The 115,343-nt window shown below is 42.1% G+C and carries 94 protein-coding genes and 1 tRNA gene (2 of these 95 cut by a window edge); 56 read left to right on the top strand and 39 right to left on the bottom strand.

Features of this window, described 5'->3' with window-relative positions; translation table 11 throughout:
• The 7 genes from ACS8FC_RS02190 to ACS8FC_RS02160 form a co-directional block, all read left to right on the top strand.
• Positions 1–55: the final stretch of an RlmE family RNA methyltransferase gene (locus tag ACS8FC_RS02190; protein WP_439261884.1), read on the top strand. It extends 578 nt beyond the left edge of the window; only the last 55 of its 633 coding nucleotides appear in the window; its start codon lies beyond the left edge, outside the window; it ends in the stop codon at positions 53–55.
• 270 nt (positions 56–325) lie between these two features.
• Positions 326–2,218: an ATP-dependent zinc metalloprotease FtsH gene (gene ftsH / locus ACS8FC_RS02185; protein ID WP_299217600.1), complete on the top strand. Its 1,893-nt coding sequence runs from the start codon at positions 326–328 to the stop codon at positions 2,216–2,218.
• A gap of 219 nt (positions 2,219–2,437) precedes the next feature.
• Positions 2,438–3,343: a dihydropteroate synthase gene (gene folP / locus ACS8FC_RS02180; RefSeq protein ID WP_439295736.1), complete on the top strand. Its 906-nt coding sequence runs from the start codon at positions 2,438–2,440 to the stop codon at positions 3,341–3,343.
• Between the two features lie 68 nt (positions 3,344–3,411).
• Positions 3,412–3,693 carry an FAD assembly factor SdhE gene (locus ACS8FC_RS02175; protein ID WP_439261880.1) on the top strand — a complete coding sequence of 94 codons (282 nt, stop codon included), beginning with the start codon at positions 3,412–3,414 and terminating at the stop codon, positions 3,691–3,693.
• A gap of 17 nt (positions 3,694–3,710) precedes the next feature.
• Positions 3,711–4,187, top strand: a complete 477-nt coding sequence (locus tag ACS8FC_RS02170; RefSeq protein WP_439295735.1) for a hypothetical protein — start codon at positions 3,711–3,713, stop codon at positions 4,185–4,187.
• A gap of 217 nt (positions 4,188–4,404) precedes the next feature.
• The gene (locus tag ACS8FC_RS02165; protein ID WP_439261877.1) at positions 4,405–5,121 is read left to right on the top strand and encodes a YidB family protein; all 717 of its coding nucleotides are present in this window, start codon (positions 4,405–4,407) and stop codon (positions 5,119–5,121) included.
• A gap of 341 nt (positions 5,122–5,462) precedes the next feature.
• Positions 5,463–6,920, top strand: a complete 1,458-nt coding sequence (locus tag ACS8FC_RS02160; RefSeq protein WP_439295734.1) for an anion permease — start codon at positions 5,463–5,465, stop codon at positions 6,918–6,920.
• A 53-nt stretch (positions 6,921–6,973) separates the two neighbouring features.
• Here the strand turns inward: ACS8FC_RS02160 and ACS8FC_RS02155 are convergent, their stop codons facing one another.
• The 3 genes from ACS8FC_RS02155 to trmB all read right to left on the bottom strand — a co-directional run bounded on the left by ACS8FC_RS02155 (position 6,974) and on the right by trmB (position 10,966).
• A complete protein-coding gene (locus ACS8FC_RS02155; RefSeq protein WP_439295733.1) occupies positions 6,974–8,074 on the bottom strand; it encodes a regulatory protein RecX in 1,101 nt (366 codons plus the stop codon).
• 40 nt (positions 8,075–8,114) lie between these two features.
• Positions 8,115–9,173, bottom strand: coding sequence for a recombinase RecA (gene recA, locus ACS8FC_RS02150; protein WP_439261873.1), 1,059 nt, complete (start codon positions 9,171–9,173; stop codon positions 8,115–8,117).
• 1,055 nt (positions 9,174–10,228) lie between these two features.
• Positions 10,229–10,966: a tRNA (guanosine(46)-N7)-methyltransferase TrmB gene (gene trmB / locus ACS8FC_RS02145; RefSeq protein ID WP_439262136.1), complete on the bottom strand. Its 738-nt coding sequence runs from the start codon at positions 10,964–10,966 to the stop codon at positions 10,229–10,231.
• A gap of 410 nt (positions 10,967–11,376) precedes the next feature.
• Between trmB and ACS8FC_RS02140 the strand changes: the two genes are divergently transcribed.
• Complete coding sequence (locus ACS8FC_RS02140; protein WP_439261872.1) at positions 11,377–12,306, top strand: DUF2628 domain-containing protein; 930 nt, start codon at positions 11,377–11,379, stop codon at positions 12,304–12,306.
• A 102-nt stretch (positions 12,307–12,408) separates the two neighbouring features.
• Here the strand turns inward: ACS8FC_RS02140 and ACS8FC_RS02135 are convergent, their stop codons facing one another.
• From ACS8FC_RS02135 to gmk, 8 genes are all read right to left on the bottom strand, one after another.
• Positions 12,409–14,298, bottom strand: a complete 1,890-nt coding sequence (locus ACS8FC_RS02135; protein WP_439261870.1) for a monovalent cation:proton antiporter-2 (CPA2) family protein — start codon at positions 14,296–14,298, stop codon at positions 12,409–12,411.
• Positions 14,299–14,360: 62 nt separating this feature from the next.
• The gene (locus tag ACS8FC_RS02130; RefSeq protein ID WP_439295732.1) at positions 14,361–15,065 is read right to left on the bottom strand and encodes a hypothetical protein; all 705 of its coding nucleotides are present in this window, start codon (positions 15,063–15,065) and stop codon (positions 14,361–14,363) included.
• Between the two features lie 247 nt (positions 15,066–15,312).
• Positions 15,313–16,503, bottom strand: a complete 1,191-nt coding sequence (locus ACS8FC_RS02125) for a cation diffusion facilitator family transporter (RefSeq protein ID WP_439295731.1) — start codon at positions 16,501–16,503, stop codon at positions 15,313–15,315.
• A gap of 317 nt (positions 16,504–16,820) precedes the next feature.
• Entirely contained in the window at positions 16,821–19,094 is a 2,274-nt protein-coding gene (locus ACS8FC_RS02120; protein WP_439295730.1) for a primosomal protein N', read from the bottom strand.
• A 202-nt stretch (positions 19,095–19,296) separates the two neighbouring features.
• Positions 19,297–19,677 carry a RidA family protein gene (locus tag ACS8FC_RS02115; protein WP_299217568.1) on the bottom strand — a complete coding sequence of 127 codons (381 nt, stop codon included), beginning with the start codon at positions 19,675–19,677 and terminating at the stop codon, positions 19,297–19,299.
• Positions 19,678–19,802: 125 nt separating this feature from the next.
• On the bottom strand, positions 19,803–21,989 hold the full coding sequence (locus tag ACS8FC_RS02110; RefSeq protein ID WP_439295729.1) for a RelA/SpoT family protein: 2,187 nt from the start codon (positions 21,987–21,989) through the stop codon (positions 19,803–19,805).
• Between the two features lie 458 nt (positions 21,990–22,447).
• Positions 22,448–22,708, bottom strand: coding sequence for a DNA-directed RNA polymerase subunit omega (gene rpoZ / locus ACS8FC_RS02105; protein WP_058369370.1), 261 nt, complete (start codon positions 22,706–22,708; stop codon positions 22,448–22,450).
• Positions 22,709–22,878: 170 nt separating this feature from the next.
• Positions 22,879–23,508: a guanylate kinase gene (gene gmk, locus ACS8FC_RS02100; RefSeq protein WP_439295728.1), complete on the bottom strand. Its 630-nt coding sequence runs from the start codon at positions 23,506–23,508 to the stop codon at positions 22,879–22,881.
• A gap of 303 nt (positions 23,509–23,811) precedes the next feature.
• Between gmk and ispH the strand changes: the two genes are divergently transcribed.
• The 12 genes from ispH to ACS8FC_RS02040 all read left to right on the top strand — a co-directional run bounded on the left by ispH (position 23,812) and on the right by ACS8FC_RS02040 (position 35,637).
• Positions 23,812–24,768 (top strand): 4-hydroxy-3-methylbut-2-enyl diphosphate reductase, encoded by a 957-nt coding sequence (ispH, locus tag ACS8FC_RS02095; protein WP_058369368.1) that lies wholly within the window; start codon positions 23,812–23,814, stop codon positions 24,766–24,768.
• 10 nt (positions 24,769–24,778) lie between these two features.
• Positions 24,779–25,024, top strand: a complete 246-nt coding sequence (locus ACS8FC_RS02090; protein WP_058369367.1) for a hypothetical protein — start codon at positions 24,779–24,781, stop codon at positions 25,022–25,024.
• A gap of 105 nt (positions 25,025–25,129) precedes the next feature.
• A complete protein-coding gene (locus tag ACS8FC_RS02085; protein ID WP_439261857.1) occupies positions 25,130–25,945 on the top strand; it encodes a thioesterase family protein in 816 nt (271 codons plus the stop codon).
• Between the two features lie 240 nt (positions 25,946–26,185).
• Positions 26,186–27,706, top strand: coding sequence for a catalase (locus tag ACS8FC_RS02080; protein ID WP_439261855.1), 1,521 nt, complete (start codon positions 26,186–26,188; stop codon positions 27,704–27,706).
• A 248-nt stretch (positions 27,707–27,954) separates the two neighbouring features.
• Entirely contained in the window at positions 27,955–29,973 is a 2,019-nt protein-coding gene (gene htpG, locus ACS8FC_RS02075) for a molecular chaperone HtpG (protein WP_439261854.1), read from the top strand.
• Positions 29,974–30,184: 211 nt separating this feature from the next.
• Positions 30,185–31,690 (top strand): C13 family peptidase, encoded by a 1,506-nt coding sequence (locus ACS8FC_RS02070; protein ID WP_439295727.1) that lies wholly within the window; start codon positions 30,185–30,187, stop codon positions 31,688–31,690.
• A gap of 216 nt (positions 31,691–31,906) precedes the next feature.
• A complete protein-coding gene (gene fghA, locus ACS8FC_RS02065) occupies positions 31,907–32,797 on the top strand; it encodes an S-formylglutathione hydrolase (protein WP_439261850.1) in 891 nt (296 codons plus the stop codon).
• Between the two features lie 376 nt (positions 32,798–33,173).
• Positions 33,174–33,422, top strand: coding sequence for a TIGR03643 family protein (locus ACS8FC_RS02060; protein ID WP_439262134.1), 249 nt, complete (start codon positions 33,174–33,176; stop codon positions 33,420–33,422).
• Between the two features lie 196 nt (positions 33,423–33,618).
• On the top strand, positions 33,619–34,311 hold the full coding sequence (gene rpe, locus ACS8FC_RS02055) for a ribulose-phosphate 3-epimerase (protein WP_439295726.1): 693 nt from the start codon (positions 33,619–33,621) through the stop codon (positions 34,309–34,311).
• A gap of 51 nt (positions 34,312–34,362) precedes the next feature.
• Positions 34,363–34,713: a hypothetical protein gene (locus ACS8FC_RS02050; RefSeq protein WP_439261846.1), complete on the top strand. Its 351-nt coding sequence runs from the start codon at positions 34,363–34,365 to the stop codon at positions 34,711–34,713.
• 127 nt (positions 34,714–34,840) lie between these two features.
• Positions 34,841–35,152 carry a hypothetical protein gene (locus tag ACS8FC_RS02045; protein ID WP_299217542.1) on the top strand — a complete coding sequence of 104 codons (312 nt, stop codon included), beginning with the start codon at positions 34,841–34,843 and terminating at the stop codon, positions 35,150–35,152.
• A gap of 173 nt (positions 35,153–35,325) precedes the next feature.
• Positions 35,326–35,637 carry a hypothetical protein gene (locus ACS8FC_RS02040; protein ID WP_439295725.1) on the top strand — a complete coding sequence of 104 codons (312 nt, stop codon included), beginning with the start codon at positions 35,326–35,328 and terminating at the stop codon, positions 35,635–35,637.
• Between the two features lie 116 nt (positions 35,638–35,753).
• Here ACS8FC_RS02040 and rpmG read toward each other — a convergent pair whose 3' ends face one another.
• A complete protein-coding gene (gene rpmG, locus ACS8FC_RS02035) occupies positions 35,754–35,909 on the bottom strand; it encodes a 50S ribosomal protein L33 (RefSeq protein WP_010201403.1) in 156 nt (51 codons plus the stop codon).
• A 38-nt stretch (positions 35,910–35,947) separates the two neighbouring features.
• Positions 35,948–36,184, bottom strand: coding sequence for a 50S ribosomal protein L28 (gene rpmB, locus ACS8FC_RS02030; RefSeq protein WP_075100488.1), 237 nt, complete (start codon positions 36,182–36,184; stop codon positions 35,948–35,950).
• Between the two features lie 488 nt (positions 36,185–36,672).
• Here rpmB and ACS8FC_RS02025 point away from each other — a divergent pair, with 488 nt between their 5' ends.
• Positions 36,673–42,426, top strand: coding sequence for a hypothetical protein (locus ACS8FC_RS02025; protein WP_439295724.1), 5,754 nt, complete (start codon positions 36,673–36,675; stop codon positions 42,424–42,426).
• A 196-nt stretch (positions 42,427–42,622) separates the two neighbouring features.
• Positions 42,623–43,552 carry a formyltetrahydrofolate deformylase gene (gene purU / locus ACS8FC_RS02020; RefSeq protein ID WP_439261841.1) on the top strand — a complete coding sequence of 310 codons (930 nt, stop codon included), beginning with the start codon at positions 42,623–42,625 and terminating at the stop codon, positions 43,550–43,552.
• A gap of 50 nt (positions 43,553–43,602) precedes the next feature.
• On the opposite strand, the gene ACS8FC_RS02015 is transcribed toward purU, so the two are convergent.
• Positions 43,603–44,394, bottom strand: a complete 792-nt coding sequence (locus tag ACS8FC_RS02015; RefSeq protein WP_299217531.1) for a cytochrome C assembly family protein — start codon at positions 44,392–44,394, stop codon at positions 43,603–43,605.
• 355 nt (positions 44,395–44,749) lie between these two features.
• Here ACS8FC_RS02015 and ffh point away from each other — a divergent pair, with 355 nt between their 5' ends.
• The 7 genes from ffh to ACS8FC_RS01980 all read left to right on the top strand — a co-directional run bounded on the left by ffh (position 44,750) and on the right by ACS8FC_RS01980 (position 51,332).
• On the top strand, positions 44,750–46,297 hold the full coding sequence (ffh, locus tag ACS8FC_RS02010; protein ID WP_439295723.1) for a signal recognition particle protein: 1,548 nt from the start codon (positions 44,750–44,752) through the stop codon (positions 46,295–46,297).
• A 463-nt stretch (positions 46,298–46,760) separates the two neighbouring features.
• On the top strand, positions 46,761–47,462 hold the full coding sequence (tsaB, locus tag ACS8FC_RS02005) for a tRNA (adenosine(37)-N6)-threonylcarbamoyltransferase complex dimerization subunit type 1 TsaB (protein ID WP_439261836.1): 702 nt from the start codon (positions 46,761–46,763) through the stop codon (positions 47,460–47,462).
• Between the two features lie 119 nt (positions 47,463–47,581).
• Positions 47,582–48,424 (top strand): undecaprenyl-diphosphate phosphatase, encoded by an 843-nt coding sequence (locus tag ACS8FC_RS02000; protein WP_299217524.1) that lies wholly within the window; start codon positions 47,582–47,584, stop codon positions 48,422–48,424.
• A gap of 49 nt (positions 48,425–48,473) precedes the next feature.
• On the top strand, positions 48,474–49,370 hold the full coding sequence (locus ACS8FC_RS01995; protein WP_439261832.1) for a class I SAM-dependent methyltransferase: 897 nt from the start codon (positions 48,474–48,476) through the stop codon (positions 49,368–49,370).
• Positions 49,371–49,446: 76 nt separating this feature from the next.
• A complete protein-coding gene (locus ACS8FC_RS01990; RefSeq protein WP_439261830.1) occupies positions 49,447–49,695 on the top strand; it encodes a hypothetical protein in 249 nt (82 codons plus the stop codon).
• Positions 49,696–49,753: 58 nt separating this feature from the next.
• Positions 49,754–50,671, top strand: coding sequence for a 4-hydroxybenzoate octaprenyltransferase (gene ubiA / locus ACS8FC_RS01985; protein ID WP_439295722.1), 918 nt, complete (start codon positions 49,754–49,756; stop codon positions 50,669–50,671).
• The gene (locus tag ACS8FC_RS01980) at positions 50,664–51,332 is read left to right on the top strand and encodes a DUF4112 domain-containing protein (RefSeq protein WP_439261826.1); all 669 of its coding nucleotides are present in this window, start codon (positions 50,664–50,666) and stop codon (positions 51,330–51,332) included. Before ubiA ends, ACS8FC_RS01980 begins: the two co-directional genes overlap by 8 nt.
• 102 nt (positions 51,333–51,434) lie before the next feature.
• Here ACS8FC_RS01980 and ACS8FC_RS01975 read toward each other — a convergent pair whose 3' ends face one another.
• From ACS8FC_RS01975 to ACS8FC_RS01950, 6 genes are all read right to left on the bottom strand, one after another.
• Positions 51,435–52,070, bottom strand: a complete 636-nt coding sequence (locus ACS8FC_RS01975) for a hypothetical protein (protein WP_439261824.1) — start codon at positions 52,068–52,070, stop codon at positions 51,435–51,437.
• 77 nt (positions 52,071–52,147) lie between these two features.
• Positions 52,148–52,585: a secondary thiamine-phosphate synthase enzyme YjbQ gene (locus tag ACS8FC_RS01970; RefSeq protein WP_439261823.1), complete on the bottom strand. Its 438-nt coding sequence runs from the start codon at positions 52,583–52,585 to the stop codon at positions 52,148–52,150.
• 103 nt (positions 52,586–52,688) lie between these two features.
• Positions 52,689–54,788 (bottom strand): FAD-dependent 5-carboxymethylaminomethyl-2-thiouridine(34) oxidoreductase MnmC, encoded by a 2,100-nt coding sequence (gene mnmC, locus ACS8FC_RS01965; protein ID WP_439295721.1) that lies wholly within the window; start codon positions 54,786–54,788, stop codon positions 52,689–52,691.
• 34 nt (positions 54,789–54,822) lie between these two features.
• Positions 54,823–55,251 (bottom strand): hypothetical protein, encoded by a 429-nt coding sequence (locus ACS8FC_RS01960; protein WP_439295720.1) that lies wholly within the window; start codon positions 55,249–55,251, stop codon positions 54,823–54,825.
• Positions 55,248–55,577, bottom strand: coding sequence for a YciI family protein (locus tag ACS8FC_RS01955; RefSeq protein ID WP_439261817.1), 330 nt, complete (start codon positions 55,575–55,577; stop codon positions 55,248–55,250). Before ACS8FC_RS01955 ends, ACS8FC_RS01960 begins: the two co-directional genes overlap by 4 nt.
• A gap of 95 nt (positions 55,578–55,672) precedes the next feature.
• Positions 55,673–56,224 (bottom strand): inner membrane-spanning protein YciB, encoded by a 552-nt coding sequence (locus ACS8FC_RS01950; RefSeq protein ID WP_299217503.1) that lies wholly within the window; start codon positions 56,222–56,224, stop codon positions 55,673–55,675.
• Positions 56,225–56,413: 189 nt separating this feature from the next.
• Here ACS8FC_RS01950 and ACS8FC_RS01945 point away from each other — a divergent pair, with 189 nt between their 5' ends.
• On the top strand, positions 56,414–57,298 hold the full coding sequence (locus tag ACS8FC_RS01945) for a PHP domain-containing protein (RefSeq protein WP_439295719.1): 885 nt from the start codon (positions 56,414–56,416) through the stop codon (positions 57,296–57,298).
• 380 nt (positions 57,299–57,678) lie between these two features.
• The gene (locus ACS8FC_RS01940; RefSeq protein ID WP_439295718.1) at positions 57,679–59,175 is read left to right on the top strand and encodes a GGDEF domain-containing protein; all 1,497 of its coding nucleotides are present in this window, start codon (positions 57,679–57,681) and stop codon (positions 59,173–59,175) included.
• 41 nt (positions 59,176–59,216) lie between these two features.
• Here the strand turns inward: ACS8FC_RS01940 and truD are convergent, their stop codons facing one another.
• Positions 59,217–60,494, bottom strand: a complete 1,278-nt coding sequence (gene truD, locus ACS8FC_RS01935) for a tRNA pseudouridine(13) synthase TruD (protein WP_439295717.1) — start codon at positions 60,492–60,494, stop codon at positions 59,217–59,219.
• A gap of 376 nt (positions 60,495–60,870) precedes the next feature.
• Between truD and ACS8FC_RS01930 the strand changes: the two genes are divergently transcribed.
• Entirely contained in the window at positions 60,871–62,544 is a 1,674-nt protein-coding gene (locus tag ACS8FC_RS01930; RefSeq protein ID WP_439295716.1) for an FAD-dependent oxidoreductase, read from the top strand.
• A gap of 92 nt (positions 62,545–62,636) precedes the next feature.
• Complete coding sequence (locus ACS8FC_RS01925) at positions 62,637–63,233, top strand: GNAT family N-acetyltransferase (RefSeq protein WP_439295715.1); 597 nt, start codon at positions 62,637–62,639, stop codon at positions 63,231–63,233.
• Between the two features lie 29 nt (positions 63,234–63,262).
• Here the strand turns inward: ACS8FC_RS01925 and ACS8FC_RS01920 are convergent, their stop codons facing one another.
• From ACS8FC_RS01920 to ACS8FC_RS01905, 4 genes are all read right to left on the bottom strand, one after another.
• The gene (locus tag ACS8FC_RS01920) at positions 63,263–63,505 is read right to left on the bottom strand and encodes a hypothetical protein (RefSeq protein WP_439295714.1); all 243 of its coding nucleotides are present in this window, start codon (positions 63,503–63,505) and stop codon (positions 63,263–63,265) included.
• A gap of 123 nt (positions 63,506–63,628) precedes the next feature.
• On the bottom strand, positions 63,629–64,984 hold the full coding sequence (gene gorA, locus ACS8FC_RS01915) for a glutathione-disulfide reductase (RefSeq protein ID WP_439295713.1): 1,356 nt from the start codon (positions 64,982–64,984) through the stop codon (positions 63,629–63,631).
• A gap of 269 nt (positions 64,985–65,253) precedes the next feature.
• Positions 65,254–65,706 carry a threonine/serine exporter family protein gene (locus ACS8FC_RS01910; protein WP_068037441.1) on the bottom strand — a complete coding sequence of 151 codons (453 nt, stop codon included), beginning with the start codon at positions 65,704–65,706 and terminating at the stop codon, positions 65,254–65,256.
• 1 nt (position 65,707) lies between these two features.
• The gene (locus ACS8FC_RS01905) at positions 65,708–66,508 is read right to left on the bottom strand and encodes a threonine/serine exporter family protein (RefSeq protein ID WP_439295712.1); all 801 of its coding nucleotides are present in this window, start codon (positions 66,506–66,508) and stop codon (positions 65,708–65,710) included.
• Positions 66,509–66,638: 130 nt separating this feature from the next.
• On the opposite strand from ACS8FC_RS01905, the gene ACS8FC_RS01900 reads away from it, so the two are divergent.
• The gene (locus ACS8FC_RS01900; protein WP_439295711.1) at positions 66,639–66,920 is read left to right on the top strand and encodes a DUF503 domain-containing protein; all 282 of its coding nucleotides are present in this window, start codon (positions 66,639–66,641) and stop codon (positions 66,918–66,920) included.
• Positions 66,921–67,135: 215 nt separating this feature from the next.
• Here ACS8FC_RS01900 and ACS8FC_RS01895 read toward each other — a convergent pair whose 3' ends face one another.
• The 3 genes from ACS8FC_RS01895 to uvrA form a co-directional block, all read right to left on the bottom strand.
• Complete coding sequence (locus ACS8FC_RS01895; protein WP_439295710.1) at positions 67,136–68,866, bottom strand: hypothetical protein; 1,731 nt, start codon at positions 68,864–68,866, stop codon at positions 67,136–67,138.
• A 130-nt stretch (positions 68,867–68,996) separates the two neighbouring features.
• Positions 68,997–69,263 carry a hypothetical protein gene (locus ACS8FC_RS01890; protein ID WP_439295709.1) on the bottom strand — a complete coding sequence of 89 codons (267 nt, stop codon included), beginning with the start codon at positions 69,261–69,263 and terminating at the stop codon, positions 68,997–68,999.
• A gap of 316 nt (positions 69,264–69,579) precedes the next feature.
• Complete coding sequence (uvrA, locus tag ACS8FC_RS01885; RefSeq protein WP_439295708.1) at positions 69,580–72,486, bottom strand: excinuclease ABC subunit UvrA; 2,907 nt, start codon at positions 72,484–72,486, stop codon at positions 69,580–69,582.
• 854 nt (positions 72,487–73,340) lie between these two features.
• Here uvrA and ACS8FC_RS01880 point away from each other — a divergent pair.
• The 10 genes from ACS8FC_RS01880 (at position 73,341) to ACS8FC_RS01835 (ending at position 85,131) form a co-directional block, all read left to right on the top strand.
• Positions 73,341–74,705, top strand: a complete 1,365-nt coding sequence (locus ACS8FC_RS01880) for an MFS transporter (protein ID WP_439295707.1) — start codon at positions 73,341–73,343, stop codon at positions 74,703–74,705.
• A 107-nt stretch (positions 74,706–74,812) separates the two neighbouring features.
• A complete protein-coding gene (ssb, locus tag ACS8FC_RS01875; RefSeq protein WP_439261793.1) occupies positions 74,813–75,430 on the top strand; it encodes a single-stranded DNA-binding protein in 618 nt (205 codons plus the stop codon).
• Positions 75,431–76,095: 665 nt separating this feature from the next.
• Positions 76,096–76,419 carry an H-NS histone family protein gene (locus tag ACS8FC_RS01870; protein ID WP_439295706.1) on the top strand — a complete coding sequence of 108 codons (324 nt, stop codon included), beginning with the start codon at positions 76,096–76,098 and terminating at the stop codon, positions 76,417–76,419.
• A 228-nt stretch (positions 76,420–76,647) separates the two neighbouring features.
• The gene (gspN, locus tag ACS8FC_RS01865; protein WP_439261791.1) at positions 76,648–77,445 is read left to right on the top strand and encodes a type II secretion system protein N; all 798 of its coding nucleotides are present in this window, start codon (positions 76,648–76,650) and stop codon (positions 77,443–77,445) included.
• A complete protein-coding gene (locus ACS8FC_RS01860; protein ID WP_439295705.1) occupies positions 77,446–78,411 on the top strand; it encodes a type II secretion system protein N in 966 nt (321 codons plus the stop codon). It abuts the gene before it with no gap.
• A 132-nt stretch (positions 78,412–78,543) separates the two neighbouring features.
• Positions 78,544–80,802, top strand: coding sequence for a type II secretion system secretin GspD (gene gspD / locus ACS8FC_RS01855; RefSeq protein WP_439261787.1), 2,259 nt, complete (start codon positions 78,544–78,546; stop codon positions 80,800–80,802).
• Positions 80,803–80,878: 76 nt separating this feature from the next.
• Positions 80,879–81,055: a hypothetical protein gene (locus ACS8FC_RS01850; protein ID WP_439295704.1), complete on the top strand. Its 177-nt coding sequence runs from the start codon at positions 80,879–80,881 to the stop codon at positions 81,053–81,055.
• Between the two features lie 280 nt (positions 81,056–81,335).
• Positions 81,336–82,349: a TatD family hydrolase gene (locus tag ACS8FC_RS01845; protein WP_439295703.1), complete on the top strand. Its 1,014-nt coding sequence runs from the start codon at positions 81,336–81,338 to the stop codon at positions 82,347–82,349.
• 246 nt (positions 82,350–82,595) lie between these two features.
• Entirely contained in the window at positions 82,596–83,330 is a 735-nt protein-coding gene (locus ACS8FC_RS01840; RefSeq protein ID WP_299217996.1) for a tRNA threonylcarbamoyladenosine dehydratase, read from the top strand.
• A 31-nt stretch (positions 83,331–83,361) separates the two neighbouring features.
• The gene (locus ACS8FC_RS01835; RefSeq protein WP_439295702.1) at positions 83,362–85,131 is read left to right on the top strand and encodes a GAF domain-containing hybrid sensor histidine kinase/response regulator; all 1,770 of its coding nucleotides are present in this window, start codon (positions 83,362–83,364) and stop codon (positions 85,129–85,131) included.
• Between the two features lie 111 nt (positions 85,132–85,242).
• Here the strand turns inward: ACS8FC_RS01835 and efp are convergent, their stop codons facing one another.
• Complete coding sequence (efp, locus tag ACS8FC_RS01830) at positions 85,243–85,815, bottom strand: elongation factor P (protein ID WP_299217444.1); 573 nt, start codon at positions 85,813–85,815, stop codon at positions 85,243–85,245.
• A gap of 231 nt (positions 85,816–86,046) precedes the next feature.
• Here efp and epmB point away from each other — a divergent pair, with 231 nt between their 5' ends.
• The 8 genes from epmB (at position 86,047) to ACS8FC_RS01790 (ending at position 96,872) form a co-directional block, all read left to right on the top strand.
• A complete protein-coding gene (epmB, locus tag ACS8FC_RS01825; RefSeq protein WP_439295701.1) occupies positions 86,047–87,081 on the top strand; it encodes an EF-P beta-lysylation protein EpmB in 1,035 nt (344 codons plus the stop codon).
• A gap of 99 nt (positions 87,082–87,180) precedes the next feature.
• Positions 87,181–88,965, top strand: a complete 1,785-nt coding sequence (locus tag ACS8FC_RS01820) for a hypothetical protein (RefSeq protein ID WP_439295700.1) — start codon at positions 87,181–87,183, stop codon at positions 88,963–88,965.
• A 109-nt stretch (positions 88,966–89,074) separates the two neighbouring features.
• Positions 89,075–91,159, top strand: a complete 2,085-nt coding sequence (locus ACS8FC_RS01815; RefSeq protein ID WP_439295699.1) for an EAL domain-containing protein — start codon at positions 89,075–89,077, stop codon at positions 91,157–91,159.
• Positions 91,160–91,472: 313 nt separating this feature from the next.
• Entirely contained in the window at positions 91,473–92,033 is a 561-nt protein-coding gene (locus tag ACS8FC_RS01810; protein WP_439295698.1) for a c-type cytochrome, read from the top strand.
• Positions 92,034–92,219: 186 nt separating this feature from the next.
• Entirely contained in the window at positions 92,220–93,260 is a 1,041-nt protein-coding gene (locus tag ACS8FC_RS01805; protein WP_439295697.1) for an AAA family ATPase, read from the top strand.
• 49 nt (positions 93,261–93,309) lie between these two features.
• On the top strand, positions 93,310–94,398 hold the full coding sequence (locus tag ACS8FC_RS01800) for a DUF58 domain-containing protein (protein WP_439261770.1): 1,089 nt from the start codon (positions 93,310–93,312) through the stop codon (positions 94,396–94,398).
• Entirely contained in the window at positions 94,395–96,647 is a 2,253-nt protein-coding gene (locus ACS8FC_RS01795; protein ID WP_439295696.1) for a transglutaminase family protein, read from the top strand. The genes ACS8FC_RS01800 and ACS8FC_RS01795 overlap by 4 nt, the downstream gene beginning before the upstream one ends.
• Positions 96,648–96,795: 148 nt before the next feature.
• Positions 96,796–96,872: transfer RNA gene (locus ACS8FC_RS01790), tRNA-Val, on the top strand.
• 219 nt (positions 96,873–97,091) lie between these two features.
• Here ACS8FC_RS01790 and ACS8FC_RS01785 read toward each other — a convergent pair.
• The 9 genes from ACS8FC_RS01785 to ACS8FC_RS01745 form a co-directional block, all read right to left on the bottom strand.
• Entirely contained in the window at positions 97,092–97,343 is a 252-nt protein-coding gene (locus tag ACS8FC_RS01785) for a helix-turn-helix domain-containing protein (RefSeq protein WP_439295808.1), read from the bottom strand.
• Positions 97,344–98,340: 997 nt separating this feature from the next.
• The gene (locus ACS8FC_RS01780) at positions 98,341–99,033 is read right to left on the bottom strand and encodes a hypothetical protein (RefSeq protein WP_439295695.1); all 693 of its coding nucleotides are present in this window, start codon (positions 99,031–99,033) and stop codon (positions 98,341–98,343) included.
• Between the two features lie 12 nt (positions 99,034–99,045).
• On the bottom strand, positions 99,046–101,106 hold the full coding sequence (locus tag ACS8FC_RS01775) for a hypothetical protein (protein WP_439295694.1): 2,061 nt from the start codon (positions 101,104–101,106) through the stop codon (positions 99,046–99,048).
• Entirely contained in the window at positions 101,097–102,602 is a 1,506-nt protein-coding gene (locus ACS8FC_RS01770; RefSeq protein WP_439295693.1) for a hypothetical protein, read from the bottom strand. Before ACS8FC_RS01770 ends, ACS8FC_RS01775 begins: the two co-directional genes overlap by 10 nt.
• Before the next feature lie 585 nt (positions 102,603–103,187).
• Positions 103,188–104,309, bottom strand: coding sequence for a Fic family protein (locus ACS8FC_RS01765; RefSeq protein ID WP_439295692.1), 1,122 nt, complete (start codon positions 104,307–104,309; stop codon positions 103,188–103,190).
• Positions 104,310–105,025: 716 nt separating this feature from the next.
• Positions 105,026–106,528 carry a tripartite tricarboxylate transporter permease gene (locus ACS8FC_RS01760; RefSeq protein ID WP_439261768.1) on the bottom strand — a complete coding sequence of 501 codons (1,503 nt, stop codon included), beginning with the start codon at positions 106,526–106,528 and terminating at the stop codon, positions 105,026–105,028.
• Positions 106,529–106,533: 5 nt separating this feature from the next.
• Positions 106,534–106,989, bottom strand: a complete 456-nt coding sequence (locus ACS8FC_RS01755; RefSeq protein WP_439261767.1) for a tripartite tricarboxylate transporter TctB family protein — start codon at positions 106,987–106,989, stop codon at positions 106,534–106,536.
• Positions 106,990–107,086: 97 nt separating this feature from the next.
• Complete coding sequence (locus ACS8FC_RS01750) at positions 107,087–108,118, bottom strand: Bug family tripartite tricarboxylate transporter substrate binding protein (protein ID WP_439295691.1); 1,032 nt, start codon at positions 108,116–108,118, stop codon at positions 107,087–107,089.
• 299 nt (positions 108,119–108,417) lie between these two features.
• Positions 108,418–109,707 (bottom strand): SLC13 family permease, encoded by a 1,290-nt coding sequence (locus ACS8FC_RS01745; protein WP_439261765.1) that lies wholly within the window; start codon positions 109,705–109,707, stop codon positions 108,418–108,420.
• A 324-nt stretch (positions 109,708–110,031) separates the two neighbouring features.
• Between ACS8FC_RS01745 and ACS8FC_RS01740 the strand changes: the two genes are divergently transcribed.
• On the top strand, positions 110,032–110,757 hold the full coding sequence (locus ACS8FC_RS01740; protein ID WP_439295690.1) for a GntR family transcriptional regulator: 726 nt from the start codon (positions 110,032–110,034) through the stop codon (positions 110,755–110,757).
• A 119-nt stretch (positions 110,758–110,876) separates the two neighbouring features.
• Here the strand turns inward: ACS8FC_RS01740 and ACS8FC_RS01735 are convergent, their stop codons facing one another.
• Positions 110,877–111,650 (bottom strand): sulfite exporter TauE/SafE family protein, encoded by a 774-nt coding sequence (locus ACS8FC_RS01735; protein WP_439295689.1) that lies wholly within the window; start codon positions 111,648–111,650, stop codon positions 110,877–110,879.
• 803 nt (positions 111,651–112,453) lie between these two features.
• On the opposite strand from ACS8FC_RS01735, the gene ACS8FC_RS01730 reads away from it, so the two are divergent.
• The 3 genes from ACS8FC_RS01730 to ACS8FC_RS01720 all read left to right on the top strand — a co-directional run.
• Entirely contained in the window at positions 112,454–112,978 is a 525-nt protein-coding gene (locus ACS8FC_RS01730; RefSeq protein ID WP_439295688.1) for a spore coat protein U domain-containing protein, read from the top strand.
• A gap of 79 nt (positions 112,979–113,057) precedes the next feature.
• Entirely contained in the window at positions 113,058–113,744 is a 687-nt protein-coding gene (locus tag ACS8FC_RS01725; protein WP_439295687.1) for a fimbrial biogenesis chaperone, read from the top strand.
• Positions 113,695–115,343 carry the 5' portion of a fimbria/pilus outer membrane usher protein gene (locus tag ACS8FC_RS01720; protein ID WP_439295686.1) on the top strand. Its footprint extends 904 nt past the window's final position, so 1,649 of the gene's 2,553 nt are visible here — the first part of the coding sequence; the start codon lies at positions 113,695–113,697; the stop codon falls past the right edge of the window. The genes ACS8FC_RS01725 and ACS8FC_RS01720 overlap by 50 nt, the downstream gene beginning before the upstream one ends.

Genomic DNA, 115,343 nt, shown 5'->3' with positions numbered 1-115,343 from the left:
ACCTGCAGCATCAAGACCACGGTCTAAAGAGATGTTTTGGATAGCAATAAAATAACTTGTTATTTCAATAGGTTGTATCTAATAAATAGTTTATGATTGATTTTATAAAGTACGTCATATTACGTGTAAAACCGCTACAATTGCTAACTGAATAAACGCAGCTTTTGCTTGAATTGTGCAGGTTAAAACCACATATCATGATATATTAACTTTGTTTTGTTTCAAGCAAAGTCGTCTGATAATGTATGATGAATTTATATTACATTTTTATATAGGCGTTACGTGTCTAGTAAACACACCAATAAGTAAGGGATGGGAATAACTAGTGAGCGACATGGTAAAAAATACCTTATTGTGGCTGGTGGTAATCGGCGTTTTGGTACTGGTGTTTAGCGGCTTTGATCAATCATCTGAGCCAGATAACCTTAACTACTCTGAGTTTGTGACCGCAGTGTCTGAAAACCAAGTAGCCAGTGTTGAGATCGACGGCGAGCAAATCATCGGCGAAAAGAAAAATGGTTCATCTTTTGAGACCATTAGGCCAGCTGTGACTGATGAGCAGTTGATGCCTCTATTACGTGAAAACCAAGTCGAAGTCCAAGGGACTGCGCCTAAACGTCAAAGCGTGCTGATGCAATTGCTAATAGCCAGTTTCCCAATCTTATTGATTATTGGTTTATTTTTGTTCTTTATGCGCAACATGCAGGGCGGCGCTGGCGGTAAAGGCGGCGGTCCGATGAGCTTTGGTAAGTCTAAAGCTAAGATGCTGACTGAAGACCAAATTAACGTCAATTTTGAAGACGTTGCTGGTTGTGAAGAGGCTAAAGAAGAAGTCGTTGAAGTCGTTGATTTCTTACGTGATCCTGATAAGTTCACTAAGCTTGGCGCAACCATTCCACGTGGTATCTTGATGGTAGGTCCACCTGGTACAGGTAAGACACTATTGGCAAGAGCCATTGCTGGTGAAGCCAAAGTGCCTTTCTTCTCAATCTCAGGTTCTGATTTTGTAGAAATGTTCGTCGGTGTTGGTGCGTCTCGTGTTCGTGATATGTTTGAGCAAGCGAAGAAAAGTGCGCCATGTATTATCTTTATTGATGAGATTGATGCTGTTGGACGTCATCGTGGCTCTGGTATGGGCGGCGGTAACGACGAGCGTGAGCAAACGCTTAACCAGTTGTTGGTTGAGATGGATGGTTTTGAAGGTAACGAGGGCGTTATCGTCATTGCAGCGACTAACCGTGCAGATGTACTCGACAAAGCGTTATTGCGTCCGGGTCGTTTTGACCGTCAAGTACAAGTAGGGTTGCCAGATATCAAAGGTCGCGAGCAGATATTGAAAGTGCATTTAAAGAAACTTCCCAATACAGTCGCTGTCGATGCAAATGCTCTTGCTCGTGGTACACCTGGATTTAGCGGTGCACAACTGGCTAACCTAGTAAACGAAGCAGCATTGTTTGCAGCTCGTCGCAACAAAACTAGCGTCGATATGAACGACTTTGAAGATGCTAAAGATAAGCTATACATGGGTCCTGAACGAAAATCTATGGTGATACGTGAAGAAGAGCGCCGTGCAACTGCTTATCACGAATCAGGCCATGCTTTGGTTGCTGAACTACTACCGGGTACTGATCCTGTTCATAAGGTAACAATTATGCCGCGTGGATTTGCACTTGGCGTAACATGGCAATTACCTGAGCATGACCAGACCAGTATGTATAAGTCAAAAATGCTCAGCGATATTGCTATTTTGTTTGGTGGACGTATTGCAGAAGAAGTGTTCATTAATCAGATGTCAACAGGTGCTTCTAATGACTTTGAACGTGCCACAAAAATGGCTCGTGCTATGGTTACTAAGTATGGCATGTCCGATGCACTTGGTATTATGGTATACGAGGATGACGATAGTTCACAAGGCTATTTTGGTTCTAGCAATCGTACTATCTCAGAAGCCACACAGCAAAAAGTAGATGAAGAAGTGCGCCGTATGTTAGAGGAGCAGTATGACATTGCTCGTGAGCTAATTGAAGGCAACCAAGATAAGATGCATGCAATGGTCGATGCATTGATGAAATGGGAAACGATTGACCGTGACCAGTTGCAAGATATTTTAGCAGGTGAAGAACCACGTCCACCTAAGGTTTATCAGCATGGTGTCAATTTGGGTAAAGGTAACGTTAAACCAACCGGTTTAACACCGCCACCATTACCAGCAATGTAAGTCAAAATCGAAACCATAGTTATTATAAAAAAGCCCTTTTCATAAAGGGCTTTTTTAATGGTTTAAAATTTTTGGTAGCGACTAGCAATACTAATCATTAGTACTATAAGCGACAGACATCTCGCTAGATTATGTGTTTGTTCTACTATTAGATATAATTATGATCTTTTATATGACAGAATATATTATTTATAAAATATAATCATTGATGGATGAGTTATGTCATTATTCGACCCTTTACCAGCTTATACGCTATATGGTCCTACGAAAAAGCTAGATTTATCTCAGCCCCATATCATGGGTATTTTAAATGTGACGCCGGACTCGTTTTCGGACGGTGGCCAGTTTAATGCTATTGATAAAGCAGTTGAACATTGTCAGTATATGCTTGAATCAGGAGCAACCATCATTGACATAGGAGGCGAATCTACTCGTCCAAATGCCGACTCTGTGGCGACTACTGAAGAAGTATCGCGTGTGGTCCCAGTCGTTGAGGCAATAAGGCAACAACTTGGCGAGGAAGCCTGGCTATCTATTGATACCAGTAATCCTATAGTTATACAAGCCGCTGTTGAGGCAGGCGCAGATATTTGGAACGACGTACGTGCTTTAAAACGCGAAGGTGCAATTACAATGGCAGCCAAACTTGATGTTCCTGTAATGCTTATGCACATGCGTGGTGAGCCAACGACGATGGGTAGTTTGGCGCATTATGATGATATAGTCAGTGAAGTGAGTGCTGAGTTGACGACTCGTATCGATGAGGTAATAGCTTTCGGCGTTGAGCGTGATAAAATAATCATAGATCCTGGCTTTGGATTTGCTAAAAACCATGAACATCACTGTGCACTATTGACCCAACTTGATAGCTTAAAAGCGCTTGGATTACCGCTGATGTTTGGCGTGTCGCGTAAGCGCTTTTTAGCTGAAGTATTGGCTAACAGTGGCCTTGATCAGCTTGCGACAACTAAAGCCCCTGATCGCGATACAGTAGGAGTTGCAGCTGGTTTGTTTGCGCTGCAACAAGGAGCCTGTATTATTCGTACGCATAATGTCCCTATGATGCAGCAAGCGGTGGCATTATGGAATCAGTTATCTGCTTACGAGCAAAATAGAGTCCAATAACGACAATGACTATTCTATAATGCTATAACGTATTTTTATTTAGACGTATCTTCAATGAGATCAAAATTATGACAGTCAAAAGCCAGCCAGAGCCTACCAACGAACAGCGCCGGATTATTTATCAAGCACGCCGCGGCTTAAAAGAGTTGGATTTTTATATCGATCCGTATGTTAAAGAGCTTTACTTGACAGCAGATTCTGCTGAACAAGCAGCTTTTGCAAACATGCTTACTTATGAAGATCCTGATCTATTAGATTATTTTACCAATCAGGCGCGCCCAGATGATGAGGCAATATGGACGCTGGTCAAGAAAATTAAAATGTGGCGTCATGGGAAAGATTTGTCATAACGGATTGGTTTTAACCGATGTATGATTCTACTGCGGTTCAGTTGCCTACAAATCTACGTATCGATACTGCTATTAAATATGGCAGTCGACTTCGTACGTTAATGTATACTGGATTGTCAATCTCAATCGTTTTATTATCTTGGCTTGCCAAGCTGTCATGGTGGCAGTACGCTTTAATTTTGATGGTGAGTGCAGCAGTGATAGGTTATTTGGCTTTATCAAGGCCAATACTACTACATTTAAGTCAGCCTCCCTTACACAATCATCTAAATAAAGAGTGGCAGTTGCTTATGCGTACTGGTCGCGACGATGAATTATGGCGAGCTGATCTCAACAATGTTCATCGTTATCAATGGCTATTAAATTTCCAATTTGTTACTACTGAACCTTTTAAGCGCTCTTTGACCATTACTATCTATCGTGATCAAGTCAGCCTTGATCATTGGCAACAATTAAATATCTTAGCCACTATAGTAAATAAGAAGCACGGTTAATGTTAAGGTTTAAAAAACCTATATTGCTATATAATTTTATAAAGACTCTTCTTATTGGTCGTTGGGTGGCAACCTTACGAAGCACTACGTGTGATAACAAAATACCTATGCCGATGGTTAACACGGTTTGTTATATTGTCTAACAAGACTATCCATACTATAAATAGTTATGATGTCATGTACGACAATATGATTAAAATAAGGAGAGGTAAATATTATGAGTTTATTAGGAAATTTAATTACACAAGTTGCTCGCAGCGCAATGGATCCAGAAGATTCTAAACGTAATCCAGTTAATCAAAACATTAATCCGCGCCGTACCGGTGGTCTTGGCGATATTTTGGGCGGCGTATTAACGGGTAGTCGCAACCAAACACGTGAGTATAATCCGCAACAATATGACCGTCAGTCAGATAATGGTTTGGGTTTAGATGATATCTTAGGCGGCTTGACTGGTGGTGGTCAGCGCGGCGGTATCACTTCTGGTGCAGGTGGGCTGGGTGATATATTAGGTGGTGTGTTAGGCGGTCAGCGTACTAGAGGCGGCTTTGGTGGTAAGGGTATGTTAGTTGCAGCTCTTATGCCTATGGTGCTTAGCTGGATTCAACGTAATGGTGGACTTAGTGGCGCGCTATCTAAAGTTACAGGTATGGGTTATGACAACCAAGCGCGCTCTTGGATGAGTAACCACGAGCTTAATGATAATTTAGACCCTAATGACATCAATCGTTTATTTGATGAAAAAGAAATTCAACAAGTCGCTGCGCATACTGGTGCTAATGATGTAGAAGTACGTCAAGGTCTGGCTGAGCTGTTACCAGAGGTTTTTAATCAATTAACACCGCATGGCAACTTAGATAATGAATCAGAGGCCAATCAAGAGATAGACCAGATTGTTAGCCAATTATCTAGTCGTCTTGGCACGTTGAAATAAGACAAGTATTTTCCAGTTTTAATACGCCATGTTTTAGTCTAAAAAAGAGTACATTTAATAATGTGCTCTTTTTTATGTTTAATAATCAGAAAATCATAGCACCATTAGTTTTTAAACTATCAGGCTTTAAACTATCAGGCTTTAAAGAGTTATGTTAAAAAAGGTGAGCAATAAAGCAGTACTGGTCTAGTCGTTATATGATAGCTATATAATTAGTTGAGAGCTGCTTCACCATATAGTTCCATTGCAGTCATAACTTTATAAGTACGAATTGTCAAAGCTACAGAGCTAATAAATAATATATCACTAATCTCAAAAAGTTTAATAAGGTTGAGTCAGTAATGCCATTTAAGCCTATTCAAGCTGCTATTGCCGTCTTAGTTGGTCTGATAATTTGGTTCGTCATTCCAGTGCCTACTGGGGTTACACCCGAAGCTTGGCACATGTTGGCATTGTTTATCGCAACTATTGTGGCAATCATAGGTAAGGTATTGCCTATTGGAGCGATTGCTATCATTGCAGTCACCTTAGTGGCATTAACAGGTGTGACGAGTGATAGTCCAAAGCAAGCAATCAATGATGCATTATCAAGCTATTCAAGCCCATTGATTTGGCTGATTGGTATCGCGGTAATGATATCACGAGGCTTGATAAAAACTGGTCTTGGTCGACGTATTGCTTATTATTTTATTTCGATTTTTGGTAAAAAAAGCATCGGTGTGGCTTACTCTTTAACAGCAGCTGAGCTGATGATAGCGCCCATTACGCCTTCTAATACTGCCCGTGGTGGCGGGATTATTCATCCCATCATGAGGTCCATTGCAAAAAGTTTTAATTCAACACCAGAGGAAGGCACGCAAAATAAAATTGGTCGTTATTTGGCTATGGTTAATTACCATGCCAACCCCATCACTTCAGGTATGTTCATCACTGCTACTGCACCAAACCCTTTAGTCGTTGACCTAGTTAATAAAGCAACAGGCGGTAATATTCAGCTGTCATGGACGACGTGGGCAGTTGCGATGTTTGTACCAGGGATGCTGTGTTTGCTAATTATGCCATTAGTTATTTATATGATTTATCCGCCTGATATAAAAGCAACCCCCAATGCTAGAGGTTTCGCCAAAGATAATTTAGATGAAATGGGAGATATCAGTACCCAAGAAAAAATCATGCTCGGTGTCTTTGCATTGATGTTGATATTGTGGGCCAACATTCCGGCTCTGATATTCGGTGAAGCCTATAGTGTTGACGCTACCACCACAGCTTTTATTGGATTAACGACTTTGATACTGACTGGCGTACTTACGTGGGATGACGTTCTCAAAGAGAAGTCTGCTTGGGATACCATCATTTGGTTCGGTGCACTTATCATGATGGCGTCCTATCTTAACGAGCTTGGACTGATCAGCTGGTTTTCGGGTAATATTGAATCGATGATTGGCGCGACTGGGTTTGGCTGGGTAGGTGCCGTAACGATTTTGACGCTAGTTTATTTATATATCCATTATTTCTTTGCCAGTACGACTGCTCACATTACCGCGCTATTCGCCGCCTTTTATGCGGTAGGGTTAAGCTTAGGTGCACCGCCGATGTTATATGCGTTGATACTTGCAGCAGCGGGAAATATCATGATGACCTTGACCCATTACGCGACAGGTACTGCTCCAGTTATCTTTAACTCGGGCTATGTGACGCTAAGAGAGTGGTGGAGTATTGGTGCGATAATGAGTGTAGTTAACTTGGTGATATGGATAGGCGCAGGTCTGGTTTGGTGGAAAGTGCTTGGTTATTATTAAAAATGCTTGATTATAATTAACGATCTTTACTCTTAAACGGCAATAAGAATTAGCTAGAAGCGATCATCTAACGTTTCTAGCGTATAGTTGAGCGCGGCAAAGCAGATGTCGCTCTTAAATCCACGATACTGCAAAAACCGCAGCTGGCGCGCCTTGTCTTTTTGTTCAGTAGGGATATCGTTTCCATATTTTTTAGTACGTACCTCTACCGCAAGCTTTAGCCAGTCCACGCCTTCAACCAAGCTCTCTGCACTATCATCAACAAAGTCTCTAAATTCATCGGACTCTGCATTAGCCATATCAATTAACTCATCAATATTGCTAGGCATAGCTATCTTTTTTCGATAAAACTCTTGCTTGATACGTCCACGTCCACGACCTTTACGAATACTTTCTCGAATAAGCATTAAGGTCGTACGATAATCACTTTGATAGCCTTTTTCCTCAAACTCATCAAGCAGCGCATCGATTTTGTCAGGATCCTGCTCTTTATCCAGTAGCTTTTGCTTTAACTCAGCTTTGCCATATTCGCGGCGTGAGAGATAATAGAAGGCCAACCAGCGTAAGCGGCTCTCAGCTTTGATGGCATCGATATCTGCTTGTCGCTGCTCAGGCGTGCGTAAGTAGGCTTTTAACGCAGATGGTAAGTTATCCGCTTGACTATCTACTTTGCTGTCTTCGTTATTATGATTAATTGTATCGTCACTACTGTAATTTACAGCTGACTTGGCTTCTATGTCAGACTTATCGTCTATATTGGTTTCATGAACATCACTTTTAACCTCTGCCAGTATCTCTTTAATACTTTGCGCTTTAGGCGGCTGATAGGTAGGTACTGTATTAGGTTCAGGTTCAAAGTTAGCCGCTGGATGAAAACGCTTCTTACGCTTTTTGGATTTGGTTTTAGCAGTATGACCATGAGAGGAGGGTAGGAGTTTGTTGTCAGATTCATTAAAACCATCAAACGTCTCATTGACTGATAAAGAAGGCTCAGGACCGAATTTTGCAAATTTGGACTTGACGATAGAGCTTCTATTTTTGGCAGGATTTTTAGACAGATATTTTTGAGTGGCTGTTTTTGACTTTGAGGCAGGTGTACTAGCTGAATCGGCCTGCGATTCAGCTAGAATTTCAGCTAATGTTTTAATTTTCATAACTATTAATCAGCTAATCAATAAAATATATATGCAATAACTATTGAACTGGCGCTGCGTCTGATTTTTCATCCACATCATCCGCGTCTGATGCATCATTGTTGTCAACAACACCAAGTTTTTCGACACGTATCTTCGCTTCAATAGCTTGAGCAATTTCAGGATTTTCCTTCAAGAAGATGACTGAATTGGCTTTACCTTGACCGATTTTTTCATCGCCATAGCTATACCATGCTCCAGCTTTACCAACAGCACCAACTTCAACGCCTAGGTCAATGACTTCAGCTAAATGGTTGGTACCTTCACCATAGGTGATTTCAAACTCAGCCTGACGGAATGGAGGCGCCATTTTGTTCTTAATGACTTTAACACGAGTCTGGTTACCGATGATTTCATCACCGTTTTTGACCGCACCAATACGGCGAATATCCATACGTACTGAAGCATAAAACTTAAGAGCATTACCGCCTGTGGTAGTCTCAGGGCTACCAAACATAACACCAATTTTCATACGAATTTGGTTAATAAATACCACCATACAGTTAGAGCGCTTGGCATTACCGGTAATCTTACGTAAAGCTTGACTCATCAAACGTGCTTGCAAACCCATATGAGAGTCGCCCATTTCGCCTTCGATCTCTGCACGCGGTGTCAAAGCAGCAACGGAGTCAACGACAATCATATCGACTGCCCCTGAGCGTACCAACATATCCGTAATCTCTAGCGCTTGCTCACCATTGTCAGGTTGAGAAACCAATAGATCATCCGTATTTACGCCAAGTCTGCGCGCATAGACAGGATCAAGAGCATGTTCTGCATCAATAAAAGCACAAGTACCACCTTGCTTTTGACACTCTGCAATTGCTTGCAGCGTCATAGTCGTTTTACCTGAGCTCTCTGGACCATAAATCTCAACAATACGTCCTTTAGGCAGACCACCAATTCCAAGAGCGATATCCAAACCTAATGAGCCAGTTGATACAACGTCTACATCAAGCGCTGCCGAATCATCACCTAGATGCATGATAGTATTTTTGCCAAATTGCTTTTCAATTTGACCTAGTGCCGCTTTAAGTGCTTTGGCTTTGTTGTCGTCCATAATGGAGTCCTTGTCATAAATTTTCATAAAAGAGTAATTAAAAATTCGAAGGTATAATGGTAAGTGCAGAAAATATCCTATTAGATCATCTGTCTTAACATATCTTTAAGATCGTAGTTGTCTAAATAAATGCAATATAAACATCTCGTTCCACTATACAGTAAATAATACTAGCAATAGAAGTAGAATGAAGTTTAGAGTAAAAGATTGGTAGGTGTGTGAGTTGATGCAGTGATTATAACAAAATCTAGGTGCAACATCATGATAGGAAAGGTATCAAACGACAACAGCTGTCGTGTGAGATAGAGTGTAATTTAATTGTCTAAATGGGTAGAAAAACTTGTCATTATTATGATAAATTAGAATCATTAACAATGAAGGATGTCAACAAGAATATTGAGTTGTCCACAGGAAACAATAGGCTTCAGAGTCGAGTTTGTGAAACATCGATTGGTATTCAAAATTTTTTAAATTAATTCATAAAAAGTCAATTTTACTTTTATTGAGATGTAAGTTATTGATTTATATATCTATTTAAATTGTATAAAAATTAACCAATTTTACCTAAACCATTAGTTTATCAAGTCAAATACGTGTCAAGTAGTGACTTATCCACATACTTATCCACAGGGAATGGGGAAAACTCAGCAAACCCTTATGCTATCAATGTTTGCGCTAATACTAAAAGTTGTCTAACCCTCCTAGTCCTTTTTTTCAAGAACAATATATTTGAAAATTGCTTTAATTTTTCTGTTTTTATGTCTATGTTTCACGTCGCTAAAGAACATAACATATTCTGACAAATACAGTCTTTATTTGTCAAAATATTAAAATAGTAAAAAATACTTTTATTAAAAATAATCGCTAGAAATAGCAAGGGTTTTTATCATTATTTTTATCATGAGAATGTGCTTAAGAGTCACGTAGAGAATAATGCGATGTTATCGCGAATAAATATACAATAAAGCTTAGCATTAGAATCAATCGAATCATTACAAAAAAGCGGCTAAGTTAATTAGCCGCTGTATATAAACCATCAAAGAAAGTATAAGAATCTAGTCCTTAATATATATTAAGTCCCATACGCCGTGACCGCGCTCTAGGCCACGACGTTCAAACTTGGTCATTGGACGAAAGCTAGGACGCGCCGTAAAATTACCTTTACCAGCTTGATTTCTAAGCCCAGCGAAATTGTCTAGGACATCAACCATCCAAAACGCATAATGCTCCCAGTCAGTTGCGGTATGAAACCAGCCACCTTGCGTTAAACTACGAGTGACAATAGCCATGCGTTCAGGACTCACAAAACGGCGCTTATAATGGCGCTTTTTTTGCCATGGATCAGGGAAATAAAGCTGGATACGATCAATGTGATCTTCTGGCAGCTGCTTTAGTAGCTGAATGGCATCACCATTGATGATTTTAACATTGGTTAAATTCTGCGTACCGGCCATATAAGCGCACTTACCAATACCAGGCTCATGTACCTCAACGCCAACAAAGTTACGTGTAGGATCGGCCGCTGCCATCTCAATGAACGAATCACCCAGCCCAAAACCAATTTCTAGGGTAAGGGGCGCATCACTGCCATTGGGCTTATCGCTAAATAATGAACGCAGATCGTTTATGCCTTCAAGATTGCCGTCACCGAAACTATTATTGACCAAATACTGAGTAAATTCTGGATCAGTTAGGGCCAGCTCAGCATTTTTATTCATATGAGTGCGGCGTTTCATAAAGGTATTGACGATACGTTTATGTTTGTTATCAGGCGCTTCAGTATCAGATGTCATAGACTCGTTGGTCTGTGTGTCGGTATTAGCTGATACATCGGTATCATGCTTGATGAGACTATCGTTGTGAGAATGTTCATTCATAGGAGCAGTAAAATTCGATTGGGTAGCGAGTATGAGCGTATTATAAGTTAAATACTCTTGTGTGTGAACGTGCAATATTTGAATGCTCAACTAACTTATTTATGATTAAACCGTTATACATGTCTTTTCCGATGGTCTATCATCTGGTTTGAAGTATTTCATGCAGGCTTTAATAGACGCCACATCATTTTGTTGACCTATACTAAAGTACATCGTATCTGCTTTTCTATTGTCATATAATAAAGGGCATTTATCGTCACACTGCTATTTAGCGACCTAAACACCAAGTAATCGTAAACCCTTAACAGTCAATAGAGCCTACTGCTATGTTATTTATTGAGACGGATTCGCCACCACCGTTTTATCAAGAACAGCTGAGCCCTCTCAAACGTAAACAGCTTGACCAATGGTTTATTGGTCATCGTACGCAAGGTTATTACCTTAAGCGTTTTGCACAGTTTGATCAGCAAGGATACCTATCACCTAAGTGGCATTGGGCGGCATTTTTTATCACTCTACCTTGGCTCTTGTATCGCAAACGTTACATGGATGCGCTTGTATATAGTGTGGCTGGCTGGTCATTTATCCAACTTAATATCGTCATCGCGCTAGTCACGTTTGAGTTTGTAGCGATGCCTTATATTCCAGATGCCTATCAGATGGCAACACGTATTGGCATTGCTGGGATAATTTGGCTGTTTTGGTCATTTATGGTGGCGCGCTGGACCGATGCTTATTATTACCGGATGGCGCGACGTGAGATTGCTGATGCTATCAATGACCATCCGCGCGATGAAGCTGCACAGCAAGCACATCTACGCCGTGAGGGCGGGGTAAGCTTATTTGGTTTAGGACTGGGCTTTGGGTTCTTTGCTTTTGCGCTCATGGTGATCAATGTGCAGTTTTTACCAATCATTGCCAAGCAAAAAGAAAACGAGGTGTTGTTTGATGCGTATGACATCACCAAAAATGCACAAAATCGAGTCGCGCTAATTTATCAGCAAACAGGAGTGTGCCCGACCAACTTGCCACTTAGTACCGATGCTCAGCAAGTACGTATGCATGTTACTACGCAAGTAGAAGGGGTAGCTGCGACTGACTGCGCAGTCGTGGCGACCGTTCAAAACGTCAAGTTTCCTATACGCTATCTAAATGATCAAACGCTAGTATTTCACCACAATCCAGATACTGATAGCTGGAGCTGTATAAGTTCACTTAACGAAAAACAGGCTCCTAAGCGCTGTATAACTAATTAAAAATGAACATGCACACATTAGGACTATTGATAGCTAAGATTGTATAAAGCTGAACGTAATATAACGATAATATGCAGACCCTAGATAAGTTTGCAACAACCGCTAGGCTTTGGGGTCAGTAGCAACATTGTTTGAGGCATCGTCAACTGGAGTTGCTTGTTTCTTAAGTACTTCATAAAAATCCCCTAAGTCCATCTTGCGCGCTTTACCAATATCTTCGTCAAACAAGCTTTCAAGCTCTGCCATTGCAGATTGTGCTGATTCAATCATCCTTGCTTCATCATCATAGATAGCTTGCTGACGTTCAATCAAATCATCGTCATAGTCGCGGAAAGTCTGAATCGTATCGCGGGCTTTTTCAGGTGATATACCAAGCAGCTGTAGGGACTCGCGTGACATATCTAACGAGGACAAGTAGGTCTCACGCCAGATATGACGGACGCCAACCTCACGTAAACGGTAATAATGCTGACGGTCACGGGCGCGCGCCAATACAACCAAATCAGGATAGTTTTTGCGCAGATACTCAGCAGTGGTGATAGAGCGCTCTAAATCATCAACAGCGATAATAAAAATACGGGCTTTACTGATACCAGCCGCCCGCAAAATCTCAGGGTTTTTTGGGTCGCCATAATAGACTTGGTTACCAAATTTACGTACAAAATCCACTCGGTTTGCCGAGCGTTCGATGGCCGTAAATTCGATATTATGCATACGTAGCACACGGCCGATAATCTGCCCGACGCGTCCAAAACCTGCAATAATGACAGGATGCTCATGATCGGGAATGGTGTCGTGCTCGCGACTAGGCTTACTTTTAGCAAATAAAGGCTCACCGACTTTGTCTAATAATAAGAAGGCAAGCGGGGTGAGTGCCATAGAAATGGTCACGATTAAATTTAGCGTGTTCTCCATTTCGGGCGCTAATACGTTTTGGGTTGCAGCGACGTTAAATAATACAAATGCAAATTCACCACCTTGAGCTAAGGTCACGCCAAGACGGATACTGGTCGGCCAGCGATTGCCTAGTACCTTTGCAATAGTGGTAATTACAGCGAATTTGATGAACATTAACGCCACGGCACAACTTATGATAAATACAGGATGTGCCATGATGAGCTTAATATCAGTCAGCATGCCTACTGACATAAAAAATAGACCGAGCAGTAAACCTTTAAAGGGCTCAATACTGGCTTCTAGCTCATGACGATATTCAGAATCTGCTAAGAGTACACCAGTCAAAAACGCCCCCAATGCCATCGATAGGCCGATTTGTCCCATCAAAATAGACACGCCCATAACGATAAATAAGGCCACAGCAGTCAGTAGCTCTGACGCACCACTAGATGCGACAAATTTAAAAAATGGTCGAATAACATAACGGCTAGCGAGGATAAGACCACCAAAGACGGCAAAAACTTTGGCAAAATAAATCAAATCGTAGCTTTGTTCGCGCACACCTGACAAAAATGGAATTACTGCTAGTAATGGAATGACGGCAATATCTTGAAATAATAAGATGGTAAATGCTTCGCGACCATGGGTACTAGAGAGTTGCTGCTTTTCGGTTAGTATCTGTAATACAAAGGCGGTAGATGACAGGGCTAGACCAAAGCCGACGATAAAAGCGGTATCCAATCGTAAAGAGAAAAAATGATACAAGATGACCATTAATAATGTGCCAGTAAGCCCAACTTGCAAGCCGCCAAGGACAAATATAGAACGTCGTAATGCCCACAGACGCGATGGTTGCAGCTCAAGACCAATGATGAACAACAGCATGACCACGCCAAACTCAGAAAAGTGTAGTAAGCTTTCAGCATCACCTGCCACATCTAGCGCGCTTGGACCTAATATTAGTCCTGTAATCAAGTAACCGAGGACAGTGGCTATACCGAAGCGTTTACCGAGAGGGACAAAAAGCAGCGCTGCACCCAAAAATATGGTGGCTTGTAGCATCAAGTTTGGAGAGCCGGCAGCGGCAGCGAACATATAAAATCCTTAGCAATCAATTTAAAAACATAATCAACGACATAGTAAATAAAACAATACAGTTATTTTTTACGATAAATCTTCCAAACGCCATTCTCTGCTATCGGGTTACTATAGGCATCGTTACGACGTTTACGTGGTGTCTGTCTGCTATCAATTACTTTAAACTCAGGCAAAGCATGAACGATAAGCCCCGTACGATAGAAGCGTACACGCTCAGGCTCTAACATCTCACCTTTTCTGTCACGGCAAAATACATACGCACGCAGATCAATAAACTCACGGTGAGCGACTAAACGTGCCTCATCGTCGTTATCAAATACTGCTGCCATACGCGCAATATCCTCAGCACTATAATCGCCGCATTTATCAGTCAGTGCGCCGACCGAACCAAAACTTTTAGACTCCTTGGCATGAGTTTTAGTGAGATGTAGGCGCTGAACATGATAGATAAACTGGGGAATCTCAAGGCTGGCTGGCAGTGGTAGATAGTCGGGTGGTAGGTTGGCTGCAGGATAAAACGCCATCGCACGCTCAAGCAAAGTTTGCCAACGTTGTTGGTATGCTTGGACTTCTGCTAAGTTGCCTTCATAGATGGGCATGTCGCGAATTTGACGTAAAATGTCAGGCGGAAACTGCTCGTCACGAAACTTAGCAATGTCTTCTTGCAGGGTTGATAGCAAAACCTTGGCGTGTTTTTTGCCATCTTTTGACGTAGGGTTGTCAATATAGTCTGGGGCGACAAAGGGCGCTGAGCGTCTAGACATAGGATTATATCGTCAATAAGTAGGTTAAAAAAATACTAATAAGTCTGCTTACCAAAGTCAATCGGTATGATAAATAGAGGATTTATATCGTTATTATAACCATATAACCCCCTTTAAAGCTTATCTTTTTAAATTGTACAACTAAGGTTTTGAGAAAAACTACCGAATTAATCTGAACATAAGTAATAAACGAAGAAGTTCTTTATTATTGAATGAAATAAATCACGGCAATGCTCAAGACTTATTGTTAATGACTATGCCCAATATGACTATTACTATCTATAGGACGTTCTGAGACATCACAAACCAGCGCATCGCTATGGGTTTTGGTCTGCGGGTGCGATAAGCTTTCAACCTGAATGGTAGCATGATGTATACCAATCGCTAACAAACCTTGTTCAAGATTGGCAATCAATACGCTGGCATCCGAAATTCTCATATCTCCATCGACCATTACATGGCAAGATAGCGCATTTAGCCCGCTGGTGATGCTCCAGACATGTAGGTCATGGACTTGTTTTACTTGTGGATGGGCAAGCAGTTTGTCTTCAACATCGACAAGTGAGATGCCTTTTGGTGTGCCTTCCATTAAGATATGTACCGAATCACGTACGACGCGGTAGCCACTTACTAAGATAAGTATGGCGACAATGACAGACGCTGCTGCATCCGCCCAAACCCAACCAAATCCCATCATTAATAGCGCGGCAACAATAGCAGCAACGGATCCCATTAAATCACTTAGTACATGCAAGTAAGCACTTTGCATATTGAGATTAACAGGCTCTTTTGTGTCAGAGCTTTCGACTTTTACCATGTCCTTATTTGCTTTATCTTTATTTGATCCATGGCTGTGATCATGAGCGTGCCCATCGCCACTGCTACTACCACGATGCATCAGCCAAGCGACTAAGATATTGACTAGCATACCGATGGTTGCGACGATAAGCATACCTTGGGTGGCAATCTCTGGCGGCGAGTTAAAGCGTTTGATCGCTTCATAAAAAATCATCAAGGCGATAATCACCAGCGTCGCACCATTAACTGTGGCTACGATAATCTCAAAGCGTTTATACCCAAAGGTCTTTTGATGCGTGGCTGTTTTTTCGCCGATTTTAAATGCCATCAAGGTCGCACCAAGGGCGATGGCATCGCTGAGCATGTGTCCTGCATCGGACAATAGCGCCAAACTTCCAGTCAGCAACCCACCGATTGCTTCGATAAACATGTAACCAGTAATAATGATAAAGCTAATAAGTAATGTGCGCTGATAGCCTTTGGTATCTCGCGGTGCGGTAGTCTGCTCTAAATGTTCATCATGATCATGGGTGTCTTGATTGTTAGGAGTATAGTTACTATCGTCCTTTTTATACACATCAATATGCTCACTTGGAGGCAAGTGCTTTTTTTGCTTATGATTGGGATTTTCTTGACTCATAACGATACTCAAACTTATTAAAATTTATAACAAATAACTCTGATGACTGATAATAAATCTAACATAGTCGGGTATTAGAAGCTGTAACGACGAGGTAAAAATGAAGCCAGTAAGCTATAGTCGATTCACTGTAAAAATGACATAGTGCTACTGGTATAAATTTTCCTTGCGTGCTGTTATCACAGAGGCTGCGCAAAATTCATTCCAGTAGCACTCTTCAATTTATAACCATTTATAATCATGTTATTTTGAATTGACTATACGTTTAGTAGCCTAAGAATAATAAGAGTAAACTGTGATAAGTTTGAGGTGTAAGCCTACCAGCCAATGGGATCAATATCTAAAGTCAGTTTTAGGTATTTAGCGCTGGGTAGCGCCAGTACTGGTTGCCACCAGTGACTTAATACATGGTGGAGCTGCTGGCGCTCTTTGGCAAGTAATAACAGCTGCGCATGGTAGCGACTATTTTTTTTACTCATAGGTGCATCGATGGGGCCTAATACTGCCAAGTTGTGTGCATTTGGAAGAATAGATATGGCATCTTTGAGTGCTTGCCTGGTGCTGACGAGAGTTTTTCCTTCGCAGCGAATCAACGCGGCATGGGTATAAGGCGGCAATCCCATCATTTTGCGCTCTTGCAACAGTTCACGCGCAAATGATAAATAACCGTCTTTTACCAGTTTTAATAGCAAATCGTTGTCTGGTTGCAATGTTTGAATCAGCACGCGTCCTGCTTTATTGCCACGTCCTGACCGTCCTGCTACCTGAATCATTAACTGCGCTGTATGCTCAGGCGAGCGAAAGTCCGCAGACAAAAAGCCGCGATCGGCATTGGGTAAGCAAACCAAGGTAACGTTTGGAAAATGATGACCTTTGGCGACCATTTGCGTGCCAACCAATATAGCAGGATTGCCTTGATTGATACGCTGATAAATATTTTCCCAGCTGTCTTTGCGCCGTGTAGTATCACGATCGATTTGAATAATAGGGTACAGCTCTTTGCTGGTTTGCGGGTTGGCAAAAATCGCGTGCAAATTTTCGCTTAGCCTTGTCGTACCTATACCTTTGGCATCCAAGTTTTGACTGCCACAATCAGGGCAAATGGTTGGAATATAAGCTTGCCAGTCACAGTGGTGGCATTTTAGATATGAGCTATATTGAGACTGACTATTGTAATGAACGGTCAGATGGGCATCGCAGCGCGGACAATCTGCTTGCCAGCCGCAAGCTTCGCATAATAAGACAGGTGCATAGCCGCGCCGGTTTAGGAACACCAACACTTGATCGCCAGCCTCTAGCGTTTGTCGTATTGCCCCAATCATGGCGTCTGTCAGTCCTGTATCGTAGCGTGCGCCATCGTCCGTCGTCTGCTGATGGGTACTTTGCAAGCGCGCATCAATAAGCTGCATGGGCGCAGGTTTGGCATTACCTGGCCGTGTCCGTAACTGGTACTCTACCAGTTTGTCATCATCGACCAGTTTTAGATGTTCAAGAGAAGGAGTAGCGGTACCAAGTATGACTGGGATATTGTATTGTACACCGCGGTAGAGTGCGACGTCAGCAGCATGGTAACGCAGTGTATCTTGTTGTTTATACGAGCCGTCATGGGCCTCATCAACGACGATCAGCCCCAAGTTAGCAAAAGGGTAGAGCACTGCTGATCGCGTGCCGATGATGATTTGAGCGTGTCCTGTGCGGCAGTCTTGCCAGCCTTGCAAGCGGTGAGTATTGTTCATACCAGAATGCAACAACACAATATGAGCGGCAAACCGACTGGCAAAACGGGCGCGCGTCTGCGGTGTTAAGCCAATTTCTGGCACCAAAATCAAAACTTGCTTGCCAGCTTCAAGTACCGCTTGCATCGTTTGCAAGTAAACTTCGGTCTTACCACTGCCAGTAATGCCATTTAATAAAAAACCTGTGTAGCGCTGAGCTTGATGAGTAGCGATGATAGCGCTGACCGCCTGCTGCTGTTCTTCGTTTAGATCAAGGGGCATTTTCGCTAACGTGACAGGAGACGGCACTTGTTTTGGCTCAATATAGCGCTCAATCAGACCTTTTTCTTCTAAAGTCTTTAAAAAGGCGCGCTCCATACCTTCTAATAACAGTACATCTTCACTAGCACCGCGCGCGCCATGTAGTTTGAGCATATCAAACTGCTGCTTTTGTTTTTTTGCATTGGCATGAAAGTCATCGTCGCTTACATGCGGCAAAATTCGCCAATGTGTAATCAGTAAGTCCAACGGCTTGCCTTTGCGCACTAGGCTTGGCAAGATAACGGCTAGAACATCACCGAGCGGATAGTGGTAATAACGCGCAAGCCAATAGGCAAGTTTTAACATACTGGCATTTAAAATAGGCTCAGCATCTAAGCATTTATTAATAGGTTTAAGCTTACCGCTAGGTACATTGCTATCGGCTCTAGCGATATGAGCAATTACAATACCGATTAGGGTTTGACGACCGAATGATACCTCGACACGGCTACCAATCTGAGGTAAAGAGACGTTTGATGAGATGTTGTTATCAGTTGATACGCTATAGTCAAATACCCGATAAAGGGGCACGGGTAGAGCAACTTGTACCAACATAAAATGCACCCTTAGCTTTTTGATATATAGCTTTTAGATTAAATTTTTAGATATGTAGCTTTTAGCTATTTAGATTATTGCATTAAAAAGAGAGATAGCAATAAGCCCAAATAAACATATTTGGGCTTACTCTATAGTTATCTTTTAAAAAGTATATTTTTTGATTGAATCATTTGAGAGTCAAGTAAAACAATATAGCAGTTTATTCAATATATAAAATGGCTTCAATCTCAACGACGCCACCCTTTGGTAGCGCAGCAACCTGTACGGCAGCACGAGCTGGGTACGGCTCGCTTAAGTTTTCGACAAAGACCTCATTTAAAACAGCAAAGTCACTTAAGTCAGTCAAGGATACGTTAAACTTCACCACATCGCTTAAGCTACCACCAGCAGCTTCACAAACGGCCTTTAGGTTAGCAAATACTTGCTTGGCTTGCGCTTCAAATCCGTCACGTAATTCCATCGTTTCAGGGTCAAAACCAAGCTGGCCTGAGATATATACGGTATTACCAACTTTTACGGCTTGTGAATAGGTACCAACAGCTGCTGGCGCTTTATCAGTTTGGATGGTTTGACGGCTCATGTTGTATCCTTGTCTTATTTTTACTGGTTTAGTTTGCAAGAGTTTTTGCTAAAAGTTAGCAGGAGAGTCTAGCACTATTTTGGATTTTTTTAAATTCATACAAAGAGTAACGCGCGCTTGTACGCTTATAGCTGATATAGGCGTACGATATTAGGAAAGCCGAGTAAAGAGCGCAGTTCACGAATACCTTGCGCCAAATGATCACGGCTACGGACAATGACGTGAACGATGGTGTCGCTGCTACGTACATCGACAGTTTCGACGCCGATATTAAGCTGACGCAAGTGGTAGATAACTTCACTGATTTGTTCATCGCTAAGGGCAATCGACAGTTTTAGGTAAGCTGGAAAACGAATCTTTCCATTTTGCTCATCTTCTTCACTTTGTTTGATCGCTTTATCACTACGCCAGCGTAACTGTATGACCTGATAAGGATTGTCTTTACGGATATCATCAAGCGAGAAGCACTTATGACGATGAACAACCAAGCCATGACGTGAGAGATGTCCAACGATAGGGTCACCATAGATAGGATGACAACAATTGGCAAAATCAATCTCAACACCGGTGGCATTTGCAATCAGTTGCTGCGGTTGTACCATACCATTGTGGGGTCGTTGAGCCTGTAAATTGCTGACTTCATCACTGAACAAACGTGACACTACAAGCTGTGGTAGCAAGGTGCCAGAGCTTATTTGTTCAAAAAGCGCGCTTTTCTCTGGTAAGCCGCGCCATTCGATAAGATTTTGCCAATCATTATCCGTCAAGTCGTCGAGGTTCTTTTGGTAGGTCTTTAATGCGCGATCCAAAGCTTGCTGCCCATGATGCTGTTTATCAGCCGCTGATAAGTCTTTAAACCACCGTAAAATCTCTTCACGGGCTTTGTTGGTCACGACAAACCCAAGCCATTCAGCTTTTGGCTCTGAGTGACTATTGACTTCGATTTCGACCAATTGGCCGTTTTTGACTACCGTACCCAGCTTGGCTTTTTTACCCTCAATATTGGCCCCAACCGCTACGTTACCGACCATAGGCCCGACAGCGTAAGCGAAGTCTAGCGCTGTTGCCCCCTGTGGTAACTCATAAGCACGTCCCTGCGGACTATAACAGATGATTTTGCTAGAATGCAGATAGTCCATCAGCTCGTTAATGGTAGAGACGGCCGCGGTGAAGTCAGGGCTGTTCTCATCTAAAGTATCCTCATCAACCAAGTCTTTCATATTGCGTAATGAAGCTTGAATGACGGATTGACTCACGTCAGACGCATGTTCTGCACCGATAACCCCAAGCCTGGCTGCATTTTGCATCTGTTTGGTCAAGATAGTGACTTTCACAAAATCGTTATCACGTTCATAAATCAGGGTGAGCGACTGATTGCCGCCGGGCAGAGGTCTGCGAATATTGTCTTCAATATGTGAGTCATCGATTTGATACTTTTTAATCAAATAATATGCCAGCTTGTCACAAGCTTCAATATTATCCAGCACAATCTCAAATGCATAATGGCGAAGTAGGGCATTGATTTCACCGCGATTACGGAAGAACTGTCGATATATAGCCACGCGATTATCTAACACCTTTACATGACCACCAAGCCCCAAGTTATTAAGAACTATGGTCAGATAACGATGAATAGCTTCTCTTTGAAAATTACGTCCAAGACCATGCTGCAACAGTTTGTCAGATAACTTGTTGTACATATCAGAGTTAAGATTGCGATAACACAAGACTTCAATGTAATCAGCAATATCGTTGAGACCCATCAAGCGTGCAAATGGCACATAAAAATCCAAGGTCTCTTGGGCGGTAGCGCGCTGCTTTTCAGGACGAACCGCATCAAGCGTTGACATATTGTGCAGACGATCGGCAAGCTTAATGATTAGCACGCGTGGATCATTTAAAGTTGCAGTGAGGATTTTGTGAAAAGTAGCGGCTTTGTTTTGCTGCTTGTTGTGAGTAGAGGATTTGAGCTTGGTGACGCCATCGACCAGTCTTGCGACAATTTTGCCATAGCGCTGTTCAATCTGCTCATCACTAACCTCTGTATCTTCGACCGTATCATGCAAGATTGCTGCGATGATCGTATCTCGATCTAGCCGAAAGCCGGCCAATATTTCAGCGACCGCTATAGGATGAGTAATATAAGGCTCACCTGATTTGCGCCGGTCTTTTATGTGCGCAACATCACCAAAGGCACAAGCATCTATAATGTCGCGACGCTCGGCTGCACATAAATACCCAACCGAACGCAGTAAGTTATACTGAGCTTCATCAACCAGATGGTGACTGAGTTTGGGTAAGGTTTGGCTCATAGAGTGGCGATCCTATTGTTCGTGACATGACTGGGAATTATTACTCAACCAGTTTTTATACATCTGATGGCTTAATGCTAATGCTAATGCTAATTCTATATGGATATGAGTTGTACGGTTGTCGCCATGAAAATTATGCTTGTAAAGATAGCTCAGCTACAAAGTCTTTCTATTTTTATTACTGCGACGCCACCCTCTAATTAATCGTAAATTGCGTTAAATGTCAACTACTAAGCGCATAGACACTTTAAATATCTTAAAACTACAATCATTGATATAAGCTGTCCGTGAACATAAATGATTAACAATCGTTTAGAAAAATACAGCAGATATAAACGGCAAAAACCACAGCATGACACTGTGGTTTTTATTACTGCAATCTATGTTGTAGTGTTTTTATCTAAGCTGTCATATAGAATATATGGCGACCGCTCAAACAAAAACAAGACTATATCACGCTAGAAGCTATGATCGCCTGACAAGGCTAAATCTAGTGAGCTTGTGGCAAAGTTGTGCTCTGGCTGATTTAGGATATCGCGAGTAATCTTACCAGCGGCAATTTCACGCAATGCCAATACAGTCGGCTTATCGTTGTCGACTTCTACTAACGGCTCGGCAATGCCTTTTGCAAGCTGACGAGCACGTTTGCTGGCAACCAATACCAATTCAAAGCGATTATCAACATTCTCTAAGCAATCTTCAATCGTTACTCGTGCCATAAATAGCTACCTCGGTTGTTTTTATCAGTAACGAATATAGCTCGCCACTTAATAAAAATAGTATCAAAAACATAAGGGTCAATAATTGGCTATTATAGCATTTATTTACTCAAACGCGCAGTTGCTTTTTATACCTTATATTCTAAGTACCACAGCACTAATCAATCGACTTATGATTGGTCAGCTGGGTCTGACAATAGGTTTGTAATGACGCGACTATAGCGTTGCTGTTGACGTCTTAGCGTTTGTCTATCTGCTACGATGATAGATTTTAGCTCTGTTAACGCCACCTCAAAATTGTCGTTAATCACCACATAGTCGGCATGTACATATTGCGACATCTCGTTCACTGAACCTGCTAAGCGCTGTTCGATGACGTCGGTGCTGTCTGTCGCACGTGTCGATAGACGTTGACGCAATGTCGCCACACTTGGCGGTAAGATAAACACCATGATTGCTTCAGCAAATATCTTTTTGACTTGCAGCGCCCCTTGCCAATCAATCTCCAAAATAACATCAACGCCTGCTTCTAGTTGCGTACGTACACTTTGCTCTGAGGTGCCGTAGTAGTTGCCAAAGACTTCTGCATGCTCTAAAAACTGACCTTCAGCGATAGCTTTAGTAAAAACATCGACACTAGTAAAGTGATAATGATGACCGTCAATTTCCCCAGGTCGCGGCTGACGGGTAGTATGAGAGACACTGACAGTCAGATCGTTGGTGGTAGCAAGTAACTGTTTGACCAGTGAGGTCTTGCCAGTACCAGAGGCTGCAGTAATAATAAACAATGAACCTGTCATACAGTGTGTCCTAGTAATAAATGAGTAATCAAATAAGTAAGCAGATAAAGACTGGTAAAAAAAGAAAATGCCATCATGTAAAACGATAGCAAGTACGACTAATAACAATTACGTCTACTTTAATAATTATAAATTGCTTTTGATATCGTCGTATTGATGAGTAATCCTGTCAAAGTTATGACGATTGCGACTATGGTATTTTAGAAGGCAATAAAAGCAAATTATGCTAAAGTAGCGTATTGTTCCACTCTAATTTTTTGAATTCAAGTTTAGAATCTAAATTATCTAATGATAGGCCGTCTTATGCAAATTTATCTTGCTAATCCACGCGGATTTTGTGCTGGTGTGGACCGCGCAATTGCGATTGTTAACGAAGCATTAACGCGTTTTGAGCCCCCTATTTATGTACGTCACGAAGTTGTACATAACAAGTTTGTGGTTTCAGACTTAGCCAATCGCGGTGCTGTATTCGTTGAGGAGCTCAATGAAGTGCCAGATGGCTCAATCGTTATTTTCTCAGCGCATGGCGTCTCAAAAGCCGTTGAAGATGAGGCAACACGCCGTGACCTGACTGTATTTGATGCCACTTGTCCACTAGTCACTAAGGTACATATCGAGGTTGCAAGATTTGCGCAGGATGGTATGGATGCAGTGCTGATCGGCCATGCCGGTCATCCTGAAGTTGAAGGTACAATGGGACGCTTTAACCGTCGTCATGGCGGGCAAATACATCTGGTCGAAAACGAGGGCGATGTCAAAGAATTGACGGTACAAGATGCCGAACGTTTAGCGTTTGTTACCCAAACCACGCTGTCAATGGATGATACCGCGCGTGTCATCGATGCATTACGCGACAAATTTCCTAGTATTCAAGGGCCACGCAAAGATGATATCTGCTATGCCACTCAAAACCGACAAGACGCGGTCAAAGATTTGGCTGGACGCTGCGAAGTCGTCTTGGTGGTAGGCTCACCAAACTCATCGAACTCTAATCGTCTGCGTGAATTGGCAGAACGTATGAGCTGCCGCGCTTATTTGATCGATAATGCCAGTGAGATGAATCGTCAATGGTTTGAGGGGATTGAAAGTGTTGGGGTGACTGCTGGCGCGTCTGCACCTGAAGTGTTAATTCAAGAAGTGCTACAACAGCTTCAAGACTGGGGTGGTGATTTGCCCAGTGAGTTGTCAGGTATCGAAGAAAACGTGACGTTTAGTTTGCCAAAAGCGTTACGTATCCCAGTTACCCAAGTAGGTAAATAGGCAAAATAACATGAAAAAACAGAAAAAAAGATTTGTATTGTCAGAGGCGACACTTGATGAGATTAACAGACAATTAACAGTTAATATGTTTGTCATTGGGCTGCTGGTCATGTTGCTTGGTCTAAACACAGTGCACTTTATAAAAGAATACAATCTTTTTTACGGACTTCTAATCGCCACTGTCATTTTCTTATTGTTCTTGATGATAAAGAGCCGCAAGATTCTTAAGATGAAAAAACAAGAGTTTACTAAATAGGGCGTAAAGGTAGACCAACGCTCGAGTATTCTATAGGTTATACAACCTTACGACATCTAAAAACACTATATCTAAAAATACTACATTCAAAAACTAAGGATGGTTATGTCAGCTTACTATAAATTTATAAACCGCGAGCAACAAGCCGATGGTAGTTGCGTGGCACACTATCAACCAACCAAGCATGCACAAGGCGCTTGGAACGAGCATGAGCAGCATATGGCGCCAGCGACTGGGTTATTGACTGTCGAATTGGAAAAGTTTGTACCGCAAGCCAATATGCGAGTTGCTCGTATTAGTCTTGATATCTTGGGACTGATTCCACTTGATGAGTTTACTGTTACTACCCGTTGTATTCGTCCAGGCAAGACTATTGAATTAATAGAAGCAGTCATGAGTAGTCGTGGTCGTAATTGTATTATTGCGCGCGCTTGGCGTTTGATGACTCAAGATACCAGTGCTGTCGCAGGACTAGAAGATCAGAAGGCCTTGCATCAGCCAGACGAGCTGCCTGTTTGGGGAGATATGAAAGGTTGGCCGGGCGGTTTTATTGAAAGCGTGCGGTTGGTCGCTGCTCCAGAGCGTCGGCCAGGCAAGGGTATGGTCTGGATAACCAATGATATCGAAATGGTAGCAGGTGAACCCACTGATGACTTGGTCCATCTTTTGGGTATGGTTGACACGGCTAATGGCGTCGTACCTCGACTTGGCATAGAACTGTCAGCTGCTCAATGGATGTTCCCAAATACTGATTTGCAAATTCATATGCATCGCGCACCGAAAGGTCGCTGGCTTGGTATCGAAGCGGTGCAACAGTACGGCGATGATGGGATAGGACTGACCAGTGCAGTATTGCATGATGTACATGGGCCTTTTGGTCGCAGTGAGCAGATTTTGACGATTCGCCCAATGCCGCACTAATTATAACTGACATGTAGTTGGTCGACTTGACTCAAATTGAGTACCATGAAGGACCCATTTTATGTTAAGAGCCAATTTATGTTCTAAAAATCAAAACGGAAACATGCGTTTAATTTATTATACTAATAGTTGAAAATCGGTTCTAATAGGAATTAGTAAGACAATAAGTCATATATAAGTCATATATAAGATGCAATGATGGATGTCAGTCTCTAATTTATTCCTTAAAGGAGCCCTACAATGAGCGATAAAAGATGCCCTTATGATCCTACCCAGCTCACCATGAGCAATGGTGCCCCAGTGGTAGATAACCAAAATAGTATGACCGCAGGTAAGCGTGGTCCATTACTGGCACAAGATTTATGGCTTAATGAAAAGCTGGCTGATCTCAATCGTGAGGTGATTCCAGAACGTCGTATGCACGCTAAAGGCTCTGGTGCGTTCGGTACTTTCACTGTTACCAACGATATTACTAAATATACTCGGGCCAAAGTTTTTAGCGAAGTTGGCAAGCAGACTGAGATGTTTGCGCGTTTTAGTACCGTTGCAGGTGAGCGCGGGGCAGCCGATGCTGAGCGTGATATTCGTGGCTTTGCGCTAAAGTTTTATACCGAAGAGGGTGTTTGGGATATGGTAGGTAACAATACCCCAGTATTCTTTGTCCGTGACCCGCGCAAGTTTGCAGATTTAAACAAAGCGGTAAAGCGCGACCCACGTACCAATATGCGTTCTGCGACCAATAATTGGGATTTTTGGACACTATTGCCCGAGTCTTTGCACCAAGTGACTATTACGATGAGTGATCGCGGCTTGCCAGCTTCGTATAGGCATATGCACGGCTTTGGCTCGCACACTTATAGCTTTATCAATCGTGATAATGAGCGCTTTTGGGTGAAGTTTCACTTTGTCACTCAGCAAGGTATCAAGAACTTAACCGATGCTGAGGCCGCTGATATCATCGCAAGCAACCGCGAAAGCCATCAAGAAGATTTGCTCAATGCTATCGATAACGGCGACTTTCCAAGATGGAAAATGTATGTGCAAATCATGCCAGAGGTAGAGGCGGATCAAGCGCCTTACCATCCTTTTGATTTGACTAAAGTATGGCCAAAAGGCGATTATCCACTAATAGAAGTGGGTGAGTTTGAATTAAATAAAAACTCTGCCAACTATTTTGCAGATGTAGAGCAAGCGGCTTTTGCACCTAATAATCTTGTACCAGGTATCAGCGCTTCACCAGATCGCATGCTACAAGCTCGCTTATTTAGCTACGCCGATGCTCAGCGCTATCGTTTGGGCGTCAATCACAAGCAAATTCCAGTGAACAAACCACGTTGTCCTGTGACAAGTAACCAGCGAGATGGCCAAGGCCGTGCCAATGACAACTATGGTAGCCTACCGCACTACGAGCCTAACAGCTTTAGACAGTGGCAAGATCAGCCTGACTATGCTGAACCACCACTCAAGATTGATGGTTATGCCAAGCATTACGATTTTCGTGAAGACGACAGCGACTACTTTAGTCAACCACGCGCATTGTTTAACCTCATGAATGATGAGAAAAAACAGATGTTGTTCGACAATACTGCAAGAGCAATGGGTGATGCTCTAGACTTTATTAAGTATCGGCACATTCGCAACTGTAACTGGTGTGATCCTGCTTATGGCGAAGGCGTGGCCAAGGCGCTGGGCATGACCGTCGAAGATGCGATGGCAGCGCGGGATACAGATCCTGCACGTCATCTGCCTAGTTGTCTATAGACTGCAAATTGTATGAATTTATCTAAAAGTACCGCCTTAGAAAACTAGGGCGGTTTTTTTACGACTAATAATTGTTTTTAGGTTATTTGAACTTGAAATTTTTGCCCATGCCCCTATTTGATTAATCAGCCTAGCAGTATTTACCGCGCAGTTTTGTGCATAAGTTGCGCTCATCTGCTGGTACTTGATGTTCTTGTGATTAATCTATGCTGGCTACAGCATTTTTGGTATAAATAATAGGAGTTTTTATGAGTGAGCAGGCCCAAGCGGATAATAAAAATACGGATAATCTTAATGCTAATAGCAGTACCGCTACTGAAAGTACCCCTGAATTAAAAAAACATACTTTTGAAGCAGAAGTGGCGCAGTTACTACATTTGGTGACCCATTCGCTGTATTCTAATGCCGACATCTTTGTGCGTGAACTGGTCTCAAACGCCTCTGATGCTTGTGATAAGTTGCGTTTTGAAGCAACCAATGATGACAGCCTTTATGAAGACGATGGGGAATTAAAAATCCGTATCGCAGTCGACACCGATGCTAAAACCATTACCTTTACTGATAACGGTATTGGTATGAATGAAACCGATGCCATCGAAAACTTAGGAACGATTGCCAAGTCGGGTACCAAAGCATTTTTAGATAAGCTGTCTGAGTCGCAAAAGCAAGATGGTCAATTGATCGGACAGTTCGGTGTTGGTTTTTACTCAGGCTTTATCGTGGCAGATAAGATTAGCGTTGAATCACGTAAAGCAGGTGAGCCTGCGGATAAAGGTGTGCGCTGGATATCAGACGGTACTGGTAGCTTTACCGTTGAGACAATCAACAAAGCACAGCGTGGCACTGCCATCACTTTGCACTTAAAAGAAGAATATAGCGCAGGCGAAGACAATTACCTTGATCGCGGTAAAATCAAGCGTTTGGTCAATAAATACTCAGATCATATCAGCTTGCCCATTCAGATGCGTAAAGAAGTTTGGCAAGAAGATGTCGCTGATGACAGTGACGATTCAGAAGAAAACAGCGCACCTGCTGGCGGTGAAATGGTACTTACTGATGAGTGGGAAACCATCAACAAGGCTAGTGCACTATGGACGCGCTCAGCATCTGAGATTGAAGATGATGAGTACGTCGATTTCTATAAGAACATCACCTATGACATGGATGAGCCACTAACTTGGACGCATAACCGCGTTGAAGGCCGTGTACAGTACACGCAACTGCTTTATATTCCCAAAAAAGCGCCGATGAATTTGTATACGCGTGAGCAGCAGCATGGTCTTAAGCTGTATGTCAAACGCGTCTTTATTATGGATGATGCTGAGCAGTTGCTACCGATGTACTTGCGTTTTGTGAAAGGGGTTATCGACTCAGCAGACCTACCATTGAACGTCAGCCGTGAGCTGCTACAAGAGTCGCGTGATGTAAAATCTATCCGTGATGGTAACGCGCGCCGAATCCTCACCATGCTCGCAAGCCTTGCCAATAGCGAAGATAATGACAAGCAAGAAAAGTTCGCCCAGTTCTATAGTGAGTTTGGCGATGTGATCAAAGAAGGTCTTGGCGAAGACATGGGTAACCAAGAGCGTATTGCTAAATTGCTGCGTTATGCAACCAGCACTGACGATAAGGTTGCGACCAGCTTTGAGGACTACAAAGCGCGTATGAAAGATGGACAAAAAGCCATCTACTATCTAACAGCCGACAATTTGTCTGCTGCAAAAAATAGCCCACAACTTGAGCTATTTAAGAAAAAAGGCATCGAAGTTATTTTGATGACCAGCCGCGTTGATGAATGGGCGATGAACTTCTTGACGCAGTTTGATGAAACACCATTGCAGAACATTGCAAAAGGTGCGGTAGATTTAGGCGACTTGCAGGACGATGAAGAAAAAGCAGAGGCTGAGAAGGCACAAGAAACCATGAAGCCAGTTGTCGATAAGTTAAAAACGACGCTTGGTGATCGAGCTAAGGATGTCAAAGTATCGACGCGTCTGGTCGATAGTCCAGCTTGTTTGGTCGTAGGTGAGGGTGAGTTGTCGCCACAAATGATTCAAATGCTGCAGCAAATGGGGCAGGAAGTACCAGAGAGCAAGCCCACGCTTGAGGTGAACCCTGAGCACCCGCTAATCAAAAAGCTTGAGAGCAGCGAGCAATTTGATGACCTTGCGCAAGTGATCTTTGATCAAGCGTTATTAGCAGATGGCGGTCAGCTTGAAGATCCAGCGGCTTATCTTAAACGCGTCAATGAGCTATTGATGAAATAATATCTATTAATTGAATTAAAAAAGGTCTTGGTTTCAAGGCCTTTTTTTGTTTGATTTTTAATTCAGTATTTTATAGGGTATTTTACAAATCATGCTTATCGTCTTAGCTGACAATCCGTTACAATCGCGATAGATTAGCAAGATAAACTATGAGGTTATGTTATCAATATGATGGTAACCATTTGTCTCGACTAGATAGAGGTCTAAGTCTTTGCCACTCTCGTCGCTAAAAACCGTTTCCCTTCAGCGCTTTTCACTCAACTTCGCTGCCAATATTATTGCTGCTCTTTGGATGTTGGTAGGGTCAACGCGTGCGTTTTCTTGGGTAAAGCCAACATTTATACAATTTGTGCTATTTGCCTTATTAGCGTTAGGCAGCAACGTTTTATTTTCTTGGTTGGCTGCTGAAGCTGGTAGTGTCTTTAATGAGCAAGGATTGGTCAGTTATCTAATTTGGCCTGCTATTATCTCTTTGGTCGGTATCGTTCTGGCGCGGCGTTCTGGTAATCATACCTTGGTGTTTGTACCAGTGGTGCTATGGTTGGTAGCTGACACATTATCTGCGCTGCTGCAGAGCATCGTACAGGTTTTGGGTAGTCATGGGTGGTTACCGGATTGGAGCTATTCTTTTCTACCGATATTGTTTTTAGTGTTGTTCTTGTGGCAAACATTAGCATTGTTATGGATATTTGCCCGAAGACAGCGTACCCCCTGGTGGGAGCGCATTACTATTTTATTGGGAGCGGTAGCATTACTAACCATTTGGCAGCGTAATGTCGCAGATCAACCTATTTTTAAGCAGATACCCATACAGCCTGTGTTAGAGGAGGCAGCACTGTATGAGCAGCCACGTCTATTACAACAAGCATTAACAAGTATTGATCCAAATGTAGCTGGCAAGAATGACTGGTACTTTATGGGAGTGGCAGGGTTCTCTGAGCAAAACGTTTTTCGTTCTGAAATAAATAAGGTGCGAGAATTGTTTGATGTGCGCTTTGGCACTAGTGGTCAATCATTGGCGCTCATCAACAATACTTATAGCTGGCTGGACGAGCCAGTCGCGACTAAGACTAGTATTTTACAGGGATTAAAAACAATCGGTCAGCAAATGGATGCTGACGAAGATGTTCTATTCATGGCGTTATCTTCACATGGTGACCAAGACTTTATTCATTTATCTAACCCGCCACTTGAGATGGATAATTTAGATGCTACGTGGCTACGAGAGGCGCTTGACGCTTCGGGTATTCGCTGGCGTGTGATTGTAGTGTCCGCTTGCTACTCTGGTTCGTTTATTGATGAGTTGGCTTCGCCAACTACCGTGATAATTACTGCCTCAGCTGCTGATAAGATGTCGTTTGGCTGTACCAATACGGCTGAGATGACCTACTTTGGTCAAGCATTTTTTGCAGAAAGTTTACGTGAAAACACCAGTTTTGCTGCAGCCTTTAAGGATGCGCGTCTACGTGTTAGCGAGCGCGAAAACTTTATGGGCTTTGAGTCATCAGACCCGCAAATGGTCGTCGGTAGTTTGATGGAGACAGCATTACCAGCGTTTGAAAAAGTATTGTTTGATAAAACGCGCTCCTCGGTAGAGCATCTTACTAATAATACGGAAGCCAGCGGCGCAATGCTTGAAGATACTATTAATAATAATGCCATCAATGATGATGCTATCAATAGTAATAAAAGCACTGCTATGTCCGGCGCAAAGTAATGAATAAGCGTCATTTTGTTTAAGTCATAGTAGCGATCTACTATGCTCGCCACTATTATCATCTTATGTGATCGCGCGTTTGATTTTGCTCACAATGACGTATCTTTCGTTTTACTTATCACTACGTCCGTCATTTCTGAAAATGTTATCATTGTCTTATTGGTTGACGCGATAAAGCATGATTTATTTTAAGTTCAATAAAAAAGGATAGTCATTATGAACAATTCTTATAACAACAGTTTATCTACTAATACTCAGCTCACACAAAAAAGCGTGAATCGCTGCTTTGATGGCGAACAGCATTATTACAGTCATCAATCGACAGCGACCAAAACGTCAATGACGTTTAGTATCTATTTGCCAGATGAGGCGCTAGCAGGAAAGGATTGTCCTGCCATCTTATATCTATCAGGTTTGACTTGTAATGCTGACAACGTCACTCATAAAGCGCATTTTCAACAAAGATGTAGCGAGCTTGGCATGATATTTATCGCGCCAGACACTTCTCCTAGAAGTAGCGAAGATGATGACGTGCCAAACGATGAGCGTTATTTTGTTGGTCAAGGCGCAAGCTATTATGTCGATGCAACTTGTGCGCCATGGGCTAAAAACTTTAACATGCAAAGTTATATCGTTGATGAGTTATATGATCTGCTTCGTTCTGAGTTTCCTATTAGCAGTATCGGTGTCACAGGCCATTCTATGGGTGGTCATGGCGCATTATTACTCGGTTTTAAATTTCCAAGTAAGTTTGTCAGTGTGTCGGCATTGTCTCCAGTAAGCGCGGCCAGTGAGTCAGCATGGGGGGAGGCCGCTTATACAGAATACTTTGGCGATGACAAAGCGCAGTGGACGCAAGCTGATGCAACGCAAACGATCAAAAGCGTCGGTCGTAAGTATTCAAGTCTCTTAGTTGACCAAGGTGCTGCTGATAACTTCTTAGCAGAAGGGCAGCTACAAACGCCTAAGCTACAAGAAGCTTGTGAAGAGGCCAAACAGCCGTTAACACTACGCTATCAAGCAGGTCACGATCACAGCTATTACTTTATCCAAACCGTAATCAATGATCATATTGAACATCATTGGCGCATGGCGCAGCTGAGTTAGTTACTTACTTACCTTTATCTCTAAATTTACTCTAAACTATTATTTATAAAGCAGTTTTTGTGACTGTACTGTAGATAGATGGCTTAGCGGATAGTTCAACCAAGCTCCATTATTGATGTAAAATAGAGCTTGGTTAAATAAATGCTTCATGCATAAAAGGTAAGAGTTTATGGTATATCATCAAGCGTCATCCATAGGTGAGCGCTTAAATAATCAGCAGCATGTTCAATCATCACTTGCTACTATGCAGGCTGACATAGATACAGCTTTACGAAAAAAACAAGCAACCAATAATAAGGCCAAAGACACGCTTAGATTAGATATTGTGAGCTCAGATCAGTTGCAGTCAAGATCAGATACTCTAGCGGTTGATAAAATACTGGATGCCGCGCAAATATCACGTGTGATAGAGATGGCATGGGAAGATAGAACGCCTTTTGGCGCTATAGAGCACACTTATGGACTTAGTGAAGCTAATGTTATCAAGTTGATGCGTCAACAGCTAAAACCCTCATCTTTTCGTTTATGGCGTCAACGTGTAACCGGTCGCGCCACTAAGCATGAAGCAAAACGATCTTTTGAAGTAGGCCGTGCCTATTGTAAAACCCAATACAAGCCACGATAGTAGTTTTAAGACAGCAATTTTAAAGTCATCAGTTTTAGAGGTATAGTTTTCAAAGCATAAGCTTTCAAGACATTATTTTTTAGAATAGAAAGTTTATCGGTTTATCTAGCATTAATAATGTTGAGGTAAGCCTTCTCGTTTTTATCAATTTACCAAACTTATCAATTCATCAAAACATTAACTAGGTAGCTCAATTATGATTAGCCCGTCTAAACAATATCTAATCGCCCCTTCAATACTATCTGCTGACTTTGCGCGTTTGGGCGAAGAAGTGGATACTGTCTTAAAAGCGGGAGCCGACGTCATACATTTTGATGTAATGGATAACCATTACGTACCGAACCTGACCTTTGGTAGTATGATTTGTAAGGCGTTGCGTGATTATGGTATTGATGCACCCATTGATGTACATCTGATGGTTAGCCCAGTCGATGGTATGATTGAGCAGTTCTTGGAGGCGGGCGCTAGCGTTATTACTTTTCATCCAGAAGCTAGTGGGCATATTGATCGCTCCTTGCAACTAATCAAAGATGGCGGCGCGAAATGTGGTTTGGTACTAAACCCGGCTACGCCACTGCATTATTTAGATTATGTGATGGATAAAGTCGACCAAATTTTACTGATGAGCGTCAATCCTGGATTTGGTGGGCAGTCGTTTATTGAAAGCACACTAGATAAGGTGCGCGAAGTCCGTCAGCGTATTGATGCGAGCGGCCGTGATATTAGATTAGAGGTCGATGGTGGTATTAAAGCGAGCAATATTCGTGCTATCGCTGAAGCTGGTGCGGATATGTTTGTGGCAGGTTCTGCTATCTTTAATCAAGATGATTATCAAGCTGCTATCACGGCCATGCGTCAAGAGTTGTCTTTAGTAAATAGCGCAAACTAGCCGTCATAAAGATACTGGTAAGAATATTTTTACCTCACATAAGGGTATATTATGGATAAGCCAACTTCACCAGTAACAAGCGATAAGAATTCGCCTGACAAGCAACAAAAACGCAGTTTAGTACCCAAAGGAATCACCATTGGCCTAGCAGTATTTTCGTTGATACTAAGCCTTGCTGGATATGGTTTTCGCTTAATGGTGGGGGATGATGTCGGAGACGTGTTACGCCATGCTGCGGTGATAGTCCCTGCTTTTGTAGTTGGTATTCCGTTACTTTTTTGGCTTGGCGCGCGTGTATTTAACAAGGTTAATGGTACTGACATTGCAGGCTGGAATGCGATAAGTCTAGGTTATCTGACTTCCTGTATTGCAATGTTATGGTTGATGGGTACTTATAGTTAGATTTCATACCATTTATAGGTTTTTATCATTGTTAAGTCATGATCTTAGGGCGGGTCCTCATTTTTAGCTTATCAGAGGTTCACTCGTTCAGATTGAGGATATACCCTAGTCTTGACTGGAATTTTATATGCAAATTATGCCCACCCGTATTGCGAATATTATTTACCCAAAAGATCTGCCCAACGTTTTGTTTACCAGTCTTATCATTGCTTGTCTATTATTAGGATTGGCGTCGTTAAGTCATGGTACAGGGTTGCAAGGCTGGTTACATGTTTTTGAGAGCTGGCTATTGATGCTCATCATTATACCTACTGCTACTGCCACCATTGCTTTACCTTTCAAATACCGTGATCCAGCGTTAGAGCTTAAACTAATGTATTACCTTGGTATGTTTGTCGCTTTGCTATTTACCTTAGCAAAGTTACGCTATTGGCGTTAATTACTAGGCTAGTATAATTTCTTTGAATGCTTGTTATTGCATAGGAGTTGCATTATTACCCTTGAATTATAGCGTCAAAGCGTCCATTGTATGAGTATGATACATTTACTCATATTGTCCTGAGACGAAAAACTCTATGCAACGATGAGACAGTATAATTGAGGACATATTAGATGCCATACGATATCGATAATGAGATAGAAGTAGACAACGACAACCAAGATAAGTTTGCAGGATTTGGTAAAGAAACGACTCTTGAATTGGTAGAAAGTGATGACGGCAGATTATTGTTACGTGATGCTGAGCAGGACGACACCCCATTGATGACGATTGATTTTTCGGACAAGCTCAAAGAGCTGCTCGGTAGTGATACTCAAGCGATCGGTCAGCATATGATTCATGCTGCAATTCAGGTCATCATGCAAAAACAGATGAGTCAATGGCATGCGCATGTCTATGATAAAGAACCCACGCATTATAGTTAATGTGCGATGAGTGAAACTATAGCAGTTTATTCATAAAAAGCTAAATTACAGACCATAAAAAAGGGTTTATCAATTGATAAACCCTTTTTTATGGTCAAATAATAAGGCAATCACTATTACTTGATTTTTGCTTCTTTAAAGATCACATGCTGACGTACTTTAGGATCAAACTTTTTGATCTCCATTTTGCCAGGCATTGTGCGCTTGTTTTTGGTGGTAGTGTAGTAATACCCAGTACCAGCAGTCGATACCAACTTGATTTTATCTCTCATGATAGCTTTCCTTTAGATGGTGGTGATAAGCGCGTGGCTTAAACTTTTTGACCTTGTGCGCGCAAATCTGCTAACACTTTATCAATACCAACTTTGTCGATGATGCGCATACCTTTGGTAGACACACGTAGACGAACAAAACGGTTTTCTGACTCTACCCAAAAACGATGGTTATGAAGGTTTGGTAGAAAGCGACGACGGGTTTTGTTGTTTGCGTGCGAAACATTATTACCCACCATAGGGCGCTTTCCAGTCACTTGGCAAACTCTAGACATGGCGAACTCCTAATCTATGCGGTATGAGGGATTCTCATACCAGTCTGGGCAAGTTGCGCGTATTTGCGGCATGGACACAGCAAGCAGCAGCTTTGCACCAAACAAAACTATATGAAGGTTGAGCTGGTTTTACTGTCATATAAAGGCAAATAACAGAGTGACCAATTCAGAAAATTTTAAAGCCGACATTTATACCATAAAATCAGTGAATACTCAAATTATTTTACGATAAACATCGTCTTATAGAAGCGTCATTATACCTTGAATTGACACTGCTATGTGATTGATTACTTAACTTATAGGTATAATTTTTAGTTGTAAGTTACAACAAAAGTCAGTAAGGTTACCGTTATAATTTTAATACATTATATATATAGAGTAAACAGAATGTAACTTTATCTATTTTTATTATGCATTTATAGATTGGGTACGATTCTTGCTTGTATTTTTGAACATATCATAGCTGATTCGGATTCGGAGTCCAAAACATGTCACATAGCTCGCTACCTTTTACTTCTAAGCTGTTTCAACTTACTTCTTTGACTTGTGCATTGGCATTAGCAGGTTGTGGTGGAGGGGGTGATGGTGACACAGTAGATTCTGTTGCACCTGCACCTGATTTAGGTATTGAGCAGCCAGGATCAGGTGGTAGTAACGGGGGTAATGGGAATAATGGTGGGGGCGAACAAGTTCCAGATACTGAACCTGATTTCTTTTTGCAAAAGCTTACTACCTTACCATCCATTATTGAGCTATCGGATGAAGAAACTCTCTTTACTGTTACTGTTAAAGCCGTTGAGAAAAACTCTGGTGGAGCAATGGTTGGCAAAGCAGTTACTTTAAAAGTAAATGACTCTGAAACCAACGGCATTACTATCGAAGGTCAGAGTACTCAAGCTACCGATAATGACGGTAATGCTGTATATACGCTCAAGCTCAATCCGCAAGCAGTTGATGACAAAGACGAACTGATAAATAAAGGCTTTACTTTATTGGCTACTGCTGAGAAAGCAGATGGTACAGCTGTTGCACCGCAAGAGTTGAAGGTTTCAGTAAGCAAAGAAGGCAGTGGCGATGGTACACAAGTCACTGAAAGTAAGCTTGAAATCACCTCTTCATTAAGCACAATTTCAGTTTCTAATAATACTCTAAACCCTTATGGAGATAATGCCCAGCTGACTGTCATTGCTAAAAACAACAATGGTGCTCGTGTTCAAGATGTAAAAGTTGGACTCGGTATTGATAGTATTAAGGGTATATCTATCGTAGGGGGTAATGGTAAAGTTACTGATGCTAATGGCATGGCAACCTTTAATATTAAAATAGAAGAGAATATTTGGACAGATGAAGATGCGGATAAGCTTGAGGCATTGCAAGAAGAGCTTACTGCATTGCTCGAAGGTGAAGGAATTGCATATGCTATCAGTATCCAAGAGCAAAATGGTGCTACCAAACAAGATACAGGCTATTTACCTATAGCGTTGCCTGTATCTGACTATGAGTTAAGCATGACCAATAGCGCAGAGCCACTTAGTGCTTATGGTGATACACAACAGCTGACTTTTACTGCTAAGCCAAAAAATAGTAGCGTATCAACCAATATTAACGGCGCTAAAGTCACTGTCAAGCTTAATGATGCACCTAATGGTGTGAATCTGGCAACCAATCAGCTGACTTTAGATGATAAAGGTCAAGCGACTGTTGCGTTGACGATAGCACCTAACCTTAAGGAGTCTATACGAAAAATGCTCGCTGAAGATGGCATCAGCTATACAGTGACATTGTCGGAACCCAATCGTTCAATCACTCCTAAAACATTTAAAAGTTCAGTTGAAATACCAGTTGCAAAGAACGTAGTGAGTTTTGAAGGAAGTGACAAAAAACAAATCTCAAGCTCTGGTGGTAGTGCAGTGATTAGTTTTAGAGTCAATAGTAAAAATGGAGGAGCAGTAGCCAATCAATTGGTTTCAGCGACTCTACCAACGGCTTTGACTAGTAAAGGCTTATTGACTATTGACGGTAGTGCTGAACAAGCTACTAATGATAAGGGTATTGTAAGCTATATAGTGCGTGTACCTTCAGGACTGAATGAAGCACAAAAATTATCATTAGAAAAAGCGGCAAGCTTTGTCTTAAGTATCAACGCTGTGGAAGATTCTGGCGTTAGCAGTACGGCAAGTAGTAAAAGCATTACTATTGGCTCGGACATTGGACAAAGTGATATAACATTGACAGCCAAAAGCGTACCAGCGATCGTTAGCGTCTTAGATGAGCAGTTTAAGCTACAGGTTATTGGTAAACGTAAAGATGGTAGCGCTGCAAATGCTCGCTCAGTAAAGCTAATTATCAATAAAGGCGCAGGCGTAACTATCGTTGGTAATCAGCAGGATACTAACGATGCTGGCGTAGCGACATTCACGGTCAAAATTGACCAAAGCTTGACAGCCGCTCAGCGTGACCAATTGATAAAGTCTGGCATCAGTTATACTGCTGTCTTAACTGATGAAGATGGTACTCAAGCCAAAATTACTCAGGCCATCAAGGTTGAACAACCAGACACCAGTATTGAGTTTGACACTATCATAACTCCAACAATCAGTGAGCTCGGTGGTAGCGGCAACATTAATGTTAGGCTGACGGCTAAAGGTAAAGCACAGGCCGTTGCAAACCAAAAAGTTGATATTCAACTAGGCGCTAAAGCACAAACTTATGGCGTTACTATTGCTCAAGAGACAGCGACTACAGATTTCAACGGTGATGCAACTTTCGTCGTTCAGATACCAGACAATCTAACTGCCGAGCAGCGCGCTGATCTCAAAAGCGTAGGAATTAATTATCAGCTATCTTACGTTGAAAATAATATTACTTATAAGTCTGAAATACAAAAAGTTAATATCGTTACTCCTACCGTTTCTCTAAACATTTTGAATGCAACGAATAATATTGATAACCAAGCAGGCTATATTCTTAATAATGCTGGTAGTGTTGCTAAAATACAGGCACAGCTCAATAATCAATCATCAGGCGAACAAGTAGCCAATCAACCAGTCAAACTTACCCTCGACGATAAGTCGTTGGCAAGTTTATTAACCATCAATAATCAAACTGGCTCATCAAATATTGTTGCTAATACAGATAACAATGGCTTGGTTGATTTTAATGTTGTGGTAGGAGGCGGATTAACAGATGCAGAAAAAGAGGCGCTTAGCAAAACAGTATTAACTGCTACCTTAACAGAAACATTAACTGGAAAGCAGCAGCAGGTCAAAATTAAAGTACAATCTATGACCGCCGCTATCTCTTTACTAGGCAGTGCATTAAAACCACTTAATTTAAATGGCGGTGAGAGTCAGATTGAGGTTATTGCAAAGGATAGTAAAGGCAATATTGTAGATGGACAAAAAGTATTCCTTGCTCTTCCAGCCTCTATTGTTCGTCAAGGAGTTGCTTTGGTCTCTGGTGGTAACCAGACCACTGACAACTCAGGCAAAGCGACATTTAGCATTGCTGTACCCAACGACTTAACCACTGAGCAAAAGGCGGCTATTGGTAGTAGCTTCGTCGTGGGATTATCAGCTGCTGACTCTAGTAGTAATATCGCTACGCAAACCGTTACCGTTAACACCGTTACACCAACGGGTACCAAAGAGAGCTTGAGCATTGGTGCAAACAAAGTAGTTAACACTCAAGGGGATACGTTCAAAGTATTTGTACGCGTGACTGATAAAAAAGGTAGTATCGCAGGACGTGAAGTGCGCTTAAATGTCGATGATCCTATTAAGACTGGCGTGAACATTGCTAATGGCAAAGCCACGACTAACAACGATGGCGTCGCTAGTTTTGATCTTACACTCACAGACGGTGCTAGCGTGAATCAAGCTATTTTAGAAGAAGCTGGTATTCGCTTAACTGCCAAGACAACAACTGTTGAAAATGTTGAGTTGGAGCAAAACTACATTGTAGCTGTAGATTCTACTAGTATTGATAGCTATCAAATTCTAGTTTCTTCTGACAAACCTACTTTAAACACTGGTGGCGATCAAACTAACGCCACTTTCCGCGTAACCGATAGCAGTGGTGGCATCTTGGTAGGGGTGCCAGTTCAATTAAATATAGAAAACTTAGCAGCTAGCGGGGCCGCTCTATCTACGCCAAGCATGGTAACTACTGATGCTAGTGGCTTGATAAATGTTGGTGTGTTACTAACGGCCAATAATGTCAATGCACGCCTTAATCATAGTGTCGTGATTAACGCCAAAATCGTCACGCCGCAATATGACGAGGATGGTAATGTTAGTATGCAAGTGCGTGAGGAGAAGTCGTTAAGCTTATCAGCAGTTGGCACAGAGATTACGCTTGCTGCGACAGAAGCCAATTTAAAAGATGATGCTTCTACTACTATTACAACCACATTAGTGGATGGTGCGGGACGTACTATTGCCAATGCTGGTATGGAGTTAGTCGACGCGAACGGTGATGTTATCCACTCTAGTGCGACTGCTATTAGCAATGCAAATGGTCAAGCAGTATTTAATATTAACGAAGCTGATTTGAGCTTTGATAGCAATGGTAACTTACGTGTATTTGCTCGCGCTATTGGTGAGGAACGTGTCAATATTCAGCGCAGTATCAGCAGTATTGATTTGGTTAAAGTCTCACAGGCAGGTATCAGCTTTATCGATATTACAGATGTCTACGATGTCAATAAAGCCCATACCATTAAGGTTCAAATACGTCGTGATACAGATGCTCAAGCAGCGGAGTTAATTGGTAAGCAAGTCGAGGTGCAAACCACACTAGGTAAGTTTGCTAGTGGTAGTGCTGTTAGCAATAATGTCATCGTTACCAAAACTATTGCTGCCAATGACATAAGTGGCAATATTATTACGATACCTGTTACCTTAACGTCAGAGCTTGCTGGTATTACGGTACTACAAGCAACTGTACTGGGTGAAAATGTTAATGGTCAGCCTAAGTATCAAACTACCGTCGATACACGCTTCCGTGCCACTACACCTGCGAAAATGCTGTTCCAAGCAGTAAAATCCGTTATTACGCCAGGTGGTAGTACTGAAATTGTTGCTACGGTGAAGGACAAAAACGATGTTCCTGTAGAGGGCCAAACGGTCGTGTTTAGTCGTGCGGCAGATTCATCAGCAGGACGTTTGTCAGCTGCTACGGCAGTGACAAATAGCAGAGGTGAGGCACGAGTGGTTTATCAAGCCAATGCTAGCTCACCGATTGGTGGTGTGATTATCAATGCACGCTTGTTACAAGACAATGCAAGTATTGGTAGTAAGACCACCAACATTACCGTTTCAAAAGAAGCGGTCTATACCACGTTAGCCTTTAGTAATGTAGTTTCTTCTGATACGATTTATTATACGAAACGTGTTTCAATTTCAGTGATGGACGGTTCGGGACGTGCTGTGCCTAATCAGGAAGTGTCAATTAAGTCTTACGCTACTGAATATGCACAAGGTGTATATTGTCTGTTAGATAGTACAACTACTTATCAAGCTGCTGATATCGAGGAATTAGACGAAAATGGTAAGGTGATTCAGGTTACAACACCAGAGCCTCAAACGTACTCTGAAAAAACACCAGTACCGTTAAAGTCTGATTGGTATCCTACGGAAGATGCTAACTACAATTACACGCTAGATCAAGATTCTGACCCTATATTAAATGAAGATAAAAATTTTAGTGGTAAGCTTGAAGCTATTAATCCAGTCACTATTCTTGGTAGCACTGTTTCAGAAGATGGTTACTCATTTATCACAGATGATGAAGGTCGCGCTGACTTTGATATTCGCTACCCACTACGCTATTCGAACTGGGTAAAAGTACGCTTTGATGCTTCAACCTTTGTCAATGGTAGTGAAAACACACAAAGCATTAACTACCAACTACCAACTTCAGTAGATGACCTAATAATAAATGGTTCTACCTTAATAACTCCTTGGATTAACAATGCAAGTCCGTTTGGTACGGGTGGTGCTACATGTACCAATAGCTTGAGTGTGACGATAAATGAGAATATACCGCGTACAAGAGTAACTTTATCTCCATATTCGCCAAATTACAACGTAACAATTAATGGTGAGCAATCAGGTAATCAGCCAAATGCAGGGTTTGATACATATATAATAGATTTCAATAAAGCGTTTGAACTTGGTTCAACTGTAACTGTAAATAACAACGGTTTTGGTTTTTCTAAAGTTATCAAAATTGAGCAATGATTTACAATATTTACTTATATCATTGATATTTAATACGTACCCCCAACCTCGCGTTGGGGGTTTTTACATTCATAATCTCAATAACGAAATACATTCAGCAAAAAGTGGTAAAAACAATTAGAATAGTGAATTTGCTACGCTCTTAGTGGTTATTAAAATACAAAAAGCAATTATTCTATTTTAGGTTGGGTGCTCTATGTCAGATACTGAAACGACGACTTCATCAAGTGCTTTATCGCACGCTGTGTCTAATGCATCATTCCCTCTCGATGCTATTGATACCGCTACATTATTGATTAAGTGCCGCGATCAAGCAGGCATTGTACAGGCAGTATCAGAATTCATTCATCGCTATGGCGGCAATATTATCTCCCTTGACCAATACTCTACCGCTCATGAAGGCGGGCAATACTTTATGCGTCTGGAGTTTGCATTAGCAGGTTTAAGTGAGATTATTGAAAACTTTGAGGCCAGCTTTGCACATACTGTTGCCAAGCGCCACAACATGACTTGGCGTCTACATGACAATGCAATTAAGACGAAAGTCGGTATCTTGGTATCGAAGTTTGATCATGCATTATTAGATTTGTTATGGCGTCATCAGCGAGGTTTGCTCGATTGTCAGATTACCTCGATAGTGAGTAACCATCCTGACTTGCGCCAAGCGGTCGAAAACTTCGGTATACCGTTTCATCATGTACCAGTGACTAAAGATAATAAGGTAGAGGCAGAAGAGCAGATTCATACATTGATGGCAGGTAATGATTTGTTAGTATTGGCGCGTTATATGCAGATATTATCATCTGACTTTATCGAACGCTGGCCGATGCAGGTTATCAATATTCATCATTCGTTTTTGCCCGCATTTGTGGGGGCTGACCCATATCGTCAGGCTTATGAAAAAGGCGTTAAGCTGATTGGAGCGACTGCGCATTATGTCACTGCGGAGCTTGATCAAGGACCCATTATTGAGCAAGATGTGCACCGTGTGACTCATCGCCAAAGTGTGATAGAGTTACGTGCTATTGGCCGTGATATTGAACGCAATGTATTGGCTCGCGCTGTAAATTGGCATGTGCAAAACCGAGTTATAGTGACAGGTAATAAAACAGTGGTTTTTAATTAAAAAAGATTGTCGGTAATTGGTGATTAAATAGTTTTGATAAAGAGAGTGTTTTATAACACCAGCTCTAAAACAAACTTGCTACCAACGAAGCCCACTGCTAATAAGATAAAAGCATAAAAGGTAATGTTAGCCGCTCGCTTGCCACGCCAGCCTGCGCGCCAATGACCTATCAATAGTACGCCAAACAATATCCATGACAGCAAGCTAAAGACTGTTTTATGTACAATGTGCTGTGCCATTAAATCTTGTACGTAGATAAAGCCAATGCCTAGCGCAATGCTTAGTATGATAAAGCCTACCAATATCATATCGAACAATAGGCTTTCCATGCTTTGTAGAGGCGGTAGTTTGTTCACCCAAAAGCGATGAATGGTGTGGTGTTTAAGTTCACGGATCTGCAGACGTAAAAATAGCGCTTGTAGGGCAGCCATTAGCAGGACACAATAGGCGGCCAGTGACAATAAAATATGTGCTTCAAGTCCGATGCTTACATCAGTTAACGGTTGATAGGGTGCGCGGCCAACATAGCCTATCGTCATGCCGATAAGTGCCGACGGCGCCGCTAAAATACCGAGACTAAGAATAGGGCGATACAGGCAAAAGAGTACGTAAAAGAATAAGAAAAATAGACTGATGAGACTGATTATATTAAATAGGTTAAAATTTAATCCATATAACGTAACGACATACGGGTACAATAGCGCGGCATGGGCAAGCATACCAACGGTTAATAAACCTAGGCTTAAACCCTTATGTATAAGGTGATTTTTTGTCAGTGCCCAACTGATATGGATACTGACCAATATATAAGCCATACTGGCAACGATAAACACAAGGTGCACTGGTAAAAAACCTCATCCCATAATGAGCGCAAAATCGCCGCTCAATTTATTGCTAAAGTGGTATTATTAGAATAATCGTTCAATTTATCATAAAATGAAGGCTAATTGAGAATCATCTTCATTATTCTTTATGACTATTAAGGCAGTTGTTACCAAACCTACAAATGCTAAAAGCGTAAATTATACGCTAGTATCAATAAGTGGTGGTTTTTGGATAAATTGTACACAAATTAAGTGAGTAGTATTCCAAACTATTTTATTTAGTCCCTCATTAATAAAGTGCTTTTTGGCTGTATATATTTTGATAAAAAGCCTTTTGATAAAAATATTTTAACTGTTTAACTGAGAGTTATTTATGTTTGATACCTTAACAGAACGTCTGTCGTCAAGCCTACGCAATATCGTTGGCACAGGACAACTGACTGAAGACAACATTAAAGACACCTTGCGCGAAGTGCGCATGGCACTGTTAGAGGCTGACGTCGCCTTGCCAGTAACCCGTGATTTTGTCAAACGCGTCAAAGAGCAAGCGCTCGGAGCGGAAGTACTCAAAGAGCTAGCACCAGGACAAGCCTTTGTAAAGATTGTCCATGATGAGCTGACCGAGATGATGGGCAGCGCTAATCAGCAGCTTGAGATGACAGGTAAACCGCCTGTAGTCTACTTGCTGGCAGGTTTGCAAGGTGCAGGTAAAACCACTACTGCAGGTAAATTAGCCAAATATCTACAAGAGCGCCAAAAGAAAAAAGTCATGTTAGTCTCAGCGGACGTATATCGTCCAGCAGCGATCAAACAGCTTGAGCAGGTCGCCGGTCAAGTAAATGCCAAGTTTGTCAATTCAAGCATTGATGAAAACCCTATTGATATTGCTAAGCGCGCCATTGAAGAAGCCAAGATCCAGTATCAAGACATCTTAATCATCGATACGGCTGGTCGTTTGCACATTGACGACACTATGATGGATGAGATTAAGGCGCTGACGGCGGCGGTTAATCCATCTGAGACCTTGTTTGTGGTCGATGCGATGACGGGTCAAGATGCGGCCAATACTGCCAAAGCCTTTAACGACGCATTGCCATTAACTGGTGTGGTCCTCACCAAGACCGACGGTGATGCACGTGGCGGTGCTGCACTTTCTGTCCGTGCGATTACAGGTAAACCGATTAAGTTCTTAGGTCGCGGCGAAAAACTAGACGCATTAGAGCTTTTTCATCCTGAGCGTATAGCCCAGCGTATCCTTGGTATGGGTGACGTACTAAGTTTGGTTGAAGAAGTCGAGCAAAAAATCGACCGCGACAAAGCCGAAAAAATGGCGAAAAAGATGCAAAAGGGCGGTGATTTCGACCTTGAGGATCTACTGACTCAGTTTCAACAAATGAAAAATATGGGCGGTATGTCGGGCTTTCTTGATAAGATGCCTGGTATGGGTGGATCAGACATGCAAAAGGCAGTCGAAGACGCTAAGCCTGAGGAAAAGGTACGTGAAATGGAAGCGTTGATTAATTCTATGACGCCATTTGAACGTAAAAATCCAGATAAGATCAATCCAAGCCGTAAGCGCCGTATCGCCGCAGGCTCTGGCCGTGAGATTCAAGACGTCAACCGTTTGCTAAAGCAACATAAACAAATGGCAAAAATGATGAAAATGATCTCAAAGCCTGAAGGTATCAGTAAGATGATGAAGTCGATGCAAGGATTAATGGGCGGTGGCGGCGGAGCTGGGGGCGGTGGTCCTCTATTTGGCGGTGGCGGTCAGCAGGGCGGTCCCAAAGATGTGAACCCGCAACAAATGGCGAAGCAAATGGGCCTTGATCCCAATAATATGCCTAGCACCGAAGAGATGCAAAAACAGATGCAAGAGCTGCAAAACCAGACGCCTAAGAATTTTAAAAAGCGTTTTTAATAGACCAGTGACAAGTTTCTGTTATTGTAAGTTTTCTTTTTGATGAAAACCCAAAGCTAAGGCAGTTTTGGGTTTTTTTTATGAAAACTGTAGGCAAATTTTTTGATGAATAAAGTATGAAAAACGTAGAAAGTCATAAAATGGCTTATTCTAAATGCTATGATAGGCCCAATTTTATTTGGGTGTTTTTGATATAGTCGTCCAAAGTGAAATTGTTATAAGTTTAAACGTGCTACTGGTATAAATTTTACTTGCGTACTGTTGTCTCAGAGGTGGCGCAAAATTCATCCCAGCAGCGCTAATCTATTCTTAGATCTAATCGATTATAGTTGATTTTTTATAGAAGTAGTATAAGTTTAAACTGTTATAAAGCAACCGAGTGTAGAGGTAATACTGCAAACGAGACGCTATAATATCTTATAGCGGACTGACTATAGTGCCAAAAGTATAAACCGAGGTTACAATGTTTTTAGCAATGGATACCGTGTTTGATCAATGTTCGATCGCCATCTTAGATGCGAGTGGGCAAGTGCTGTCGAGCCATACAGAGACGGGTAAACGTCAGCAGACCCAGCAAATCTTGCCGATGATTGATGCAGCGCTGTCTGAGTCAAATCTCAATCTTGCTGACCTACAAGCATTAATCTTTAACCGTGGCCCTGGTGCATTCAGCGGTATTCGAATTAATACTGCAGTGGTACAAGCATTATCTGTGGCACATGATTTGCCTTGTGTAGGTGTGTCTAGCTTACAAGCCATAGCCCAGTGTGCGTATCAGCAGTACGGCGTGACGCACGTATATAGTGCCCTCGACGCACGTATGCAACAAGTCTATTTTGGCCAATATAAAATAGAAGAAACAGAGCAATACCCCGTTGCCATAATGCAGCCGGTGTCAGTCGATAATAGCGATAGTACTGAGCGGTTGCTGGATTATGACAGTCAGACAGCGCTTAATCTTGCTATCGTTGGTAATGGTGCACCGCTCTTAACACTGTATGATGGACAAGTATGTCATGATGATGTCTGGCCTACTGCAGTGGTGATTGGTCAATTAGGTATTGCTCAATTTATGAGTACTGGCGGTACAGAGGCTGCGCAAGCGCTACCAGAGTATCTGCGCAATCAGGCATGGAAAACCTTAAAAGAGCAAGGTAAAGCATAGCTTTTAATATATTCATTTAAGAGAATGCATATAGATGGGCAATAGTAGCTATGTGTAACTTATTATAAAAGCAACGACAATATAGGACGGCCAATAGGTCTGTTTTTAGGAAAATAATTGTGGATATACTCTTGTTAATTCAAGCTGTCATTATGGGTATCGTTGAAGGCATTACTGAATTCTTACCCATTTCTAGCACGGGTTATTTAATTCTATCTGCCGATTTAATGAATTTTTGGACTAAAGATAAAGTCGATTTGTTTGTGGTGGTGGTACAGCTTGGTGCTATTTTGGCAGTCATTTATGACTATTGGGGTAGGCTGTGGCAAGCGTTGATGGGTCTGCTGACGGGCAAAGCTGACGGTATGAGTAACCCAAGACAGCTGGGGCTGAGCTTGATTGTCGCTACTGTTCCTGTGATGCTTGTAGGCTTTACTTTTGCTGATGAGATCAAAACCTACTTATTTAATCCTATTACTGTTGCTATCATGCTCATCATCGGTGGTCTGCTGATATTTTATGTTGAAAAACGTCCCAAAACGATCATTGCTCGTGAGGCCGAAGACGTCAGTCTAAAGACAGCGTTGATGATTGGTTTGTTTCAGTGTCTGGCGCTGATACCAGGTACATCACGTTCAGGTGCGACTATCATTGGTGCGCTCTGGCTTGGCGTTTCACGTAAAGCTTCAGCAGAATTTTCATTCTTTTTGGGGATTCCGGTCATCGTTGGTGCCGCATTACTAGATTTGCTTAAGCATGGCGATGTGTTGACCAGTAGCGAAGATTGGCTGGTGTTAGGCGTAGGCACAGTAGTATCTTTTATTGTAGCGCTACTTTGTATTCGCTGGCTTGTCGCTTGGGTAAGCCGCCGTGACTTTACGATTTTTGCATGGTTACGTATTATTACTGGGGTGGTAGTATTGTTGGCGTCTTGGTTGTTTGGTTATCAAATGGCAGGTTAAACATGCACTATGATTTATGGTCTTATCAATCGTTAAGAGAAGGGCAGTCATGAGCGCGTCGCTACCAGCAGCTAACAATCTTAGTGCGCAAAGTCATTGCCAACTGCTTTATGTCAGCGAGCATCAGCAAGCCCAGATTGAGCGCCTGCACGTCCTGATAGAACAGCATCAACTCCCCATCAGCCTAATGACTAAATTGTTTGCCGAAAAGCTCAATCAAAAACGTCGCAAGCAATTAAGTCAAATGTCCACTTTACCCATTTTATTATTGGATGAAAAAGACAAGCTGTCGTGGTTGAGTGATGGATTGAGCGTTACCCCAGAATGGGATAAATTGCAGCGCCGTGTGGTAAGCGCTGGACGTAAGTCTGAGCTGTTGCTGCAAGCGGCTAAAGTTACATCGGACAGCCGCGTTATCGATGCAACAGCAGGCTTTGGTCACGACAGCTTGATATTGGCCAGCACCGGTGCTCAAGTCACTATGCTTGAGCAGCAACCTTTAATGGCGTTGCTACTACTAGTAGAGCAGCAGCGTATGAATGCACTACCGAATTGGCAAAAGCTGATGAGCCGTCTGCAAATCATCAATACCGATGCGCTAAGTTATTTTACGCAGTCAAATGCAGAGATGACAGCCGCCAGTCAACAGTCAATTGACGTTGTATATTTGGATCCGATGTTTCCAGAAGACAGCTATCAAGATAGTAAGACGGGCAAAGGCGCCAAAGTCGGCAAGCATATGCAAGCCTTACACCAATTGGCTCGTCCGCCGACAATGGACGAAGAGTGCCAACTGCTACAAAGTGCGCAAGCTATCGTCAGAAATAGCGACAAACAAGGCCGCGTGGTGGTAAAACGGCCACAGCTTGCGCCGCCACTTGCCAATCAACAACCAAGTGAAAGTTGGCATAATGAAGCGGTACGTTTTGATGGTTATTTTGTTTGATATCTAGGCAATCCAGTTTTAGAACGTTACCGTGCTGCTGGAATATATTTAGGACTCATGGATTTAGGAGCAAGGAATGTCGACGTTAATCATATGGGTGATGGGGGCAGGGTTGTTATTGATAAATATCATACTGCGTACTCGGATTCTCCGGCTTGAAGCGTCTCTTAAAGCACTAAGAGGCTCACAAGAGTATTTAACTTATCTGCATAAGCAAGCTCAAACAACGCAAAATAATAAAGTGGCAGCCATCAAGGCGCTGCGTAAAAAATACCCTGAGCTATCATTGATTGAAGCCAATAAATTATGGCAGCAAGTCCAGTAATCTTAACCAAAAACATAAGTCGCATACATAACTTTTTATTGATGATAATTAAAATACCATGACATTTTCAGACAAACTACACGCCTATTTGCAGCTGACACGCTTTGATAAGCCAGTCGGTATAGAGCTGCTACTTTGGCCCACACTTTGGGGCGTGATGCTGGCTGCTATGGGCCATGCGCAGCAGCAAGGGGCAACGGCAGGTCTGCCCAGCCTAAAGGTATTTATATTATTTGCACTGGGCGCGATTTTTATGCGGGCGGCAGGTTGTGCGATTAATGACTTTGCCGATCGTAAAGTCGATGGTCATGTCAGTCGTACTAAAGGTCGCCCTTTAGCAGATGGACGTTTATCTGCTAAAGAGGCCATTGCTGCATTTTTAGTGTTGGTATTATTGAGTGCCAGTCTATTGTTTTTCTTGCCCATCGAAGTATTTTATTGGTCTTTAGGAGCAGTCATACTGGCCTTTATTTACCCGTTTATGAAACGTTTTACGCACTTACCGCAAGTGTTTTTGGCTGCAGCGTTTGGCTGGGCGATACCAATGGTGTATGTAGCGGTGCAAGGTGCGCCTGACATTTGGTGCTGGTTGTTGTTTATAGCTTATATGTGTTGGACGGTGGCTTATGATACCCAGTATGCCATGGCGGATCGTGAGGATGATTTAAAGATTGGAGTCAAGTCTACGGCAATACTCTTTGGCCGCTATGATGTCGTTATCATCTCGTTACTGCAAATGTTGTTTTTGCTCATTATGGGCGTGGTAATGTGGCATTATTTTGCGCCGACATCGCTGGGCATCACTCCAGTATTTGGACTAGCGTTGGTCGCAATGATGTTTGCTAAGCAAAACAGCGCCTGTGCCACTCGTCATGCGATGTCTTGCTTTCAGGCATTTTTAGCCAATATATGGGTCGGGCGCTACGTCTTTGCGCTTATCGCAATTGCTTGTTTATGGACGACTTTTAATGGATAAATTCAAGAAGCTCTCAAAGTCAAAAGCGAGAAAGCGGGTTGACCTCAATGGTCCAAGCGTCGATTATCAGGCAAAGCTGGCTGAGCATGGTTTGACTCGCGAGCAAGTCATTGCTACCGAACGTAAATTGGCGAAGTTTGCCAACACTATGGATTCGCTCGTGCGTGTGCCGTTTACTAAGCAAGGGATGGGCGCTGATGCGGCGCTTTCGACCATTCCGCTAGCAGGAGATTTGGCGGGACTCGCGTTGACCAGCTATGCTTTTATATTAGGTCGTCAGCTAGGCGTCCCAGCACATAAGATGACGCCAGCAGTCAGACTGGCGCTAATTGATATGGTGGTTGGCATTGTACCTGGTATTGGGACGCTGCTGGATATCTTTATACGTCCTAGTCGTAAGACCTTGGGCATCGTACATCAGCACCTACAAGATGAGTATGGCATCACTGAAACCATGCATATGGATCGGCCATTTTTACATCAATCATTAGAAGACAAGCAGCGGCAAAGTCGCTTTTGGCGCAATCCTATCGTGGCTTGGCTCTATCTGCATATACCTGACATATTAGGGCTAGTCGTTTTGATATTTGTTGTTTGGGGATTGTGGGCCGTGATGAGCTGGCTGGTCGCTATGTTTGGTAAAACAACGGGTTTTGGCTAAAAGAAAGCAATAAAAAGGCGGCACACGATAGTAACGTGTGCCGCCTTTTTATTGCTTAAAATATTATTTTTAAGAGGCTTAAGCTATGTGTCTTTTCACAATTTACTCAGTGACGACTTCAGCATCAGCGCTGATAGCATCGAAGCTTGTGACATTATTGTTTTTAATAAGGTCGATGCTACCACCACCTGCGTGAGTGACCAGCTGCATATGACCATCTGTAGAACGATAAGTTGGATTATTGCCTTGGCCTTCGGGTGCGCTGAGCATCATAGTCGGTTTGTTAGGCAAAGTGACAAGGGCATTGAGTACGCCTGCTGCTGAGGTCTCAAAGACGACGGATAACGTTTCACCTGCCGCGTTTTTGTAAATGACATCAGTGATTTGTGCGCCTTTAATAGCTTGTTCTGGATTAGGAGTCAGGTCTGCTGTATTTGGTTCTACTTCTACGGTTTCGATATCGTTTTCAAGCTCGTTTACGCTAACATCGTTCTTTGACTTTTCGGTGGAATCAACCGAGTTTTGAGAGCTGTCTATAGGTGCACTATTGTCATTGCTATCACTGTCATTATTAACAGACGTAGTTTGAACGGTGGTCGTTTCAGCTTGTGGCTCATTAGCTGCTTCAGGTTCTGGTGTCTTTTGGCAAGCAGTCAGTATCAGCCCACTAAAAAGAAAGGCGGGAAAAACACGCAAGTAGGACTTGGATTTTAGTGACGCTATAGCAAGGGCTTTCATAGTAAGGTTATTATTCCATTAAAAGGGTTTATTTGAGCATAGTGAGCTGTCATCTGCTGTTGGATAACAACATATTGCTAAGTACTTACGGTAATAACGAGCTGTCGCTGTCCGCCATACTTATCAAGGTTATCTCGATGCTCGCATAAATATACGCCTTGCCACCTGCCAAGTCCCAATACGCCATTGCTAAGTGGGATGGTTAAACTGACCCCAAGCATTATACTTTTAAAATGGGCTGGCAAGTCATCCGAACCTTCTAATGTATGACGGTACTCGGGTTGATTAGCAGGCGCAATTTTATTCAGCCAATCTTCAGTATCTAGTCTGACATCTGGGTCAGCATTTTCGTTAATCGCGAGACTGGCAGAGGTATGCTGTAAAAATAGGTGCACTAGACCTACTTGAGATGAATTAGGTATTAGCTTACGAATCGCATCTTCAATCATTGGCGTTATGATATGAATGCCGCGCGCATAGGCAGGCAGGGTCAGCGTGGTTTGGTGGTAGGGCATTACATACCTCTCGTTATTAGAAACAACTTTATAGCTTCATACTATAAAATAGCCAAGAATGTGAAAAGCTCAGTCATAACAAAGCTGAAACCAGGTTTGAATGTTAACTAAGCGGCGTCTGTAAGCGCGTACGATTGGGCGACAGGCGCGCGCGCATCGCTGCTGACAATGGTGCAAAAGATCCTAGCATCATATCTGCAAGCGTTTCAGCGCATATGGGCGCTAACGCATAGCCTTTAGCGCCCATCGCACTCATAACCCAAGTACGCCGGCTTTGTGCTAATCGTCCTACGATAGGATGATAATCAGGGGTTTGAGTTCGAACGCCGGCACGCCCCTGCCATAGACTGCTATCGGCTGGAATAACCGATTCCATCTCAGGAATGGCAGAGACGAGCTTTTCACGACTAATATGGTGCTCTTCATTACGAATATCAGTGTCTGTATCATTGCGTATAAAGCTAGCGCCTAATAATAGATGCGCTGCACCTTCTACCACATCATTCAACTCTTTATCATCAGCTTGCGCGGTAAAGACGGCACAGTAGCCGCTATATTTAAGCGGTATTTTAGGTAGGTTTGTGAGCTGTTTGGTGGTTGGCGTGAACCACGAAAGCTGACCACGAATTTTACGACAATCAAAAATACGCTGATCTATTTTGTGACTCTCATAAGCGGCGCAAATCACCACATTATCGGCACTAATAGTCATCACGCCTTTGTCCTGATTACTGCCTTCAATACGAACACAGCTTTCCATCTCGTTAATATTGCTAACGTCTAATTGCTGAAAGCAGATGAGCGGATGGGTCAGTATTATATTTTTTAATGCTTGAGGGTTGACCAAACCGGATTGTGGTAAGTACAAATTCTCTGATAAATCATGCGTTTTTAATCCGGTAGTCTCTTGTGCTTGCGCAAGCGATAGCGTGGTTGCCATCTCATCCGGATAGTCTGCAATTTGTTCTGTGCCGATATTGGCTTTTATCAGCAAATCTAGTGCGCCAGTTAACTCAAGTACGGGCGCTGTATTTTGCTTTGCAGCCTTTTTATTAAGCTGTCGATATAGACGGCTGCTATAGAGATAACCGATGCTATGCAAATGCTCATCGACATGATGAATCGGTGTCATCTTAGGTGCGAGTAGGGCGCGAGGATTGCCAGATGCTCCGGCCAAAGGTGCTGATTTATCTAGCAAAGTGACATTAATACCGCGATTGGCAAGTGACCACGCTGTCATTAAGCCTGAGACACCAGCGCCAATGACAATACTATGGGCGCTATTAATAGCTTGATTAATAGCTTGATTATCAGGATAGTCATGAGCATCACTACGGTTATCTGACAAATCGGTAGACTCAGCCATGATGGCGGTGAGCATCTCACGTTTACGGCCAAAGCCTTTGACTTTTTTGATCTCAAAGCCGCAGTCTTTTAGTGCGCGTTTGACGATACCTGCGCAGCTATAAGTAGCTGCGGTCGTGCCAAGGTAGGAGAGACGCTGTATTTGTGCGAAGATGTTTTCAGCCCACAATGTACTATTACAAGAAGGGGCAAAGCCATCCAGATACCATGCGTCAATGTAGGGTGCTGGCTTGATAGAGGCGTCTAATGCCAATTTGGACAAACTATCAGCTGCGTCACCAAACCACATATCGACAGTCAAATTATCATCGAGGAAGTTTAGACGATGACATCCTGCGATCAGAGGCGGATAAGCCGCTAAAAACTGCGCAGTCAGCACAGACAGCTCAGGCGCACGCTGTGCCCATAAAGCTAAGATTTGGGTAAGATCTGTGAGCGGTATCGGATGTTTTTCTGTGGTAATAAAGTGTAGCTTCGCTGTTGCCAAGTGTGGATGGGCATGACGCAGCTCTCGCCATAGCTGCCACGTTGCCAACAAATTTAGCCCAGTACCCAAGCCCAATTCTGCGATGCTAAAGCATTGCCTTGGCGCAAGATTAGTCAGTCGCTCAACCAACTGATTGTGTGCCAAAAACACATGACGCGACTCTGCAAGGCCATCGGCATGCGAAAAATACACATCGCCAAACTCACCTGATACCGGCACTTTATTACCCGTATCGTCCATCTGCCAGTTGATCTTGGCAGGTGTGATAGCTGATGCGTGGATATTCGGTGTGGTAGGGTGCTGCATAGGTGTCGTGGCAGCGCTACTATTTTTTGAAGAGGCGTTAGACATAGGCGATCACATTAGAGAAGGCAATAACAAAGAGCTACCAGCGCTCACGGCGGACAAACACCAGCCATGAGATAAAAATACCGACAAGCAAGCTCATCAAAACAGTAAATGCACCGTATAAAAACAATTGACCTTTGCTCTCATAAACCAAAACGTTTACTTGTGTCTGCAAATCATTTACTTGTCTTTGTAGTTGCGCATTGCGACTAAGTAGCGCTTGATTGGCCTCAGATAAGGCTTTGTCTGAAGGCTGAATCTGTGCGGCTAAAGTATTGCTAGCTGACAATGTTTGGTCTGATGTTGACTGGACAGAAGTGTTTTGATTGGTGGCAGACGACGTTGCTACGGAATCAGTATTGCTCACTGATGGCGCCGCATGCGCTGACATGGCGATGAGCAAAAACGTACTAGCCAGGCCATGTTGATAGCGGCGAGTTTTTGATAAGGATATTCGCTGACTCACGACTTTACTACTTTATTCGAGGCGTTATCATCTGCTTTTGGTAAGGTATGGATAAAGGGTCTGATATCCACGTGACTGTATACGCCATCCCGTAAATACGGCTCATCGTTTGCCCATGCTTGCGCTGCTTCTAAAGAGTCAAAGTCAGCGATAATTAGGCTACCTGACATCGCCTCTAAACCGTGCTCGATAGGCGTAGGGCCTGCGATAATAAGACGGTTTTCTTGAATTAACCGCTGTAAGCGCTCAACATGTTCAGCGCGGGTGATTTGACGCTGTGCTGTACTATTGGCGACGTCGTGACCGATGATGGCAAATAAGGACATGACCCTTCCTTTATGAATAGTAAAAATAAAAAATGATGATTTATAATGATAATGTCAATTTGACAATAAGGGTTGGTTATTATCGCAATACTTTTTTATTTTGCAGACTTATCAGTTAAAGCTGGATTTAAATGCTTTTTTAATACCGCAAATTGAGCGACAACAAACACCAGCATAATCGGAATCCAGCCATAGGTCTTAAAGTTAATCCATGCCTCATCAGACATCGTGAATGCCGTGATATAATGTAAAAAGCCCATAAAGGCAAAGAACAGTGCCCAAGCGATAGTAAGCTTTTTCCAGCCACTCATGGTAAGCGAAAAGACCTCTTTCATGGCAAGCTGCATCAAGGGTTTATTAATCGCAGCACTGATAATCAGCGTTAACGCAAAGATACCGTTGATAATCGGCGATTTCCAACGCAGATAAATATCATCACGCAAAAGTAGCGTACCCCCACAAAATAAAATGGTCAGTATTAATACAACCCATTGCTGTTTATCAAATTTGCCTTTTTGACGCACAAAGTGAATAGCATAAACAACGATAGTTGCAATAAGCAAAGCGCCTGCTGCTGCCAAAATACCACTTTGACGAGCAGTAACAAAAAAAGCAATCAAAGGAATGAAGTCTAGTAATGCTTTCATAACAAGTGGAATGTCCAACAAAAACGTAGTGAGTAGTTTACACGTCTACTGAGGCAAAAAAAAGCAATCAACATCATAAACATATTGATAATAAGTATAAGTGCTAGACAATCTTGTTATTGTTTTCTATTAAGCCATTATTGGCCCTTTATAAACCCATATATTTGATCAACATCTAAGGTTAACGTTATGAAAATCGACTTACATTGTCACAGTACCTGTTCAGACGGTACTTACGCTCCAGCAGATGTTGTACAGCGTGCGCACGCAGCTGGTGTCGATGTACTGGCATTGACGGATCACGATACGCTACTAGGTATTGATGAAGCTAGAGCGACAGCCACAGCGTGCGGAATGACACTTATTAATGGTGTTGAAATCAGCTGCGAACATACGCTAACTGGCGGTTATGGCAAAAATAAATCGACCAACAAGATCATTCACATCGTCGGGCTTGATTTTACCGATTTAGATAGAATGCATGCAACGCTACAGCAGCTACAAGACAGCCGTGCCACTCGTGGTCAACGAATTACCGAAAAGCTGAGTGAACTATTAGATACCGACTATGAGGAGCTATGGCAAGCGATACTCGATAAAGCAGGTGGTAACTCGCAAGCGGTTGGACGAGCGCATATTGGTCAGGTGTTGTTTGAGCGCGGTGATGTCAAGACCGTACAAAAAGCCTTTGATAAATATTTGGCCGACAATAAAGCCGCTTACGTCGCGATTGACGCACTTAGTATGGCGAGAGGTATTGAGCTGATTCATGCATGTGGCGGTAAAGCAGTACTTGCACATCCAACGCGCTATCAGCTGTCAGCCACGCGCGTACGTAAGCTTATCGCTGAGTTCGCTGAGCTTGGCGGCGATGCTTGTGAGTTGCCAGCGACCAGTGAGCCGATCAGTACCCGAAGAATGGTTGATCGTAGTATCGCTGAACATGGACTTGTGGCTTCAATTGGCAGCGACTTTCACGGTAGCAATATGCCATGGCGCCGTATTGGAGACGTGCCAACCTTGTCAACTGAACAGCACGGCGTTTGGCAACTTTTTCAACATAGCAATTATTGATTATTGGACAGTTATTAACCATATGTCGTATATAGAGACCATTGACAACAATAATATTGCCAAATGATTTGAAAGTTGCCAAAATCAATAATAAACATACTAGAATTATATAGGTAAGAATTACGTTCACAAAAACGAGTATAGTGCTGCGTCAATCGACGGCTTATTTAAAATTGTAATGCATATCAAATGTTTAAGATTTAAACCAATAAGTATCGTCATCTGCCATACCCTAAGTTCAGTACTAATGTAGTAATCAAGGCATAAGACCTTTGTTACTTTAAACTCATCTATCAGTCTGTTAGCACCTATTTACAAACCACAACGTTTGTATTGGTCTTGATGACAGAATGAACAAATATGCACGTGGTAACGCGTATATGGTTACACCGATATACCGGGCAGGCTACAAAAAACTCTCTCAGATGATTTTTGAGTGGCAAGCTGCGGATAGAGCATCATTGTTAGCCATATTCATCGTGATGGAAATCACCATGCATTGGTTATGGTGTCTGTTTGTTTGGTTACGACAAGAGGCACTAGAGGGCTATGTGGACATGGCTCTCTTGTATCCCATATGGGCTGTTATAACGCTCATAGGGATATTTTTTTGCTGGATGGTAGGTCACTTATCTCATATTAGAGACGACTCTAAGCGCCTACATAATTGGCAAATCGTACTCATTTGTGTATATGGGTTATATATTGCCGTTGTCGTTTTGGTAATGGGTCACAGCAGTTTAGTCTCAGGTGTATCGCTCGTTGGCGGTACGATGCTTGCGATGATGCTAGTACGCCGGCGTTACATTTGGTATGCGTTCTTGATTCAAGTTTATTTGATTGTCCTGATGGCGATTTTGCCTTATTTGGGTGTGACTTTACCTAGCATGCGCCAACTAAATATCCCCTCATTACCGCTTGGTACGTACAGTTATCAAACCTATAGCGAGATGACAAGTATTGAGAATGCGATAGAAGCCACTATTTTTCAAGATGGTACGCTTAGCTGGGATAGTATCAATGAGATTCGGCGCTCCTCAGTATTCTTTTGGCGTGTGACGCATATGTATTTAGCGTTGCCCAAAGCCATTTTTATGGTATATATTTTTAGTACGCTGCTACTAATTTTGGACAATAGCAAAAAACAAATCGTGCAGCATGCCAATCATGATGAGCTGACAGGTCTGAAAAACCGCCGCTGCGGCCTCACTAAAATGCGTCAAACGCTCGCTAAACTCACTAAAAGCCAAGACTATACTGTTATCTTACTCGATTTAGATTTGTTTAAAGGCATCAATGACAATTACGGTCATGATGTCGGCGATCATGTATTAAAAGAAGTTGCAAATATATTGACAGACAAGCTCACTGAGACTGATATTGTCAGTCGTTACGGAGGTGAGGAATTTTTAATTGTTCTGCCTGATATAGCGCATGATCTAGCGATGGCTATTGCCGAACAGCTGCGTTGCGATATTGCTACCCATGTGTTTCAAATAGACCATAATCTAAGCTTTAAGATAACGGCGAGTCTAGGGCTTTATACCTTGACTCATGCTGAGCGCGCCTGCATCAGACAAAGATATGCATCCATAAAATCCAAAGAAACAGTGGCGACATCATCATTATCGAAGCTGCCGACAATTAAGTCTCGTAAGAGCAAACGCGCATCTATACCAGTGTCAGAGCTGCGATATGCTCAGTTGCCTAGTGATATTTGTCAGCGTTTGATTAGAGTCGCAGACAAAGCATTGTACGAAGCCAAAGATCGTGGTCGCAATCAAGTGGTCAGTGCCAACGAGATGACAGTAGCAAAAGACAGCATTGGGCAGTTATACAGCAGTCAAAAAACCAGCGGCCAAAAAACAGATGCATAATCGGTTATGAACAGGATAACTTAGTACAAAGCTACAAAGCCTTACACCTTCGATGATGAGCTGCTTAGCTGTTGTACCAAACCTGCCAGTACACTAGTAGCAAAGCTGCCAGTCGTCAAAGTAAAATTTAATACGAGCGTTTGCTTACCATCTGTTTGTTCCTCTTGCCACGTCCAACGCATCGCTTCAACGGGTAATCGTAGTGCTCGTCGTTGGGCTTTGACGTCGCGTTTTTCTAGACCCACTGCTAGCTGTGCTAATAATGGATTGCACTGTACTATATCGTTTTCGAGCTGGGCTGCTATGCCGCTGACTTTATCGTTACCTACGCCCCACAGCACACCAGTTGGATGAATATCCCCACTGGCAACACGCGCACGTAGCGACTCGTCTACCTCTTCACTAGCAAATATCGAGCCTGAGCCATCTAAGTTAAATACTTCACCGGCAAGTCCTATATTCCAACTGCCGTCGCGGACTCTGGCTGCCAATATCTCATTGAATAGTAAACTACGCGCGGCAGACAACTCCATCGCATGTTGCTCACGCGGTGCACGTTTACGTTTACTCTTTTTTGTTTGCGGACGATCTTTTGGTGCTGGGCGTGCGAACAGCCTTAACGCCTCTGTTATATTATTACCATGCCATCCAAAACGCTGCGGACCAAAGTAATTGGGTACGCCAGTTGCGCTGATATTTTGCAAATGCTGCTCTACAGACGACTTATCGTTAGCTTCCAATTCAATATCTCGCAAGGTGATAATAAATTGATTAGCCCTATGTGTACCGCGATTAAGCTTTTTATTGTGCCAGTGCTGCGTAAGGATGGTGACTGATTCGTTGTCACCGATATCTATTGGTGCAAATTTAGTCTCTGGCAATTGCTTTTTGGGTATCCGCAGGCTAAACCACTGCGTTGTCAGTGCATGGCGGTCTTTGAGTCCTGAATAACCAACATCACGTAATGGAATCTCTGCCCACTCGGACAGTAATTTGGCTAAATAAGCAGTATTTACACCGGACTTTTTGATATGTAACCATAGATGCTCGCCTTCGCCAGTGAAGTCAATCGGCAATATCTCGTTAACGATAAAGTCTGTGTTATATGTTTTGTAGGTTGCCTGCTTTAAAGGTGGCAGTATGGGCTGAGGGAGCTGCTCGGTATCTGTCGCCGCTTTGATATCGAAACTTGCGATATCAAAGCTTGCGATATCAAGCTGCTCGTTATGAGTTGGCTGACTGTCTAAGTCAGATTGAGCTAAGGCAGATTGAGCATTAAAGTTATCTGTCGTTTTTTTATAGTTATCTTGAGAAGTCATAAAGTGGTCTTGTATTTTAATGGTAAGTTTTGGGTTGAAAGGGTAAGGCCAATTAATTAGAGCTAGTAAATATTAATCAGTTACGTTTTGCAACGCAGCGAACGTACAAATAAACAGCGTACGTTAAGTGGGCTTGTTACTATCAATAGAGCTGTTTTTTAAATGTATAGTCGATACAAACTAAAATGGATACAGGATATTATAGTGCGTTACTGGTACAAATTTTCCTCACTTGTTGTGCCTACGCTGACAGAAGCTTTGTAAAAATCATCTTAGTCACGCTCGGTAGTTCGCAGTAACCTTGTCTCTTTTAAAGTATATCGACCATTACGGTACGTTTTATACAGAACATAATTATAACTGTTAAGGATGACCTATGAGCCAGATGAATAACAACCTAGCCGATAATAAAATTCATACCGAGAATATCGTGACCATCAATAAATCTGATATTCCAAATGGTGGCATGAAGTCATATAAACAAGATGATGATAGTATCATTTTAATCACTCGCGATGAGGATGAGTTTTTTGCCTTTGATGGCAAGTGTCCGCATGCTGGCGCAGATTTGGGCACAGGGTTGCGCTGCGGTAGTCGAGTCGTCTGTCCTTGGCACCATGCAACTTTTGACAATCGTGATGGGACGCTATTAGAGCCAGTTGCCATGCGCGGATTGACTCAATATCAGCTGACAGATGAGGGCGAGAGCTTGAGCGTCGATACCTCAGCAAAAATGAATCAAAACTTGATCAATGACAAGCTGATCGATACTCATACTATTATCGTTGGTGGTGGCGGTGCAGGGTTTATGACGGCCAATCAGCTGCGTCATACGGGCTATGGTGGCAAGATTACCTTGATCAGCAAAGAGAATAAAGCCCCTTATAATCGTCCTTTATTATCAAAAGCCTTTTTAGCGGGGAATATGGAGGAAGACAAGCTGTTACTAGGCGGTGCAAAATGGGCCAATGATAACGATATCGATTTACGCCTCAATCAAACGGTTAGCGAAGTACTACCCAATGAGTCTACCGTCGTTATCACCAATGATAGCGGCAATAGTGAGCGACAGACTGCAGATTTTTTAGTGGTAGCGACAGGTGCTGAGCCAAACATACCGCCTATCACAGGAGCTGATTTGGATGGCGTTTATACCTTGCGTAGCATGGAGGATGCCAAGTTGATTAAAGCGGCCAGTCATGACCAGCGTGTGGTGATTGTAGGTACAGGCTTTATCGGTATGGAGGTCGCTTCTGCATTGGCACAAGCAGGTACGCCCGCTTCGATTACGGTGATTGGACAGGACGATCGGGTAATGGGCAATATCGTATCAGAAACTGTGAGCAATGCGTTGATTAAGCTGCATAAAGACAACGGCATAAACTTTGTGTTTAATGCCACTGTCAATAAAATCACTCAAGTTGAAAGTAAGGCTGAGCATCCTAAACATGATAAAACCTTTTCACAAGTAGGCGGTGTGACGCTTGCCAATGGCGAGCATATCGATGCCGATATTGTGATTCTGGGTACGGGCGTGGCACCGCGTACAGAGGTTTTAAACGAGGTGAATGATCCAGATGGTGTGCAAGTCGACAGTCATCTGCAGCTGCGCGATGGGGTTTATGCGCTTGGCGACATTGCAAAAGCATCCGGTCAGATGGGACGTATGCGTATCGAACATTGGCGCGTGGCTTTGCAGCATGGCATGGTCACAGCGGCAGCGATATTAAACGATGATAATGTCAATTCGTTAGAAGCGCGCATTCCTTTCTTCTGGACGATGCAATATGGCAAGAGCCTACGCTACAGCGGACATGCAGCTTCACCAGATAATAATATCTTACTTGGCTCGCCTGACACGCTCGATTATATCGAGTACTACTTCGATGATGAGGGAGAAGATACTCGTGCAAGTGCTGCAAGTACTTTAGGGCGTGATAAAGAGTTGGTCGCTTTTAGTGAGCTGCTGCGTCGTGGTCACGCACCGACGCGCGCGCAGATCAATACTGGATTCGATATTATCGAGCAGGCCCAAGCATTATCGCGCTAGCATTTAAAGGCACATAAGGTTTACTATTAAAGCTGGCTTGGTTATCCAAGTCAGCTTTTTTATATAGCAATAATAAAAGGACACCTTATAAAATGGATAATAACCTTCTAAACAAAGACGCTGTGTTTTTACGGCAAGCAAAAGCGGATGATGTTGGCGCACTTGAGCAGTTATTAAATCGCTGTTATCGAGAAACAGCAGGCTGGACCAATGAAGCCGACTTGGTCGGTGGCATTCGTATTACTCAGTCTGAGCTGGCGAGCATCATCGATAATCCAAAACATTATCTTTTCGTTTATCCAAAAACGACGACTGGCGCTCAGGATGGCGATGAAACTGACGAGCTGTTGGGTTGTATTGCCGTTGATATGAAAATCGACGCTGACGCAAATGAAAAAGCCTATATTGGTATGTTTGCGGTACATCCAGACTTGCAAGGTTGCGGTGTGGGAAATGTGATATTAGAGGCAGCTGAGACTTTTGCAGAGCGGCATCTACAAGGTAATGATCAACCAAGTCGTCTGACCATGTCTATTTTAAGTCATCGCCCCGAGCTATTGGCTTATTATCAGCGCCGCGGCTATCAGTTGAATGGTAACGAGATGCCGTTCCCAGATGACGGCAATAATGGCGAACCAAAGCGTCAAGACTTAGCGTTATTAGAATTAGAGAAAATCGTTAGCTCATAAAGGTTGGCTTTAATTGTATCAGACTTGAGCTAACCCCAAAAATGCCCAAAGGTCATAAACAGCCCAACGCTTAGTAGAATAAATGCCACAATAATTAAACGCTTAAACCAGTTAAAAGCTGGCAGACGCGTGGCATTGTCATCCGACATGAGGTATGCAAACAAGCCCAGCAAGCTTGCCGCTAACGTCATAATCCCAAGGCCAATTGGTAAAATATAGAGGTATACTTGCCACACAGTCATCTCACAAACGGCTTCTATTAAGCGCATCATAGCAGTATCATGATTGTGCTGTCTGTATCTGACACTACACGAAATCAAAAATAGGCAATAAAAAAGGCTATTCCGTCAAGAATAGCCTTTTCATCAATATTATCTATCAAATTAACGCATATATCAGCGCATGGTCACAAACTCTTCTGAACCAGTAGGATGAATAGCGACCGTATTGTCAAAGTCAGCCTTGGTCGCGCCCATCTTGATCGCCACCGCAAAGCCTTGAATCATCTCATCGACACCAAAGCCGATGCCGTGCAAGCCGATGACTTTTTCATCTTCGCCTAAGCACACCAGCTTCATCACGCACTTTTGACGATGCTGCGTCACTGCGCTATACATAGAAGTAAATGTTGAGGTATAGCATTTAATGTTGTCTTTACCAAAGTGATTGACCGCATCAATCTCAGACAAGCCAATCGTGCCAATAGGCGGATGGGTAAAGATAACCGTCGGTATCAAGTCATAAACCAAATGCTCATCGGTTTTGTCATTAAACAAGCGCTCAGATAGTCTACGACCCGCCGCGATAGCAACAGGGGTCAAATCAATGCTGTTTTCGATAATGTCACCGACTGCGTAAATGCCGTCAACATTAGTATTTTGGAACTTATCGACTTTGATTTTACCGTTATCAGTCGTCTCTACACCTGTCACTTCCAAGTTAATACCGTCAGTAGAAGGCGCGCGACCAATCGCCCAAATCAAACAATCTACGGTATCAAGAGCGCCGTCTTTGATAAACAACTCTAAACAGCCATCTTCTTTTTTATGGACTTCCGTTAGTGTGGTATCGGTGTGCAATTGAATGCCATCCTGCTCCATCTCTATCAGCAAGGTCTCCACGATGGTATGGTCAAAGGAGCGTAGCGGCGAGTGTTGACGGACATACAGATGCACCTCAGCACCCAAGCTGTTGAGCACGCCAGCGATTTCAACGGCGATATATCCTGCCCCGACGATGGCTACCCGTTTTGGCAAAGCATTTAAGGCAAAAAAACCGTCAGAATCAATACCGTATTCTGCACCTTTAATATTTGGTTTAATAGGATGACCGCCCGTTGCGATCAAAATATGATCAGCCGTGATATGCTCGCCATTGACTTCGACCGTATTGGTATCGACAAACTTGGCAAAGCCTTTTATCACTTCCACGCCATTTTTGGCCAAGTTATTATCATAAGCGCGGTGAATGTTTTGGATATATTGTTGGCGACTGTTGACTAGCTTTTGAAAATCAAAGCCCTTTAACTCGACATCAAAACCGTAATCAGGCGCATATTTTTCGATGGCTTCGGCCACTTGCGCGCCGTACCACATGACCTTTTTGGGCACACAGCCCCAATTGACGCAAGTACCGCCTAACTGCTCCGCTTCGATAATGGCGCATTTTTTGCCATAGCTTGCCGCGCGATTGATGGAGGCAATGCCGCCGCTACCGCCACCAATGGCGATATAGTCATAATGTTTTGTCATGGTTGAGTCTCTTTAGTCAATGCTTGTGATGAATAATATGAATGCGATTGTTGTTTAGTTTTATTGTGAACTTTACTGTAATGGGTATGAGAGTATATCTTACAAGTTTTTTCATGCTTAAGACGTGCCAAGTAGTATTAATAATCCAATCTCAATTATTTATTTTTCTTGGCGTAGGCTGGGTTTTTAGCCCAGCATTTTACCTAAGTTGAGAGCCAAGGATCAATTTATAAAAGTCTTTAAGTAAAATAGTCACCATTTAAACCCACTTAAACAATGGCGCGCCGTCTATAAAATAATAGCCCGGGAATGGATAAGCCCAGTACCAATCCTGAGGTCACAAATAAGGCTTCAAACAAATACACCATCATTTGGCTAAATAACTCGTCCGAAAAGCCAAAATAGCCAATCTGTACCATGCTGACCATCGCCTTATAAGCGGCGATACCTGGCATCATACAGATGACGCTTGGTGAAATTAACGCTTTGGGCGGTAGGGTATATTTTTTAGAAAAGTAGACGCCCAAAAAGCTGGCAAGCATCGCCCCAAAAAAGCTGGCTACCACCAGATGGATATGTTGATAGACAAGCGCTGTTTTTAGCCCAAAGCCAAACGCAGTCATCAGCAAACACGGCAAAATATAGCGTTTGGGTACGCTGAACATCAGCGTCCAACCAAGGGTAATGATGCATGACAATACTACGGTTTCAATAAACCACATATCAAAACCCCCAGTGCTGTATTTGCAGTAAAACCAGTGCCATCACGATGCCAACGCAGGCGGACAAGGTCAACATATATGTAAACACCGCACGTCCAACCCCAATATTGACATAGCCTTTTAGAATGTCTGAGAAAGAGTTAATCAAAGGAAAGCTTGGCACCAGTAATAGCACGCTCGAGGCAACTGCAATATCAGCATTATTACCAATATCAAAATAGTAAGTCGTTGCCCCAATCAAAGAGGCGATAAAAGCCGTTACGATGACCGTGATAAAGGGATTGAAGTGGTGCTTGGCTAAATAAATGCGGGTAAACATCGCTACCATGCCAGCGATAAAGGTTACGGCGGTAATCGACCAACTGCCACCATTAAGATTTGCAAACGCAGCACAAGATGCACCAACGAATATGCCTACCAGCCACGTTGGATATACTGTCTTATCTAACTCATCAAAGGCACGGGTGGTGCGGTCAGTCAGCTCAGACTGTAGCTTGTCAATATTTCTATCGGCTTCGGTTTTATTAACGATTTGCTGGATTTGTACCAATAAATTGACATTAATGCTTTGATTGATCGTGTCTCTGGTAGTGGTGATACAGCGTTCATTACAGATGGTCGTCAAGGTAATGGCATTAAAATTAAGCGAACATTCGACGCTACTCATGCCCAAAGCAAATCCCAAACGTTTAGACAAGTCAACCACCACGGCAGACTCAGCGCCGTATTGCATAAGAAGTAATCCGCAGCGCACGCATAGTCGAGTGATGCGCTGCTGCTGTACGTAGCTGATAGAGGTCATGGGCGAGATACGTATGTTTGTTGGTATTGGTACGCTATTATAAAGGGTCTAGATGCTGACACGCAGGCATTATCGGACATTATATTTGATGCTACTATAAAGTATAAACTTTTTTGGTAAGGAGTATAAAATGCATATCGCTATCTTAACGCTGACTTTTGCGCTACCGGGCTGTAGCTCATTAAAAGAAAAACGCCAACGCATGGGCGGCTTGCATGCGCGCTTTGGCAATACACCAAGCGTCGCTGTCTGTGAGAGCGATGAGCGTGATCGGCATGATGCCAGCGAGTGGACGTTTGTGATCGTCGGATTATCCAAACGTGAAGTGGAGTCACAATGCAGCCAAATTGAGGAGAAAATAGAACGGACGGTAGATGCGCGGATGATGAATGTTGAGAGAGAGTTTATTTAGGTGGAGTGGTTTTATGTTTGGAGCTAATCTCGCTTTTCGCTTCTATCTGCTCATTGATACGAGGCGAGGGCTACGGTTTGTCCTGTCTCTTGCTCCGCGTAGCCAAGCCAAAACCTAGTCCTCGCAACTCCTCCAATTGAGCAGGATAGCCGCTACAATCGGGGCTAAACCGCTTCTAAAGACTAGTATTTAACTGAAGGCTATAGTTAATATGATTAGGAAAGATTTTCTGTCAAATCATTAGTGCTCTTTAACCACATTCTAATAGGAACTTCACTTCCTGAGCTTTCTTCTATTTTCTCATTTAAAAGCTCTAGTATCCACATCCTCACTTCCTCCTTCTTACCTTCAACTTCGTTAAGTACAGGATGTAGCAAAATAGAGTGAATAAATTGTCTACGATACCTTTCATCTTCAATTTCTGTCCAAATTACTTCTCTTAAAGTGCTTTTATCAATTGATGTAAGAATATCTTCATCATCACCATTCGAAATTCTGTCTTTATAGTATCGTAAAAAAACAGAAGAAATAATATGAGAGTTAACATTGATGGGTCGATAGTTTTCTATACTTTCAACAATAAATTCACGAAATCTTTCATAAGGCTCTATCTTAAAGCGATACCAGTCACCAATAGTTGGCCTTGATTGTGATGTGTTTATCTCTCGTTCAATAAACTGCTTAACGTGATTTTCCAGCTGTTGCGCTAAACCTTTTCTACCACAGTTTTCAAAGATATTACAATAAAAGCTAATATTATTTAGCTCAGACCTTTGAATCTTAGCACATGCTGAATAATATAGGCGTTCACAGAAATTAGGCTGAAGCTTTAGGCTATGAAACTCATTTATAACCTGTTGATGAAATAGGTCATCTTGAAGATTTACTTCTGATAGAATATCTTTTTCTATTAAATATTTTATAGACTCTTCTGATATGTCATGATTATGCAGCATACTTATAATATGCATAGCCCAGTCATCAAATGAGAATAAAGGGTAAAACGGTTCCAAGTGATTTCTGAAGGCTTTAATCTCTTCAGTTTGCATCAAAAAACGATCATCAGACATTTTGATAAAACTTTTGTTTTTATCAAGAAATAAGTCTAAGGTAGCTTTAAAGGAACTCTGCTCGTTATCTAAAATTATTTCTGGTTGAAACTCGTCTATCCAGCGAACAATTAAAAGGTTTTTTAGTATGTACTCTCTACTGGTTTTGCTTAGTGATGTGATGGAAGTAGTAATTTGCTGATAATTATTAAGTACCTTATTATAAAACCTTAAGTTTTTGACGTTCATTGTACGATAGAATAGTTGCATGACATCTAATGCAATATCATCTGTGATAAAAGTCTGTAATATAGCTAAATTATCATCAAGAACAAGAACTTCATCAAGGACCTTTTCTTTATATTCTTGGAATTGCTTGTTTGCTTTAGCGTCATGTAGGATTACAATAACTTGGCAGTTTTTTTCCAACTTTAAATCGTTAATTAAGCCCATAACGTCTTTAATCGGTAAATTGTCTGAGACTCTTTCAATATCATCAATACAGATAACAGTTTTAGATACTAGACTAGATAACATGCTAGTTATAAAGCTTTTTCCTATATTTAGGCTTAAACCATTACCTCCCATTTTAGAAAAATCAACAGTATCTAAAGCTTTATTGAATAATGATTTAGCTCCTTGTAATCTGTCCTCTAGCTGATTAATTGCATGAGTTTTGACAGCAATTTCATATTTTAAAGAATCTAGTGAGTCAATACCAAATAAAGATACATAGGCATACTTTTGCAGCTTAAATTTATTGAGGTTCTTCTGTTTAAAATATTTCCAAAAATATGTTTTTCCAACACCCCACTCACCAGTCAGCGCAATAGCGAAAGAATCGTCAGTATTTATTAGCTCTAAAAGCTTCTTTTCAAGATTTGCTACATTTGCCATCGCTGTTTACCTTACATATGTTCTTAAGCTGATAATGATATTAACACTAAAATAAAACCACAACCCAACAAAAAAGGCCACCCTATAAAGAGTGGCCTTTTATCAATGATCATCTAACAAATACCAGTTATTAGTGACGACCTTGGCCTGCAGGCTTTTCAAACCCTTTCGCACTTAGACACGCATCTATTTTTTTCATATCGCTTTTACTTGGACGACTCTCTTTATTCATTTTTACGCCCGCTTTTTTAGCACAGTCATCCATAGCTTGCTTCATATCGGCGGACATCGCAGGTCTTTGATGGTTGCGATCGCTTGTGCCATTTGATGAGTCGCTTGACGCACAGGCGCTAACGCCAACAGTAGATGCCAAGATAATGAACAATAATTTTTTCATAAAAAGTCCTTAAAGGTTTTAGGGGTGGTATAGGGGTTAGCAGTGTCAATTTGTACGTGTTACCACTTGCTACCGGGTTCTTAACCGGTTATTTATATCTCGTATGCGTCTACGCATCATATTCAACCCTTTAAATATTAATACATTCAATATTTAAGTATCTTTAATAAACATTAAGAAAGGTAACGCAGTGCGCTATAGGTCTTGATACCTATTAATCAATACCTACAGTGTGCAGGTTAGACAAAGCCTGATTCCACCCAAGAAAAAGGCCACCTTATAAAGAGTGGCCTTTTATCAATCATAACTAACGGTATTAACTCACTTCTTTCATCGCTTGCTTAAGCATCGGCTTCAAAAACTCACCTGTATATGAGCCTTTCACTTCCGCGACTTCTTCAGGCGTACCTTCCGCGATGATCAGTCCACCACCTTTACCGCCTTCAGGGCCAAGATCAATCACCCAATCCGCGGTCTTGATGACGTCCAAGTTATGCTCGATGACGACGATAGTATTGCCTTTATCACGTAGCGCATGCAGGATATTGAGCAGTTTATCGATATCATGAAAATGCAGACCCGTGGTCGGCTCGTCCAAGATATACAGCGTCTGTCCGGTATCGCGTTTGGCAAGCTCACGCGCCAGTTTGACCCGCTGTGCTTCACCACCAGACAGCGTCGGCGCAGACTGACCCAAGCGAATATAACCAAGACCGACATCCATGAGTGCTTGCAGACGGCGATAGATCGCTGGGATCGCTGAGAAGAACTCAGTGGCATCTTCAACGGTCATATCGAGCACTTCAGCGATGCTTTTGCCTTTATAGTGAATCTCTAAAGTTTCGCGATTATAGCGTTTGCCTTCGCAGGTATCACACGGCACATACATATCAGGCAAAAAGTGCATCTCAACTTTGATCAGGCCATCGCCCTGACACATCTCACAGCGACCGCCTTTGACGTTGAAGCTAAAGCGACCTGGCTTATAACCACGTGCGCGGGCTTCTTGCGTTTGGGCGAACATTTCACGTACAGGGGTAAAGACACCTGTATAGGTTGCAGGGTTTGAGCGCGGCGTACGACCGATTGGACTTTGATCGATATCGACCATTTTGTCCAAATGCTCAAGGCCGCTGATACTTTCATGCTTATCTGCAATAAGGGTAGAAGCATTATTTAACTGCGTGGCGGCGATCGGCATTAAAGTACGGTTGATCAAGGTTGATTTGCCTGAGCCTGAGACACCAGTGACACAAGTCATAATGCCAACGGGTATGGTCAAATCTACATCATGTAGGTTGTTGCCGGATGCGCCTTTTAGCTCAATCGTCATCGGGACTTGCTTGGGCTTGGCTTTACCTTTAACTTCCATATCGATGGTTTTAGCTTTATGACGAATGCTTGGAATCTCGATTTTTTTCTTACCAGACATATATTGTCCAGTTAGTGATTCTTTATTGGCCATGATGTCATCGACCGTACCCTGAGCGATAATATGACCACCATGGACGCCCGCACCGATACCGATATCGATGACATGGTCGGCTTGACGTATCGCATCCTCATCGTGCTCGACGACAAGGACAGTATTGCCCAAATCTCGCAAACGAGTTAAGGTTTTGAGCAAGCGATCATTGTCACGCTGATGCAGACCAATAGACGGCTCATCAAGTACATACATCACGCCCATAAGCCCCGCACCGATTTGGCTGGCAAGACGGATACGCTGCGCTTCACCGCCTGATAGCGTCTCGGCAGAGCGGGCAAGGGTCAGATAGTCAAGTCCGACGCTAACAAGGAAGTTTAAGCGCTCATTAATCTCTTTAAAGATCTTTTCTGCGACTTCCCCTTTATGGCCGCCAATCTTCAGCGTTTTATAATAGTCAGCGGCATCACCGATAGAAAGCTTAACGATTTCAGCGATAGTATGCTCGTCAACGCGGACATTACGTGAGATCTCATTCAAACGCGCACCATCGCAGACGTTACAGGTAGTATCAGCCAGATACTTTGCCAGCTCATCACGCACAAGGTTACTTTGGGTTTTGGCATAACGGCGCTCTAGATAAGGCAGCACGCCTTCAAATGGAACAGTTTTGTTGGTCTTACGACCACGCTCATCGGTAAAGTTAAAGGAGAGCTTTTCCTTACCTGAGCCATGCATAATAAGGTCCTGTTGCGCTTTGCTCAGGTCTTGCCAAGGCGTATCCATATCAATGTCAAAATGCTTGCAGACAGTAGAGAGCAGACCAAAATAATATGCATGACGCTTGTCCCAACCGTTAATTGCGCCTTGGTTGAGCGATTTTTCATGATGGGTAATCAGTTTTTCAGCGGCGAAATATTGACGTTTACCCAAACCATCACAGCTTGGGCAAGCACCGTATGGATTGTTAAAACTAAACATCCGCGGCTCAAGCTCAGGCACTGCTCGATCACAGACAGGGCATGAATGCTTGGACGACATGACTTGATTTTTATCGCCACCTTCTTTTGGATTGCCATCCATAAAGTGCAGCGTAACCAAACCTTGACCCAAGCGCAGGGCAGTCTCGAGACTTTCAGCGACGCGGTTACCTAAGTCATCACGGACTTTAAAGCGATCAACCACAACCTCAATAGTATGTTTTTTCTTTTTATCAAGCGTTGGTAGCTCGTCTGTATCATAGACATCACCATCGACTCGCACGCGCACAAAACCTTGCCCAATCAGCTGCTCAAGCAATACGGTATGCTCGCCTTTACGCTCACGAACCACTGGCGCTAAAATCATTAGCTTGGTATCGTTTGGCAGTGCCATGACTTGATCGACCATTTCTGTCACCGATTGTGCGACCATCGGCTCACCATGTTCAGGACAGTATGGCGTACCGATACGCGCATAGAGCAGGCGTAGATAATCGTAGATCTCAGTAATCGTACCGACTGTTGAGCGTGGGTTATGGTTGGTTGATTTTTGCTCAATGGCAATAGCAGGAGAGAGTCCCTCAATGCTATCGACTTCTGGTTTTTCCATTTGTGAGAGGAACTGACGGGCGTAGGCGGACAGACTCTCGACATAGCGACGCTGTCCTTCAGCATATAGTGTATCAAAAGCCAAAGATGACTTTCCTGAGCCGGATAAGCCAGTAATTACCACGAATTTGTCACGTGGAATATCGAGATCAACGTTTTTTAGATTGTGAGTGCGTGCGCCGCGTATTGCAATGTGGTCATTTGCCATCGGTTACAGGTTTCCTATTTACTAAAAGCGTTATTAAAAAAACTATGTGCGTATGGTTATAAAATCTAAAGTAAGTGATATATAGTAAGCTTTAAATGAAATCGGTATGTTAATAGCCATAGGCTACTTCATTTAAATACAATACGTTTAATGATAAGTTATAAAGTTTTATAGTGGTTGTTCATAAAAACAGCTGTATCAACTGTGCATTCACATGTTATGTCATTCTATTTATAAAACCATTAATGTTAAAAATTGACAAAAGTCTAGATTAAATAAAATTAATGAAACAGTTACTTGTTGGCTAAGTTTTTGTTATTTTCTGATATTTATGTCAGTTTTAAAAACAGTATCAGGTAATCAGTTAATATTTTAAAAAATAGACTTGCGTTAAAGATATATGAGTAAATTCATTCATCAGTAGATCGCATCTATGTTTTTAAGCCTTTTTTAAGCGCTGGGCAATACAGATTACGATAACATTGCTTACATATATGAAGTTTTTCTATTTAGGGAGTTTTTTATCATATTTTGTATGACGTTTTACTTTATTGTCATTCAGATGACATTATTCAAGGTATGACTGCGCATTAGATGCACTTAGTAACAAAACTGTCTAGTAAAATAAGCAAGTTGCAAATAGCAGCCTATAGTTGATTGTCTTTTGAAGAGGGTTAACTATAGGGCACGTTATTGAAAAGGTAAAAGTTTCGGCAACCAAGTAGCGAATGTTTTATACTGTGGGGCTTGATTGACAAGTGAAGCTGATCGCATGAGCCTGTATCAATGGCGCTACATAATCGACAGTCAGATAAAAAGGTCAGATCAGCGATGATAATATCAGTGAGGCAAGTATGAATAGCGTAGAAAAACGAGCAATTCTCGGGGTCGGTGGTATATTTGCCTTGCGGATGATTGGCTTGTTTATGATTGTGCCTGTTTTCTCTGTATATGGTGACAACTATGCGCATGCCACGCCGTTTTTGATTGGTTTGGCCGTTGGTATTTATGGGCTTGGGCAAGCGATTTTTCAGATACCGATGAGCCTTGCTGCCGATAAATTCCCGCGTAAGCCGATTATCTTTTTGGGTCTGATATTATTTGCTTTGGGCGGTATCATCGCGGCCAACGCGACAGATATTTATGAGGTTATTATCGGCCGGGCGCTGGCAGGGAGCGGTGCGGTCTCGGCGGTGCTGATGGCATTGTTAGCTGATGTGACACGAGAAGAGATGCGCACCAAAGCAATGGCAACGATGGGATTGACCATCGCCACCTCCATTATGCTCGCTTTTGCCTTTGGCCCACTACTGGTGGGTTCGCTTGGTATTTCAGGCCTGTTTTGGCTGACATCGGGTTTTGCGGTTTTAGCAATGATGCTACTTTTTGTCATACCGACGCCGCTACGTGTGCTCAAGCATAATTTAGACAATAAATCGATTGGTCAGCAGTTGGTAAGCGTGTTAAAAATTGGCGATTTAAACCGTTTGCATATCGGTATCTTTGCCCTACATTTGACCATGACAGCGATCTTTGTGATTTTACCGCACCAGCTCTCTGACGTATTAGGTCTATCAGTACGTCAGCAGGGCTTGGTGTATTTGCCGCTATTATTTATCGGCTTTGCCGTGGCCATTCCCTTTATTATCATCGCCGAAAAAAAACGTAAAATGCGTCAAGTATTTTTGGGCGCGATTGTCTTGATGACGGCGGCGCTTGCATTATTGGCCTTGGGCAGTCAACTGGGAGTCGGGATTATCCTAGGTTTGTTGTTCTACTTCATGGGTTTTAATTTACTTGAGGCTACCATTCCGTCTTGGATATCTAAGCGCGCGCCAGTGGCAAATAAAGCGACGGCAATGGGACTTAATTCGTCCAGTCAGTTTTTTGGAGCTTTTGTTGGCGGGGCCATGGGCGGCTTACTATTGACACAGCCAAATTTATTGGCGTGGGGCATACTAGCACTTATTATGGGCGCAGCTCTGCTGATCATTATTCCGATTGCGCAGCCGCCTTACTTGTCGAGTACGACCGTTACCATCCCCAAAAATATCGACATACAAAATTGGTCGCGGCAGGTGTTGGCAGTAGATGGTGTCGATGAGCTGGTCGTGATGGCAAAGGAGCAAGTAGCGTATCTTAAGCTAGACAAGACCCAGCTGACAGATACTTCGCGACAAGAGCTGTCGCATTTGGCACAAAGCCCCCTAGATATTTAAACAAAAATTGGTTAAAGTAAAATCAAATTACTGATAGTATGAATTGGTTTCAATCAATAATAGCTTGTACGATTCATTAAATTATTCATAAGTAAAAGGACGGTATCATGCGCGGAGTTAATAAAGTTATCATTATCGGTAACCTTGGAGCAGACCCTGAGGCACGTCAATTTAACAATGGCGGTAGCGTGACCAATATTTCGGTTGCAACGTCAGAGCAATGGACAGACAAACAAAGCGGTGAAAAAAGAGAAGCGACAGAGTGGCACCGTATTGCTTTATTTAACCGTTTAGGAGAGATTGCCGCGCAATATCTTCGTAAAGGCAGTAAGGTCTATATTGAGGGCAGTTTGCGTACGCGTAAATATCAAGATCAAAATGGCCAAGATCGCTACATTACTGAAATTCGTGCTGAACAAATGCAAATGTTAGATGGCGCAAGTGGTGGTCAAGATAACAATAACTTTGGTGGTCAAAACCAAGGTGGCGGCTATGGTAATCAGGGCGGACAAAACAACCAAAACAACTTTGGTCAACAAGCCAATAATCAACAAGGTGGTTATAATCAGGCGGGCGGCGTAGCAGCCCAAGGTGGCCAACAAAACAGCTTTAACAATCAAAGTGCACCTGCTCAGCAAAACCAGTTTAATCAACCAAATCAAGCGCCAACACAAAAACCTACGGCAATGCCAGATGGTCCTGTCGATGATGACATTCCATTCTAGGATATACCTGAACTAATAGGGTAGAAAAACAATAAAAAGAGCCTATATCGATAGGCTCTTTTTAATGTGCGATGTTTTTTATAGGTGTTTCAATTTTAAAAGAAAATAGTGTCACTTTAATGAAGCTTTTATATCATCACGAAGTGTAAGGTATAGATTAGCCAAGAAAAAATAATACAAATAAAATATCATGACTAAATGATTAAATGTCTAACGCATGGCCTTATCTCAAACCAATCGTTTAAACCTGATATCAAAACTCACTGTTTATATGAGAAATAGTAAGAATACAGAATTACTATCCTAAATAAACTTATGTCTATAAAAAATTTTTTATGTAAGATATAGTTATTGTATAAAAATACGACTTTTCATGTCTTCATGACAATGTCATACCTAACTATTAAAAAACTTGAACAATATTATTGATATTTATTTATTCATTAAACAATAAAATTATGTTAATCTCGCACAGTTGCTATCGCTAGTTAATCAGACAGCGAAAATTATCACATAAATCAAATCGATCTATTTTGTTTCTGGTTTGATGGGTAATTTCAAAAGACAATAATAGTGTTAAAGCAGTATTGCTAAATACCTATCCTTCGCTTAATAGGTTGTAAAACCATATTGAGCTTATCTCTATTTTTAAGACTGAGGTTATTATGAATAAGAACAAGACAATTGATTTAGATAATCTAGATGTAGACGAGCTACGTGCTATCACTGAGAATGCCCAACAACTTATTACCCAAAAACAGCATCAGCGTTTATATGATGCGTATATGCAGTTTGAAAAAATCGCGGAAGATAGTAATAGTACAATTGAAGAAGTCTTAAAAGCTGGTGAGAAGTTAGAAAAGAAACGTAGTATTAAATATCGTAATACTGACAATCATCAAGAAACTTGGACTGGCCGTGGTCGTAAGCCTACATGGTTGGTGGATGCATTGGCAGCGGGTCGTGATCTTGAAGATTTTGCTGTATAAATCTACTTTAATCTGACCATGTGTTTATAGTGAATGTGATTATTATATTGCATTAATTGTACGAGCTATTTATAAACGAGTTATATAGTAGAGCGATAATACCACTCAGCTGATTAGATTCTAAAAACCAGTATCTTTGCTTAAAGATACTGGTTTTTTTGCTGTCATCTATAGGTAATAGTTTGTTATCATAATATCATTTTTACCTCCAAGAAGAGTAATCTAACTGTGTCCAAAGCATCTGCCTCGTCTCATAAGCGTCCCCGTAAGCTGTGGTGGCTGGTTGGATTTGTTTTGTTTGCTCTATTTGCGTTGTTGCAAATGCCAGCATCTTGGGTCGTTGAGAAGTACGCTCCTGATTCAACTTATGTACAACATGTTTCAGGTAATCTGTGGCAAGGTTCAGCCATTTGGCAACTACCAGTAGCGACTGTGCCACTGACGGGGTCTGCTAAGTGGTCTTGGCAGCCGTGGCAACTATTACTGGGTAAAATAGGCGCTGATGTTAATATTACTACGGGACAAACCCGTCTTGATGGCCAAGTCAACATAGGGCGTCACTCTTGGCAGGTTGATGATATGAGCGGCAAGATTGCTTCTGATACGCTATCTAGTGTGGTTGATTGGCAGCTGCCAAATACGCCCATTCAAGTAAATGCCGTCTCATTGCACCGCCAATCAAGCTCAAAAATGACTGGCTTTACAACAGCAGATGGTCAGCTCACTTGGGTAGGCGGCGAAGTTGGTTATCCAAGTGGTGGCAAGGTGTTTTATATTACGATGCCAGCAACACGTGCTGAGCTAAATACAGAACAGAAAAACGATAAAAATTTGCTGCATATTAACCTATTAGACAATCAAGATAAGCGCTTAGGGGATCTATATCTCGATGGTGATAACATGTTAGATGTGAGCCTGACGCAGCGATTGTTAGAAAATATGCCTGAATACCAAGGGCAAGCACCAAAAGATACAGCGGTAGTAAGTGTTCGCCAACCACTGCTGACAGGTTTGGGGGCGCGTTAAATGACAAGTATTCCAGCACGCCTAAAGCCAGTGGTAGACAACTTAAACCGATTTTCGGTATGGCTACTATTATTGGCACTTGGTTGGCTAGCTTGGACTGCCGCGCGCCTATTATGGTTGATATTAGCGCCACCTACTGCGCCTGCATTGCAGGTACAGCCATTGCAGAATAATGCCGCATCCAATATCGATAACAGCAGTTTGTTTGCAATATTCGCCGATCCTGAGCCTGTTGTCGCTGCTACAAAGCCGCCGCCTAATGTAAATTTAAAAGGGGTGCTATTGGCGATACCAGAGAGTATGTCATCTGCATTATTGGATGTAGAGGGCGAAGTTAAAAATTACCGTATTAATGAAAGCTTGCAAGACAGCGGGTATATACTGGTTGCTGTCGATTGGAACGCTGTCGTTATTGCTGATGCTAGTGGCAGGGAGACAGTCATTAGCATGGAAGATGCAATGCCACTTGATCAAAGCGATATGATAGCAGGGAATGTAAGCAATCAGCGCTTGCCAAGTAATGAACCGGTCGATGACTTGCAGCCGATGCCATTACCTAATGCAATACCGAATGACAATGTTGTCAATGCGGCTACTAGCTTCAATGATGGCTCTGACAGTGACTCAACAGACAGTGATTCTACAGATGATAGCAATGGTGCCAGCCCAAGCTCAGCTATTGATGAAGCTGTCACTGCATTACAAGACAGCCCAGCCAGTTATTTGAGTCGCATGGGGGTGATGGCAGCTGGTGAAGGCTATCAAGTCACCGCTGCAATGCCAGCTGGAATACGTAATCGATTGGGGTTAGAGCCGGGCGATCGAGTACTTAAGGTAAATGGCCAAAACATCGGTAGTGATCCTACACAAGACGCTGGTTTGTTGAAGCAGGTACAACAATCAGGCGAAGCTCAGATTGAAGTAAAACGTGGAGAGCAAGTGATTACGATTCGTCAGCAGTTCTAAGGGATTTGATGGTATTTAAATAATACGGTTTGCTCTAACCACCATTATCTCGACCATATAACAATATTGTTAGCGCTATATTAGCAACGTTTCAGTTTACAGTGAGTGATATCACAATGGGTAATGATAACCATGATAAGTTTTTATAAATTTTCAGTAACACCTCTACGTCATTCACTGCAGCGTTTGCTGTATATATGTCGGCCATTGTGTCTAGCACTGCCGTTATGGGCGGCAACGTTTGGGTTTGCCAGTGCTGAAAGCTGGAAGGTAAATTTGCAAGACGCAGACATTAAAGCTTTTATTAACGAAGTGGCAACGATTACCGATCAAAACTTTGTCCTTGATCCGCGTATCAATGGCAACGTCACTGTGATTTCTAACAAGGCGTTGTCTCGTGATGAGATTTATCAGCTATTTTTGAGTGTCATGCAGGTCAATGGCATTGCAGCGATCGACTCAGGAACGACGATCAAGCTCGTTCCTGATAATATCGCAAAGCAGTCTGGTGTCGAAGTTGATCTGCGTGGTGATAGCGTGGGTGAAGCCTTGGCAACTCGCGTTATTTATTTGACCAACACGCAGGCCGCTGAAGTACTAGGCGTTATTCGACCACTGATGCCGCAGTCTGCTCATGCGGCTGCCGTGCCTGGTGTCAATGCACTGGTATTATCTGATCGCGCTGATAGTTTGAATCAGTTAACCACCCTAATTCGTGATTTGGACAACAATGTCAATGATAGCTTACAAGTCATACCACTGCGCCATGTAGACGCTGAGCGTATGATGGATCTCATCAGTGCTTTGGTTTTAAGTGCAGGTGAACAGGCACAAGGAGGCGGCAATCAGCTCAAAGTGATCGCTGATACTTCTAGTGACAGACTGCTGGTCAAAGGTAGTCCTGAGATGATTGCTAAAGTGCAAGAAATGGTCAATCAGCTTGATACCACGCCGTCACGTCGCTTAAGTGGCTTACGAGTCTTTCGCTTAAAGTATGCAAGTGCTGGTCATATCGCAGAGATGTTACGCGGCTTACTTGCCAATCAGTCTATTAATAGTACTGGGGCGACATCGACCTTAGAGTCAGCCTCACTAGATAGTGCTAGCAGTACAGGTAGTACGCTGGGCAATAATAGCAATGATACATTAAATGGCAATAGTTCAACTGGAGCTAATAACTCGGTGTCAGCTTCTGCGTCCAGCTCAGGCGGGACAGGCACCAGTACTGGCGGTCGACCCTTTAGCATTATCGCTGATGAGACGCAAAACTCCGTTATTGTCAATGCAGCTCCCGAGCTTATGTTTGAGATTGAGACGGCCGTCAATCAGCTCGATAATCGCCGTGCGCAAGTGCTTATTCAAGCGGCTATCGTTGAGGTCTCAGGGGATGATGCCGCCCAACTCGGTGTACAGTGGGCGCTTGGCAATGCGAACAGCGGCTATGGAGTGGTGAACTTCAATAACGTTGGCGCAAGCGCGGCATCACTTGCAGGCGCGGTACTGTCTGGAGGCGCGTCAGGTATTAGCTCTGCGGCAGGCTCTATTGCTGGTGCGTTACTTGGTATTGGGGATAGTAGTACAGACAGTGATGGAAATACACAGTTCTACGGCGCTATTTTACAAGCATTAGACTCTTCTACCAGTGCTAACTTATTGTCCATGCCTTCTATTTTGACTTTGGATAATGAAAAGGCCAGTATTTTGGTTGGTCAAAACGTACCATTTGTAACAGGCTCTTATACAACCAGCGGTAACTCGTCTGAAAATCCATTTCAAACCATCGACCGCCAAGATATTGGTATCAATCTTAATGTCATTCCACATATTGGTGACAATGGCACGGTACGCTTGGAAGTCTCGCAAGAAGTATCTTCGGTCGTACCCGGTAGTGTCGGTAATGCCAGTGGGCTTATCACCAATAAAAGTTTAATCAACACCACTATTTTAGCGGATGATCAACAGACCATCGCGCTTGGGGGTTTGATGCGCGACAACACGACCAGCAACCAACAAAAAGTCCCAGGTTTAGGTAACGTGCCTATTATCGGGCGGCTATTCCGCTCTGATAGTGATAGCACTCAAAAGAGCAATTTGATTATATTTTTACAGCCAACTATCCTACGTGATGGTGGTGCAGTTGCAAGTGTCACTGAGCGCAAATACAATCAGATGCGCGTACTACAGTTGGTCATCGATAAAAATGGGACGATCAAACAGCTGCCACTTAGCGGCACTGAAGGCTGGGATGGTAAGGTTGATGCTAACTATGAATTGATGCCACTAAACCCACTTGTACCCAAGCGCGATCAAAAGTCAAAACCTACAGCGCAAGGGTTTACTAAGGTAGATGCTCCAAGTGCAGGCATTAAGACATATCCGTTAAAGCGTTAGAATATAGCGGTTAAGTTTGTCGTTTGGCTATCTACAACTGCGATAGACAGACATAAAAGTGGCGGGAGTAAAAACGATGAATAAACAAAAATGGCTGACATTAGGCATTGTCGGGACGGCTTTATTGCTACTACCAAGACGTAGCAGCTGGCAACAGACTCCCCATGCCAAAGAATTATCAAAAAAAGACTATTCAAAAACCATCAATCCTCAGCATACAGACTTGCAATATCAAAACTGTGACAAGGATTAATAAAGGGTTAAGAAACAACTTTTATACTTGTACGATTTTGATACTTGCACGCTCTTTATACTTGCATATTATGCTCAATATAATGCACCTAATAGACAGTTTAGCGGCGCAACATACTTCACCAAAGCGGTACATCACACGCTGTATTACAGTTTTGTATCAGCATATAGATACAAAGCTGCTAAACATTCAAAATTAAAATACTCTATTATCATAATCACCTAACTGCTTACGCAGCACATATTTACCAACCATTAAGAATCAACTATAAAGACGGATTATGTTTCATACAAATTCACATCTAGCGCTAGATCATACCCCACTGCCTGCTATATATCCTCTGATCGATACTCATACTCATTTTGATGCGCCAGTCTTTGATGGTGATAGACAGTCACAGACGCAGCAGGCTTATATGCAGGGTGTTCGGCACTTGGTGTTAGTGGGTTATTTGCAGCGATATTTTTCTAGACTCTATGAGACGCAGCAGACAATCGAGCAGATGCATCTGTCTAAGGATAAGGATAAAACTGATCGTAGAGACGTGTATCCTGTAGCGCACATTGCACTTGGCTTACATCCTTTTTATATCGAACAGCATACCGACGCGCATCTATCTAGCATGGCGCAAATGGTCCAAGAGCAGCGCCCGTTAGCAATTGGCGAGATAGGGTTAGATACTTATACGGATGCCATGAAACGACCTGAGGTTTTTGCTAAGCAAGCGCGTTTTTTTACAGCGCAACTGGATATTGCTGTGTTACATAAGCTTCCTGTCATGCTGCACATTCGTAAGGCTCATGCAGAGGCATTGGCGTTATTAAAGGCACATAGCTATGATGCGCATAAATTAGGCGGTATTGCCCATAGCTTTAGTGGCGGTGAGCAAGAGGCCAAAGCTTTTGTTAAATTGGGCTTTAAGCTTGGTATTACTGGCCAAATTACCAACCATAACGCCAAAAAGCTACGCCGTGCTATCAAAGCTGCTGTTGATAGTTATGGCATAGAGTGTTTAGTCCTAGAGACTGATTGTCCTGATATGATGCCTATGATGTGTCAAAAAGCAAAAGACACTCAACTAGACAGTCAATCAGCCAATCAATCAACAGCGGGACAAAGTCCAGATAACGAATGGTACGGCGCAGACGGACACAATCGTAACGTACCTGCTAATTTGCCTTGGGTATTGAAAGGTCTAAGTGAGTTGCTTTCTGTAGAACCTGCAGTACTTGCACCTCAATTGTGGCAAAATAGTTGCAATGCCTTGCAAACTTCTTGGCCTTACCCTAAATAAGACATGAGCAATTAAAAACGTCAAGAATATCAAAAGACTATTGACCATAGTGTCATCAATCATCAGAGCTTCTCATTCATTATGAATCAACAAATGCAACTCACAAAAACCGAGCAAAAATCGGCCAATACTGAATCGACTTTAGAACATGGCACACTAAATGCAACGACTCATACAGTAAGTGAGGTTGTCAATACAGATTTACAATATGAGCGACGCTTTCAGGGGACGCAGACATTGTATGGTATGGCAGCATTCGATGTCTTTGCTGCAGCACATGTTTATGTGATTGGAGTGGGCGGCGTAGGCTCTTGGGCTGCTGAAGCATTAGCGCGTACCGCAGTAGGCAATATTACGTTAGTTGATTTAGATGTATTGGTGGCTTCCAATGTCAATCGGCAGCTACCTGCGCTTGATAGTACCTTTGGGCAAAGTAAGATAGCAGCACTGGGCGCACGTTTGCAAGAGATTAACCCAAAGCTCACTTTGCACTTGGTAGATGACTTTTTAACAGTTGAGAATGTCTCTACATTATTACCCAATCGGAGTGAGGCAAAAGCTGCCGCAGCTGAGCAAAGGCCGATTGTGATATTGGACTGCGTAGATGATATGAGTGCCAAACTGGCTATTGCATTACATTGCCGTTTTAATAAGCTAAAGCTCGTTTGTGCAGGTGGGGCAGGGGGCAAGATAGACCCTTCTCAGATTACAGTCAGCGATCTAAAGGACAGTTATCAAGATCCATTGTTAGCGCGGTTACGTAACAAGCTGCGCCATGAAAAAGGCATCAATAGCGCTCTAAAAGATAAATTCGGTATTAGGTGCGTATACTCAACTGAGCCGCCGCGCGTAGACAAAAGCTGTCAGACAGGCGGGTTACAATGTGGCGGCTATGGCTCTGCAGTCGCGGTAACCTCTGTAGTGGCAATGATTATGGTTAGTGAGGCATTACAAATGCTGAGCAAACAAGCTGGGGTCTGACCCATTACTTCTTATTAACTTGGAGACGGTTTTGTCTATTCATACTTATCCGCTGGCGTTAGATGAGCATTTACGTATCGCTAAGCTACATGAATACGACGTGCTTAACACTTGTAATGAGCCTGCATTTTCGCGTTTGACTGAACTGGTTAAATTGTTCTTTGGTGTGCCCATGGTGGCTATTACTTTCATGGATGAACACGTACAGTATCTAAAATCGCCGCATGGATTCGGTGATTTATGTACGACCAAGCGCGGCGTGGCGATTTGTAATTACACAGTATTATCTAATAGTGTTTTTACTATACCAGATCTATCACTTGATGAGCGTTTCGTCGACAATCCATTAGTGACAGAAGACCCTCATCTACGTTTCTATGCAGGCGCGCCAATTACTCTAACAGAGGAGAACAAGACGTATCATTTAGGATCACTTTGTTTGTTCGATACCAAGCCCAACAATACATTTGATGACGATAAGGCTAGACTGCTTTTACAGTTCGCTGAAATGGCGGCAGATGCATTGCAGTTACAAAAGAATCAACATCGCGCCAAACATGCCAATCAAATGAAGTCTGAATTTTTGGCAAACATGAGCCATGAAATACGCACTCCCATGAATGGTATTATTGGTATGGTTGAGATGCTTGACGATACTGATTTGAACGTTGAGCAAAAAGTCTATGTCGACAACATAAAACTGTCAACAGAGCATTTGCTTGCGATTATTAATGGCATCCTAGACTTATCTAAAGTTGAGTCAGGCAAGATGACTGTTGATGACATACCTATGGACTTGTCATTATTATGTGATGAAGTTGTCAGTTTATTTGCGGTCAAAGCTCGTCAGCGTGGACTCATACTGGACTACAATTATAGTGAAAAACTATCGCCTTATATGCAAGGTGATCCTGTAAGGCTAAAACAGATTTTGGCTAATCTAGTTAATAATGCGATTAAGTTCACTCGTGAAGGTGGGCATGTCAGTATTAATGTCACTCATGCGCCGCATTGTAAAAAGGGTGGGTGTAGAAGCTTAGGTGCAAAAACAGATGAGATCATTTGCCATGATATGACGGTCTGTATTGATATCAAAGATACAGGCGTTGGTATTAAGCCTGAATCACTGGATGCTATTTTCGACGCTTATAACCAAGCAGACAAATCTACCCATCGCTTATACGGTGGTACAGGTCTGGGTCTGTCTGTTTGCAAGTCTTTGGTTAATTTGATGGGCGGACATGTTTGGGCAAACAGTGTCGTGGGAGAGGGAACGACGTTTAAGGTATTGTTACCTCTAAGGTCTATAAGCCAAGAAAAGTATGATGACTGGCAACGCTCAAACATCATAGAGATTAGTCCCAATTCTGAGTATTCTGGTCATATATTATTGGTTGAAGATGATAATGTTAACGCTATGATTGCCAAAAAAGCATTGTGTAATAATGGGCACAAGGTCACTCACGTGACTGACGGACAAAAAGCCATTGATCAGTTTTCAGCACACCCGCGGCGCTTTGATGTGATACTTATGGATCACCATATGCCGATCATGGATGGGATACAAGCAACGATCAAGCTGCATGAGATTTATGACCCAAAAACATTACCACCAATCATTGCGCTAACGGCAAATGCTATGGATGGCGAGCGCGAAAAATATCTGAAAGTTGGCATGCAAGACTATTGCACCAAACCTTTTAAAAAAGAACAGCTCAACGCGTTGGTACAGTATTGGCTTATGCACCAACAAGCAACAAAAAAACAGGTCAGTAGTAGAGACCTAAAAGAGTCATCATAGCAGATAGCTGCCGGTATCAAGTATCGAATAGCAAGTAAAAATCTGATAGTAATAATAAAAAAGCTCGACCATTGTTATGATGGTCGAGCTTTTTTTATAGGTCTGACGGTATCAGCTAACTCGAGTTTGATAGTCACCTGTGCGCGTATCAACGCGAACGATTTCACCTTGCTGGACGAATAAGGGTACACGTACGACTGCACCTGTCTCTAAAGTTGCAGGCTTACCACCGCCGCCTGAAGTATCACCGCGTACACCAGGATCGGTTTCGGTAATCTGCAATTCAACGAAGTTTGGCGGTGTGACTGACAATGGCACCCCATTAAACAAGGTAATCACGCAAAGCTCGTTACTGTTGTCTTTTAACCATTTTGGCGCATCGCCAATAGCCGCTTTGTCCGCTTGTAGCTGCTCAAAGCTTTCAGGGTGCATAAAATGCCAAAACTCACCATCATTATATAGATAGTTCATTTCAGTATCCAACACGTCGGCCGCTTCTAAGCTATCACCTGATTTAAAGGTTTGCTCGAGTACTTTACCACTACGAAGGTTGCGCAGTCTAACGCGGTTAAAAGCTTGGCCTTTACCAGGTTTGACAAACTCATTTTCAAGAATGGCACAAGGGTTGCCATCAAGCATGACTTTTAAACCGGCTTTAAATTCATTGGTAGAAAAACTTGCCACAAGAGACTCCTAAGGGTTGTAGTAATTATATTGATAGGTTACTGATTGATTATCGACGCGTTGCCAAACCTGACACGGTGTTACTTATACTGGAATACCTATCATATGGGCCAAAGTCTATGAATGGCAAGGGTAAATAGGTATAAACCATAATGTTTGCTTGGCATGCTTTGATAGTACGCTGATTTACAGCGTATAATGTCGGTTTTTAGGCACACGCATTAGGTTGTCATGATAAACCATTTAATCACACAAAAAAACTGGCAAACACAACTATCTGAAGCAATCACATCGATAGATGAGTTACTAGAGATACTCAACCTTGAGACGATTAAAGCGCAAGTTTATGCCCCAGCGCACTTTCCTTTACGTGTCCCGCGTGCCTTTGTCGCCAAAATGGCGGTGGGTGATGTGCACGATCCTTTATTAAAGCAAGTGTTACCAGACAGACAAGAACAAATCGCTGTGACAGGTTATATCACTGACCCCTTGGCTGAAAACGACCAAAATCCAATTAAAGGTCTGCTACATAAGTATCAATCTAGGATACTATTAACTGTGACGGGTGCGTGCGCCATCCATTGTCGTTACTGCTTTCGTCAGCACTTTGATTATAACGCCAATATGCCAACTTCCACCGAACACTTAGCGATTGCCTCCTACATTAAAGAGCACCCTGAGGTCAATGAGGTTATCTTAAGTGGTGGCGACCCATTGAGTGTTTCTAATCGGCGACTATTTGCTTGGCTTGATACCTTGGAGGCGATACCGCAACTGACCACTATTCGCTTGCATACACGCTTGCCGTTAGTGATTCCTGAGCGCTTAGATGATGCTTTGCTAGATCGCTTTAGTCAAAGTCGCTGCAACATCGTGATGGTTGTTCATTGCAACCATGCCAATGAAATTGATACGAACACGGCTCAATATTTGCAGCGTGCACGGGTCGCTGGTATTGTGCTGTTAAACCAAGCCGTATTATTAAAGGGTATCAATGACAGTGTCGCGACTCAAACTGCCCTCAGTCAGCGTTTGTTTGCAGCAGGTGTTTTGCCTTATTATTTACACGTACTCGATAAGGTCTTAGGCGCCGCTCATTTTGATAACGATGAGCAGTCCGCTGTTGACTTATATTGGTCGTTGTTGGCTAAGCTTCCTGGGTATCTTGTGCCAAAATTGGTAAAAGAGTTGCCAAACAGACCATTTAAGGTGCCAATTGATATTTATAAAGACAGTCAAGGTATGCAGGATAGTAAGTTGTGGTAATATGTTTTGCTGAACATTAGTAGCGCTCTGTAACGCACATACACACAAGTAATATCGCGACTGTTCATTTGAGAATAGAGGTTTTACTAAAGAGGGCTTATGATAACGTTGTCAGATTTTCAGGATCATCTATCACATAAAGCACCACTAAAACACTCTTCGCGTAAATATGGGGATGGACAAGAACAGCAGCTGCGTCGATGGGCAGCAAGTTTACCAACACAAACTGAAACTCAGCAGGCCGTGCAAATAGAGCAGGTGTTGACTGAGCTTGCCGCAGCAGACTTAGATGACAAACTACGTCTTAAGCTTTTGACCATTGTTGCTTGTGCATCCGAGCGCTTGATCACCTCTTTGCACAAGCATTATCATTATGAGTTAGGAGCGCTTAGCAAGACGCAGCGAGTATATGTGGATCAAGTCAAATCACTATACTACTCGACCATACTGGCCTACGACAATATCATACAACGCAAGAGTCTGACTTTAACTAATCAGAAAAGCCCAGCGACAGGCCGAGGTTGGACGCGTTTTTTGACGTTAGCTAAAACATCACCGCTTGTTTTGGCCGCAGCTATTTACCAGTCACTCACCATTTATGAAAAATTATTGAGTGAGCACAACGTATCTTACCAACCATCACCACCACACTTATGGGCTGCGTTTAATGAGCTATATGACCTAGCTTGTCAGATAAATGTGGCACATACTGATTTGAGCACGCAAGTAATTGCCAAGCAGGCACATAGTATTCACGGCTTATATGTACAGATTTGCTTGCAGAGTTTATTGAATGTCCGTGCCATGCGCCGCTCCAATATGCTATTAATCCAGCGTCTACTACCGTTATGGGCAACTCATGTCCATGCTGCTATCGAGCCGCAGACTGAGACGCGTATCTTTGTAGACTTACAAAGCGGCAGTCCGCCTGATTATCTCACTGCCAGCTCCGCTATCAATCCCTATGAAGCGCACCATCGTTGTCTATTTATCGAACTTGGACCATTGATAACATACTTACAGCAGCGCAAGCAGGCGTTGGTTGATAGTAATAACGCTGCGATTGAATATCAGCTGGTTAATAAAGTATTAATGGCCATGAAACATCGTTATGTCGAGCGAGCAATGACATTACCGACCAAGTATCATACAAGACAGCGTGCAACTGTCATTGGTGGTTTTAATAACATTCATTATAAAGTGGCTGGTGCAAAGAGCTTAGTAGACTTGATAGCTGCTAGAGAGTTGGCAGTTGAGCAGCTGCCACGCTATGATACACAGCCCAAGAAGGGCGATACACAAGGTGTCCTTGAAGTAGAGGTAATTGATAGCACAGACATAGCATCACAGATGAGAGTCTTACATTTATTGTCTCCAGAATATTTAGTGGTGCCACTGTCAAAGACAGATGATGAGGCGACAGGACAACGATCAAGCTTGCTCAAAGCGGACATATTAGACGCCGAGACGGACAGTAGCGACACACTTAATACAGCACCGCCACCACTTAGTTTTATGAGTCTGTTATTGTTGCAATATTCATATAATGACAGCAAGTGTAAATGGTCAATGGGTATGGTACGCTGGCTCAATCTCGATAATAAACCTATTGAGGTTGAATGGCAGGTACTTGGGCATGTACTGACAGCTTGCGCTTTACGTTTGGATATTAGAGACCATCGTGGCCAAGGCTTTATGCCAGCTTTTATGGTGGCTGGCGATGAGAGCTTACAGACAGAGTTTAGCATTATAGTGCCTTCTCATCATTTCCAAACCAATGACAAAGTCATGCTGCGTATTAATGACAAACAAAAAACACTCTGTTTACAGCAATGCTTACTAAATAGTGAAGAGTTTAGTCAGTATAAAGTGATACAGATTTAGCTGGATAAGATTGCTACAATCAATACTTTTATACAAAATTAAGCATTGCTCAAGACCAATCGTAATCTAGTATACTGTCACGACGGTTATAAGAATAAAAAGGCCTATTATGCGTACCAAATCTGTCCTAAATCTCCTAGTTATAGACGAAGATCAGCTTTATGCCGAGCGTTTAGTCAGCTTATTATCTGCTTACTACGATGAAGTTAATCTTGGGTTTTTGGATGATAGAGAGGAGCTACTAAAGTCACTACGTCAACAGTGGGACGTCTTGGTATTTGGGCGCGCCTATGACTTAAGCTTCACCGATGTCGTTGGTATCGTGCAAGAGCAAAACCTTGATCTCCCCATCATTGGTCTGATGAGTGATGAGATGGCGAGTACTGGTCGTAATGACGATGGTTTGCCCTCAGTCATAGATGGAGTGATGGTAAAGGCTTTACTAGCAGATAAAGAAGTACAAGTGGTAATGGCAATCTGCCTACAACATGCCAATTTGCGTAGCCTACGACAGCTTAATAGCTTGCGTCATGTACTCTCCGAAGCCGAGCAGCGTGCCAATATTTTAATCAAAAACTCTAAGAGTGCGGTTGCTTATATCGATCAAGGCATTCATATTTTTGCCAACGAGCCCTATTTAAAGTTGTTTAACTTTGAGTCGATGGACGATATTATTGGTCTGCCAGTTATTGACTTTATTGCCGGTAAAGATAATGTCAAAGGTTTTAAGGAGTTTTTACGTCAGTTCGATAAAGGCCACCGTGAGCAAGTTGAATTTAACTTTGACAGTAAGCGTATGGACGGTAGTACTTTTGAGGCAAAGCTACAACTCGCTGTCGCTACGCTAGATGGTGAACCAGTCACCCAGATTATCATTCAACAAAACAATAATAACAGCGCTGAGATTGCCAAGCGTTTGGCAGCAGCAGAGCGTCAGGACAGCTTGACAGGACTATACAACCGCCGCGGCTTTGAAGAGCGTTTTGAAGCCTTGCACCAATCGGTAGTAGCAGGCAAAGCGCATGCAGCCTTATTATATATCCAGTTAGATAATATCGGTAAAATCAGTAGTAGCTTAGGCTTGCAAGGGGTGGATACGACCATTCAGCAAGTGGCTCGTATGCTTGAGCAAACGGTAGCAGAGGGGCACATTAGCCGCTTTAGTGACACAGCATTTACAGTGTTAATTGAAGATTTGTCCTCTAAAGCGCTGGTCGATCTTGCTGAGAGTATCCGCCAGCATATCAGCGATATGCTTATCGAAGTCGATAAACGCACAACCAGTACGACTGTGAGTATTGGTATCGTCAAAATAGAATCCAATGCTGCTGAACCGCAAGTCTTGTTTGATCGTGCAGTTGATGCGATCAACCATATCAGAGTTGAAACGGCAAATCAGGGCAACGCTTATCACTTGTATGATCCAAGTGAGCATGCAAACAGTGATGATAGCGCTTTAGCTGAATATCTAGTCAGCGCGATCACCCACAATCGCTTTGAGCTATTTTTTCAGCCAATCTATGATATTAATCAAGATCGTAGTGACTTCTTTGAAGTTTACCTGCGTCTACCATTAGCCGATGCTGAAAATACGGTACTGACACCTGACAAGTTTATGACAGTCGCCAAGACGCACCACTTACGCGAAAAAATAGATCGCTGGATATTAATCAATGCCTGCAAACAATTAAATGAGGTGCGCAAGACTCATCCTGAAGCGCGCGTGTTGATACAATTGACCAGCGCGTCATTAGTTGATAAAAAGCTACCAAGTGTGGCCGGCCAGTTGATAAAAGCGGTGGGGGGCGTATCTGGGGCATTGACACTACAGTTTAATGAGCAAGATGTGGCCAATCATCTGACGATTGCCAAATCTCAGTTTGCTGCTTTAAGCGATATAGGTTGCAAAATAGGTATTCATAACTTTGGTACTTCTGCAAAATCGATTGAGATTGCTGAATTTGTAGCGCCTGATATGACGCGCCTTGCACGCGATTATGTAAATGAGATTAATAAACCTGACAATTTAGAGGCGATCAAATCTTTAATCGTACGCACTAATGAGCTTAATATTGATGTATTGATGCCTTATATTGAGGAGGCTGCTACGATGTCGGTATCTTGGAGTGTCGGTGCGCGTTATTTGCAAGGGTATTATCTAGAAATGCCAAGTAAAGCAATGAATGTCGTCTAAAAGCTCTCTATGTATCTTAAGCCATTTACTATTTGCTTAAGATAACGGCGGTACGTTCAACAAAGATCTTTTTTGAGATAAACTTTTTTACCTTACTGCTATCATAGCTTTGCAAGGAATGTATCCTAGCCGCACTATATCGATTTTAAAATAAATCGAGGATGGCTTATTACTCAGTAATTAAGTACTCATGTAATGTATCAATCTACGCTTGTAAGCATACCACCATTTCTAAAATACCATCGTACATCTGCTATTATTTCGTTAGGCTGACCAAACCTTTTCAATCCATAGATATAAAGAATATATAAACATGCCGATCAACGCCAATATTTCATTCAGTGGTACATTAATTGCAGGGCTTGTGTTGACGATCCTGACAGTGCTTACTGCTTGTGAGCGCACCCCGCCTGATTATCGTGATCCTGTTACCCTGCCAGTGTATAGCGCAGGAGACGCTGATAATGGTGCTATCATCTATGAAGAAGCTTGCGGCCAATGCCATCAGTTAAGTCCAGGAAGCAATAAAAAAGGCCCACAATTGATGAATATATATGGGGCACCAGCAGCTGAACTAGAAGACTATGACTACGGTGCAGCGCTAACTAAATCAGGCTGGGTATGGGATGCAAAAACTTTAGACCCTTATATTGCTGATGCTCAAAAAGCAATGCCGGAGTCAAAAATGCTGTCAGACCCGATGCCAGATGCTAGTGAACGCGCTGATATTATCGCTTACCTATCTACTTTGCGTATGGCTGCTCCTGCTATCGATAGCGATGGAAAACCCATAGATACTGAGCATACACAAATGAGTGATGAGCCAGTTGAGATAGAAGACGGCGTAGAAAATCAACCTGCAGCCAGTTTCTAATCACAGCAATTATTCAAGCTTGGTTTGTTTTCAACTTTATTGCTTTTTATAGTTACTATATTTAATAGAGCGTTTTTACTTGTCGTTTTTATCTTATTAAAATAGGTGTATTGGCTATTACTGACCACTCCAAACGAGTCAATGTGTCAATATTTCAGTACGCACTAATACAGTCGGTAGTTTATTATGCACCAAAGCCATGCTTACGATGTCGCATCTCACACAGATACTGTATCTCCATTAGAGTCAGACGCTGTCTTAAAGGATTCAAACGATGTTACTGGCGATTATTTAGCCAATCAGCGTCAAGTGGCACAATTGCTTGTTCAATTAAATCAAATCGTGCTTGATAAGCCGCAAGTGGTCAAGCTGGCACTGAGCTGCGTGCTGGCAGATGGACACCTGCTCTTACAAGATCTACCTGGTATGGGCAAAACCACATTGGCTCAAGGGCTGGCACAGTTACTGGGCTTGTCATACAATCGTGTGCAGTTTACCAATGATATGCTGCCAGCAGATATTTTAGGTATGAGTATCTATAACCAGACTACGCAGAGTTTTGAGTTCCGTAAAGGGGCGATCTTTACTCAGTTGTTACTTGCTGATGAAATCAACCGTTCTAGTCCAAAGACCCAAAGTGCGTTACTAGAAGCGATGGAGGAGCATCAAGTCACCCAAGATGGGCAGACTTACCGTTTACCTCAACCATTCTTCGTCATAGCTACCCAAAACCCAATGCAACAAGCAGGCGTATATCCTTTACCTGAATCTCAGTTGGATCGATTTTTGATGTGTCTGTCGCTTGGTTATCCTTCACCAGCTGCCGAGCGAGAACTACTACGAGGTCAGGATCGTCGTGAGTTGCTTGCAAGCTTACATGCGGTGCTTGAGACAGATGCTGTATTACTTGCACGCCAAAGTGTTCAACAGGTGTATGTAGCAGATGTCGTATTGGATTATCTACAGCGATTGGTTGCAAAGACTCGAGTTAGCCAAGAATACCATGGACTGTCACCTCGCGGTGTATTGTCGCTACAGCGTGCCGCTCAGGCTCATGCCTATGTCTCAGGTCACCAAGAGGTCACACCAGAAGACATTCAAGCTGTTTTTGCTGCGGTTACAGATCATAGGTTAGGCCAACGATTTGTGCCATCGCACATCGTTGGCGGGCAAGGCTCACAGACTATTGCTCAGCGAATTATGCATGAGGTACCAGTAATTGTTTAAACTAAGGTTTGAGCGCACGCTATAGTGTAACCATAATGATAAGACAGTTATGACTTTATTACCACGTACCTTATTACCACGTACTTTGACTCAGCCAATAACGCAAGCCTTGGCGCGCTGGTTTGCCAAACGTGCTCCTAAAAGTGACAGTGCTACTCTTAATTTGCGCAACGTCTATATTTTTTTCCGACGTGAAGGGCTACTTTTTGCCATACTATTGATAATTACCTTTATTGCTGGTATCAATTACGGTAATAACTTGGTTTTGGGGCTTTGTTTTTACCTTATTAGTATATGGCTGATTAGCTTTCATGTGACCTTTTTGCACATATCTGGCCTGCATGTTCAATTGTTAGAAGTCACTATGGCAGAAGTAGGGGCGCCAGTCTGGGTGACCCTGCAAGTGCGTAGTGAGAGTCGCCAACCAAGACGACAATTGATGTTTAGGTTTGAGCAACATCAATTGGACAATCAAGAAAATAGCGAGCATGAATATAAGCGCAACAGCAAGCGTAGCCGTAAATTGCTCAACAACGATCCCAAGCTGCAGGTACTGCTACCACGCGTACAAGATGAACAAATTATTCGTTTACCTATTATGACCTATAAACGTGGTCAGCTTGAGCTTCCTAAATTAACAGTCAGTACGGTTTATCCACTTGGTATTATGCGTGCCTGGTCGTACATCTATTTTGCGCGTACTGCTTGGGTCTATCCAAAACCATTGGCTTTTGACTGGCAGACGCAATATGTAACTGCAAGTTTAGACGACTTGCCGACAGGTGGGCAATATAGTCAGCACATTCAAGGCCAAGACGATTTTGAACGTCTTGATAGTTATATTGAAGGTGAATCACTAGCCAGAGTCTCGTGGGCGCATGTGGCACGTGGGCAGGGGATGCTTACCAAGCATTTTGCCGATTCTATCGGTCATGAGCAGAGCCTCAATTATGCCGATATGCCAGCTGCCTATCATGAACAAAAGCTTGCGCAACTGGCTCATGGCGCGATCACGCTTGGCAGTCTTGGAGTGCCCTTTACCATGCAACTGCCTAACGAGAGCCATACAGAGTCAACGATTGGACACAGTGAGGCTTTTGCGCAGGCGTGTTTACTACGATTGGCACAGTCATCATGATTGACTCTAAGCACGCTCGCAACCCTTCTTCTAGCCTATCTTTGCCTAACTCATCTGCTTTTGCAGCGGTAACCTCGCCTGCAAGTTTTGAGAATCTGGCATTGGGAAATACTGCTAACAATAGCCATGACCCAAACAGAAAATGGTACAGCAAACTGCTAGCGCTACCGGCTTATTATTGGGTGTTGCTGACTCAAATTCTCGTTATATTTCCCCATGCTGTTCATCTGCCGTTATGGTTAATGCTCTTTGCTTTAATCACTATCATTGCCCAATTGCCTCACATTAAAGCCAAGTTTAGACAGAGGTTTAAGCAGCTTCGCCATCTCAAACGCATGTATCAAAGCATACAAATGCTTGGGTTTTTATTAGGATTGGTAGGCTTGTGGTTGACCTATAACACAAGCTTTGGTCTGGATATGGGTGTGGCTTTTTTAGTGCTGTGCTTGATTAGTAAGCTTTGGGAATTGTATAAACGCCGTGATGCTTATGTAGTGTTGAATTTATCACTGTTTGTGCTCGCTGCACTATTTTTAATGGATCAAGGATTGGTCACTACTTTAGAGGTCATCATAGGTACGATTGTCATCTTGCTAGCATTTATTGCGCTCAATGATGACGGCAATATACGCGGTGATGGACGCCTGCGTACACTTGGTATATTAGGGGTAGGGGCATTACCGTTATTAGTGGTGCTGTTTTTGTTCTTTCCGCGTCTGCCGCCACTATGGTCAGTGCAATTATCAGGACAACAAGCAACTACTGGTGTCTCAGACAGCATGTCACCTGGCGATTTTGCCAGTCTGAGCCAATCCACTGCACTGGCTTTTAGAGTTGAATTTGCAGATAAACGTCCACCGCAAAGCGATCTGTATTGGCGCGGCTTGGTATTTAGCGATTTTGACGGTGTGACATGGCAACCGAATCGTAGTAGCCGGCAGCAGTGGCAGCCAGCGCGACAAATTCCTGTATGGATTGAGCGTGCGATTGCTACTGTTCCTAATAGTGTGCAGCTTGCACCCGATAAGTATGAGATACTTTTAGAGCCAACCCAGCAAAACTGGCTATTTGGGCTTGATTATCCATTTACCCAGCGTACAGATGTCAGTATCACATCGGAATTTACTTTATTAAAAGACAGTCCGGTGACCCAGCAGCTACGTTACAACGTCCTGCGTTTTGCACCCATGCGTATCGATCCTGTACTTGATGAGGATTCACGTCGTATTAACGTGACACTACCTAAAGATGGCAACCCACAAGCACGTGCACTTGCTCAGCAGCTGTTTGCGCAATCGGGTTCAGATCCTGTGCGCTATATGCAAGCACTTGAGCGCTGGATTAATCAAACAGATTTTCGTTATACATTATCGCCGCCACGGCTAAATGATAACCGCATCGACGAGTTTTTGTTTGATACCAAAGCTGGGTTTTGTGAGCATTATTCTTCAAGCTTTGCTTTTATGATGCGGGCGGCTGGCATTCCTGCGCGCATTGTGGCTGGTTATCAAGGCGGCGAACCAAGTCGCAGCGGTGACGTGTGGGAAGTACGTCAGATGGATGCTCATGCATGGACTGAAGTGTGGCTTGAGGGACAAGGATGGGTACGTATTGATCCGACTGCATTTGTGGCACCAGAGCGTGTCGAGCAAGGAATGGACGCACTGTCTCAATCTCAAGGAGCAGCGTTGTTTGGCGATGGAGCAGGGGCGCAGATTAGCTATCAGCAGTATCAGATGTTACAAACGTTGAGGCGGTTTTCTGACCAAGCCAGTTATTACTGGCAAAAAGACATTGTCGGCTATGATCAAGACAAGCAAGCAGGCTCATTATTAAAATGGTTCAACATCAGCTCAGTTATGCAACAAATCGTTTGGTTAGCTGCTGGTGCCATCACAGTGATATCTATAGTGACATTTATACTATGGCAACGACGACGGAAGCGTTGGCACCCAGCAGACTTGCCTTTAATCAAGTTATCTAAACGACTAGGTAAAAAGGACAAGGCACTCGCTCGCCATGATTATGAAGGACAACTAGCGTGGCTTGAGCGGCTAGTAGATAGCCTTACAGAGACTGATAGTCGGCTTGTCACCGACAATCTCAAACTAACTCAACAGTATGTCAACGATATTAAACAGGACTATCGGCAACTACGTTATGGGCGACTGAGTACGCTTGATGTAAGTCATGCTAAATATCAGCAAGTACTTAAAAAGCTTAAAGAGAATACGCGCAGATTGTCATAAATATGAGTATTGCTATGGTTTTAGATACAGAACTAAGAACCATAAAAAGAATTTGACGATGAAATAGTGCTTATTTAAAAATAACTTCTGGTTTAGAGAGAAAACACTTGCAAAGTCTCAAAAACTTGCTAAAATGCTCAACCTAAATAGGCGTATAGCTCAGTTGGTTAGAGCGCTACCTTGACATGGTAGAGGTCGCTAGTTCGAATCTAGTTACGCCTACCAGATTCGAAAACCCCAATCTTTTTGATTGGGGCTTTTTTTATGCCTGTAGTATAAGGGCTGTAGCGAAAAGATAACATTTGGAATCTCTATTATTACTCTTGTTGAGCCCTCTATTAAAATGATCAGAAAATTGATGGTGACCAAAACGTGACTAGAGCTCAAAGGCTATTAGAATTAAATCTCTCTTTTTGACCTCTACTCTAAATTCTGAATGAAGGTCTATTTCTTAAAGCTTTCTGCTTTATTTTCTTCTACATATTCAAAAATATCTCCTACCCCTACTTCAAGATATTCACAAAGCTTATCTATAGTGTCGAAATCAATTCTTGATGACTGATCATTATATATCATATGCAAAGTTGTTTTGCTCACTCCTGTCGCTCGTACGGCATCCGCTACTTTTAACCTTCTTTCAGCTAATAAAGTAGGGAGATGGTTAACTATGACCCTAAAACTCCAACTATCTTCTATATCATATCAATGAGTATTTTTCCCACTACACTAATATTTACTACTGGCTCAAAAGTAACAGTCATAACTTGGTTACCTTTCAATAAATTTCATATCTGTTCATAACGACATATAATAAATGCGTATCTGAGTAACTGTTATTGGCACAGTACACTGTTGCTCTTTTAGCATCTCGTGCTCACCCTCATCAACTTTAAGATGAAGTTTTAGAAGCCTCACTTCTTCATGTGTACTCATAACTTCAGGATCATACTACTTTGTTCATACGAGTTTGTCTTGATTGACCTTATTATTCCAGTTGGATAGAGTCTGGATGACGATGCTAAGCTACTTTGAAGTAGCTAGAGTAATGGGTGTTCTGACTTTATTAATTATATTGAAGTCCGATTAATCTACTTAGCTTAACAAGTTTAACTCTACGGTTTTTTCAGTATAGCTTATACGACATTTTGCTGTAGCTGACGTATAAGTATGATTTTACTTATGTCACACACAAGCTGACTGAGATATTAAAATAGATAAAAAATCTCATCGATGAGAAGGCCAAATAAACTTACTGTAATCAGTCCGATGACATCAGAGCTCAGCTACTATTTAATTTAATGATATTGCTCGATGAATAAGGCTATCCACCTATTAATTCGAAAGTGGTGGACATAAGGATATTGAACAGGCTAAGAGCTTTAATAAGAGCTGGATCATTTATACTCATGCATAACTTAGTATGATTTTTTCAGCTTAAAAATGCGGTAACAGTGACTTAACGATAATATCAGGGATGTCTACTTAGCTTGAGTAAATCGTTGTTGAATATAGTCGGGGCGGTTTATTTTTTTCAGTATAGTCCCCTCAAGACGTTAACCATATTTTAATAATTTAAATTTCTCAAAATACTAAGAAATAAGAGAACCCTCTATATGGCTCTCTTATTTCTTTAAATGATTTGACTATTAATTATTATTTTGATTGTATTTAAAGTTAAACTAAATCAATCTTTTTAAATATTACTGAGTACTTTTGGTTTGTCTGATGAGCTTGTAGGCATTTTGAATTCAATACCAGCTTTTTTAAACAGTTTTGGATATGCCACCAAAGCCATTGTTGAGTTTTTAGCAATACCAGTGATATCTCCTACTACTCCTTTAGCCTCAACCAAAGACATTCCTGTATTAGTCAGGCTTCTTGGGTTTGCTATTAAACTCCTACCTACTTGTTTAGCGCCTACCGCCAATTCACGAGCGGTTAAGCTTGCGATTACAAAGTTTGTCGCAGAGTCCAACAAATGCTGCTTCTGCTTCGCATCCAAGGCTGACAGCTTAGCTACTGTTCCTGCTTCATCTTTTTGAGAGGCTTCTAAAACTGTATTAGTTAATACATCAATTTGTTTTTGATAGGCTTCTTTTTCTTTTAGATCAGAGGTCATATTCAGGCTGTTCTGTTTTGCTTTTAATTCATCTGAATCTTGTTTACTTGCGAGCAATGAAGCTAAAGCAGTACGGCTTTGAGTAAACATTTCATTGGTTACTTTAGCCTGCGTGAAGAAACCATTGATATCCATATTTGAAGACGATACGCCAGTCACAGATTCAGATAATGACGAGGCCATACTACTCAGTGACCCAAAACCTGCATAGACGCTTGATGCTCCCATTGAAGCTGCTACTGCTAAAACAATTGCAATTTTTTTCATACCTTGTTATCCCTATTGTGAATAATCGGCTTTTTGCACGATTTGATTTAAAATTTTTGGTAAAGCCTCAAACATCTGAATGTTATACATCTCATTACGATGCTGATGGTCTATACCCTTTAACCTAACTTCTTGTTGCAAACCATAAGCCCCTATTTTTTCAGACCTCTGGTTGAATATGCGTGTCCCACTGGCCATAACCAATGTAGCCTCGCAATTACTTTTGTCTGCATTACATTGCACACTATCTGTCTTCAATTCAATCTTAAGTACTGGCTGTAAACATTCATCTGTCGGAGTATAAAAGTTAACTTTCATATCTTTTTTAAACCCAGCATTTTCAGTCATATTAACGACTGAGTCTTTCAGTAGGGTTTGTCCTTTAAAACCTGAACCTGTCGCATAGAATGGTCGTTTCGACTGACTAGCAAAAGTGTGATAAATCAAAGGGCCGAAACCATAAAACGGAATTTCACCAGCTTGTTCGGTATGTAAGCTTGGGCATAAAACACGCGCTTGCTTTGAGTCTCCCACTGGCGCAGAACTATCAAGCAAAATTCTGTCTCCAGAACGCACGGGTAGACGATCATTACTATTGACAGGGAAATCGAGTTGCGCGGTAACGCTCCTACCTTGACGTGCCAAAATAGTCGCTTCCCATGTTGGAATCAGAATATTACGTCCGGCGGCCTTATCTGAATGATATACATGGACTTTCATTCCTGTACTTAAGCGCTCCCCTGCATCATCAATGGTGATTTTATGATTATTGGAACTTAAGACTTTCAGATCAGAACGAGTAAATTCAACCCCTTTTTGAAATTGTTGACCTAATTTCAAAAGTGCGTTTTTCAACACAACTTCTTTACGCGCTTCTAGAGAAAACCCCATACCGTCTGAAACCATGTCTTTGATATCATCTGTTGCTCGTGCTGAGTAGATCACGCGACCAGAACGATCAATCATTTCAGCAAAAACCTCACTATGAAAAACCTGTTGCTGGGTGATTTTCCCAATTCTCTGTTGATAAGCGATTACTGGAATGACGTTAATCCGAATAAAAAATTCAGGTAACTCACGTTGGTTGATGTCTTCACTTTGTGCTAATGCCGTCTGTTCACCAATACTTTGCGCCATAGCACTATAACGTCGATTGACTGGCGTCAAAGTAAAGGAGGCTTGCTCACCTACGGCATCAGAAAAAACTTGTTCAATTAAATCTTTTGATTCGCCTTGATAAGTCAGTACATCAACCACTAATGCTTTAGGCTTATTCATAGCCTGACGGGTATCAGTTGATATTTTACTAAAGCGCTTAGTACGACCCTGCATCAATATCGGCACAGCCACAGCATAATCACTATCCGCATGTACCACACGAATCAGATCACCTTCTGTTGAACTCAGTTCATCTTGTACAGTAATTCCTTGTTTAAAGCCTTTATCTAGAACCAAGTAAGATTTCCATCGATCAATCACTTGAGTCTCAATCTCAGAAATTTTCAACTTTGACTTTAACTCTCTAGTTAATTGCGTAGTCAATGTCAGAAACGTGCTTTGAAACTTTTGTTTTATGGCGGCTTTTGTTGCAGGGGAATCAATATCGGTAGCCAGTACTTGAATAGGCTGCGATAATGTTGCACTGTCACTATAAATGACCTCGCCTGACAACACATTCGTAAGCTTTAAACTCAAGGTGACTGGCAAAAAAACCTCTGCTGTCGAATCCTTTTTTACTATATATTCGCTCGCGCGTAAAACGTCTAAAGAGGCTACATAAGTACGATGTTTAGTGTTTTGTAAAATGCTATCGACAACTTGGTCACCGAAACCTTGTGTTAAACCTTGTACAAAAAGCTGCTCGGCTTGTTTGCGAATACTTTCATTGCCAATTGCTTGGCTAAAATCACAAACAATAGAAGAACCATTTGCTTCATACTTGCTAGAATCAGCACGACAACCTTGCTCCAACCCAAAAATACCTTTTGATGGGTAGATTTGAATATTCGCATTTGCCCATGCCGATACAAGCATCGGTATCGCCAAACATAACGCTTTGAATTTTATTTGCACTGAATACCACCCATGCACAGTGTTATCGTATTTCCAGCTTGTAGGCGCTCGGCGCTCGATAGCGTCGGGCTTACTTTACGTAGCGCTTTCGCCAATTCTCCACTGATTGGCTTTTTACCTTTATAGGTCAGGGTCATCTCAACCAACTTGCCATTTTGAGTACGAATATCAATATTTTCAGCGCCACTCATCTCGTCCAAAGCAATATACAAATCATCCCCGAGACGTGAAGTCACAATGCCAGAAGCACTTTTGAGGAAAACAGTAATTTCTTTACCATACATGACTCGATTTTTTGCATACCCTAAAATCTGTGGTCCAACTTGGCTAACTGCTAATTCACCCAATTTTTTTGCTACATTGGTACGGCAGGAATCTGTGGTCGCACCTGTCGAAGACTCTGTACGAGTTTCCCCGCCCATTAGCGTTGAATCATCTACTGAGTAAATCTTAAAACTTACAGCACCATCGCAGACAAATTGACCGGTGGCAGATGAGCGACCACGATCATAAATATAAGAGCTACCCGCCATAAACCAGTCGGCTTTTTCTTTACGCGCGGCGATGACTAGCTTATTAAGCTCTGCATCACTCATGAGTTGTTGAATGGTCATACTACGACCGTTTAAGTACTGACTTCTAAAACGATCAGAATCAAGCAACCGCAAATCATAGCGAGAGGCCGCACTTGCTATAGCGTTTAATGTTTGATTATTTCGCTCAGCTTTAGTAGTGGGTGTTTGATATTCCACATATTTCACAAAATTTTGAATATCATTTTGGCGTTCAGATTGGCTATATTTTGCCGACTCATTGGCATCGTAACTGCTTGAAGAGGCTGATCTACCTGAATTATTATGGCTCGATGAACGGCCAGCAACACCTACGCCTGCTCCGTAATAATTACCATAGGCATAACCCGAGGCGGCAGATGAACGTCCTTTTGAAGCATAAGAATCTGACGCCTTAGCTTTTGCACTCTCACTGGATTTATAACTTGCATTTTCATCATAGCTATAGCTGCCATCTGAAAAATAAGAGGTGAACTCTTTGACTGGCTTAGAATTGTCTTTTGGTACGCCAAAGTATTCATCCATCACAATCATAATCGGACTGGTTCGACTGTTTTTCTTCGCCAATCCTAAATCATTGAGAATTGAGCGAAATTCTTGGTCATCTATTTCCAGACTCACTTGAGTGACCAATTCATTATTGGTATTAGTATTACTGCCTCTGTTTAGCACATAACTACTGTCAACTTGTTTAACAATGTCATCTAAATACCGACCTGCCTCATCCATCGCCTGCGGACCATTGATACGCTTAATGAGAGCAGTGACCGCATCTGTTTTTGCATTCCTGAAGGCTTGATTACGCGTGCCATTTAGATTTTTTTTCATAATCGGTGCAGCACCTTCCCCATTCGCTTTAATGGTTTCAGCATGACCAACTTGAGTAGCTAACAAAAACAAAAGCGTCAATATAGCCTTTTTCATAATCCATCCTCTTAATTAGAATCTCTAGCTGCTTTTATAATTTTTTATTAAATTTCAAATTTAGGACTTACTCGACAACTGTTTTTGTTATGGATTAAAATCGGTTGCTATGCCGCCTTCGTAAGTTATAAAACTAGAACATTATATACAAAAAAATAAACTTTCAGCAAACTATTGTTAACATTAAAATCTGCAAATAGTTCTAATTTGTTGATTTTTAATAAAATTCTTTTAAATATCCAATAGTTTGTTCATAGTACGAGGTTATGGCGATATTGTATAAGCCGTACACATTATCTTAGTCAGCGAAATATATTCACAATAAATTGTTTATATATCTCGACTTAATACAATAGACTTAACGCCATTATGGATACTTGCTAGAGGATAAGGAGGCTATATTAGGTGAGCAAAGGAGGATAGTTCATTCGTTGTAATTTTTTGAGAATCAAGAAGATGTAGATCAGGAAAATTTTTATGGTATTCCCCATAAAATTTTACAGAAGTTAGAACATAACTTAGTTAGTAGTGACGTCATTACTTATCTGCAAACTTAGAGCTTGAGTAAATGAAATACCATTATAATTAAAGCTCAATCTCATAACTCGTACTACGCCCAGAAGCCTCAGACTTTTGCAGCATGCCCTTCTCTACCAAATCATTGATATCACGCAGTGCTGTATCGGCTGAGCACTTCATCATTGTCGCCCATTTCTTAGTCGTGAGCTTGCCATAAAAGTCAGTCAGTAAAATATTGAGCATTTTTACTTGGCGCACGTTCAAGGCTTGCTCTCTATGTATCTGCCAAAATTTTGCTTTGCTGAGTATCTTATCTGTCGTCTCAAGCGCTGATAGCAATGCTTGCTCTAGCGTTTGCAGAAACCAAGCTAACCATTTAGTTATATCAGTATCGCCTTTTTGTGTACGTTCCAATATCTTATAGTAATCATTGCGCTGTTTGAGAATTTGTGCGGACATGCTATAGAAGCGTTGATAACTCTCATCACTTTGCGCTAACACTCTTTCCGTAATAGCGCGTGTTAGCCTCCCATTGCCATCATCGAAGGGATGCAAGGTGACAAACCACAAATGAGCGATACCTGCTTTAATAACTAGATCTATAGTCTCATGCTCATTTGATGATGTATTGAACCATGATAAAAATCTTTCGAGCTCATCTTTTAGCTTATCGGCACTTGGCGCGACAAAATGCACTTGCTCACGACCATAGCCTCCAGAGATGACTTGCATAGGCCCTTGACTATCATCACGAAGCGAGCCTGCTTTAATACGATAAAGCCCACTATAGCCGTCTGGGAAAAGCGCTCGATGCCACCCTAGTAAATCATCTAATAATAACGGCTTCTCATAGTGATAGGTTGATTCAAACATCATTTTCACCACTGCATCTATTTCACGAGAAGCAGCAGGCAGATTGCTATTGTCTACACCTAAATGCCGGGCAACAGAAGAGCGTACTTGCTCGATATTTAATTCCTCGCCCTCTATCTCAGAGGTTTTGACGATCTCCAAGGTCACTGCATCAAGCTGAGCTTCGACATTTAAGTCAAAGCCTAAAGTTGAGAGTTTGCCGAGCAGTCTTCCTTGTAATATCCGCACACGACTAACGAGAGGCAATAGCGTTTTGTCCGACCACTGCCATTGAGTCCAGTCTGATTTTTCATGAATATAGGTAGTATGCTTCATTATCTTCTCAAAAGTATGCGGTGATTAATGCATTTATTCTCCGCATATTATGCATGGATTAAACAATCTATTCAACGCATTTTGCTTTTGCATTCGTTTATTCAATCAAGTTTAGTCCTATTAAAATATGCAAATACGATTGGGTAATCTACTATAAACTGTTTTATTGATAGTAGAGTAGAGGTAAAAACACTAAAAAAATATAGTGACTAAAATCGTGTTAAATTTTAATTTACATCAATAATTATTGCTTTATAATAAACATACAATACTTGCAACCCTTTAAAATTAGTAGATACAAGTTAATAGTCATTTATAGCAGTTCGTTGACCTACTTTGACATGGTAGAGGTCAGCAGTTCGAATCTGCTTATGCCTACCAAATTCGAAAGTCCCAATCTTATGATTGGGACTTTTTTTGTCTGTAAGATATGGGGTGTAGTGGGAGAGCTTCTACTTTTATAAAGAAGATAATGTATGGTGCTACGGCTAACGCAATCTTGATAAGAATAAAGTTACCAATATAGTGTCGTTTGCTGTTGTACTTACATTGCTGGATTTGATAATTGGGAGACGATTGTCCCTTCTTAAGGCCATACAGTGGTTATATTAGGGATATGTTATTTATAAGATATACAATAACTCAGCCTAGAAAAATGATGGCCATACTAAAAGTACAACCACCATAGCAAAATATTTCAAGAAAAGTAGCAAAACCTAAACGGCTGGTCTAAATTTTCTGCGATAGAGTTTACGTATTATTGGCATAAATACCATCAAGATAGCCAATATCCATAGCACTATCGAAATATTACTACTCCATAGGATACTCAGCTCGCCTTGAGATATAGACAAAGCGCGTCTTAGATTATCTTCCATCAACTCGCCTAGTACATAGCCCAAAATAAGCGCTGACAATGGGAAGTTTGTTTTGCGTAAAAAGTAACCGAACACGCCTAGCGCTACCATAAATACTAGGTCGAAAGTTGTGCTGTTGATAGAATAAACACCAATGAAACTAACCGCTGCGATAGACGGTATCAATATATAGTTTGGCACATCAAGTAGTTTGGCAAAAAAGCGTACTAAAGGGATGTTCATTACGAGCAAAATAACGTTACAGATAAATAAAGAGGCAATTAAGCCCCAAACGATATCAGGCTGCTCAGTAAATAACTGTGGACCTGGCGTAATATTATATAAGGTTAGTGCACCCATCATAACGGCTGTCGTACCAGAACCTGGCACACCCAAAGTCAGCATCGGTACAAATGAACCACAGGCTGAAGCATTGTTCGCAGCCTCTGGAGATGCCAAACCTCGAAGATCACCTTCACCAAATTTACCAGTTTCGCCAGCAATTTTACGTTCACTGGTATAAGTCATAGCACTAGCGATAGTCGCGCCTGCGCCTGGCAGAATACCAACAACAAAGCCCATAACACCACTACGCAACATCGCACCTAAGCTGAATAACAGCTCTTTTAAGTTAAATAAACTACGCTTACCTTGCTCGACAACTTTTTGCCCAGTAGAGGTTCTTTCAAGCAAGATTAGAATCTCACTGACACTAAAAAAGCCAATCACAATCGTGGTAAATTGAATACCATCAGACAGATTCACCGAGTCAAAAGTGAAGCGGTACACGCCAGTAACGGCGTCAACCCCAACCGTAGCAAGACCCAAACCAATGAGCGCTGAAACGGCTGTTTTAATAGGTTGATCACCAACTAAGCCACTCAAGCAAGTGATGGCAAATACCATGAGTACAAAATATTCAGCAGGACCAAAAGATACTGCCCAGTTAGCTAATAGTGGTGCAAACAGCACTACACCGATAGTAGCAATAGTAGCCCCAACGAATGAAGCCACGGCTGATATTGATAATGCAATACCTGCTTTGCCTTGTAAAGCGAGAGGGTTACCATCCAATGACGTCATGACAGCAGCAGCAGATCCTGGGACGTTTAGCAAAATCGCAGAAATACGCCCCCCATATTCACAACCCAAATAAACTGCCGATAGCAAAATTAGCGCACTCTCTGGAGGTAAGCCAAGCGCAAAGGCAAAGGGAAGTAATATCGCCACGCCATTAATAGGACCAAGTCCAGGCAACATACCGACCACGGTACCTATAAAAGCACCGACCAGGGCTATCATCAAGTTTTCGGGTGTAGAGGCGACAGCGAAGCCATGCATTAAAAAATTAAAGGTTTCCATAATAGCTATCCCATTATCCCTGATAATAATCCAAGTGGTAACACGACATCTAATACCATGTCGAACAAAACGTATAAGGCGATACTGATCACAATTGAAAAAATCAGGCTCTTAATAGGATTACCAGCAAATAATAGACCGACTGCGAAACACATGAGTATGGTTGCAAGGATAAAACCTAAAAATTCAAATATCAGACTATAAACAGTCAATGCAATGATGCACAAAATTAGATTTCTAATAACGGTTTTGTCGTAACCTAAAATAATTTTTTTGGTAAAACGAGCGGGGCGAAAAGCAATCACTAAAGTCAGAAACGCCATAAGGGAGAAAATCAGAATAGGATAAGGGCGAGGTCCTATAGGATCATAAGCGATAGGGGCAACATAACTCATAGCCAAATAGATTAAAAATAAGCTAAATAATGCCATTAGCCCAGAAAATAAACGTTCCATCGTCATAAGGAACACTCCTTGCGTTTTGAGGCAAAAAGGCTAACAACTGCATACATTGTTAGCCTTTGAAAAATACTATAAATGCTTAGTATTTAGTCCATGGTTATTGGGCTTCAACAAGACCGTATTCAGCCGACAACTCGCGCAGCTCACCAGTACGCTTGTATACGTACTCTTGTAGTTCCTCACCAGTCATAGAGAATGGTAGTAACTCTTGCTGCTCGCGTATTTCAGCAAATTTTGGATCAGCAAGGACATTATCAAAAGTCTCTTTCCACCAGTTATAAGCGCTAGGGCTCACATCCGGACCCATATAGTAACCACGAACCACCGGCCAAGTGACATCGTAGCCTTGCTCTTTGGCAGTAGCAATATCGCTCATACTGCCATCTAGTCTCTCATCTGCAAACACAGCCAACACGCGTAGTTTACCAGCACTAGCTTGTGGCATTAGCTCTGCAATACCGGCACTAACCGCAGTGATATGATTACCCATGACCGCTGTAATTGCCTCACCGCCACCTTCCATTGCGACATAAGTCATATCACTAGGATTGACCCCAACTGCTTTGGCTAACATAGCAGTTTGCATCCAGTCCTGACCACCAACACTACCGCCTGCACCGAAGCTGACTGACTTTGGATCTGTTTTTAGAACTTCAACCAAATCGTCTAAAGACTTGATGTCTGAGTCAGCATTTACAGCAACAGCGCCATAATCGGTACCAACACCTGCAAGCCATTTCACGTCTTTTTCCGTAAATTTACCAAATTTACCTTGCGATAAATTCAGAATAGAACCAGTAGAGAAGGCAATAATGGCATCTTCATTGTCGCGATCATTAGCCACAATCTTGTTATACGCAACAGCGCCTACGCCGCCTGGCATATAGGTCACGCGCATAGGATCTTCTAGAATACCAGTCTCTTTTAAGCCCGCTTGAGCAAGCTTACAAGTCAAATCAAAACCGCCACCTGGTTTTGCTGGGGCAATACACTCTGGACGTGAAGGCCCAGTAAACTCGCCCGAGCCATCTGTCGCAGCTGCATCTGTGCTAGCCGTTTCGTTTGCGTTGTTACAGGCTGCCAGGGATAGAATAGATAGGCCAAGAGCCAGATAGGAAAGCTTTTTCACACGACACTCCTTGTGTGTATTTGCACACTCAAAATTCAATAGAATTCTGATCAAAATAATCAATTATTAACGCTTGAAATTATGATCAGATTAGAAAAGTTACTAGGCTTCATCAAAATATGTTTTTTTAACACTGCATAAAAGTAACAGAATACTTTAGAAATGACAAGAAACATATGTATGTCTGTATGAATTTTATTGTATTATAGAGAGGCGTAAAGCTATTTACTATCGTTTTCATCAATACCTTGCAGTAAGATATAGAAAAAATTTTGATAGGTGTTCTTGTTTATAAGCCTTTAGAATATGAGCTGGATTACTAAAATGGCTATTATTCCAACGCTAATATCTAGAGGTACAGCCTTAAATAGTAGGGAACTAAAAAGCTTGTTTTTTTCTATAACGACTTGCGAGGCGCCTAACATTAGACTACCTCCTGATGAGAAAGGAGAAAGTGATGAGCTTTGTGCGCCCACAACAATACAGGTAAATAGTAATAAAGGGCTTAGTCCAGAGGCAACGGCTAAGGGAAGCACTATAGGAAATAGAGTAGGAGCAACGACGCCAAGTGTACTAGCAAATACCGACATAATAGCGCTGATAACGAAGACCAACATCGGTATTAACCAGATAGGAACGTTGGTACTGAGCCATTCTGTCAGCTCGTAAATGACACCGACTTCTACGCCGAGGCGAATCAACATACCGACGCCACAAATCATAATGAGCGTGTTCCAAGGTATGAGTGCAATCACTGCTTTTTCATCACCCAACTTTAAAAATAGGCTGATCAAAGCAAAAATAACAGCGATAAAACCAATATCAATCCGAGCATTCAAAAACTCAATCGCCGATACTTGCGGCATGAGTAGATTGAGAATGGGCACAATAAGCACAGTAGCTATCATGATAAAAATAAGCACAATAGATTTTTTTTGTTTACTATCAAAAGGCTCTGGCACCGTCGTTTGAATCGCGATTTTACTATTTTTGGCATTGAACAAGCTATAGCCGCCCAGTAGAATCACAGGTATTACAAAAGTAGCGGCAAACACTCCTAAAACATAAGTAAAGCTATTGTCATTGGCAACCCCTGCATCGCGCATCAGCTCCCTGAAGATAACCCCACTTTGTGAAGTGATAAAGTTAGCACCAGCGAGCGCGCCATAATTCACAGATAAGGTCGCAATGACAAGATTTAGGTTAGTGCGTTTAGACAATAGCAGAATCATAGGTGCCATCGTGGCCAAGACAGTGTAATAACCGGCGCCTAAGCCTGCCACGATCGTAGCAACAAAGAATATAACTAAAGGCAAGAATTCTGGAAAATGGCGACACCTATAAATTAGATGACTAGACAGCTTTTCTAAAGCGCCGTTAGCAAGAGGAAAGTTATAAAAGAGGGTCACAGCAAAGATCACAAAGAAGATTTTGAGTGGCCATAGCTCAATAATCTCATAGGCCTTTAGTCCCATACCAAAACAACCGATCAGGTAGGAAAATGCAATAGCAAACAGACCAATATTGATCTTAGTGGTATAGCCCAAAATAATACATATCACTATGGCTGCTAGAATATAGAGAGTCACGGCTTTTCCTTGGTCCTAACAGTAGATGTAGATCTATATAAAGTTTATAGATTAAAGAACATGACCAAGTATCGGTAAATAGCTTTCTACACTAGAAAACCGTCCATCTTCAGAATCATATCTAATCGCATAGAATGATAACAAAAAAGGTAACGTGAATTAGATAAGATTGACTGAAAAATTTAGCTTAGCGCTAATATCAAAGTGATTAACATGAAAATGGTTTAGAGCTTAAAAAATAACTGCGCACATTCTTCTTTTTAAAGTAATAAAAACGTTTTAAAAAGTTGAGAAATTTAATAAAAATTCCATAATGGTGAATAAATGATAGATAATTTCAAGAATTTTAAAATGCCACGATATGAGCAGGTAAGATGGCACATACAAACGTTACTAACAGAGAGTAAATGGGACGAAAACACTCCTTTACCTAGTGAACAGGAATTCGCTGATAAGTACCAAGTATCGGTAGGAACCGTGCGTAAAGCGGTTGAAAAACTTGTCGACGAAGGGGTTTTGATAAAGCAGCAAGGTAGAGGGACTTTTTTAAAACGCCCAGATTTCGGAAGTTCATTATTAAGGTTTTTTAAGTTCCGTGACAAAGAATCTGGTTATGTAACGCCGACCGGTATCATCAAAAAAATCATGGTGATAGAGGCTATCGATGATATTAATCAAAAACTAAATATAGGTAAAAATAAGGCGCTAATTTATATAGAGCGCGTTCGTGTTGTCGAAGATGACGTGTTACTGAGTGAAAAAATTTGGCTACCTAAAAGCCGTTATGAAGCTTTTGTAACCTTAGAGCCCGAAGGTTTTGAGAACCTTCTTTATCCGTTTTACTATACAAAATGTGGTCAGTTTGTGTCATCTGCCGTTGAGACCTTGTTTTTCATAACCAATCACATCGATCCTTATTTGGACAATACTAAGCAAGAAAACTTAGTGAAGGTATGCCGTATTGCTAAGAATTTGGAAGGTGATCCTATTGAGTATAGAGAGTCATTTGGACTGGCAGAGAAGTTCAGTTATGAGATCAATATCATCTGATAGCTACGGTGTGTGAGTAGTCAAGCCAAACAACATAGGATGCCCAATGGGCAGTATTCAATAAGTAAAGAGCTAACTCACAGCTGATGAAGACGCTTACCCTAGGTTTAGATTATTTATTAGAACAGCACATTGACGTTTCTTATAATCATGATGAGACCACTGATTACCATTAGCATGAGCAGCATTATCCTAAACTGACTAATACTCATTCCTGTCAAAAAGCGTTTGCCAATGACATTGCCAACGACCGCACCTAGTCCTAATACGAGACCATACACCCAAAGTTTGACAGTAAATACGCCAAAAAAAGCGTAGCTACCGATTTGTACGATACCTACAAAAAAAGAGTTAGTAGTTTTGGTGGCAATCAGCTTCTCTTTTTCTAGTCCAGCATTCATATAAAAAGGGTTCAGAATAGGACCAAGACCGCCCACCAACGTGCTCATAAAAGCAATGATAAAACCTAACGGTATAAAGCCTGCTTTTGGCATATCAAAGGTTTTATCTACTTTACCAAATTTATATTGGAAGATAGTAGATACTAAAAATACCCCAACCAATAACTGAATCCAGCCAGCATCTAAACGACTAAAGACCAGTGCTGCCAGCCATGCTCCTACGATGGCACTTGGTACATAGTATTTGGTCAACGACCAATCAATATCATTCCAGAATAAATAAAGCCGTGAGGCGTTACTAATAAGGGTAGCCAAATTAATGACAGGGGGCGCAACTGCTGTCCCTATCATCGAAGAGGTAACTGGTATCAGCAACATGGCACCGCCACCACCAGATACAGTAGAGATGATAAAAGCAATCATACCAGCGGCAAATAAGCCTACTAAGTGCCAGTTTGGTATAGTCTGTAATATATTCAAAACGATAGACACTATGAAATCCTATTTCAAGCATTACACCAATTGATGATTTTTAATATAATCAATGTACGGCATTATGTTGTTTAAGAGTAGTTGCTTGACCTACCAAATTCGAAAGCCCTAATCTTTATAATTGAGGCTTTTTTTGTCTGTAAAATATGGGTTGTAGCGGAAAGTTCTTTCGTGACACTCTATGATAATAAAAATTTATTTATCTTTAAGACATCTAAAAAGTTAAATAATACTTTGTACTGCATACCTTAGTTATACAACAGCATTCCTTACATTAATATCGCTACCTGCAAATCCCATTAAAAACTCCTTTTTACAACATTTTATTTTCTTACTCATGACAAAAACCTAAACAAGCAATTAACCTACAAATTTATCTTTGCAGTTTTCTCAGCGAATTCAAATTTCAGGTGCATCGGTTTAGTTATATATAAAAGATAAAGGGTATATGAGGGGTATTATTGTCAAAAATATATTCAAATTGTTTTCTGGTCATTATTTATGATATTAGTCATACTAATAATTTTTTCTTTAAACTAAAGACGAGTAATAACAGAAAATTTTAGTATGCAAATGTACACAGAATTCGTTACAATATATACACAAATAGCAAAATATAATGCTTTTTTGTATATTTATTAAACTAAATATACATTATTTGTACTTTTAAAGTATATTAATTGTACTATAAGATTACAGAAAGATAAAAAGTAAATTACGACTGCAAATGAATATAATAAACAATTATTTGCTTTTATATATTATTTTTATACTACGAAATTTATGACATCTGGAGATTTACCATGCAATTTAATAAATTTGCTAAAACCGCGACCTTATTTCTATTCGGTAGCGTAGCTGCTGTTACTAGTGCGAATGCTGCTCCCAACCCTGCAACCAGTAGCTTTGACGTTAATATGGAGGTTGAGTCTATATGTACTATAAGTGCAGCACCTCTAGCTGTGAAGCTTAGTAATATTCAAGCAGGCCAAGCGACTGCAGCAGTAACGCAATCTACTGATTTAACTGTAAATTGCTCCAAAGGTGACTCTGCTACTATTAGCTTAATACCTTTATCAACTAATAGCGTCAATGGTACTGGTAACTTAGGGAATTCAGAATTTGCAGGAGAACTAATTGCTTATAAGTTGACTTCTGGATCATCTGAAGGCGCTGTTTGGGGAGGTACTGGTAATACACTTACCACTGCTACAGCAACTGACTACAAGACTGGTATTACTAACACTATATATCTAACAGTAACTGATGACGCTGACGTGATACCTGCTGTTTATAGTGACACTATTAACGTATCAGTAGCCTATTAATACCATGTTAGCTCTTCGGTTATGTCGTATAGTACGCCCAACTCTGTTTGCAGGAGCCATACTTTATTCTGGTATGGCAATGGCAGCTGGTCTTCAAGTCTCTCCTATCTCTTTAAGCTTACAAGCTCGAGAGAATGCTAGTGGTTTGACACTAAGTAACTCTAGTAATCATGTGATAAACGCACAAGTGCGGATACATCAATGGATGCAAGATGATACAGGTGATCAACTCGTTCCTTCGCGAGAGTTATTAGCAAGTCCACCTATGACAGAGCTAAAACCAGGTGAGCAGCAGTTGGTGCGTATTATCCGTGCTAAAGCACCGCCACAAGGTACAGATGCTGTAGAAGGTTCTTACCGGATTTTGATCAATGAGATACCAGTCAAATTACCAGAGCAAACGAGTGGCCTACAGTTCGCTTTAAGCTACTCACTACCAGTGTTTGTACAGCCCTTGGGAATTAACAAGACGAGTCCGCAGTTGCAATGGAGCATGCATCCGCAGCCGGATAACGAGCAGATTAAAATACGTGTTAGTAATCTTGGTAATGGGCATGCAAAACTGTCTGGTCTGAGTTTTGTTGATACAGCTGGCAATAGCCTTGATCTCCATCAAGGTTTGCTAGGGTATGTGTTACCCGGTGCAACTATGTATTGGACACTGAAAATATCACCCTCTGTTCTAACCTCAGAGGGTACATTCAAGGTTATACTGAATGGTAAAAAGACGACACCCGACGTCACATTGGATAATACTGCTCGCTAAAATCCTTTTTTTACAGAGTAATGCAGTTTCTACTATTCACGCTGCAATTCCAACTGAAGGTATCTCTACTAGCAGTGTTGTTAAAGACACTGCTTTTTCACCTAAACCTTCTATAGACACCCCAAATTTCAATACCAACGATTTACATAGTAACGATAATAAACTGGTACAGCCTGACTCGAAACACTATAACCCTGACGATAGTTCTGGATTGGATTTGTATTTGGACGTTACGCTAAATGGTGCAAGTAAAGGTCTGATTCACTTTGTCTACCATGACGATCGCCTTTGGGCAACTACTGCTATCCTACAACAACTTGGCTTTATCTTACCACAAGATGTTGACGATACTATTCCACTTAATAGTTTGCCTGACCTCAAGATTGATTATGACATGCGTCAGCAATCGCTTGAGCTTATCGCACCTCTTAATTTGCTTAATTTAGATACTACTATTCGTAGTACGCGGACTAACAAGCGTCCGATACCAACCGTATCACCTGGTCTTCTATTGAACTATAATATTCATGCCACTCAAAACCATCACAATGCCAAAAATCTAAGCGCTTATACTGAATTGCGCGCGTTTAATGCCCACGGTGTAGTTAGTTCTACTGCTTTAACTACTGGCAATCGTTCTGCTGATAGTGTCAGTCTTGACGGTGAATGGAAAGGTCAAACGGTAAGGTTGGATACGAGCTGGAGTCAGTCGTTCCCTGACAAGTTACTGACAGTTCGTGCAGGTGATATTCTCACAGGTGCACTGTCTTGGACGCGTTCTACACGTTTGGGAGGTCTGCAGATTGGTACCAACTTTGATCTACAACCCTATCGATCAACCACACCTTTGCCGTCATTTTTTGGGTCAGCTACCTTACCTTCCAAGGTGGAATTGTATGTCAATGGCCTTGAACACTATAGCGGCCAAGTACCCGCAGGTCCTTTTGAGCTAAAATCTGCACCTAGCATTAGTGGTGCCGGTACTGCTCAACTAGTGGTGACAGATGCACTAGGTCAGAGCACGACTCTTAATTATTCTTTATATGATACTCATCGTTTGCTACAACCAGAATTACTTGACTGGTCACTAGAGCTTGGAGCAGTTCGTGAAAGTTATGGGATTGACTCTTTTGATTATGATGACAATATTGCTGCCAGTGGTACATTGCGTTATGGAATAAACAATAATTTTACCGCAGAAGCCCATGCCGAGGTAGTTCATGGACTTAGTAATGCAGGTATTGGTGGGACTTGGCTACTAGGACGCGCAGGTGGTATTTTGTTTGCTTCGATAGCTGGTAGCGAGAGTCAGGGAGAGAACGGTATACAATATAGTACTAACTATTCCTGGAATAACAATAGATTTAGTATGGGTTTTAACGCATTGGGTACTCATGGTGTATACCGTGATGTGGGCTCACAGTATGGCGCTGCACCTGTAAGACGTAGTGAGCAAATCTCAACTGGCTATAGTTCACAATCCTTAGGAAGTTTTGGGCTAAGTTATAATCAGACTGCTCAAGCTGAGATGGAGTCTACAAAATTAGTTAGTGCCTATTGGTCTAAAGCCTTTGGTCAGAGCTTGAGCCTAAACATGAA

The organism is Psychrobacter sp. 1Y4, assembly GCF_051847555.1.
Note: the sequence above shows the minus strand (reverse complement) of the source record. Positions and strands in the feature narration are given on the sequence as shown.

Excerpts from the sequence above, each read along its gene's own strand:
- folP (WP_439295736.1), top strand. The coding sequence starts at position 2,438 with ATGTCATTATTCGACCCTTTACCAGCTTATACGCTATATGGTCCTACG.
- ACS8FC_RS02175 (WP_439261880.1), top strand. The coding sequence starts at position 3,412 with ATGACAGTCAAAAGCCAGCCAGAGCCTACCAACGAACAGCGCCGGATT.
- ACS8FC_RS02170 (WP_439295735.1), top strand. The coding sequence starts at position 3,711 with ATGTATGATTCTACTGCGGTTCAGTTGCCTACAAATCTACGTATCGAT.
- ACS8FC_RS02165 (WP_439261877.1), top strand. The coding sequence starts at position 4,405 with ATGAGTTTATTAGGAAATTTAATTACACAAGTTGCTCGCAGCGCAATG.
- ACS8FC_RS02160 (WP_439295734.1), top strand. The coding sequence starts at position 5,463 with ATGCCATTTAAGCCTATTCAAGCTGCTATTGCCGTCTTAGTTGGTCTG.
- ACS8FC_RS02155 (WP_439295733.1), bottom strand. The coding sequence starts at position 8,074 with ATGAAAATTAAAACATTAGCTGAAATTCTAGCTGAATCGCAGGCCGAT.
- recA (WP_439261873.1), bottom strand. The coding sequence starts at position 9,173 with ATGGACGACAACAAAGCCAAAGCACTTAAAGCGGCACTAGGTCAAATT.
- trmB (WP_439262136.1), bottom strand. The coding sequence starts at position 10,966 with ATGACATCTGATACTGAAGCGCCTGATAACAAACATAAACGTATCGTC.
- ACS8FC_RS02140 (WP_439261872.1), top strand. The coding sequence starts at position 11,377 with ATGTTATTTATTGAGACGGATTCGCCACCACCGTTTTATCAAGAACAG.
- ACS8FC_RS02135 (WP_439261870.1), bottom strand. The coding sequence starts at position 14,298 with ATGTTCGCTGCCGCTGCCGGCTCTCCAAACTTGATGCTACAAGCCACC.
- ACS8FC_RS02130 (WP_439295732.1), bottom strand. The coding sequence starts at position 15,065 with ATGTCTAGACGCTCAGCGCCCTTTGTCGCCCCAGACTATATTGACAAC.
- ACS8FC_RS02125 (WP_439295731.1), bottom strand. The coding sequence starts at position 16,503 with ATGAGTCAAGAAAATCCCAATCATAAGCAAAAAAAGCACTTGCCTCCA.
- ACS8FC_RS02120 (WP_439295730.1), bottom strand. The coding sequence starts at position 19,094 with ATGTTGGTACAAGTTGCTCTACCCGTGCCCCTTTATCGGGTATTTGAC.
- ACS8FC_RS02115 (WP_299217568.1), bottom strand. The coding sequence starts at position 19,677 with ATGAGCCGTCAAACCATCCAAACTGATAAAGCGCCAGCAGCTGTTGGT.
- ACS8FC_RS02110 (WP_439295729.1), bottom strand. The coding sequence starts at position 21,989 with ATGAGCCAAACCTTACCCAAACTCAGTCACCATCTGGTTGATGAAGCT.
- rpoZ (WP_058369370.1), bottom strand. The coding sequence starts at position 22,708 with ATGGCACGAGTAACGATTGAAGATTGCTTAGAGAATGTTGATAATCGC.
- gmk (WP_439295728.1), bottom strand. The coding sequence starts at position 23,508 with ATGACAGGTTCATTGTTTATTATTACTGCAGCCTCTGGTACTGGCAAG.
- ispH (WP_058369368.1), top strand. The coding sequence starts at position 23,812 with ATGCAAATTTATCTTGCTAATCCACGCGGATTTTGTGCTGGTGTGGAC.
- ACS8FC_RS02090 (WP_058369367.1), top strand. The coding sequence starts at position 24,779 with ATGAAAAAACAGAAAAAAAGATTTGTATTGTCAGAGGCGACACTTGAT.
- ACS8FC_RS02085 (WP_439261857.1), top strand. The coding sequence starts at position 25,130 with ATGTCAGCTTACTATAAATTTATAAACCGCGAGCAACAAGCCGATGGT.
- ACS8FC_RS02080 (WP_439261855.1), top strand. The coding sequence starts at position 26,186 with ATGAGCGATAAAAGATGCCCTTATGATCCTACCCAGCTCACCATGAGC.
- htpG (WP_439261854.1), top strand. The coding sequence starts at position 27,955 with ATGAGTGAGCAGGCCCAAGCGGATAATAAAAATACGGATAATCTTAAT.
- fghA (WP_439261850.1), top strand. The coding sequence starts at position 31,907 with ATGAACAATTCTTATAACAACAGTTTATCTACTAATACTCAGCTCACA.
- rpe (WP_439295726.1), top strand. The coding sequence starts at position 33,619 with ATGATTAGCCCGTCTAAACAATATCTAATCGCCCCTTCAATACTATCT.
- ACS8FC_RS02050 (WP_439261846.1), top strand. The coding sequence starts at position 34,363 with ATGGATAAGCCAACTTCACCAGTAACAAGCGATAAGAATTCGCCTGAC.
- ACS8FC_RS02045 (WP_299217542.1), top strand. The coding sequence starts at position 34,841 with ATGCAAATTATGCCCACCCGTATTGCGAATATTATTTACCCAAAAGAT.
- ACS8FC_RS02040 (WP_439295725.1), top strand. The coding sequence starts at position 35,326 with ATGCCATACGATATCGATAATGAGATAGAAGTAGACAACGACAACCAA.
- rpmG (WP_010201403.1), bottom strand. The coding sequence starts at position 35,909 with ATGAGAGATAAAATCAAGTTGGTATCGACTGCTGGTACTGGGTATTAC.
- rpmB (WP_075100488.1), bottom strand. The coding sequence starts at position 36,184 with ATGTCTAGAGTTTGCCAAGTGACTGGAAAGCGCCCTATGGTGGGTAAT.
- ACS8FC_RS02025 (WP_439295724.1), top strand. The coding sequence starts at position 36,673 with ATGTCACATAGCTCGCTACCTTTTACTTCTAAGCTGTTTCAACTTACT.
- purU (WP_439261841.1), top strand. The coding sequence starts at position 42,623 with ATGTCAGATACTGAAACGACGACTTCATCAAGTGCTTTATCGCACGCT.
- ffh (WP_439295723.1), top strand. The coding sequence starts at position 44,750 with ATGTTTGATACCTTAACAGAACGTCTGTCGTCAAGCCTACGCAATATC.
- tsaB (WP_439261836.1), top strand. The coding sequence starts at position 46,761 with ATGTTTTTAGCAATGGATACCGTGTTTGATCAATGTTCGATCGCCATC.
- ACS8FC_RS01995 (WP_439261832.1), top strand. The coding sequence starts at position 48,474 with ATGAGCGCGTCGCTACCAGCAGCTAACAATCTTAGTGCGCAAAGTCAT.
- ACS8FC_RS01990 (WP_439261830.1), top strand. The coding sequence starts at position 49,447 with ATGTCGACGTTAATCATATGGGTGATGGGGGCAGGGTTGTTATTGATA.
- ubiA (WP_439295722.1), top strand. The coding sequence starts at position 49,754 with ATGACATTTTCAGACAAACTACACGCCTATTTGCAGCTGACACGCTTT.
- ACS8FC_RS01980 (WP_439261826.1), top strand. The coding sequence starts at position 50,664 with ATGGATAAATTCAAGAAGCTCTCAAAGTCAAAAGCGAGAAAGCGGGTT.
- ACS8FC_RS01975 (WP_439261824.1), bottom strand. The coding sequence starts at position 52,070 with ATGAAAGCCCTTGCTATAGCGTCACTAAAATCCAAGTCCTACTTGCGT.
- ACS8FC_RS01970 (WP_439261823.1), bottom strand. The coding sequence starts at position 52,585 with ATGCCCTACCACCAAACCACGCTGACCCTGCCTGCCTATGCGCGCGGC.
- mnmC (WP_439295721.1), bottom strand. The coding sequence starts at position 54,788 with ATGTCTAACGCCTCTTCAAAAAATAGTAGCGCTGCCACGACACCTATG.
- ACS8FC_RS01955 (WP_439261817.1), bottom strand. The coding sequence starts at position 55,577 with ATGTCCTTATTTGCCATCATCGGTCACGACGTCGCCAATAGTACAGCA.
- ACS8FC_RS01950 (WP_299217503.1), bottom strand. The coding sequence starts at position 56,224 with ATGAAAGCATTACTAGACTTCATTCCTTTGATTGCTTTTTTTGTTACT.
- ACS8FC_RS01945 (WP_439295719.1), top strand. The coding sequence starts at position 56,414 with ATGAAAATCGACTTACATTGTCACAGTACCTGTTCAGACGGTACTTAC.
- ACS8FC_RS01940 (WP_439295718.1), top strand. The coding sequence starts at position 57,679 with ATGGTTACACCGATATACCGGGCAGGCTACAAAAAACTCTCTCAGATG.
- truD (WP_439295717.1), bottom strand. The coding sequence starts at position 60,494 with ATGACTTCTCAAGATAACTATAAAAAAACGACAGATAACTTTAATGCT.
- ACS8FC_RS01930 (WP_439295716.1), top strand. The coding sequence starts at position 60,871 with ATGAGCCAGATGAATAACAACCTAGCCGATAATAAAATTCATACCGAG.
- ACS8FC_RS01925 (WP_439295715.1), top strand. The coding sequence starts at position 62,637 with ATGGATAATAACCTTCTAAACAAAGACGCTGTGTTTTTACGGCAAGCA.
- ACS8FC_RS01920 (WP_439295714.1), bottom strand. The coding sequence starts at position 63,505 with ATGATGCGCTTAATAGAAGCCGTTTGTGAGATGACTGTGTGGCAAGTA.
- gorA (WP_439295713.1), bottom strand. The coding sequence starts at position 64,984 with ATGACAAAACATTATGACTATATCGCCATTGGTGGCGGTAGCGGCGGC.
- ACS8FC_RS01910 (WP_068037441.1), bottom strand. The coding sequence starts at position 65,706 with ATGTGGTTTATTGAAACCGTAGTATTGTCATGCATCATTACCCTTGGT.
- ACS8FC_RS01905 (WP_439295712.1), bottom strand. The coding sequence starts at position 66,508 with ATGACCTCTATCAGCTACGTACAGCAGCAGCGCATCACTCGACTATGC.
- ACS8FC_RS01900 (WP_439295711.1), top strand. The coding sequence starts at position 66,639 with ATGCATATCGCTATCTTAACGCTGACTTTTGCGCTACCGGGCTGTAGC.
- ACS8FC_RS01895 (WP_439295710.1), bottom strand. The coding sequence starts at position 68,866 with ATGGCAAATGTAGCAAATCTTGAAAAGAAGCTTTTAGAGCTAATAAAT.
- ACS8FC_RS01890 (WP_439295709.1), bottom strand. The coding sequence starts at position 69,263 with ATGAAAAAATTATTGTTCATTATCTTGGCATCTACTGTTGGCGTTAGC.
- uvrA (WP_439295708.1), bottom strand. The coding sequence starts at position 72,486 with ATGGCAAATGACCACATTGCAATACGCGGCGCACGCACTCACAATCTA.
- ACS8FC_RS01880 (WP_439295707.1), top strand. The coding sequence starts at position 73,341 with ATGAATAGCGTAGAAAAACGAGCAATTCTCGGGGTCGGTGGTATATTT.
- ssb (WP_439261793.1), top strand. The coding sequence starts at position 74,813 with ATGCGCGGAGTTAATAAAGTTATCATTATCGGTAACCTTGGAGCAGAC.
- ACS8FC_RS01870 (WP_439295706.1), top strand. The coding sequence starts at position 76,096 with ATGAATAAGAACAAGACAATTGATTTAGATAATCTAGATGTAGACGAG.
- ACS8FC_RS01860 (WP_439295705.1), top strand. The coding sequence starts at position 77,446 with ATGACAAGTATTCCAGCACGCCTAAAGCCAGTGGTAGACAACTTAAAC.
- gspD (WP_439261787.1), top strand. The coding sequence starts at position 78,544 with ATGATAAGTTTTTATAAATTTTCAGTAACACCTCTACGTCATTCACTG.
- ACS8FC_RS01850 (WP_439295704.1), top strand. The coding sequence starts at position 80,879 with ATGAATAAACAAAAATGGCTGACATTAGGCATTGTCGGGACGGCTTTA.
- ACS8FC_RS01845 (WP_439295703.1), top strand. The coding sequence starts at position 81,336 with ATGTTTCATACAAATTCACATCTAGCGCTAGATCATACCCCACTGCCT.
- ACS8FC_RS01840 (WP_299217996.1), top strand. The coding sequence starts at position 82,596 with ATGGCAGCATTCGATGTCTTTGCTGCAGCACATGTTTATGTGATTGGA.
- epmB (WP_439295701.1), top strand. The coding sequence starts at position 86,047 with ATGATAAACCATTTAATCACACAAAAAAACTGGCAAACACAACTATCT.
- ACS8FC_RS01820 (WP_439295700.1), top strand. The coding sequence starts at position 87,181 with ATGATAACGTTGTCAGATTTTCAGGATCATCTATCACATAAAGCACCA.
- ACS8FC_RS01815 (WP_439295699.1), top strand. The coding sequence starts at position 89,075 with ATGCGTACCAAATCTGTCCTAAATCTCCTAGTTATAGACGAAGATCAG.
- ACS8FC_RS01810 (WP_439295698.1), top strand. The coding sequence starts at position 91,473 with ATGCCGATCAACGCCAATATTTCATTCAGTGGTACATTAATTGCAGGG.
- ACS8FC_RS01805 (WP_439295697.1), top strand. The coding sequence starts at position 92,220 with ATGCACCAAAGCCATGCTTACGATGTCGCATCTCACACAGATACTGTA.
- ACS8FC_RS01800 (WP_439261770.1), top strand. The coding sequence starts at position 93,310 with ATGACTTTATTACCACGTACCTTATTACCACGTACTTTGACTCAGCCA.
- ACS8FC_RS01795 (WP_439295696.1), top strand. The coding sequence starts at position 94,395 with ATGATTGACTCTAAGCACGCTCGCAACCCTTCTTCTAGCCTATCTTTG.
- ACS8FC_RS01780 (WP_439295695.1), bottom strand. The coding sequence starts at position 99,033 with ATGAAAAAAATTGCAATTGTTTTAGCAGTAGCAGCTTCAATGGGAGCA.
- ACS8FC_RS01770 (WP_439295693.1), bottom strand. The coding sequence starts at position 102,602 with ATGAAAAAGGCTATATTGACGCTTTTGTTTTTGTTAGCTACTCAAGTT.
- ACS8FC_RS01765 (WP_439295692.1), bottom strand. The coding sequence starts at position 104,309 with ATGAAGCATACTACCTATATTCATGAAAAATCAGACTGGACTCAATGG.
- ACS8FC_RS01760 (WP_439261768.1), bottom strand. The coding sequence starts at position 106,528 with ATGGAAACCTTTAATTTTTTAATGCATGGCTTCGCTGTCGCCTCTACA.
- ACS8FC_RS01755 (WP_439261767.1), bottom strand. The coding sequence starts at position 106,989 with ATGACGATGGAACGTTTATTTTCTGGGCTAATGGCATTATTTAGCTTA.
- ACS8FC_RS01740 (WP_439295690.1), top strand. The coding sequence starts at position 110,032 with ATGATAGATAATTTCAAGAATTTTAAAATGCCACGATATGAGCAGGTA.
- ACS8FC_RS01730 (WP_439295688.1), top strand. The coding sequence starts at position 112,454 with ATGCAATTTAATAAATTTGCTAAAACCGCGACCTTATTTCTATTCGGT.
- ACS8FC_RS01725 (WP_439295687.1), top strand. The coding sequence starts at position 113,058 with ATGGCAGCTGGTCTTCAAGTCTCTCCTATCTCTTTAAGCTTACAAGCT.